This window comes from Micromonospora sp. NPDC005194, assembly GCF_040608335.1.
Lineage (GTDB): Bacteria > Actinomycetota > Actinomycetes > Mycobacteriales > Micromonosporaceae > Micromonospora.
Genome location: NZ_JBEXIA010000001.1, coordinates 56,022 through 171,364, shown reverse-complemented (window position 1 = coordinate 171,364; position 115,343 = coordinate 56,022). Strand labels below are relative to the sequence as shown.

The following is a 115,343-nucleotide window of genomic DNA, read 5'->3' as shown; positions in this document are numbered from 1 at the left end:
CGTCGGGCAGGCGGCCCAGCACGAAGGGGCCAGCCAGGCCGGTGTGCCACGGGCTCTCGGCGGGGATGACCCGGACCTGCACGTGTTCCCACTCGGCCACGCCTGCGAGGTGGGCCAGCTGGCCGGCCATGACGGCGCGGTCGCCGACCGGGCGGCGCAACACCACCTCGTCGATCACCGCCACGAGCTGGGGTGGGGCGTCGCGGCGCAGGACCGCCTGCCGGTCGATCCGGCTCGCCACGATCTGGTCCACTTCAGAGGTTGCGACCAGCCCGCCCGTGTTCAGGACCGCGCGGGCGTACCCCTCGGTCTGGAGCAGGCCCGGCACGAGCAGCGGCTGATAGGAGCGGATCGAGGTCGCGTCCTGTTCCAGCTCGGCCCACGGTCGGAACCAGGGCAGGTCCCGGCGGCGGAACGGCTCCGGCCAGAGATCGGCCGCGTCCCGGCGTAGGACCTCGGCCACCGCGATCCTCGTACGCGGGTGCGGAATGCGCCCCGCGGCGAGCCACCGCGCCGCCGTCTTGGGGTCGACGCGGACCTTCTCGGCCAGCGACTCGACCGTCTCCCCCGCCTCGGCCATCGCCACCCGCAACGCCTCGTTCGCCACCGGATCCTCCCGCCCGCCGGGTGCACACTGCGGCGCACGATAGCGACGCTGCGTGTCGGTGTCCGCCGCCTACCGGCGTGTTGCGGTGAACGTGTTGACGCGCATCCAGAACGCTCCGCAACTGCCCCCAAGGTGCCCCACCCCCGTCCCGGCTGCTCGACCCGTTGCTCCACTCCCGTGATCGACTCGCTTGATCCACTCGACATCCCCGATATCGCGGCATCAACTCCGCCCCGACACCGCGACATCGGCGATACGGAGTGGATCGTGGCCGGCGGGCCGGGCCGGCAGGCCATCGCTCGCGTCCTTTGCTCTGCTTCAACCGGCGCAACACCCCGCGTCCGGATACCGGACGTGCACTGTTGCGTCCGTTGAAGCAGAGCAAAGGAGGCCGACCAGGGGTCAGCGGGCAGCCCGGCGCGCCCGCCGGGCACGACGAGCAGGGCCGACGCCCGTGCGGATTCCGTCGCGGCTAGGGCAATTTTTCGCCGAATCCGTCGTCCTTAGGCTTAGGCACTACCGATAACACTTGCTTTCCCGGGTCGTGCTGTGCGATAACCGTGGGCAGAGCGGCCGGCTTCACCCCTTTGACCGGCCCGACGACCGATGGGGCTGACATGGCCAACGCCACCGACCACCTCTGGATGCACTTCACCCGGATGGCGAGCTACTCCGCCGGCGAGGTGCCGACCATCGTGCGCGGCGAGGGCGCGTACATCTGGGACGCGCAGGGCCGCCGCTACCTCGACGGGCTCGCCGGGCTGTTCGTCGTCAACGCCGGTCACGGCCGCACCGAGCTGGCCGAGGCCGCCGCCAAGCAGGCCGGTGAGCTGGCGTACTTCCCGCTGTGGTCGTACGCGCACCCGAAGGCGGTCGAGCTGGCCGAGAAGATCGCCTCGCTCACCCCGGGCGACCTCAACCGGGTCTTCTTCACCACCGGCGGCTCGGAGGCCGTCGAGGCCGCGTGGAAGCTGGCCCGGGCCTACTTCAAGCGCACCGGTCAGCCCAACAAGCACAAGGTGGTCAGCCGCTACATCGCCTACCACGGCACCTCGATGGGCGCGTTGTCGATCACCGGCCTGCCCGGCATCAAGAGCGACTTCGAGCCGCTGGTGCCCGGTGGGATCAAGGTGCCGAACACCAACTTCTACCGGGCGCCCGAGCACGGCGACGACGCCGAGGCGTTCGGCCGCTGGGCCGCCGACGAGATCGGCCGGGCCATCGAGCGCGAGGGGCCGGACACCGTCGCCGCGGTCTTCCTGGAGCCCGTGCAGAACTCCGGCGGCTGCTTCCCACCCCCGCCCGGCTACTTCGAGCGGGTCCGGGAGATCTGCGACGCGTACGACGTGCTGCTCGTGTCCGACGAGGTGATCTGTTCCTGGGGTCGGCTCGGCGAGTACTTCGGCGCCGTGCGCTACGGCTACCAGCCGGACATCATCACCACCGCCAAGGGCATCACCTCGGGGTACGCCCCGCTCGGCGCGATGATCGCCAGCGACCGGCTGATGGAGCCGTTCCTCACCGAGACGGGCATGTTCGCCCACGGGGTGACGTTCGGCGGACACCCCGTCTCCTGCGCGGTGGCCCTGGCCAACCTGGAGGTCTTCGCCCGCGAGGATCTCGTCGGGCACGTACGGGCCAACGAGGACGCGTTCCGCGCCACCCTGGAGAAGCTGCACGACCTGCCGATCGTCGGCGACGTGCGGGGCGACGGCTACTTCTACGGCATCGAGCTGGTCAAGGACAAGACGACCCGGGAGACGTTCGACGAGGCCGAGTCGGAGCGGCTGCTGCGCGGCTTCCTGTCGACCGCGCTGTTCCAGGCCGGTCTCTACTGCCGGGCCGACGACCGGGGCGACCCCGTCATCCAGCTCGCCCCGCCGCTGATCGCCGAGCAGCAGCACTTCGACGAGATCGAGCAGATCCTCCGCACGGTGCTGACCGAGGCGTGGTCGCGGCTCTGACCATGGGCTACGAGAATCTGTCGTACTGGCTGTCCAGCCTGGACGAGCCGCTCACGCCGCGGCCGGCGCTGCCCGGCGACACGGACGCCGACGTGGTGATCGTGGGCGCCGGCTACACCGGGCTGTGGACGGCGTACCACCTGGCCCAGGCCGATCCGACGCTGCGGGTCGTCGTCCTGGAGCGGGAGATCGCGGGGTACGGGGCGTCGGGGCGCAACGGCGGCTGGTGCTCGGCGCTCTTTCCCACGTCACTGACCGGGCTGGCCCGCCGGCACGGCCGCGACGCGGCTGTCGCCATGCAGCGGGCACTGCACGACACCGTCCGTGCGGTGGGCAGGGTGGTCGCGGCCGAGGGCATCGACTGCGACTGGGCCGACGGCGGCACCGTCACGCTCGCCCGCACCGGCCCGCAGCTCGCCCGGGCCCGGGCCGCCGTGGACGAGGCTCGCGCGTTCGGCTTCGGCGCGGACCACCTGGCGCTCCTCGACGCCGACGAGGCCGCGGCCCGGTGCGGCGCCGAGGGGGTACGCGGTGGGACGTACACCCCGCACTGCGCGGTCGTGCACCCGGCGAAGCTGGTGCGTGGTCTGGCGCGGGCGGTGGAGCGACTCGGGGTGCGGATCCACGAGCAGACCACGGTGACCGCGATCCGGTCCGGCGCGGCGGTCACCGCGTCGGGGACGGTGCGGGCGTCGGTGGTGGTGCGGGCCACCGAGGGGTACACGCCAATGCTGCCCGGCCTGCGACGCACGGTGGCGCCGGTGTACTCACTGATGGTGGCCACCGAACCGCTGCCGGCGCAGACCTGGGAGCGGATCGGCCTGGCGGATCGGGAGACGTTCTCCGACCACCGACACGTGATCATCTACGGCCAGCGGACGGCTGACGGTCGGCTGGCCTTCGGCGGGCGCGGTGCTCCGTACCATTTCGGGTCCCGGGTCTCTCCCGGCCAGGACCGGGAGCCACGGGTCTTCGCGGCGCTGCGGCGGACGCTGGGTGAACTGTTCCCGGTGCTCGGGCCGGACGTTCCGGTGACCCACACCTGGGGTGGCCCGCTCGGGGTGGCCCGGGACTGGGCCGCCTCGGTCGGGTTCGACCGGGCCAGTGGGTTGGCCTGGGCGGGCGGCTACGTCGGGGACGGGGTGGGTTCCAGCAACCTCGCCGGCCGCACCCTGGCCGACCTGATCCGCGGCGAGCGCAGCGAGCTGACCAGCCTGCCCTGGGTCAACCACCGCTCGCCGAAGTGGGAGCCGGAACCCCTGCGCTGGCTGGCGATGAACACGGCGCTGCGCGTCATGACCAGCGCCGACGCAAAGGAGATCCGAACCAACCGCCCCTCCCACCGCGCCAAAACCCTCTCCCGCCTCCTGGGGCACTGACCGCGCTGGGCGGGCCGGGTGGGGGGTTAGTGGTTTGGGGGGATTACTCGGAGGTGGCCTCGGCGGCCCGTCTGGTGGGGGCCTTCCGGGTGGGCCTGGTCGTGCTCCGGGGGGCGGGGGGCCGGGCGGGCGGCCTCGCGAACCGCCTCGGCCAGCGCCACCAGGTCGTCCGTGGTGGGCGGGGGCGGCTCGAACTCACCCTCGTGCCGCACCACGTCCCAGCCGCGCGGCGCGGTGAGGCTGCGGGCGTGCTGCTCACACAGGTCGTACGTGTGCGGCTCGGCGAACGCCGCCAACGGGCCCACCACGGCGGTCGACTCGTTGTAGACATAGGTCAATGTGGCGACCGCTTGCCGGGGACAGCCGTTACGGGAGCAGCGCCGTGGTGACCTCACGGCGGCAGGGTATCTCCATTACCGGGTCCGGCGCATCGCTTCGCGTTGCGACACGCCCGTCGCGGTGATCACAATTCCCGGTTCGGGTCGCGCCGCGCCAGAGGAGTGCCGCTGCCGCTGGCCGGCCCGGCACGGGGACTACCCTTTGCGTCATGACGAGCCCGGAACACCGCCGCCCCGGCCCCGGCCGGCGTGCGCACCGCGACCGGCACGGGCGTGGCCTGCGCGGGCGTCTGGTGCCGGCGACCGTGCCGTTGGCGCGGACCAAGGCCGAGGTCTTCGACGATCTGGTGCTGGACACCGTCGAGACGTTGGAGCGGCGGTTCGCCAAGGAGCTGGCCGGTGTCGAGTTCGCCGTCGAGGACGTCCCACCGGACCTGAACGTCTACGACTCCGACGTGCTGGAGGACGGCGAGGTGCCGCTGGCCCGGCTGCTGCCCGGCCGCCCCGGCCGCCAGGAGGTGCCGCCGCGCATCGTGTTGTACCGGCGACCGCTGGAGTTCCGCGCCATGGACCGCGAGGATCTCGCCGACCTCGTCCACGACGTGATCATCGAACAGGTGGCGAACCTGCTCGGGGTCGACCCGGACGAGCTGGCCTGAGCCGTACGCGCCCGTACGACGGCTGAGCCGGGCGGCCCCCACCGCCCCGACCCTGCACCGCTCAGGCGGCCCGCCGCTTCAACTTGCGCCGCTCCCGCTCGGAGAGCCCACCCCAGATGCCGAACCGCTCGTCGTGGCCGAGAGCGTATTCGAGGCATTCGGTCTTGACCTCGCAGCGCGAGCAGATTCGCTTCGCCTCGCGGGTCGAGCCGCCCTTCTCGGGAAAGAACGCCTCGGGGTCGGTCTGCGAGCACAGGGCCCGCTCCTGCCACTCCGGCGCGTTTCCGAGCAGGTCGGCCACCTCAAGCTGGCCGTCCATCAAATGCCTCCTTGTCGCGCACCGGCGTCATCGCCGCTGCAACCCCCCACGCGAAAGGCGTGTTTGTTCGTCCGGTCCCTTTTGTTGCGTTCCGTGCGAACAACCCCATTCAAATTACACGCGTGTAATGCGTGCGCCGTCAAGCCAAACTTGATAATGGAGTCGCCCTCCCGACACCCCTGGTCGGCCACCAGGACCGTCCCAGCCTCGCAACCTGCCCTATCGATTCAGACCCCGGCCGAGTAACGCCCTCTCCGGCGAGTTGCCCGACTTTTCTGCCGTGGCGCTCCCCCCGACGGGCCACCGCCGGGAGAGCACCAGCCCCCTCTCGCAAAGCTGATCTTGGTGGGGGACAGGTTAACGCGGCGCGGCGCAGACCGCCCGTCGAGCCGTGGACAGCACTCGCACCCCGCCCACATTGTGGACGGGGTGCGAGTGAAAAGTGGCGCTTCGAGGTCAGCCGGCGGCCCCAAAACCGCTGCTGGGCCACACGAACTCGGCTATCCCTCCACCATGGACAGATACGATGCCGGCGGACGTGTCCTCGTCCCACCAGACGGTATACACACCGGCGGGCAGATCGGGATAGACCGCACTGTGGAACGACCCGTCCCGCACCCGACGCTCCCGTACCGCCGAGTGGACCCGCCGATCATCGCCGCGGCTGATCTCGATCTCCCGGCCGTGCAACTCCCGACCGGTGTAGACGATCAGGGCACCGGTGTCACCACCCAGTTCGAGGACGACACTCCCCGTCTCCGACGGCCCGTACGTGTGCTCGTGCATCCGCTGCTCCCCCGCCGAAGGTCAGGACGACGCCGGCGGGTTGTTGAACCCGTCGTACGGCGTACCGAGGTAGGGGAAGTTCGCGAGGAACGGGGCCGTCACGTCGGCGGCGCTCAACCCGGGGGTGACCGCGGCGGCCGCCGCGTCCGGGCGGAACGTCTTGTCGACCAGCGGGACGGTCACCCCGGCGATCGCCCGCAGCGCGATGCTGACCACGTCGTCGCCGACCCGCCGCCCGTTGGGGAAGCCGGCCAGGTCACCGCCGAGCACCCCGAACCGGTCCGGCCGGCGGGTCGGCGGGATCGCCGTGTTCAGCCGCAGCATGTCGGCCTGCACGTCACCGGTCGCGTTGGTGAAGCCCTCGATCAGCCCAGCCGGTACGCCGGTGAGCAGGATCGCCACCAGGTCGGCCCGGGCCTTCTTCGACTTGTTGAGCTTGTCCAGGTTGGGAAAGACGTCCGGGTAGAGGGCCGGCAGCAGCGCGGCCAGCTCGGGCCGCTCGACGAACTGCGCGAACCGCTTGTCCTCCGACGGTGGCAGCGAGTTCCACAGGTCCTTCTTGGACATCGGCACGATGACCTCGTTGAACAGCGGATTGCCCAGCCGGGAGACCTGGGTGAACGGGCCGGTGGAGGTGTCCTGCGCGACCCGGTCGCCGAGCACCCGGACCTGCCGGCGCGACGCCGACGTCCACACACCGAGCACCGACGCCGGGTCGCCCGCGCCGTACCGGCTGGCGCGGCGGCGCACCTGCTTCAGCGGCACCTGCACGGCGAGGCTGTGCACGTTCATCCGGTCGGTGGCGTTGACCGGCTCCCCCTCGGCCTTGAAGATCTTCTTCCCGGCGACGTGCAGCTGCTGGAACGGCCGCAGCGTGCCGAGGTCGAAGATCGCCCCCAGGTCGACGAAGAAGCCGTCCGCGCGCTGGCCGGCGAAGACCCGCTCCCCCGTCGACAGCGTGTAGGTGGCCTGCCGGACGAGGTCGGCGTACTTCGGGGTGGACAGCGGGCCGACGTTGCACGGCGGGCAGGGCAGCTTGTGCGCGAGCCGGTGCTCCCGGCCGTCGGTCACCCGGGTCAGGCTGTAGAACTGCCGGCGGTTCCAGTTCTTGCTGTCCAGCGAGTCGATCGGCCCGGTGTTGTAGAGGAAGCTGTTCGGGTTGGTGATCTCGGTGGTGAACTCGAACCGGTAGGTGACGTCGGGCTGACCGTCACCGTCGTTGTCGATGTGGATCTCGTAGCGCACGTCGTCGCCGAACTCGAAGAAGTTCGGCCCCCCGGACGGGAGCTGCAAGGGCACGTAGTTGGCGATCAACGTGACCGTGTCGGGCTTGTCGGGGCTGACGAACGCGTAAAGGTCGGAGCTGTCGGCGACCGGATCCTTGGCAATCTCCGGAGCCTCGCGGTGGGAAGACATGGCGGACCAACCTCACTGGGCGGGGACTGATGGCGGGCGGAGCGTGCGGGTCAGCGCCGGGCTGCGCGCCGCAGTCGGTCCGCCAGGCCGCGGTCGCGTACCTCGATCCGGGATTCACCGACGAAGACGTCCATCGTTCCGGACGCGGCGTCGCGCAGGTGCACGACGATCGGTTCGTCGTCCCGACCTGCCGCGCCCGGCGCGTTCTGCGCGGCCGACAGACCCGGCACGGTGAGTGCGGCGGCGCCGAGGGTGGCGCTGGCCGCGGCGGTCAACGTCTGCCGGCGGGTCAGTCGCGGCCAGGGCCGCTTCCGCTGATCACTGGTCATGGGCAACCTTTCCGGCGGCGGCGCGTACGCGCCCGCGGTGACGGACGGGTCCGGTGCCGTCGAGGTGACGCCGCCGGGCCCCTGAGGGAACACCGGCGGCGGTCCTCGCCGCGACCGCCGCCGGCACCGCTTGGTACGGCCGACGGCGGGAAAAGGTTCGACTTCAGCGCGGAGCGTGACCGTACGCAGTCGATCGCTTGCGCGCCGGACGACCGGCGGCCTTCGCGATGGCCCGCAACTGCTCCTCGGTACGCGCCGACCCGTTGCCGGAGCCGGCCATCCGGGAGATGGTCTCCTCCATCAGCGTGCCGCCCAGGTCGTTGCAGCCACCCTGGAGCATCGCCACGGTGCCCTCGTCGCCGAGCTTCACCCAGGAACACTGGATGTTGTCGATCCGGCCGTGCAGCAGCAGCCGCGACATGGCGTGCACCACCCGGTTCTCCCGCCAGGTCGGCCCCGGGCGGGCGATGCCGGCCAGGTAGATCGGCGCGTTGGTGTGCACGAACGGCAGCGCCACGAACTCGGTGAACCCGCCGGTGCGGTCCTGCACGCCGGCCAGCACCCGGAAGTGCGCCAGCCACTGCCCGGGGTGGTCGACGTGGCCGTACATCATGGTGGAGCTGGACCGGATGCCCAGCTCGTGGGCCGTGCTGACCACCTCGACCCAGGCGGCGGCCGGCAGTTTGCCTTTGGTGAGCACCCAGCGCACGTCGTCGTCGAGGATCTCGGCGGCGGTGCCCGGGATGGTGTCCAGCCCCGCCTCGCGCAGCTGGGTCAGCCATTCGCGCACCGGCACACCGGCCTTCGCGGCGGCGGTGACGATCTCCATCGGGGAGAACGCGTGCACGTGCATCTCCGGCACGCGGGCCTTGATCGCGCGCACGATGTCGGCGTACCCGGTGACCGGCATCTTCGGGTCGATGCCGCCCTGGAGGCACACCTCGCTGGCACCGGCCGCCCACGCCTGCTCGGCCCGGTCGGCGACCTGGTCGACGGAGAGCCGGTACGCGTCGGCGTCCCGCTCACGCTGGGCGAACGCGCAGAACCGGCAGCCCACGTAGCAGACGTTGCTGAAGTTGATGTTGCGGTTGACCACGTAGGTGACGTCGTCGCCGACCGCGTCGCGGCGTACGTCGTCGGCGAGCCGGCACAGCTCGTCCAGCGCCGGCCCGTCCGCGCCGAACAGCGCCAGCGCCGCGTCGGTGTGCCGGGGATCGAGCAGGGCCGCCGGGTCGTCGGCCGCCAGCCGCAGCCCGGCCGCCAGGTCACGGTCCGCACCACTGCCGGCCAGCGCCGGGGGTACGCCCGCTCGCTGCGCCGCCGCCTCGGGGGTGACCTTGCCGGCGACCTCGGACCAGTCGCCGTAGACGCTGTCGAAGTCGCCGCGCCGGTCGTCGGTGCGGCCGGTGGTGTCGATGGTGGCGTGCAGGTCGGTGCGCCCGCCGAACGTCTCCTCCGGCTCCTGCCAGGGGCGCCCCTGCGGGAGGGCCGACTCGACCGCCATGCCGGTCGCCGGGTCGGCGAGGGCGTTCACGTGGGGCAGCAGCCGCGGGTCGAGCCACGGGTCACCGGCGCGCACGTACTCCGGGTAGATGGTCAACCGCTCCCGCAGCGTGAACCCGGCCAGCTCGGTGTGCCGGGCCAACTCCTCGATCTGCGGCCACGGGCGTTCCGGGTTGACGTGGTCCGGGGTGAGCGGGGAGACGCCGCCCCAGTCGTCGATGCCGGCGCGCAGCAGCAGGGCGTACTCGCCGGCGATGAGGTTCGGCGGGGCCTGGATGCGGGCCTTCGGGCCGAGCAGCAGTCGGGCCACCGCCACCGTGGCGGCCAGGTCGTGCAGTTCCGCGTCGGGCATGCCGCGCATCGCCGTGTCCGGCTTGGCGCGGAAGTTCTGCACGATCACCTCCTGGAGGTGGCCGTACTCCCGGTGCGCGCGGCGGATCGCGAACAGCGCGTCCACCCGCTCGGCCGGGGTCTCCCCGATGCCGATGAGGATGCCGGTGGTGAACGGCACCCCGACCCGTCCCGCGTCGTCGAGCACCCGCAGCCGGACCGCGGGCTCCTTGTCCGGCGACCCGTAGTGCGGGCCGCCCGGCTCGGACCACAACCGGGTCGCGGTGGTCTCCAGCATCATGCCCATGCTCGGGGCGACGGGCTTGAGCCGTTGCAGCTCCGACCAGGACAGCACGCCCGGGTTGAGGTGCGGCAGCAGGCCCGTCTCCTCCAGCACGGCCACCGCGCAGGCGCGCAGATAGTCCAGAGTGGAGTCGTAGCCGCGCTCGTCGAGCCAGCTCCGGGCCGCCGGCCAGCGCTCCTCCGGCCGGTCACCGAGGGTGAACAGGGCCTCCTTGCAGCCCTGGGCGGCACCGGCCCGGGCGATGGCCAGCACCTCGTCGCGGTCCAGGAACGGCGCCGGCAGCCGGTGCGGCACCGTGGCGAACGTGCAGTAGTGGCAACGGTCCCGGCAGAGCCGGGTCAGCGGAATGAAGACCTTCTTCGAGTACGTGACCACGCCCGGCCGCCCGGCGTCACGCAGCCCGGCGTCGCGGATCCCACCGGCGGTCCGGAGCAGCTCGTCGAGCGCGTCGCCACGGGCGGCGAGCAGCGCGGTCGCCTCGTCGACGTCCAGCGCGCGCCCGGTCGCGGCCCGGCCCAGGGCCCGCCGCACGCTCGCCTCGCTCGGACCGGAGTGGGTGCGATCAACCATCCACTCAGCCTATGCGCAGCACGAGCCCGAGCCACCAGACCCGGCCCGCAGCGTGGGAAACCGCACCCCATGATCACTTGATGCGTCGGTGGAGGGGCGGGCACCCCCCGCGGGTCCTTTGCTCTGCTTCAACCTACGCAACACCGCGCGTCCGATATTCGGACGCCGGGCGTTGCCTCGGTTGAAGCAGAGCAAAGGAGGACCCGAACATCACCAGCCCGGAGGGCTGGCGGCTCAGCGGGTCTGGTCGGGGTGCTCGCCCGGGTTGATGTGCTGGGTGCGGTCGGCGTCGGGGCCGGCCGGGCGCGGGATGGCCTGGGTGGGGTCGGCCGACGCCGGCTCGGCGGACTGGCGCGGGATCGTCTGGGTCGGGTCGGCCGACGGCGGCTGCCCGAACGGCGGCGCGGGCGGCGCCGACTGCGGGGCCGGGTTGGCCGGGGGCGCGGACTGCGGGAACGGCGGCGCGGACTGCGGAGCGGCCTGGAACGGCGGCGCGGACTGCGGGTGCGGCGGCGCGGACTGCGGGGCCTGGAACGGCGGCGACGGCTGGCCGTACTGGCCGGGGAACTGCGCCGGCGGGTAACCGCCCTGCTGGCCGGCCTGCGGGTAACCGCCCGGCTGGCCGGGAGCGGGCCATCCGCCCTGCGGCTGGCCACCGGGCTGACCCGGAGCCGGCCAACCGCCCTGCTGCTGCGGCCAACCCGGCTGCGGCTGGCCGTAGACGCCCGGCTGCGGCTTCGGCTTGGGCACGTAGTAGAACGCCCGCCAGATCGTGAAGACCACCCAGGCGGCCACCGCGAAGATCACCAGCCAGGCGAACCGGGTGAGGAGGCCGAGCAACGCGTCGAGGATCTCGGCCTCGGCGAGGCGGCCCACCGTCCAGATCAGCATGGTGAGGGTGCCGAGCACCGCGCTGACCGCGTACTCACCCAGCGCCACCTGCGTGATCAGCTTCGCCTTCGGCAGCACCGGCGCGACGTGGGTGGCCAGCAGGACGGCCAGCAGCGGCAGCGCCACCGACTCCACCCCGATGAACGAGAAGAACTGATCGCCCGCTCGGTCGGTGAAACCGCGGTAGTCGTTCGGGGTGAGCAGCCGGAGCAGCCCCACGAAGAGGAACACGGCGTTGGCGCCGAGCAGGGCGAGCGCACCCAGTTCGCGCAGTGGCTTGGTCAGCTGGCGGGCCTGCGTCGCGTCGGCGGACGCGGGCTCGGCGGGGCTGGTCACGAACTCCCCCTCGGGGCATGGACGGACAGGGCGCACGTGAGCCTAGTCTCCCCGGCCACCGGCGGACCGGAGGCGTCGCGTACGCGAGGATGGTCGACATGCGCATCGTGGTTCTGGCCGGCGGCATCGGCGGCGCCCGGTTCCTGCTCGGCGTCCGGGCGTACGCCCGCGAGGTCGGCGCCGAGGTGACCGCCGTGGTCAACGTCGGCGACGACCTGTGGCTGCACGGGTTGAAGATCTGTCCCGACCTGGACAGCGTCATGTACACCCTCGGTGGCGGCGCCGACCCCGAGCGGGGCTGGGGCCGGGTCGGCGAGAGCTGGACGGTCAAGGAGGAGCTGGCCGCGTACGGGGCGGAGCCGACCTGGTTCGGCCTTGGCGACAAGGACATCGCCACCCACCTGGTGCGCAGCACCATGCTCAACGGCGGCTACCCGCTGAGCGCCGTCACCGAGGCGTTGTCGACGCGGTGGCAGCCCGGCGTACGCCTGCTGCCGGCGACCGACGACCGGCTGGAGACCCATGCGGTCGTCGACGGTGACGAGGGCCAGCGGGCGATCCACTTCCAGGAGTGGTGGGTGCGGTACCGGGCCGACATCCCCACCCACCGTTTCGTCTTCGTCGGCGCGGAGACGGCGACGCCGGCACCCGGGGTGCGGGAGGCGATCGGCGCGGCCGACCTGGTGTTGATCGCGCCGAGCAACCCGGTGGTGAGCATCGCGCCGGTGCTGGCCGTACCGGGGATGCGCGAGGCGGTGACCGACGGTCCGGCGCCGGTGGTGGGTGTCTCGCCGATCATCGGCGGCGCCCCGGTCCGGGGAATGGCCGACCGCTGTCTCGCCGTGCTCGGGGTCGAGTGCAGCGCGGCCGGGGTGGGCCGGCTCTACGGCCCTCGGGCGGCGGGTGGGCTGCTGGACGGCTGGCTGGTGGACGAGGAGGACGCCGACACGCTGGTGCCGGAGGTGACGGTCCGCGCGATGCCGCTGCGGATGACCGACGAGGCGGCGACGGCGGCGATGGTCCGCGCCGCGGTGGAGTTGACGTGAGGCTGGAGATCCTGCCGGTGCTGGGCATCGGCCATGTGACCGAGGGTGACGACCTGGCGGCGCTGATCGCCACCGCCGCGCCGTGGCTGCGCGACGGCGACGTGCTGGTGGTGACCAGCAAGATCGTCTCGAAGGCGGAGGGGCGGCTGGTCGACGTCCCGGCGGACGGGCCGGAGCGGCTCGCCGCGCGCGAGGAGGTGCTGGCCGGCGAGACCGCCCGGGTGGTGGCCAGCCGGGGGCCGACCCGGATCGTGCAGACCCACCACGGCTTCGTGATGGCCTCCGCCGGGATCGACGCGTCGAACGTCGACAAGACCCGGCTGGTGCTGTTGCCGGTGGATCCGGACGCGTCGGCCCGGGAGCTGCGCGCCGCGCTCCGGGAACGGTACGACCTGGATGTCGCCGTGATCATCAGCGACACCATGGGCCGGCCCTGGCGCAACGGGCTGACCGACGTGGCGCTCGGGGTGGCCGGGATGCCGGCCATCCGCGACCATCGGGGCGAGGTGGACCCGTACGGCAACGAGCTGCAACTGACCCAGATGGCGGTGGTGGACGAGCTGGCGGGCGCCGGTGAGTTGATCAAGGGCAAGTGTGACCAGGTCCCCGTGGCCGTGGTGCGCGGCTACCTCGCGGCCACCCGCGCGGACGACTCCGACGGCGCGCGGGCGCTCATCCGTGATGCCGCGCAGGACCTGTTCTCGCTGGGCACCGCTGAGGCTCGGGCGTCCGGGCTGGCCGAGGCCGCGACCCTCGCCGAGGCGATCGGCCCCGAGCCGGCCGAGCCGGCCGCGGTGCGACGGGCGCTCGACGCGGTCGCCGAGGTGGTCACCCCCGGCACGGTCTTCACCCTGGTCGACGAGGCGGAGGTACGCGCCGGCCTGGTCGCCGAGGTGCCGGGCTGGCCGGCCGACGCCAGCGCGCTGGTGCTCGGCACCGCGCCGGCGCCGGTCGACCCGATGGACCTGGTCCGATTCGGCGCCGACCTGCACCGGCTGCGCGTCGCCCTGACCGCCGAGGGTGTCCGGTCGACGCTGCTGCCTCCGCCGGCCGGCAGCCCGGCCAGCGCCGCACTCGCCCTGTGACCCCACGGCCGGGCCAGACTCACGCGTCCAGGACGGCCCGGCCCAGCGGGGTCAGCGTGTGCAGCACGGTGTTGCGGTCGCGGTGACTGACGAGCAGGCCGGCGTTGCGCAGCACGGTGGCGTGCTGGCTGGCCGCCGCCGGTGAGATGTTGAGCCGGCGGGCCACCTCGCCCGTGGTGCAGCCGTCGTGGCTGGCCTCCAGCACCGCAGCCCTGGTCCGGCCGAGCAGCGCGGCCAGCGAGTCGCGGCCGGCGCTCGACGCGGCCAACGCGTCGCCGTCGGTCGCGGCGATCCCGCCCAGCCGGTCCACCGGATAGACCAGCACCGGCGGCAGCGCCGGGTCGAGCAGGGCGACCGGGGTGCCCGCGCAGAAGAACGACGGCACCAACAGCAGCCCTCGACCGTCCAGGTGCAGCTCCCGGCTGTGCGGGTAGTCGCGCACCTCGAGCACCCCGCTGTCCCAGCGCATGCGCGGGCGGAGGCTGGCCAACAGCCCTTCGACGCCGCCGTCGAGCAGGGCCCGCGCGCGGAGGGTGCGGTCCGCCGCCACCGCCGACTGGATCCGGCTCCAGTACGGGCCGATCGCGAGCGACCGGTACTGCTCCATGGACTCCGCGAGGTGGCGCAGCATCGCCCCGTCACCGCGGGCCAGCGCGGTGGCGGAGGCCGGCAGTTGGTTCTCGGCGGCCAGCAGGTTCAGATCCCGCTGGAGCAGCTGGGTCGGCGTGCTGCGAACCGCTTCCAGCCCCGCCTCGAAACCCTCGACGCTGGCGTACGGGGTGAGGAAGTCGGGGAAGTAGCCGCGCGGCGGGTTCAGGGCGAAGAGCAGTCGGAGCTGGTCGGAGGCGGCGTCCTGGCGCAGACCGCGAGTCACGGTGCGCCGCCAGGTCGACGTCAACGGATCGCGGTTGCGGCCCTGCAACACGTGCAGGCTGAGGACCAGCTCCCAGACCGGGTCGGCCGCCGGCGCCACCCGGGTCCGGAGAATGTCCTCGCCGGAAAAGTGGATCTTCAGCATGGAGCGCTCCCGTGTCGCCGGCAGAGGGATGCCGGGCGACCGTTCGACTCTACCCGGCCGGCAGTTATCTCCATCTTTAAGCCTGGGCTGAAAAACCTCGACGTCCCCGGGGCCAGTTAGGCATGCTTCCAGTGCCCGAGCACGGCACCGACACGTCATGGACGTAACCGGCGCCGGGGCACCGGGGACCGGGGAGGGACCGGTGATCGGGCGGCACCACGAGGGTCTGCGGCCCTTGCTCCGCAGAGGTGCCGTCCGGTCATCCCATCGCTGCGGAAACGCCTGCCCCGCTCAGCCGACCCAGAGCGCGACCCGATGGTCCTCGTCCGTGACGTAGAACGGCCGTCCGTCCAGCTCGGCCAGCCCCTCGACGTGGTGAAACGGCGCCAGGTCGGCTACCGGCTCCCCGACCAGTCGGCACGAGTCGCCCGTCCGCCCCGCCGGGAACCGGAACCGCACGTGCCGGGACGTGACCGCGCCCCCGCCCGGATGGTCGTCGAGCAGCACCGATCCCTTGCCCAGCGCGTCGATCGAGCCGATCACTGCCGCGTACCCGCCGTCCGGCGTCGGCGCGATCGCCCGGAAGCCGGTCAGCTCGCCCGGCGGGGTCACCCCGGTCACCGCGTACGCCCCCAGCGCCCGGGGCCACACCGGCTCCGCGGCGAACATGCCCGGCACCCCGGACACCTCCACCAGGATCGGCTAGCGTACGGAGGGCACGCTCGTACAGTGACGGGGTGCCTGACACCGCGCTCACCGGACCCGCCGTCGACCCCACCGATCCCGCGTCGTACGCGACGCTGCACGCCGACGCCGTCGCGCTGCTGCAGGGCTGGCAGCCGACCAGCCCGGCGGCGGCCGACGCGCGGGACCGGACCCTCGCGCTGCTCGCCGCCGGCCCGGTCGCGATGAGCCGGCAGCACCGCCCCGGCCATGTCACCGCGAGCGCGCTGGTGCTGGACCCGACCGGCGCACGGGTGCTGCTCTGCCTGCACGCCAAGTTCGGCCGCTGGGTGCAGCTCGGCGGGCACTGCGAACCGGTCGACCAGACCCTGGTCGGGGCAGCGCTGCGCGAGGCCACCGAGGAGTCCGGCATCGACGGGCTGCGCATCGATCCGGTGCCGATCGACATCGACGTGCACGAGGTGCTCTGCCAGGGCGGGTCGCGCCACTACGACGTCCGGTTCGCCGTGGTCGCCCCGCCCGGCGCCGTCGAGCAGGTCAGCGACGAGGCCGAGGAGCTGGGATGGTTCCCGCCCGATCGGCTGCCCGAGCCGCTGGCCGGCGGGACGGCGCAACTCGTCGAGCCGGCCCTCGCGGCCCTCAGACGTAGCCCTCTTCGCCCCGCTCCTTCAGCTCGTCGACGAGGAGCTTGACGTCCTGGGCCCGTTCACGCGGGCAGACCAGCACCGCGTCCGGAGTGTCCACCACGATCAGGTCGCGCACACCGAGGACCGCCACCAACCGGCCCGACTGCGGCACCACCACCAGATTGGCGGTGTCCCGCAGGAGCACGCCCGGCTTGGCGTCGGTGCCGAGCACCACGTTGCCCGCGTCGTCGGCGGGCAGCACGTCACCCAGGGTGTGGAAGTCACCGACGTCGTTCCAGCCAAAATCGCCCGGCACCGTGGCGACCCGACCCGCGGTGGCCGCGCCCTCCATCACCGCGTAGTCGACGGAGATCTTCGGCAGCGTCGGCCAGACCGTGCCGAGCACGTCGTCCTGCTCAGGGGTGCCCCAGGCGGTGGCGATCGCGGTGACCCCCGCGTGCAGCGCCGGCTGCTGGCGGGCCAACTCGGCGAGGAACACGTCCACCCGCCAGACGAACATGCTCGCGTTCCACAGGTGCCGGCCCGAGCGGACGTACGCCTCGGCGACCTCGGCGGCCGGCTTCTCCTTGAACTCGGCCACCTGGCGCCACGGCGTGCCCTCGGTCTCGTCGCCGGTCTCCAGGTAGCCGTAGCCGGTCTCCGGCCGGGTCGGGGTGATCCCGACCGTCATCAGCATGCCCTGCTCGGCCCCCCGGACCGCCTCCCGCACCGTGCGCACCCAGCTGTCCGGGTCGCGGATCAGGTGGTCGGCCGCGAAGCTCCCCATGACCGCGTCCGGGTCACGCTGCGCGATCACCGCCGCGGCCAGCGCGATCGCCGCGCAGGAATCCCGGGGGGACGGCTCGACCAGGATGTTCTCCTCCGGCAGCCCGGTCAGCTGCCGGGCGACCGCCGCGACGTGCGCGGCGCCGGTGACCACGAGGGTCCGATCCGGTGTGGTCAGCGGCGCGAGCCGCTCCACGGTCGCCTGGAGCAGCGAGGCGCTGGTACCGGTCAGCGGGTGGAGGAACTTGGGGTGGCCGGCGCGGGACAACGGCCACAACCTTGTGCCGCTGCCACCTGCCGGGATGACCGCATAAAGCATCCGCACATCATGCCCGACGCATCCGCCCGCAGTGGCACGGGTCACCACGAGAGGCCCGAAGGGTTACGACCGGGCGCGACTCCAGGCGGCGATGTGCACCTCGGCGCTGGACTCCCAGGTGAACTCCTTGGCCCGGTCGAAGCCCGCCTTCGCCAGCGACAACCGGCGCTGCTCGTCGTCGAGCAGGGCGGCCAGGTCGGTGGCGATCTGGCCCGGGTCCTCCGAGGTGTACGCCACGGCGTCGCCGCCCACCTCCGGCAGCGAGAGCCGGGGGGTGGTCAGCACCGGGGCGGCGCACGCCATCGCCTCCAGGATCGGCAGGCCGAACCCCTCGCCGTACGACGGGTATGCCGCGACCAGCGCGCCACCGAGGAAGCCGGGCAGGTCGGCGTAGCGCAGGTAGCCGGGGCGCAGCAGCCGCAGGTGGGACGGGACCTCGGCCACCGCCCGGTCGATGTCGTCGTCGTGCCCCTGCCCACCGGCGATCACCAGGGCCGGCGGGTCGACCCGGTCGGCCACCGCGCGGGCCCAGCCGCGGATCAGGTTGGGCACGTTCTTGCGCGGCTCCTTGGCGCCGAGGAAGGCCACGTACGTGCTGTTGCCCAGCCCCAGCCGGGCGCGCACGCGGGCCTTCTCCTCCTCGCTGGGCGCGTGGAAGGCGTCGTGGTCGACACCGTGGTAGGCCACGTCGATACGGGTCGGGTCGGCGTCGAGCAGCCGGATCAGCTCGTCGCGGGTGGCCTTGCTGGGCACGATCACCCGGTTGGCGCGGCGCATCGAGGTCTTGATGGCGCTGCGGAAGAACGTGCGGCGGGACTTGTCGTAGTGCTCCGGCTCGGTGAAGAACGTCGCGTCGTGCACGGTGACCGTGACGGGGCACCCGGCCCGCAGCGGGCAGGTGTAGAAGGGCGAGTGCAGCACGTGCGCGCCGACCTGCTGGGCGAGCAGCGGCAGGCCGGTCTGCTCCCAGGCGAGCCGGGCCGGGCGGTGCGCCACGGCGGCCGGAGCGGGGATGATCTCCGCGCCGGGCAGCATCCGGGTGTAACGCTCCAGGTCGGTGCGGAGGCTCACCACGGCCAACTCCACCCCCGACCCGCACACCTTGCCGAGGGCACCGAGCAGACCGTCGACGTATCGACCGACGCCACCACGGTCGGCGGGGACACTCGTGGCGTCGATGAGCACGCGGGGCGGGCGACCGGCGGTCACGGGGCGACTCCTTGAGGGTGGGTCTGTGGGGAACAACACTCCGGGGTAAAGCCTACGCCGGAGTACGGGGCCGACGCTGACTGCGACCCGACGGTACGCCGACTTGTCATCGTCATCGAGTACGGGCGGCGGAGGCGTATCGTTCGCGCCGATGGCCGACAACATTGCCCGGGTGTTCGCCGACGCGATCGCGACCGACCCGACCCGACCGCTGCTGACCTGGTACGACGACTCCACCGGCGACCGCACCGAACTCTCCGGCGCGACCCTGGCGAACTGGGTGTCGAAGACCGCCAACCTCCTCGTCGACGAGGTCGGCCTCGCGCCGGGCACAGCGGCCGGCGTGCTGCTCCCCCCGCACTGGCAGACCGCCGCCGTCCTGCTGGGCTGCTGGGCTGCCAAGGTGACCGTCGCCGACACCCCGGGCGCGGTGGACGTTCTCTTCGCCGCCGCCGACCGGCTCGACGAAGCACAGTCCTGGCCCGCCGACGAGCGGTACGTCCTGGGCCTCGCCCCGCTCGCCGTCCCGCTGCGGCAGGTGCCGCCCGGCTTCGCCGACTACGTGGTCGAGATACGCGGGCACGGCGACCACTTCACCCCGCAGTCCGGTCCCGGCCCCGCCGACGCGCACCTGCTGGCCCGCGCCGAGGCCCGCGCCGACGAGCTGGGCATCGAGCGTGGGGCACGTGTCCTGGTCGACGCCAGCCGCTACCCGGATCCGGTCGACTGGCTCCTGGCCCCGCTGACCCGGGCCGCCACAGTCGTCCTGTGCGCCAACCTGGCCCCGGCCAACCTCCCCACCCGCCTGACCACGGAGAAGGTCACGCACGCTCTCCCGTGACCCACCCGCCGGCGCCCCGGTGGCGCGGCAGCGCGGCACCACGGGGATCCCCGTGGTGGGCGCCCGGCACGGCCAAGGGCCGGTGGGTACGCGCCCGTCCTTTGCTCTGCTTCAACCGGCGCAACAGAAAGCGGCCCGGACTGTTGCGTCCGCGTAAGCAGAGCAAAGGACGCGTATGCCGGGGCACACCCCAGTCACCACCATGCGCTCCGACGGGGCGGAGACGAGTCGCCACGCGGCCAACTGTCAGGCGGGCGTCCTGTTCGCAGGGCGGCGTTGGGCCAGGGCGGCGAACGCGGTAAGCGACTCCGGGTTCACCAGTGCGCCCTTGGCCGCGGCCTGGTCGACCGGGGTGCCGGTGAGGATCTTCTTGACCGGCACCTCCAGCTTCTTCGCCGAGAGGGTGCGGGGCACGGCGCGTACCTGGTGGATCTCGTCGGGCACGTGCCGGGGTGAGAGGGCGGTCCGCAGCTCGCGGCAGATCTTCTTTCGCAGCGCGTCGTCCAGCGTCAGCCCGTCGGCCAGCACCACGAAGAGCAGCAGCTCACCGGCGCCGCCCTCGTCGTCCTCCAGGTGCACCACCACCGAGTCGACGACCTCGTCGAGGCCCTCGACCACCGAGTAGAACTCGGCGGTGCCGAGCCGCACCCCGCCACGGTTGAGGGTGGCGTCGGAGCGCCCGGTGATCACGCAGCCGCCCCGGGAGTTGATGGTGATCCAGTCACCGTGCCGCCAGACGCCCGGGTAGACGGAGAAGTACGCCTCGGCGTAACGGGTGCCGTCCGGGTCGTTCCAGAAGCCCACCGGCATGCTCGGCATCGGCTCGGTGATCACCAGCTCGCCCAGCTCGCCGATCACCGGGGTGCCGTCGGCCGAGCGGGCCTCCACCTTGGCGCCCAGCGCGCGGCAGGCGATCTCACCGGCGTACACCGGCAGCAGCGGCACCCCGCCGACGAAGCCCGTGCACACGTCGGTGCCGCCCGACAGCGACTGGAGCTGCACCTGGTCGCCGACGGTCTCGTACACCCATTTGAAGCCCTCGGCGGGCAGCGGCGCACCGGTGGAACCGACACCGCGCAGCGCGGACAGGTCGGCGACCTCGCGGGGCACCAGGCCGGCCTTGCGGCAGGCCAGCAGGAACGGCGCCGAGGTGCCGAAGTACGTGGTGTTGGTCTCGGCCGCCAGCCGCCACAGCGCGCCGAGGTCGGGCTCGGCCGGCTGGCCGGGCTCCGCCCGGACCCCCGGGTTGCCGTCGAACAGCACGATGGCCGCGCCCACCGCCGGCCCGGAGACCAGGAAGTTCCACATCATCCAGCCGGTGGTGGTGAACCAGAAGAAGCGGTCGGCCGGGCCGAGGTCGTGGTGCAGGGCGAGCATCTTCAGGTGTTCCAGCAGGATGCCGCCGTGGCCGTGCACGATCGGCTTCGGCAGGCCGGTGGTGCCCGAGGAGTAGAGCACGTACAGCGGGTGGTCGAACGGCACCGGCGTGAACGTCGACGGCTCGTCGGTGGGCGCGGCCAGCTCCGCCCAGCTCAGCGCGCCCTCGGGCGCGGAGCCCGTCGGGTCGAGGTAGCCGATGCTCACGGTGTGGCGCAGCGACGGCAGGGCCGCCCGGATCGCGGCGACCTCGGCGCGGCGGTCCACCGGCTTGTCGCCGTAGCGGTAGCCGTCCACGGCGACCAGCACGGTCGGCTCGATCTGCTGCCACCGGTCGGTGACGCTGCGCGTGCCGAACTCCGGCGCGCAGGACGAGAAGATGGCCCCCAGGCTGGCGGTGGCCAGCAGCAGGACGTACGTCTCGGGAATGTTGGGGGCGTACGCCGCCACCCGGTCCCCGGCGGTGACGCCGAGGCGGCGCAGACCGGCAGACACCCGGCGGACCTGCTCGCGCAGCTCCCCGGCGGTGAGGGTGACCGGCCCCCGGGTCTGGCCGTGCGCGATGACCACGGGGTCGTCGTCGGCGCGGCCCGGCATCCGCAGCACGTTCTCGGCGTAGTTGAGGGTGGCGCCCGGGAACCAGCGGGCCCCGGGCATCCCCCGCTCGGCCAGGGTGGCGGTCGGCGGGGTGTGCGCGATCACCTCGAAGTGGTCCCAGATCGAGCGCCAGAACGCGTCCAGGTCGGTGACCGACCACCGCCACAGCGCGTCGTAGTCGGCGAAGTCCAGCCCGCGGTGCTCCCGCAGCCAGCGCAGGTAGTCGCCGATCCGGGACCGCTCCAGCACGTCCGCCGGCGGCGTCCACAGCACGTCACCCACTGCTCCACCCTCCCCTGGCCCCGCACGACACTGTGAATGGGCCGTGGCGCCATCTTGCCCTACCTCGAAGCGCCATTCTGCGCACCGGGTACGCCGATCGACGCGTGCCCGGCCCACACTCCAGCCCACCCACCCATGTGGTTCAGCCCGCCCGGTGCGCCTGGATGGCCCGGCGGCGGGCCAGGCGGTGTGCACGCCGGATCTCGGCCTCCCGGTACCGGCGCTCGTCCTCCGGCGTCTCCGGCAGCACCGGACGGACCATGCGCGGCGCACCGCCGACGTCCACCCCGACGAAGACCAGGTACGCCGTGGCCACCCGCACCGGCGCGTCCTCGGCCGAGTCCCACCGCTCGGCGACCACCCGCACGCCCACCTCCATCGACGTCTGCCCGGTCCAGTTCACCTGGGCGTGCGCGTGCACCAGGTCACCGACCCGCACGGCCTCGGAGAAGACGATCTCGTCGATCGCCGCGGTGACCGCCGTTCCGCCGCTGTGCCGGGCGGCGGCGGCGCCCGCCACGTCGTCGACGAACTTCATCAGGACCCCGCCGTGGACGGTTCCGTAGAGGTTCACGTCCACCGCAGTCATGATCTTGCTGAGGGTGACGCGCGAGTACGACGTCGGCTTGCCGGTCGGAGCGGCGGAGAGGTGCTCGGTCATGCCGGAAACGGTACGGTGCGCGGATGCGACATCTCTGGAGCTTCCTCGCCGGGTTGGTGGTGGCACCCATCACGTGGGCGCTTGTCACACTCGGGCAGGACGGGTCGAGCCGGACGGTCGACCGCTGGGTGGAGATCGGCACCTTCAACACCGCCAACCTGATCGAGCCGGCCGTGTACCTCGGTGTCGGCGGTGTCCTGCTCGGGCTGCTCGGCACACTGCGCTTCTCACCGGCGGGCCCGCTGGTGGCCGGGCTGCTGCTGGTCACCCCGTACGTCGGGATGTTCGTGGCGCCGTTCGAGGTGCGCGACGCGATCCCGCAGGGGTGGAAGGTGTTCGGTGACCCGCTGCCGCTGGCGCTGCCGGTGCAGAACGGCACGCTCTTCCTGATCGGCCTGCTGCTGCTCATGGCGACGTTCAGCGGTCAACGCTGGCGGCAGTGGCCGCAGGCCGCCACCGCGCCGGCCCTGACGCCGGCGCCGGCCGACGGCCCGCGCGGCGACGACTTCACCCTCACCGACTGGCCGTCGCCCGAGCCCGCGGAGCGCGACACCGCCCCGCTGACCCTGGGTTACCCGGCCGATCCGACGCCGACCGAGCCGCTGCCCCGCCGGGTGGGCGGCGAATCGCCGTGGTCCGCCCCGCCGCGCGGCCAGTCGCGCCCCGAGGACACCACCGAGATCCGTTGATCGTCGGGCGGGCCGGCAGGCCCGGCCCGCCCGACCAGACCCGCTGCGCGAGGGGCGCGAGTCGCGCTAGTGCACGGCGACGGCCAGGTCCGGGTCGACCGCGCCGAGGGTGGCGCGGGGCACGACCAGGACCATGACCGCCAGCGCCGCCGCCATGCCGCCCGCGATGACGACCGCCATCGGTACGCTCCCCGTGCCGAACAGGCCGGCCAGGGGCGCCGACAACGCGCCGACGCCGAACTGCACGGCCCCGAGCAGCGCCGCGGCTGTGCCGGCGGCCTCGCTGTGCCGGCTCATGGCCAGCGCCGGAGCGTTCGGCAGGGCCAGGCCCGCCGCGGCCAGCACGAGCCACAGCGACGCGAGCAGGGTGCCAAGGCCACCGACGCCGGTGGCGGCGAACACGACCAGCAGCAGCCCGGCGGCCGTTCCGGCGATCAGCGCGCTGATGAGGATCTGCTGCGGGGTGTAGCGCCGCAGCAGCCGGATGTTGAACTGGGTGGCGCCGATCAGGCCGACGGCACCGGCCCCGAAGGCCAGGCCGAACTGCTGCTCGTCGAGGCCGTACTCCCGCTGGAGCACGAAGGACGACCCGGAGACGTACGCGAACAGCGACGCCATGGCCAGCCCGGCGACCAGCACCAGACCGACGAAGGCCCGGTCGTTGAGCAGCCCCCGGTAGTCGCGCAGGGTCGCCGCCACTCCGCCGTGCCGGCGGCGTGCCACCGCGAGGGTCTCCGGAAGCTGCAACGCCGCGATGACGATCAGCAACGCGCCCAGCACGGCCAGCGCCGCGAAGACGCCCCGCCACTCGGTCCAGCGCAGCAGCCCGCTGCCCAGCGTCGGCGCGAGGATCGGCGCCAGCCCCATGACCAGCATCAACCGGGAGAAGATCCGCGCGAACGAGGCGCCGCTGAACAGGTCGCGGACGACGGCCGTGGCGACCACGGTGGCGGCCGCCACGCCGAGGCCCTGCAGGACGCGCAGCACGCCGAGCACGGCGATGTTGGGCGCGAAGACGCACAGCACGGAGGCCACGATGTGCACGGCGAGCCCGGCGAGCAGCGGCAGACGCCGCCCGACCACGTCGGAGAGCGGCCCGATCAGCAACTGGCCCAGCGCGAGGCCGAGCAGCGTGCCGGTCAGCGTCAACTGCACGGCCGTCTCGGTGGTCTGCAGGCCGGCCGTGATGGCGGGCAGCGCCGGCAGGTACATGTCGATGGTCAGGGGGCCGATCGCGATCAACGCGCCGAGCACCAGCACGAGCCGCGCCCGCTGGCGGTTGGTCATCAGGTCGCCGGGCAGCACATCCTGCTCGGGGGCGGTCTTCTCCACCAGCTGCTTCATCATCTCGATCTCTCTGCGGAGGGTCGTGCGTCGTGGGGCGAGCGGTGGGGGATCGTGTTCGGTGATTCTCACTTGGCGACAACGTCGCAGACCCCTGTGACATCGCCACTGTGTGGGGGCTCACGCAGACGACGACAGCCCCACCGCCGGCGGGCGGTGGGGCTGTCGGGGTCGATCAGGCGGCGGTCAGACGACGCCGGCCAGCAACTGCCGGGCCATGACGATGCGCTGCACCTGGTTGGTGCCCTCGTAGATCTGGGTGATCTTGGCGTCGCGCATCATCCGCTCGACCGGGTAGTCGCGGGTGTAGCCGTAGCCGCCGAGCAGCTGCACCGCGTCGGTGGTGATCTCCATGGCGGCGTCGGAGGCGAAGCACTTGGCCGCCGCGCCGAAGTAGGTCAGGTCGGCGTCGCCCCGCTCGGACTTGCCGGCGGCGGCGTACGTGAGCTGCCGCGCCGCCTCCAGCTTCATGCCCATGTCGGCGAGCATGAACTGGATGCCCTGGAACTCGGCGACCGCCTTGCCGAACTGGCGGCGCTCGGCCACGTACCCCTTGGCGTAGTCGAGCGCGCCCTGCGCGATCCCGACGGCCTGCGCGGCGATGGTGACCCGGGTGTGGTCCAGGGTCTTCATGGCGGTGGCGAAGCCGGTGCCCTCCGCGCCGATCATCCGTTCGGCGGGGATTCGCACGTTGTCCAGGTAGACCTCGCGGGTCGGCGAGCCCTTGATGCCGAGCTTCTTCTCCGGAGCGCCGAAGCTCACCCCGGCGTCGGACTTCTCGACCACGAAGGCCGAGATGCCCCGGGAGCGGGCGGCGGGGTCGGTGACGGCGAAGACGGTGTAGAACTCGGAGACGCCGGCGTTGGTGATCCACCGCTTCACGCCGTTGAGCACCCAGTGATCCCCGTCACGCACCGCCCGGGTCGTCATCGACGCCGCGTCGCTGCCCGCCTCCGGCTCGGAGAGGCAGTACGAGAACATGGCGTCGCCCGCCGCGACCGGGGTCAGGTAGCGGCGCTTGAGCTCCTCGGAACCGGACAGCAGCAGCGGCATCGTGCCGAGCTTGTTCACCGCCGGGATCAGCGACGAGGACGCGCAGGCGCGCGCCACCTCCTCGATCACGATGGCGGTGGCCAGCGCGTCCGCGCCCGCGCCGCCGTACTCCTCGGGGATGTGCGGCGCGTGGAAATCGGCTGCCCGCAGCGCGTCGTAGGACGCCTTCGGGAACTCCCCGGTCTCGTCGGCCTCGGCGGCGTGCGGAGCCACCTTGGCGGCACAGACCTCACGGACCGCCTGCCGGATCGCCTCATGCTCCTCGGGCAACCGGTAGACGTCGAACGACTCCCCTGCGGCCATGTCGGCCCCTCCCCTTCACCGCTATCATGCGCAGTCTGTGGCCTCCCCTGACCGCCGACCGCGCAGACTGAAGGATAGCGACTGCAGTTCAGGTGATGTTACCGGCGCGTAGGTATGGGCATGACGGAGCACCCGCGCCGCTGGGCGATGATGGAAGGCAGACAGTTGAGCCACCCCTCCGGTGCCCGGCCAGGCGCCGCAGCAGAATGCGACGCGACGACGCGCCGCCAGTGCGAGCGGAGAAGACAGGCGTGACGATCCCCTACCCCACCATCCAGCCGACCCCCGCCATCGCCGCGGTGACGCCGCCTTCGGGCGCGCCTCGGCCGCGGGTGACATTCCTGGGGACCGGCTACCTCGGTGCGACGTACGCCATCTGCTACGCGGAACTCGGGTACGAGGTGCTCGGGTTCGACGTCGACGCGGACAAGATCGCGATGTTGAACGCCGGCGAGGTGCCGATCCACGAGCCCGGCCTGGACGAGCTGCTCAAGCGCAACCTGGCCGCCGGTCGGCTGCGGTTCTCGACCGACATCGCCGAGACCGCCGAGTTCGGCGACGTGCACTTCATCTGCGTCGGCACCCCGCAGCGGGCCGACGGGATGGGCGCCGACCTGTCGTACGTCGAGGCGTCGGTGACCAGCCTCGCGCAGCACCTGACCCGCAAGGCGCTGATCGTCGGCAAGTCCACCGTGCCGGTGGGCACCGCCGACTGGGTCGAGCAGCTGGTCGGTAAGCACACCCCCGGCGACCTGGGCGTCGAGGTGGCGTGGAGCCCCGAGTTCCTCCAGGAGGGCTTCGCCGTCGACGACGTGCTGCGCCCCAACCGGATCGTGGTCGGCGTGAAGAGCGAGTGGGCCAACGGCATGCTCTACGCCGCGCACAAGGGCGTCTTCGACCTGGCCGCCACCGAGGACCGCGAGGTGCCCCTGGTGGTCACCGACTTCGCGACGGCCGAGCTGGTCAAGGTCGCGGCGAACGCGTTCCTGGCCACGAAGATCTCCTTCATCAACGCCATGGCCGAGGTCTGCGAGGCCAGCGGCGGCGACGTCACCCAGCTGGCCCGCGCGATCGGGTACGACCCCCGGATCGGCAACCGGTTCCTCCAGGCCGGCCTCGGCTTCGGTGGCGCCTGCCTGCCGAAGGACATCCGCGCCTTCCAGGCCCGCGCGCAGGAGCTGGGGGCCGGTGAGGCGCTGCGCTTCCTGCACGAGGTCGACCTGATCAATCTGCGCCGCCGGACCCGCGTGCTCCAGCTCGCGGCGGACCTGCTCGGCCGCCGCTCCGGGCCGGCCGGCCCGGACTTCTCCGGCACCCGGATCGCCGTGCTGGGCGCGACCTTCAAGCCCAACACCGACGACGTCCGCGACGCCCCGGCGCTCGCCGTCGCCGCGCTCCTGCAGAAGGCCGGCGCCGACGTGCACGTGTACGACCCGCAGGGCACCGAGAACGCCCGCCGCGCGGTGCCCGAGCTGACCTACGAGGCCGGCATCAACGAGGCGGTCGCCGGCGCCGACCTGGTCTGCGTCCTCACCGAGTGGGCGGACTTCCGCAACGCCGACCCGGTCGCCCTGGGCGAGCTGGTCGGCGGTCGCAAGGTCGTCGACGGGCGCAACTGTCTCGACTCGGCACTGTGGACCCAGGCCGGCTGGGAGTACCGGGGCATGGGCCGCCCCTGACGGTTCGCCACTCACCGGCCGGTCGCGAAGCACTCTGCGCGGCCGGCCGGTGATGTTGTTTGCCCCGGACCCGCCGACAAGTGTCGAAATCCGCGCCAGCTTTGGGCATGCTGCGACAGTGGGAGTCCACAGTGCGGGTGGAGGGGTGTCGTGGCGACCTTTCAATGCTCCTCGTGCGGTCGGGAGATCAAGCCGGCCGTGCGCTGCCCGCACTGCGGGGCCGACCAGCCCCAGTGGGTCGAACATCTGGCGGACATCGAGCGCTCGATCGCGGAGATGAAGGCACGCGACGCCGCCATCGCCAGCGAACAGCGGCAGATCGCCGCCAAGATGCAGGCCGCGCTCTTTCAACGGGACATCCTCGCCCACGCCGGTGAGGAGCGGATCAAGCAGGCCACCCGGCCCCGCCGGGTGCTGCGCCGCCGCCCCGGTCGCCGCCCGCCGACGGCCACCACCGGCGCGCCGCCGCCCCGGGTTCCGCGCCAGGGCACGCCGCACGTTCCGGACGATCCGCCGCCGCCCCCGCCCCGGGCGTCCTGGCTGGACGCCGACGACCCCGAGCACCCGCCGGAGGCGTCCTCGCGGGAGGTGCAGAACATCCCGCTCGGGCTGGGCGCGCTGCTGCTCGCCGTGGCCGCGGTGGTCTTCGCCGCGGTGGCGACGAGTTCGATGGACGCGCTGGCCCGCCTCGGCGTCCTGCTGGTCGCCACGGTGTTGATGCTGCTCGCACCGCCGGCGCTGGCCCGGCGCGGGCTCACCTCCACCGCGGAGACGATCTCCGCGGTGGGTCTGCTGCTCGTGCCGCTGGCCGGGTACGCGCTGTGGGCGGTGGACCGGATCGGCGACGGCGTCACCTCCGGCGCCGTCTTCGCCGGGCTGATCTTCGCGGCCACCGCCGCCGTGTCCGTCGGGTACGCCGCCTGGACCGGGCTGCGCGCGCCCCGCTTCGCGACAGTGGTCGCCGCGCAGCCGGTGCTGCCGCTGCTCGCGTACGACCGGATCACCGGGCCGGGCGGCTGGGCGCTGGTGCTGACCCTGGTGGCCCTCCTCGACCTCTGGCTGGCCCGCTCCCCGATCGTGGTGGAGCGCCCCGTCCGGCAGGACCTGCCGGACGCGGCCACCGGATCGGCGGCGCCCCGGCAACGTGCCGCCGAGGCGCGACCGGAGGCCGACCCGGAGGAGGCCGGCGAGCTGATCGACGCGGGCGCGGGCACCGTCGACGCCCGGCCCGCCCGCGCGGTTCCCGGGCTGCGCGAGCTGACCTGGTCGCTGCACGCGGTGGCCGTCGCGGTCGCCCTGGCGTACGCGGTCACCGCCCTGCTGCGGGCAGAGGCCGTACCGACGGCGACCGGTGCCGGACTGGTGCTCCTGCTGGCCGCCGCCGTCGGGCTGGCCGGCGCGCTGGTGCTGCGCCGCCCACCGCTGCCGGACGTGGCGGCCGGCATCCTCACCCTGGCCGTGATCGGCGCGTTCGGCCGGATCGTCTCCGTGGCCCTGCCCGGCCAGGCGTTGCTGCTGATCGCGGCGGTGATCACGGTGACCGGGCTGGCGGTACGCGCGGTCCCCGAGACCGCCCGACGCGGCCCGCAGATCGCCTCGGCGGTCGCCCTCACCGTCAGCGGACTGGTGGTCGCCGGAGGAGCACTGCGCGCCGGGGTCGCCCCGGTCCGGGCGGCACTGCCCGCGTGGAGCGCCGACCTGGACAGGTACCCGGCCGAGCTGGCCGCCGCCGTCGGCCCGACCACGTGGCAACTCGCCGCCGCCGCGTTCCTGCTCACCATCGCCGCGGTGCTGGCCCTGCCGCCGGAGATCCGCCGCGAGTTCGCGGTCGCCGGGGCCGCGCTGACTGCGCTCGCCGTACCGGCGTCGTTCGGGCTCGGCTGGGCCTCGGCGCCCTGGCCGATGGTGGTCACCGCGATCGGCATCGGGGTCATCGGCCTCTCCGCGCGTACCACCCGGGCCGCCCTGGCCCACGCGGCCGGCGCCGCCGTGGTGGGCCTGTTCGGCGCGGGCGCCGGCCTGTCCGGTCCGGCGCTCACCGCCGCGGTCCTGCTCACCCTCTTCGCGGCCGGCGCGCTGGTCGCGCTGGCGCCCCGGGTCCGGATCGCGTCGGCCGCCGCCGACACGGTCACGGACTGGGCCGCCGGAGGGGCGGCCTTCGCGCTGCCCGGAGCGGTGGCCGCGTTCGTGGCCGCGACCATGCCCGTCGACGAGACCCCCACCCCGGCCAGCCTCCGCGAGGCGACCGTCCCGGTGCTGGCGGCGAGCTTCCTGGCCGTCTGTGTGACCCTCGGGTACGCCGCCATGGTGCAGGTGTCCCAGCGGCGCATCCCGGCGCCCCTGTCTGTCGGCACCGGGCTGGGCGCGCTCGTCGTCACCGCCGCCGCCTTCGGCGCACCCGGTGCGACGGTCGCCGACGCCTGGGTCGGTGCGCTGCTGCTGGTCGCCGCGGTGCTGCTCTTCCTGGCCCCTTCGATCGACGCCGGCCGCCGCTCGGACCTCACCCTGGACGGGTCGGACCTGGCCGCCGCGGCGGTGACCACCGCCCTGATCGCCACAATGGTGCGGATCGCCGCGGTCCTCGCTCCGGGTGGGCAACTGGCGGTGGCCGCCGGCCTGGTCCTGGTGGTGGCCGTGGGCGCCCGTGCCATGCCCGAGGAGTGGCGACGCGGCCCGATCCTCGGCATCGCCGTCGGCGGCCTGCTCATCGGCGTGCTCGCCGGCTGGACGGCGCTGCGCGGTGGGGTCGGTGTGCTGGCCACCCCCGGGCCGATCTGGGACGGCGACCTGAGCGGCTGGCCGGCCGCGCCGACCGGCGGCGCGACCTGGCAGGCGCCGATCGCGCTGGTGCTGTTGGCCGTCGCCGCCGGCCTCCTGCTCCCGCCGCCCTGGCGGTGGGACGCGTCCGGCGTGGCCGTGGTGCTCGCCACGATCGGCGCACCGGCCGCGTTCGACCTGCCCTGGTGGTCGCCGGTGCTCGTCGGGGCCATGGTCGCCACCGTCTACGGGATGGCGGCGGTGGCCAGCGAGGAGGCTCGGGCCGGGCTGTCCCGGGCCACCGTGGCCGGGGTGGTCGCGCTGCACGGGGCCGGTGCCGGCCTGGTTCGCCCGTGGACCACCGCGCTGGCGCTGGGCAGCATCGCGCTGATCGGCATCGTGGTGGCCGCGCTGGCGCGCGTCCTGGCCGGGCCGCAGGTGACCGACCTGGAGACCGAGGGCATGCCGCCGCACCTGGCGCAGATCGGTGGCGCGGCGGCCGGCGCCGCGCTGCTCGCGCTGCCCGGCGCGGTGGCGGCGCTGGCCGTCGAGTTCCAGCACTCGGCACAGGTGGTGCTGACCGCCGCGCTGGCGGCGTCCAGCCTCGGTCTGGCCGGCGTCGCCGCGGTACGCCGGCACGTTCCGCAGTACCTGCCCTGGGTCAGCGTGGCCGTGGTCGGCGGTGCCAGCATCAGCGCGCTCGCCGCCATCCCCACCGGGCTCCCGGCCGGGGTCTACGCGGCCGCCGCCGCGTTGCTCGGTGTCCTCGCCGAGCTGATCCGCGCGGCGACCGTGCCGCCCACCGGTTCCGCCCAGCCGGTCCGCCGCTGGGCGGTGCTCCTCGACGGTGCGCTGCGGCGACTGCCGGACGACCCGGACCGGCGGCGGTGGCGGGTCAGCCCCTCCGCCGGGGCGCTCGCGGCCGCCGCGTTGCCGACCGCCCTGGCGGTCGCGTCGATCGCGCCCGCCCTGGTCGTCGCCCTCGTCGAGCCACACCGCACGTTGAGCCGGATCTGGCAGGGTCCGCCGCCGGAGCTGCTCACGCCGCCGGCGGACGTGGTCAACCCGACCCACGTGCTGACCGCGCTGCTGCTCACCGCGACGGCGGCCCTGGCCGCTACCGGGTTCAGCGGCGGACGGCGGTCCCGTGCCGTACCGGTGGTGCTACCCGGCGCTGCCGTCACGCTGCTGATCGCGCCCATCGCGCTGGGCAGTGGGTGGCCGGCGAGCACGCTCGCCGCGCTCTCCGTCTTCACCATCTCCATGCTCGGCCTCGCCCTGACCCCGCCACCGCCCCTCGTCGAGCCGGCCCGTTCGCTGCGGCTGGCCCGGGTGCTGGTCTTCGCCATCGGCCTCGCCGCCGGTGGGGCCGGCCTGGCCGGCAGCCTGGCCGACCGGCAACTGACCCTGTTCACCCTCGGGGGCGCGGTCGGCGTGGGCGTGGTGGCGGCCCTGTTCGGCACCACCCAGCGGGCGCGCATCCTCGGCTGGCTCTTCGCCTCGCTGATGGCCCAGCTCTTCGTGCTCACCGCCGGCCTGATCGTCGGGCTGGCAGCGGTCTGGTCCGCGTTCGGGGTGCTCGCCGTCGGAGCGGTCCTGCAGGTGTTCGCCGCGACCCTGCCCCGACTGCGCCGCCCGGAGGCGCAGCGCGAGGCCGCCACCGTGCAGTGGAGCGGGTACGCGGCGGCCCTGATCGCGCTGGCGCTCGCCTTCGACTCCCCCCGGCACATCGCCGCCCTGCTGGCCGCCTGGGGAGCGGTCCTCGGCGTGGCGGCGACCCGTCCCGGACGACGGCCGGTGGAACGCCGAATCCTCTTCTGGGCTGTGGTGTTCTGCGAGATCACCGCCTGGTGGATCCTGATGCGCGTCGCCGACGTGGCGCTGCCCGAGGCGTACACGCTGCCGTTCGCCGCGCTGGCCCTGCTGGTCGGCGTGCTCGAACTACGGCACCGACCGGATCTGAGCAGCTGGGTGGCGTACGGGCCGGCGTTGGTCGCCGCGTTCCTGCCGACGCTGGCGATCGTGCTGGCCACCGATTCCAGCACGTTGCGGCAGATGCTGCTGCTGCTCGGTGCGGTGGCGGTGCTGATCTTCGGCTCGTCCAGCCGGCAGCAGGCCCCGGTGATCGTCGGCGCGTCGGTCACCGCGATCGCCGCGATCCACGCGCTGTTCAGCCTCGGTCCGTGGCTGGCGCTGATCCCCGTGGGGCTCCTGCTGCTCGTCCTCGGGGCCAGCAACGAACGCCGCCGCCGCGCCCAGGAACGCCTCCAGACCGCGCTACGCGGCATGAGATGAAACGGAGGGTCACGGCGGCGTGGGTGGGTGGGGACGGTGAGTGGGCCGGGTTCGTGCGCCGGTCACCGTCACCCGGCCGGGTTGGCCGCAGGGGTTACGGGAGGGTGGCTTGGAGGGCTGCGTCCTTGGTCTTGATGAGCTGCTCCAGGTCCCGCTGGTACGTCGCCATCCGGGCGCGCAGGGTCTCGTCGGAGGCGCCGAGGATCCGGACGGCCAGCAGGCCGGCGTTGCGGGCGTTGCCGATCGACACGGTGGCCACCGGAATCCCCGCCGGCATCTGCACGATGGACAGCAGCGAGTCCATCCCGTCGAGGTGCTTCAACGGCACCGGCACGCCGATCACCGGCAGCGGCGTCACCGAGGCGACCATGCCCGGCAGGGCGGCGGCGCCACCGGCACCGGCGATGATCACCTTGAGCCCCCGGTCGGCGGCGTCGCGACCATAGTCGATCATCGCGACCGGCGTCCGGTGTGCCGAGATGACCCGCACCTCGTAGGACACCTCGAAGTCGTCCAGCACCTCGGCGGCGGCCCGCATCGTGGGCCAGTCCGAGTCGCTACCCATGATCAGTCCGACCGTGGTCACCGGGGTCCTCCTTGGTTCGCGGCCGCCCCGGTCACTCATGCCCCATGCGCAGCCAGCGTGCGGCCCGCGCCGCCCGCGCCCGTACGTCGTCCAGGTCGTCGCCGAGCACCGTGACGTGCCCGATCTTGCGGCCGGGGCGTACCTGCTTGCCGTAGAGGTGCACCTTGGCGCCCGGCTCGGCGGCGAAGAGGTGGTGCAGCCGCTCGTCGATCGACATTCCGCCCGGCTCGCCGCCGAGGACGTTCGCCATCACGACCACCGGCGCGGTCAGCGCGGTGTCACCCATCGGGTAGTCCAGCACCGCCCGCAGGTGCTGCTCGAACTGCGAGGTCCTGGCGCCCTCAATGGTCCAGTGCCCCGAGTTGTGCGGGCGCATGGCCAGCTCGTTGACCACGATCGCCGGCCGGCCCGCGTCGTCGCGCACCTCGAACAGCTCCACGGCCAGCAGGCCGACCACGCCGAGCGCGGTGGCCAGGTCGATGGCGAGCTGCTGAGCGGCGACGGCCAACTCCTCGTCCAGGCCGGGCGCCGGGGCCAGCACCTCGACGTTGATGCCGTCGCGCTGGACCGTCTCGACAACCGGGTACGCGGCCACCTGCCCGAACGGCGAGCGGGCCACCTGCACGGCGAGTTCGCGACGCAGCGGCACCCGCTCCTCGACGATCAGCCGGGTGCCTCCGGCGAGCAGCGTGGTCGCCAGCTCGGTGGCCTGGGTGGCGTCGTCCACCATCCAGACACCCCGACCGTCGTAGCCGCCCCGGGCCGCCTTGAGCACCACCGGCCAGCCGACCTGCTCACCGAAGCCGACCAGGTCGGCGGGCTCGCTGACCGGCCGCCACACCGGGTTGGGAGCGCCCAGCTCGGTGAGGCGTTCCCGCATCACCCGCTTGTCCTGGGCGTGCAGCAACGCGTCCGCCGGCGGGTACAGGGTCACCCCTTCGGCCGCCAGGGTGCGGATGTGCTCGTTGGGCACGTGCTCGTGGTCGAAGGTGACCACGTCACAGCCCTTGGCGAAGGTGCGCAGGGCGGCCAGATCGGTGTGGTCGCCGTACTGGACGTCGGCGGCGACCAGCGCCGCGCCGTCGTCGGGGGCGCTCGCGAGCACACGCAGTGACTGGCCGAGGGCGATCGCGGCCTGGTGGGTCATCCGGGCCAACTGGCCGCCACCCACCATGCCGACAACAGGCAGACCGGTACGGGAATCCATAGCGCGGCCAGCCTATCCGGGCGGCCGCCGTGCCGATCCGCAGGGCCGGTGACCCACCTCGACAACGCCGCGCCGACCGCCCGGTGCGCGGCGCCGGCAACTACCGGGCGCTACAACTCAACCCAGCTCGGCGACCAGGTCCTCGACCGAGGTGACCGGTCGCTGGCAGACGAAACCCCGGCAGACGTACGCGGCGGACCGTCCGTCGACCAGCGGCCGGTCGGCGAGCAGCGGCACCCCGGGCTGGTCCGGGCGACCGGCGACCACCACCGCTCCGGGCGGGGCGTGCCGCCGAGCCGCGGCCACCAGCGGATCGCCGGCCGGGTCGTCGGTCGCCACAGCGATCTCGTACGGCCCGGAGAGCAGCGCCTCGCCGACCATGGCCGCGTACCCGGCGAACCGGGCGTGCCGCCCGACGATCGGCGCCACGGTGGCGAGCGCGGTCTCGGCGGCCTCCCGATAGTGCGTCTCCCCGGTCAGCGCGGCGTACGACACGAGGCCGGCGATCAGCGCCGACCGACCCGACGGGGTGGCGTTGTCGGTCGGATCAGCCGGCCGGGCGATCAGCCGCTCCGCGTCGTCGGCCGTGTCGTAGTACGCGCCCCCGGGCGCGGCGAAGTGCTCCAGCGCGGTGTCCAGCAGTTGACCGGCCAGGCTGAGCCAGCGACCCTCGCCGGTGAGCTGGTGCAGCGCGCAGAACGCCTCGGCCACGCAGCCGTAGTCCTCCAGCACCCCGGCCGGCTCGCCGACCCTGCCGTCGCGCGAGACCCGGCGCAGCCGGCCGTTGACCAGGTGCACGGTGGCCAGGTGCTCGGCGGCGTCGCGCATCGCGCCGTCGGCGACGATGGTGACGCCCTCCATCAGGTTGGCGTCCTCGTCCTGCGGTGACGCGTACAGCGCGGCGACCTGGAGGAACTCGGCGATCGCGGTGATCGCCAGCCCGTTCCAGGCGGCCACCACCTTGTCGTCGCGGGCCGGCTGGGGCCGGGTGTCGCGGGCCGCGAGCAACTGCCCGACCACCCGCTGCCAGCGGGCCCGGATCTCGGGCGCGACGTCGTCGACGTCCCGGGCGAGCCGGAGCACGCTCATGCCGTGCTCGAACGTGCCAGCCTCGGTCACCGTGAACAGGTCGGCGGCCCACCGGCCGTCCTCGTCGCCGAGCGCCTCGACGAGCTGCGCCGGCGTCCAGGCGTAGGTGAGCCCCTCGACGCCCTCGGTGTCGGCGTCCAGCGCGGACGCGAACCCCTCCCCCGGCCGGTGCAGCTCGTCGGCGAGGAACCGGGCCGTGTCCCGGGCGACCCGACGGGCCAGCGGGTCGCCGGTCAGCCGCCAGAGCTGCGCGTAGACGCGCAGCAGCAGCGCGTTGTCGTAGAGCATCTTCTCGAAGTGCGGCACCGTCCAGTGCGCGTCCACCGAGTAGCGGGCGAAGCCGCCGGCCAGCTGGTCGTAGATGCCGCCCCGGGCCATCGCCTCGGCGGTGTGCCGGACGATCTCCAGGCTGCGCGGGTCGCCGGTGCGCTGGTGGTGGCGCAGCAGGAAGAGCAGGTTCATGTGCGGCGGGAACTTCGGGGCGCCCCCGAAACCGCCGTTCGTCGCGTCGTACTCACTCGCGAGGTTGGCGGCCGCGGCGTCGAGCAGCGGGCCGTCCAGCGGGGCGGTGGGGCCGCCCACGGCCTGTGCGCCGCCGATCGCCTCGACCACGGCGGCGCCCTGGCGCAGCACCTCGTCCCGCTGGTCCTTCCAGGCGGTGGTGACCGACTGGAGCAGGCGGGTGAAGTTGGCGCGCGGGAAGTAGGTGCCGCAGAAGAACGGGGTGCCGTCCGGGGTGGCGAAGACAGTCATCGGCCAGCCGCCCTGCCCGGTCATCGCCTGGGTGGCGGTCATGTAGACGGCGTCGACGTCGGGGCGCTCCTCACGGTCCACCTTGATCGACACGAAGTTGTCGTTCAGCAGGGCGCCGACCTGCGCGTTCTCGAACGACTCGTGCGCCATGACGTGGCACCAGTGGCAGGCCGCGTAGCCGACCGAGATGAGCACCGGGACGTCCCGTCGCTTCGCCTCGGCGAATGCCTCGTCGCACCAGGGCCACCAGTCGACCGGGTTGTCGGCGTGCTGGAGCAGGTACGGGCTGGTGGCGTCGGCGAGTCGGTTCACCCGACGACCATAACCAGCCATGCCAGAAGAGTGTGAAAAAGCTACCCACGAAGCGCGAGCCGGTCCGGCCTTTCACCTCGCATCATCATTCCGGCCAGCGTATTCCGTGTCTGCGCTGCCAACCGACTCAGCGTGGCGTGTGCCTCGACCTGCGCATCCAACAGCGCGAGAGCACGAGCGATCTCTTGCTGATCCTCAAGGGGCGGAAGCACTACCGGCAGGCCAGCGAGCACTGCCGCGCTCATCGACGGCACAGCCGTACCCCGGGCTCGCCGCCGTACCCACTCCTGCGCCTCGGGCAGCGCGAGGTAGTAGGCGAGATACCGCGACACCACTCGATGAGGACGTACCCTCATCAGGCTGGTGGAGAAAAGCCACCCGTTGCATGCCGACGGAATCCATGCGAGTCGGCCAACCGTGCCGGTTCGGGTGACAACGATGTCGTCCAGAACGACGGTGTAGGGCGCGAGAGCGGCCGCCACATCGGCACGGACGCGGCTGACAGCACCCGGCTGGACCCGCCCGTCATGTAGGTCCTTTGGAGCGATCATGCCTACGCCGTCCGCGCTGCGGTCGTCCGTCTTCACAGCCGCTCCCGAGGGCCCGGACCGAATATCGGCGACATCTCCCAGACTGGACTCCGCCCAGCCTCGGGGTACGACATCCAGCAGGCTCATCCTTCGCTGAACCCCCTCAACATCTTGCGGACGTCGGCATCTGCCTCTTGCGCAGCATCGGTCAATCGAACCAACTCTTTCGCCAGCGTCCAGAAGTCCGCCTCGGAGTCGCGGTCCGGTGCGATCGGGCCAGGCTCCACGTAGCTCGGCGGAAACAACGAGTAGTTCTGTTTGGCAATGGCAGCCGCCGTGGCTGTCGCGCTGAAGCCGGCCCGCGGGACAAACGTGCCGTCCGTCCGGAGGGCCAACCGCCAGCGTCGATACTCCTGGGACACTTCCTCGATGTCCTGCGGCGCCAACTGCCGGCGGGTCCGCGTGGACATGACGCCCAGCTTCTGGGCGTCGATGAAGAGCATCTCACCGCTCTGTCCGGATGGACGTTGCACCAGCCACAGGGTCACCCCGATCGATGTCCCCCGGAAGAGCTGCGTGGGCAGGGCCACCACTGCGGTAAGCGCTCCATCCTCGACAAGAGCTCGCCGGATTTCCCGATCCCGGTGACTGAGGGTGAAGGCGGCACCATTGGGCATTATGACTCCGCCCCGCCCATTCTCGTCGAGCGATTCGACGACGATTTGCAGCCAGTTAAACTCCCGCCTGCGGGAGGGTCCATACCGCCGATGCATCACGTCGGCTTCCGCCAGCGAGCCGAAAGGCGGATTCGATACCACGACGTCGAACCGGTCACTGACAGGCATCGCGGGTGAAGCCGGCTCCGACCTCGACACGAGGGCACTCGCCCCATGCATGGAAAGGTTCATCTCCGCCAGTTCCACGAAAGCTGGTTCGGGGTGCGAACCCCTCACGACAACGGGTACGGCACCGCCCTCTCCAGCCACACGGTTGACCTCGACGAGAAGTTCTCCCGTGCGGCAGAACGGATCGAAACAACGCGAGCCAGCAGTGATCGGACCAACCATCTCCGCAATCAGCCGAGCGGCCGATCGAGGGGTGACAAACTCGTACGACAGGTCGTCGCCGAGCTGGTCGAGCGCGTGCTCGAAGACGGCGAGGAGATCAGACGGCTCCGCGGCCACGCTGTCAAGGAGGTCGATCACGCGACCCAAGGGGCGCAGAGTCGCCGGTGGCGCGTCGACCAACCGCTCGGCAATCCTAGCCGACTCGAACAAGCCAGCGTCTGCGAATACGCCGGCGAACTGATTATTTCGTTGGGCCGGCTGGTTGAGTAGAAGATGGTGCCAGACCACCGGTCGGAAGCGGCGCAGGAATACGAGCGCCAGGACGACGTGCCAAAAAACACCATCGCGGGTCGCCGATCGGTGAAGGTCCGCCGTAAGACCGACGACCTCCCTGACCAGTCGGCAATCCCCTTCGGATGCGGACTCTTCCCTCTGCGCTCCGGGCTGCGCACTTGGTTCCACACGGCAGCCGTATGTACTACCCGGCAGTTCGTCATCCCGGAGCGACTTCATAGGTATTGGACGCCGAGAGAGCCAGGCGACCACCTCGTCTCGTTGGAAAAGTTGTCCGCGAGGCGTTTCGACCGGTCTCGGGAAGTTGGAGTACCGACGCTCCCAGTTGGTGACGGCCGGGCGTTCCACGCCCGCGAGGCGTGCGATGTCAGATCGGGAAACGAGATCTGCGCCGAGGGTGTCCATGCGAGCCTCAGAAGCCCGGCCGCGCTATTCGCGAACGTAAATCTACGCGTCGCATAAGGACCGTCTCGACTCGATCCAGCCCTCGGATCTCCTTTGCCAGCGTGGGATCCATCCTGCCCAACAGGAGATAGAGCTTGCGGTGGTCGGCGGCCAGGTCCCGGTGGTGGATGGGCTCGTAGTGCATGATCCTGTTCCGCAGCAGCCGCATGGTTTCGAACGCCTCGTGCAGTTCAGCCCTTCGGCCAGAGTAATGCGGGAACGCCAGGTGCAGCGTCGGGACCCAGAGCAACCGGTCGTAGGAGGAGCCGCGGTGATTGCTGAGCAGAGAAACCCAGAATCCAAAGCTCAGTTCGGCGACGACATCATCGGCCGTGGGTGGCGTCAGGCCCCTGCGACGGCACTTGAGCGTCGCTTCGGTCACCAGTCGGATGCCGTGATCGGTCAGGGGAACCGACGCCGACGCCCACCAGTCCGATCGACCGAATCGGCGGCAGAGTTGGTCGTGTAGAGCATTCCTGAGCGCAACTTCGAGACAGTGCAGCGGTCCGTAGAAGGCAGCAGATACCTCGATGTTCCACCAGTAGAGCCCCACCGCTTCATCCGGATCCTGCCCGCTCTCCGTCAGGTACGGGTTCAGTCGCGGGACGGAGAACGCTCGGCGAATCCAGTCCGGCAGGTCGTCGGCGCTCATGCTCAGTCACTCCGTCCGAACGGGTTACCTGCGTGGGTTGGCGTGGTACCGTGAAGGACGTAAGCCCCGGGTCCGCCTCTGCTCTGCATGCCGCCCGGGGCACGGCTTTGTCCGGGCAGGAGTGCCTGGCCCTAGCGATGCAGGGCGGTGCGGCCAGCGCTCCCCAGGTGCAGTAGGAACTTACCGCCCCGGTGTCCGGTTCTGCAAGCGCACTCCGCTACGCAATTCCTGTTAACCCCCGGCTTTCCTCGTCAGGAGGCGCCGTCGGCGCGTAGCCGGAAGACGTTCGACTCGGCCGAGTCGCGCAGCGACCCGAGCACCGCGCCGATCTTGTCCGCCGGCATCGGCTTGAAGAAGTGGTAGCCCTGCGCCGACGTGCAGCCCAGCTCGGCCAGGGCCAGCCGCTGCTCGGCCGTCTCCACACCCTCGGCGACCACCCGCAGCCCCAGCTCGTGGGCGAGCCCGACGGTGGTCCGGACGATCGCCGCGGCCTCCGGCGAGTCGGTCATCCGGATCACGAACGAGCGGTCCACCTTCAACTCGTCCACGGCGATCCGGGTGAGGAAGGTCAACGAGGAGAAGCCGGTGCCGAAGTCGTCCACCGCGAGCTGCACACCCATCGACCGGAGCGTGGCGAGCACCTCGTCGATGATCTCCAGCTCGCTCATCACCACCGTCTCGGTGATCTCCAGGACCAGCCGGTGCGGCGGCACCTGATGTCGGCGCAGCGCGTCGGCGATCTCCGCCGGCAGGCGCGGGTCGAGCAGACTGCGCGCGGAGAGGTTGACCGAGATCGGGACGTCCAGCCCCTCGCGGGCCCAGCCGGCGGCCACGCCGAGCGCCTTGTCGAGCACGTAGCGGGTGAAGGTGCCGAGCTGCTCGCTGTTTTCCACCGGGCGGATGAAGTCGGCCGGGTTCAGCCAGCCACGGCGGGGGTGCTGCCAGCGGATCAGCGCCTCCACCCCGGTGGGCGCGCCGGTGGCCAGGTCGACCGCCGGCTGCAACGCCAGCACCAACTGGTCGTCGACCTTCAGCGCCTCGCGCAGCTCGGCCAGCAGGGCCAACTGGTCGGTGCTGGCCGCGTCCCGGGTGCTGTCGTACGCGGCGACGCTGCCGCCGCCCTCCTTGGCCTGGTACATCGCGATGTCCGCGCGGCGCAGCAGCTCGGTCAGGTCGGCGGTGCCGGCGTCGGCGACCACCACCCCGACGGAGACCTCGATGGACATCCGCACCCCGGCCACCTCGGTCGGTGCGGCCAGCCGCTCGGCGATCTCGCGAGCCTGCCGCAGCGCGTGCGCCATCGGCGCGGCCCGGTCGCCGAGCACGGGGACCGAGGTGAGCAGCAGCGCGAACTCGTCGCCGCCGAGCCGGCCGAGCAGGTCACCGGGGCGGGCCAGCGCGCTGAGCCGGTTGGCGGTCAGCCGCAGCAACTGGTCGCCGGCCGCGTGCCCGAGGGTGTCGTTGACTTCCTTGAACTGGTTGATGTCCAGCAGCAGCAGCGCAACCGGGTGGTCGTGGGCGAGCTGCCGCAGCGACTGGTCGCCCTTGCCGAGCATCGCCGTACGGTTCGCCAGCCCGGTGAGCGGGTCGTGCACCGCCTCGTACGACGATCGGGCGGTGACCAGCCGCAGCTCGCGATGGGTCGCGGCGTCGTGCAGGGCGGCGGCGAGCGCGTCGCCGAAGGCCGCCACCGCGTCCCGTTCCCGGGTCGCGGGTGGAGCGGAGCGCGGGAACCGGACCCGTAGCTGGCCGACCGGCGCGGCGCCCACCGACAGGGGACGGACCAACTCGTACTCGTCGGGCTCCGACCGGTCCGGAGGGCTCACCTCCCGGTCGAGCAGCCGACCGCCGGCGTCTCCCCGGTAGCGACGCCACCTGCCGTCGGCCCGGGCCACGTCGACGTCGACCAACTCGGCGTTGAACAGCGCCAGCGCGCCGGTCACCGCCGCGCTGGCCACGCCCCGCTCGTCGAGCTGGTTGAGGGCCGCGGTGGCCTCGGCGAAGGCACGCCACGTCCGGCGTTCCTGGTCCGCGCGCAGCCGGTAGCGGTAGGTCTGTTGCAGCAGCCAGAGCAATGGCGGGAGCAGCAGCAACCAGCGCGGATCCAGTTCCAGCAGCGCGACCACGACCAGGCCGACCGCCACGTTGCCCACGAACATCAGCAGCTTGCCGCGCAGCGCGGCGAGCAGCGGCGGCCCGATGGGCAGCCCGTGCCGCAGACCCAGCGTCACGCCACCGAGCCACGCGGTCACCAGGAGGTAGGTCACCGAACCGGCGATCACGGCCAGCGCCAGCATCGGCGTCGGCGAGGCGAGCAGCGGATGCCCCAGGGCGGTGGTCACGGTCACGGCCAGCGCCGACGCGGCAGTCAGCGACGCGGCGATCCGGACGATCTCCAGCGGCGGGCGACGGTCGCTGTGCAGCGACAGCGCCGTCCAGGCCAGCCCGGTGCCGAGCAGGGTGGCCGACGGCAGCCAGCCGGCCGGCGCGAGGTAGAGGCAGACGATCAGGGCGGCCTCGCCCCAGGTGATGCTGACCATGCCGGCGGAGGTGCGGAAGCGAAGCCGGGCGAGTTGGGCCACGGCGAGGACGGCGACGGCGATGCCGAAGCGGGCCGGAGCACCAAGAGGATCATCGGACGGCAGCCCGGCCGGAAGGGTCAGACCGACCACGGCGGCGGCCAGAGCCGTCACCGTCACCGCAGCCGTCAGCACGAGCAGCCGGGCTGGCATGCCGTGCACCCCGAGACGGTCGAACGGGTCGCCGCCCGTGCCGGAGGTCATCGACCTCCCCCGTCAGCCGACCGACCGACGGTACGGCGGGCGGCCGGTGCTGTGACGGTCATCGGCGCCCCCTTCCGCGCACGGCTCGGGGACTTTTGGTCCCCCCGGCGGAAGGCTAAGCCAAACCGGGTGGTCGCAACAGGGGTCCACCACCCGGTTCGGCGTGAATCATGCGCGGACTACCCGTTCCGCTGCTGCTGGTGCCCATTGGGAGCGCGCGTGGATGAATCATGCGCGCTGGTCCCGTCTGTCGGATCGACGACTGAAGCGTCGGCCCTGGTCGCATCGGTCGGCCGCCCCTGCTGGGGAAACCGGTCGGGCAGACGCCGCAGCCGGGCGTTCATGTTACGGATCAGCAGGATGGTCGCGGCGGACAGCAGCAGGATGAGGAAGAGGCCCATCGGTCCGGCCAGACCACCCGTGCGGGTGTCACCGAAGTTGTTCTCCGCGAGCACCTGGGCAGCGGTCAGCATGGCGTTCCTCCGTTGTGCGACTGCCTACCAGGGTAGCCCCGGCCGGAATCAACCCGCGTGCGCCGTCTCCCGCACTCCGGCGAAGAGGTCGGACTCGGGCAGCGGGCTGTCCACCACGGTGCGCGCCAGCTCGAAATCCTCCGTCGGCCAGGCACGCTGCTGCAGCTCCATGGGCACGTGGAACCAGAAGCCGTCCGGGTCGACCTGGGTGGCGTGGGCGCGCAGCGCGTCGTCCCGGACGGGGAAGTATTCGGCGCAGTCCACCCGGGTGGTGATGCGGGGGCCCTTGTCCGGACGCTCGTCCCAGCGCTTGAGCCAATCCTCGTACGGCGACTCGGCGCCGGTGGCGAGCATGGCCTCGTGCAGGGCCATGATCCTGGCCTTGGAGAAACCGATGTCGTAGTAGAGCTTCAGCGGCTGCCAGGGGGCACCCAGCTCCGGGTAGCGCTCCGGGTCGCCGGCGGCCTCGAACGCGGCCACGCTCACCTTGTGGCACATGATGTGGTCGGGGTGCGGGTAGCCACCCTCCTCGTCGTACGTGGTCACCACGTGCGGACGGAACTCACGCATCAGGCGCACCAGCGGGCCGGCCGCCACCTCGACGTCCTGGAGCGCGAAGCAGCCCTCGGGCAGCGGCGGCAGCGGGTCACCCTCGGGCAGGCCGGAGTCGACGAACCCGAGCCAGGCCTGGTCGACGCCGAGGATCGCCCGCGCGGCGTCCATCTCGGCGCGCCGGATCTCCGCGATGTTGGCCCAGACGTCAGGCCGGTCGAGCTTGGGGTTGAGCACGCTGCCGCGCTCACCACCGGTGCACGTCACCACCAGCACGTCCACCCCCTGGGCGACGTACTTCGCCATCGTCGCCGCACCCTTGCTCGACTCGTCGTCCGGGTGCGCGTGGACGGCCATGAGACGCAGCTGCTCTGCCAACTTCGGCGCTCCTCGTCTGTGCCGGCCGGTGGACCCGACCGGGCTCGACCGGCTGACCTGCCGGGACCCTCCTCGCCCCGCTGCCGGTCGGCACCGCGGGGCCCGACCTGCCATTCCTGCCGTTTGGCCGGGCTGGGAGGATGGACTTCTGCCATTCTTGCCGATGCCGCCGACAACAACGCCAGGAGATACCCGCCGGTGACCGAGACGCACGCCACAATTTCACCGGGCGCGCCGGTTTTCCCCGCCGGCCGCTACGGTCGCCGCCGGGCGCCCGGCGGGGGCCGCCGCCGTACGCTGCTGGCCGCGCTGGTCCTCCTGGTGCTGGTGACGGTGCTGAGCCTGATCTCGCTGCGGCTCTACCGGCAGTACGGCGACCCGGTCTACGACGCTCAGGTGATCACGTACACCGACATCACGGACAGCCAGGTGGTCGTCGACTTCCGGGTGACCGTGCCGTCGGGCGGCTCGGCGGTCTGTGTGCTGCGCGCCCGGGACCGCGCCGGCGTCGAGGTGGCCCGCGAAGAGGTCACGGTGAGCGCCGCACCCGGCGACCGGCACGTCACCACCCGGCACCGTCTGAGCACCTCCGCCAGACCGTTCATCGGCGAGGTGCTGCGCTGCCGGCCTCCTGCCTGAGCTGCGCAGACGTCACTCCGCAACGCCTGCGGTCAACCCGTCGCGGCGCGTCGACCGCGAGTGCCGGAGGCGGACACCGGCGGTGATCGCCGCCACGCTGTGTCGTACCGCACTGGTAACTTGGTAGTTCACCTGTCAGCCAGCCACGCACAACTGAGGAGAACGCCTGTGTCCACTGGCAACGAGGCGCCCGCCACCTGGCTGTCCCAGGACGCGTACGACCGCCTCCAGGCCGAGCTCGACGAGCACATCGCCAACCGGCCGGCGATCGCAGCCGAGATCAACGCTCGGCGCGAGGAGGGTGACCTGCGCGAGAACGGCGGCTACCACGCCGCCCGCGAGGAGCAGGGCAAGGCCGAGGGTCGCATCCGCTACCTGCAGGAACTGCTGCGCACCGCCAAGGTCGGCGAGGCCCCGACGGCCGACGCGGTGTCGCCCGGCATGGTCGTGACGATCTACTTCGACGACGACGCCGACGACACCGAGACCTTCCTGCTCGGCTCACGGGAGATCGCCGCCACCACCGACCTCACCGTCTACAGCCCCGAGTCGGCGCTCGGTAAGGCGATCCTGGGTGGCCGCTCCGGGCAGACCTGCACCTACACGGCCCCGAGTGGCGCCGACATCAAGGTGACCGTGGTCAGTTTCGAGCCGTTCTCCGGCTGAGCGTCACGCGGCTCTGCGCCGCGGTCGCCGAGCGGCTTTTCAGGGCACAGGGCACCTGAGCGCCGTCTGACGTGTGCCGCCGCCGAGGCGTGACACCCACCCGTGTCACGCCTCGGCGGCGAAGACCACCTGGTAACCACTGGCCCGCAAGGCGCTGATCAGCGTGTCGGAGTGCTCCACACCACGGGTCTCCACCGACAGCGCCACCTCCACCTCCCCGAGGCCCAGGTGCGGATTGGCCCGCTGGTGTTCCACGTCCACCACGTTGGCCCGGTGCTCGGCGATCTGGCTGAGCAGCGACGCGAGTTGCCCCGGCCGGTCCGAGCAGCGCACGGTCACCCGCAGGTAGCGACCCGCGGCGGCCAGCCCGTGCTCGATCACCCGCATCATCAGCAGGGGGTCGATGTTGCCGCCGGAGAGCACCGCGACCACGGGCGTCTCCACCTCCACCACGCCGGCCAGGAGCGCGGCCACGCCGACCGCCCCGGCCGGCTCGACGACCTGCTTGCCCCGCTCCAACAGCATCAGCAGGGCCCGGGAGATGTCCTCCTCGGTCACCGTGACGATCTCGTCGACGAGCTTGCGGACATGGTTGAACGTGATCTCCCCCGGTCGCCCGACCGCGATGCCGTCCGCGATGGTGGCGAAGGCGGGCAGCCGGACCGGTTCCCCGGCCAGCAGGGAGGGCGGGAAGGCCGCCGCGCCGGCCGCCTGCACGCCGATGATGCGGACGTCGGGCCGCAGTGCCTTGGCGGCCACCGCCATGCCCGAGATCAGGCCGCCGCCGCCCACCCCGGTGATGATCGTCCGCACGTCCGGGCACTGTTCGAGGATCTCCAACGCCACCGTGCCCTGCCCGGCGATCACGTCCCGGTGGTCGAACGGGTGGATGAGCACCGCGCCGGTGCGCTCGGCGTACGTCTGCGCCGCCACCAGCGACTCGTCGACCGTGTTGCCGGCCAGCTCGACCTGCGCGCCGTACCCCTTGGTGGCGGCGACCTTCGGCAGCGGCGCGTTGACCGGCATGAAGACCGTCGCGTGCGTGCCGACCAGCCCGGCGGCGAGAGCCACTCCCTGGGCGTGGTTACCGGCGCTCGCCGCGACCACGCCGCGTTCGCGCTCGGCCGCCGACAGCCGGGAGATCCGCACGTACGCGCCGCGCACCTTGTACGAGCCGGCGCGCTGCACGTTCTCGCACTTGAGCCAGGTCGGTCCGCCCAGTGCCGCGCTCAGTGGCCGGCAGGGCTCCAGCGGGGTGGTCCGGACGACGTCGGCGAGCAGTTTCCGCGCAGCCCGTACGTCGTCGAGGCCGACCAGTTCCGTCATGCCCCCGATCGTGCCATCCGGCCCCGGCGTCCCCTGCGGCGACACCGGGTTGATCCACTCGACATCCCCGATGTCGCGGTATCAACCGCGCCCGGACACCGCCACATCAGCGATCCCGAGTGGATCACGGTGTCGGCGCGGCCTCCGGTGCGGCAGGGCCCGCGGGGGCCGCCGGGGCCGCGGCAGGACCCGCCGGGGCCGCGGCAGGAGCCTCTGGCGGGGCAGGGGCCGCCGGGGTCGCCATCGTCGGAGCCGGACCGGCCGAGGGCGGAGCGGACGCGGGCCACACCGGCGCCGCCGGCCACACCGGCGCCCCCGGCCAGACCGGGGCGGTCGGCCACACCGGGGCGGCGCGGGCGATCCGGGCCTCCTGCGCGGCGGAGATCCGGTGGATCAGCAGGATCAGCGTCACCGCGGCGATTGCGCAGCCCAGCGCGGGCAGCGTGTTGCGGAGCAGGGAGTCCCGGTAGTAGTCGACGTACGCCTGGTAGCCGGCGTCGGTGAACGGGGTCTCCGGCAGCCGGTTGTACGCCTGCTCGTCCACGCGGCTGCGCACCCGGTCGCCGACGCTGAACACCAGCCAGGCGCACCACCAGACGACCACGAGGGTCGGCGTGAACCGCCGCCAGAGGCTGTCCCGCGCCACGCCCGCCACCACCCGGGCCGGCACCACGAAGTTCGCGAAGGGCACCAGCCAGCCGGCGATCGCCCAGCCGGCCCCCAGCGTCGGCAGGGCGCCGGGGAAGGCGTCGGTGTTCTTCCGCGCCCGCCACGTCCAGATGATCACCAGTACGGCGGCGGTGAGGTGCGCCACCACCATGGGCAGCGACAGCAGCCCTCCGACGATCGCCGCGCCGAGCAGCAGGTCCACGTCGTCGTTAACCCTGGCCTGCCGGGCCATCGCCATCCCGATCAGCGGGGACAGCGCCACCACCAGGTAGAGCAGGGCGGTCGCGCCGACGGCGATGTTCGCCGCCAGGCCGATCCCGCGTACCCGGTAGGTCGGCAGACCCGGCATGACGGCGGGCTGGCCCAGCGGCGTGTAGCAGCGCTGGCAGTCGTTGTGCTCGGGGGACGTGGGGTCCCCGCAGGTCTGGCAGCGCATTGGTGTCCCCCGGGTCCGCGCGACGTTGCGCGCACACGGTAGACGATCATGCGGCGGCCGGCGACCCCGTTCCGACGAGGGGATAACCGGGGGCGTGACGCGACCACGGGGCGGCCATCTCGAACTGACCGGCCACGCCGAGCAGCAGCAGTTCCGAGCCGGGCGGGCCGACGATCTGCACGGCGACCGGCAGGCCGTCGGGCCGGCGGCCCACCGGCACCACGATCGCCGGCAGGCCGGCGATGTTCCACGGTGCGGCGTACGGGGCGTACCGGATGTTGGCCGACATGTTCGCCCGCCAGGACCGCTCGGACCAGCGCCCGGCCTCCGGCGGCGCGCTGGCCAGCGCGGGGGTGAGCAGCAGGTCGACCGAGTGGTCGGTGAAGAAGTCGACCGACCGCTGCCGCCAGGCGGCCCGGTCGGCCTCCCGGACGTAACCGCGACGCTGCGCCCACTCGCCCAGCGCGACGTGCCGCCGGGTGCGGCGCTGCAGGCCGCGTCGGTCCAGCCCGGCGGCCCGGACGTCGGTGGCGGCCGCGGCGAACCAGGTGGCGATGCCCTGCAGGCCCAGGGCCGTGGGGTAGACCGGATCGGCGGGTACGGTGTCGTGTCCGGCGGCGGCGAGCAGCCGGCCGGCGGTGGCCACCGCGTCCCGGTTGGGCGCGTCCGGGGAGACGCCGCGCACCGGGGAGCGCAGTGAGACACCCACCCGCAGCCGCTGCGGCGGGACCAGCTTCTCCGCTCGCCGGCCGGCGAGCACCGAGAAGCCGACCGCGGCGTCCGCGACAGTGCTGGTCAACATGCCGTGCTCGGTGAGACCGAACCAGTCGTCCGCGCCAAGCTGGCAGGGCACCACGCCCCGGCCGGGCTTGAGACCGACCAGGCCACAGCAGGCCGCCGGGATCCGGATCGAGCCGAGCCCGTCGTTGCCGTGCGCGATCGGCACCAGACCGGCGGCGACCGCGGCGGCGGCGCCGCCCGAAGAGCCACCGGGGGTACGCGTGTTGTCCCACGGGTTGCGGGTCACCGCGCTGTCGTCGTCGGTGAGTGCCCACAGCCCCAGCTCCGGCATCCGGGTGACTCCGAGAATCACCGCGCCCGCGCCGCGCAGCCGACGCACCACCTCGTGGTCGGCCTCCGCGACGTCGGTCCGCACGGCTGCCGACCCGTTCCAGGTGGGCAGGCCGGCGACCGGGGTGTTCTCCTTGACCGCCACCGGCACCCCGGCCAGGGGGAGGTTGGCCAGGTCCTCCTGCTCGTCGACCTTCTCGGCCTCGGTGATCGCCTCGCCGCCGCGAACGGCGCGGAAAGCCGCCAGCTCGCGGTCGGCCGAGGCGATGTACTCCAGGTGGTCGGCGACGACCTGGGTGGCCGAGACGTCACCCCTGCGTACGCCCCGGGCGATCTGCTTGGCGGTCGCCCCGACCCAGGTCGACATGATGTCCTGCACGGCCATCCTCCCCAGCGGTCAGCCCAGCGCCTGCTCCAGATCGGCGAGCAGGTCGTCGACCGTCTCGATGCCGACAGACAGTCGCACGAGATCGCCGGGAACTTCAAGCGGCGAGCCGGCAGCACTTGCGTGTGTCATCCGGCCCGGGTGCTCGATCAGGGATTCCACGCCGCCGAGCGACTCGGCGAGCACGAAGAGCTTCGTGCGGTTGCAGATCTCCACGGCGTGGTCCTCACCGCCGGAGGCGCGGAACGAGATCATGCCGCCGAACCGACGCATCTGCTTCGCGGCCACCTCGTGACCAGGGTGCGAGGGCAGCCCGGGGTAGATCACCTCGGCCACCTGGGCGTGCCCGTCCAGGTACGCGGCGAGCCGCTCGGCGTTGTCGCAGTGCCGGTCCATGCGTACCCCGAGGGTCTTGATGCCGCGCAGGGTGAGCCAGGCGTCGAACGGGCCGTTGATCGCGCCCATCGCGTTCTGGTGGTAGCGCAACTCCTCGCCGAGCCCGGCGTCGGCGACGACGAGCGCGCCACCGACGACGTCGGAGTGCCCACCGACGTACTTGGTGGTGGAGTGCACCACCACGTCCGCGCCGAAGGCGATCGGCTGCTGGAGGTACGGCGAGGCGAAGGTGTTGTCGACAACCAGCAGCGCGCCCGCGTCGTGCGCCACGGCGGCCAGGGCGGCGATGTCGGCGATGCCGAGCAGCGGGTTCGTCGGCGTCTCCACCCAGACGATCTTCGTCCGACCGTGCTGCACGGCGGCCCGGACCGCGGCCGCGTCGGAGACCTTGGCGGGGGTGAACTCCAGGCCCCAGCGCTGGGCCACCCGGGCGAAGAGCCGGTAGGTGCCGCCGTACGCGTCGTCCGGGATGATCACGTGGTCGCCCGGCTGGCAGACGGCCCGCAGCAGGGTGTCCTCCGCGGCCAGGCCGCTGGCGAAGGCGAGGCCCACCGGCCCGCCCTCCAGCGCGGCCAGGCACTCCTGGAGGGCGTCGCGGGTCGGGTTGCCGGAGCGGCTGTACTCGTAGCCGAGCCGGGGCGCGCCGACGGCGTCCTGGGCGTACGTGCTGGTCTGGTAGATCGGCGGGATCACCGCGCCGGTGCGGGCCTCAGGGTCCTGACCGGCGTGAATGGCGAGCGTCTCGAAGCCGTGACTCATTCTGGTGAGGCTAGTGCCCCCGTCCGGCGGGCTGGAACGGAACCCGCGCTCCGGGTGGGGACGGGCCTGTCCGGCCCGGCCCCCACGTGCCGGCCAGGGGGCGGCGGGCCGGTCAGCCGGCGACATAGCCTGGGGCGATGAGCGGGTGCGTGTTCTGCGGGATCGTGTCGGGTGACGTGCCGGCGTTCCGGGTCGCCGACGAGCCGGACGGGGTGGCGTTCCTGGACACCCGGCCCGTGTTCAAGGGGCACGTGCTGGTGGTGCCCCGGGCGCACCTGGTGACCCTGGCCGAGCTTCCGGCCGACCTGCTGCCCGGCTACTTCGCGCTGGTCCAGCGGCTGGCGGTGGCGGTGGAGGCCGCTCTGGGGGCGGGTGGGACGTTCGTGGCGCTGAACAACAAGGTGTCCCAATCCGTCCCGCACCTGCACACCCACGTGGTGCCGCGAACCAAGGGCGACGGGCTGCGGGGTTTCTTCTGGCCGCGCACCCGGTACGCCGACGACACCGACGCACAGACCTACGCCGACCGGATCGCCGCCGGCCTGGGTGGCGGGGCCTGAGTCACAGTGGCACGGGTAAGGAAGAAAGACCCACCGGTGTTACACGCTGGGAGAGGTACGAGAGGAGTCCCACCGTGTTCCTGCGCCGTATGAACGCCGAGATGATTTCGCCCGAGCAGGCCCTGCCGGGCCGGCCGATCGCCATGCCGGTCGCCGACCGCCACGAGGTGCTGGGCACCCCGCTGAAGGGCCCGTTCCCGGAGGGTCTCCAGGTCGCCGTCTTCGGCATGGGCTGTTTCTGGGGTGCCGAGCGGCTGTTCTGGACGCTGCCCGGCGTCTACACCACCTCCGCCGGCTACGCGGGCGGCATCACCAAGAACCCGACGTACGAGGAGACGTGCTCCGGCCGGACCGGGCACGCCGAGGTCGTCCAGGTGGTGTACGACCCCAGCAAGATCACGTATGAGGACCTGCTGAAGGTCTTCTGGGAGAACCACGACCCGACCCAGGGCATGCGCCAGGGCAACGACGTGGGCACCCAGTACCGGTCGGCGATCTACACGACCAATGACGAGCAGCGGGCCATCGCGGAGTCGTCCCGGGACGCCTTCCAGCCGATCGTGAGCCGGGCCGGCAAGGGTGAGATCACCACCGAGATCGCCCCGCTCGGCAGCTACTACTTCGCCGAGGACTACCACCAGCAGTACCTCGCCCCGACCAAGAACCCGAACGGGTACTGCAACCACGGCCCGAACGGGCTGAGCTGCCCGGTCGGCGTGGCGCGTACCGCTGGCTGACCCACCTGCTTGAGCGCGATGCCCGGCCGCCGACGAGGTGGCCGGGCATTCCCGTCTGGCCCTGTGATCGAAATCCGTTGCCGCGCCCGGCGAGAACTCGATAACGTGGCCGTACACGTGAAAGGAGGTGGTCCAGACTTGTATAGCAATCGGACTCGTGAGGTGGCTGTCAGCTAGCCGCTGTCCTCGACAGTGATCCGTCCGCCGCAAGGCGGGCAACCAGTACGACCGTCGAGACCGTGTGGCAGCGGTGCGGCGAATCCACGACAGCCACCCGACCCCCGGGGTGCCGGCCAAGTCCAGCCGGCCCGCGCGACAGCGCGGAGCGCCCCGGGGGTCGCTCCATATCTGTGGGAGATCAGCGTGTCGATGCGCGAGCTGGTGATTCTCGGGACGGCCAGCCAGGCCCCCACCCGGCAGCGCAACCACAACGGGTACGTGCTGCGCTGGGACGACGAGGTGATCCTCTTCGACCCGGGCGAGGGCAGCCAGCGGCAGCTCCTGCACACCACGGTCACCGCGACCGACCTGACCCGGATCTGCGTCACGCACTTCCACGGCGACCACTGCCTCGGCCTGCCCGGCACCATCCAGCGACTCTCGCTGGACCGGGTGTCGCATCCGGTCGCCGTGCATTTCCCGGCGGGCGGCGCCGAGTACTTCGCCCGACTGCGGCACGCCACCTCCTTCTACGAGACCGCCGAGCTGGCGGTCACCCCGATCGAGACCGACGGTCAACGGATCGCCCTGAGCTGCGGCACGCTGGAGGCCCGCCGGCTGCGGCACCCGATCGAGACGTACGGCTATCGGCTGGTCGAGCCGGACGGCTGCCGGATGCTGCCGGAGAAGCTGGCCGCGTACGGCATCGCCGGTCCGGCCGTCGGCGAGCTGATCCGCGACGGGCACCTGGACCTCGACGGTCGTCGCGTCACCCGCGACGAGGTGAGCGTGCCCCGGCCGGGGCAGCGGTTCGCCTTCGTGATGGACACCGGCCTGTGCGACGGGGTGTACGCCCTGGCCGAGCACGCCGACCTGCTGGTCATCGAGTCGACCTTCCTGGAGTCTGAGGCCGCGCTCGCCGCCGAGGTCGGCCACCTGACCGCGGCGCAGGCCGCGCGGGTGGCGACCGAATCGGGGGTACGCACGCTGGTGCTCACGCACTTCTCGCAGCGTTACCCCGACCCGCGCCGGTTCTTCGACGAGGCCCGCGGGCCATTCGACGGCGACCTGGTCATCGCCGAGGATCTGACCACCGTGCAGGTCCCGCCCCGCCGGGTAGCCTCGGCCGGATGACCGTCACGCTCCGCCCCGCCACCGACGACGACCTGATGGGGATCGGCGCCCTGCACCAACGCTCCCGGGTGGCCGCTTACTCGTCGTTCCTGCCGGCGGAAGCGCTGGCCGAGCCGACCGGGGAGGCGATGGGACGGTACTGGACCGAACGGTGGGCCTGGGAGCGCGACAACCACCGGCTGACCGTGGCGGAACGCGCCGGCGTGCTGGTCGGCTTCAGCTACGTGGGCCCGGACGACGAGGACGACCCGGCGACCGGACTGCTCAACGCGATCCACCTGGACCCGGCCGAGCAGGGGCGGGGCACCGGCCGCGCGTTGATGGTGGACGCTTTGGACGCCATGCGGGCGCGGGGCTGGCAGCGGGCGGTGCTCTGGGTGCTCCGCGACAACGCCCACGCCCGCGCCTTCTACGAGCGCGGCGGCTGGACCCCGACGGGAGCGGAACGCGAGGAACACATGGGCACCGCCCCCGCGCCCCAGCTCCGCTACACCCGCCCCCTCTGACGCCCTGCTGCCCGACGATCGTGCGTTTCGTGGGGCGCTCGCCCACGTGCGGTTCGTGCGGCGTCCACCCCGCCCCGCCCTGCCTCACGGCCTTTGCTCTGCTTCAACATACGCAACACCGAGTGTCCGGTAATCGGACACTCGGTGTTGCGTGGAGTGAAGCAGAGCAAAGGACCGGCAGAGGTGCCCGTGCCGCCCCGGAGGCGAGCATGCGGACAGGCGGGGCGAGAACTAGTGGGCGCCGAGGTGAGCCAGGAGGTCCTGGCGGGTCAGGACGCCCTTGGGCTTGCCGTCGACCAGGACCAGCGCGGCGTCGGACTTCTCCAGCAGGCCGACGGCCTCGCTCACCGGCTGGCCGCCACCGATCATCGGCAACGGGTCACCCATGTGCCGCTCGATGGTGTCGTGCAGGTGGGCCTGACCGGTGAACAGCGCGTCGAGCAGATCCCGCTCGGCGATCGAGCCGGCGACCTCACCGGTCACCACCGGCGGCTCGGCCTTGAGCACCGGCAGCTGCGAGACGCCGTACTCGCGCATGTAGTCGATCGCGTCCCGGACCGTCTCGGTCGGGTGCACGTGCACCAGCTCGGGCAGGCCGCCCGGCTTGCTGGCCAGCGCGTCGGCCACCGTCGGCTCGTGGCCGGAGTTGTCCAGGAAGCCGTACCGGGCCATCCACGAGTCGTTGAAGATCTTGGAGAGGTAGCCGCGACCGCCGTCGGGCAGCAGCACCACCACGACGTCGTCCGGGCCGGCCTTGCGGGCCACCTCCAACGCGGCGACCACGGCCATCCCGCAGGAGCCCCCGACCAGCAGGCCCTCCTCGCGGGCCAGCCGCCGGGTCATCTCGAAGGACGCCTTGTCGGAGACCTCGACGATCTCGTCGGCCACACCCCGGTCGTACGTCTCCGGCCAGAAGTCCTCGCCGACGCCCTCCACCAGGTACGGCCGGCCGGTGCCGCCGGAGTAGACCGAGCCCTCCGGGTCGGCCCCGATGACCCGCACCCGCCCCTCGGACGCCTCCTTCAGATACTGCCCGATGCCGGAGATCGTCCCGCCGGTGCCGACGCCCGCCACGAAGTGCGTGAGCCGGCCCTCGGTCTGCTTCCACAGCTCCGGGCCGGTCGTCTCGTAGTGCGAGCGCGGGTTCGCCGGGTTGCTGTACTGGTCGGGCTTCCACGCGCCGGGAATCTCGCGGGTCAGCCGGTCGGAGACGTTGTAATACGAGCGCGGGTCCTCCGGCGCGACGGCGGTCGGGCAGACCACCACCTCGGCGCCGTACGCCCGCAGCACGTCCTGCTTGTCCTGACTGACCTTGTCGGGGCAGACGAAGACGCACTTGTAGCCCTTGAGCTGGGCCACCAGGGCGAGCCCGACGCCGGTGTTGCCGCTGGTCGGCTCGACGATCGTGCCGCCGGGCCGCAGCAGGCCCGCCGCCTCGGCGTCCTCGACCATGCGCAGCGCGATCCGGTCCTTCACCGAGCCGCCCGGGTTGACGTACTCGACCTTGGCGAGCACGGTGGCCTGGATGCCCTCGGTGACGTTGCGCAGGCGGACCAGCGGGGTGTTGCCGATCATGTCGACGACGTTGTCGTAGTACTGCACGGTGTGCCCTTCGTTGCGGCGCCGGCGACGGCGGCCGGGCAGACGTATCCTCGCCGACCAGCGTACGTGCCGTCAGGGCACCAGCCCCCCGGGGATGACCGAGCTGCGTCGGGCCTCCCATTCGAGGAAACGGTCGGTCTCGGCGAGCACGCTGCCGGCCAGCCAGGTGATCATCACCGCGTCGTCGGCCAGCCCGAAGATCGCCAGTGGGATCTCCGGCAGCAGGTCGATGGGCGAGACGATGTACGCCGTGGCCGCCGTCATCAGGGCCAGCCGGAGGCCACCGTCGTACTCCCCCCGGGTCGTGGCCCGGATCATCCGGGGCAGCGCCGCCAGTCGGCTGCCCAGCGAGGGCCCGCCGCGCGCCCCCGCCGCCAGTGCCCGCGCCAGGGCCGTGAACGCCGCGCTGCGCTTCAGTGTCTTCCCCATCGTCGCGCTCCTCTCCGCCGGATCAGCGTGGCGGGTCGGCGCAAGTCGGCCGGCCTCCACCGGACAGGTACCCCGTCTCGTCGGTTTCCAGGCACTCCCGAGCCGGGACGACGACAGCGGCGTGTCGGGCCGGCGCGATAATGTCGGCATATGGGGGTCGCTGGTTCTGTCGTACCCGTTGGTCCGCGCTGGCGGCAGGCCTGGCGGATCGCCCGGCTGGCGGCTATCGGGACGGGCGCCACCGCGGCGGCCGCGATGGCGACCGGCGGGGTGCTGCTCGGCCAGGCCCGCCAGGCCCGGCGCACCATCCCGATGGCCGAGGCCCCGCCGCCGCGCTGCGACGGGATGTACGGCGCGAAGTTCCCCGGCCCCCCGCTCACCATGGTCGTGCTCGGTGACTCGTCGGCGGCCGGCTACGGGGTGCACCGCCGCCGGGAGACACCGGGGGCGCTGCTCGCCACCGGCCTGTCCCGGCGGCTGCACAGGCCGGTCCTGGTGCGCCGTTTCGCGGTGGTCGGCGCCATCTCCGCGGCGCTCCGGCACCAGGTGGAGGCGGCGTTGGAGTGCGCGCCGGACATCGCGGTGATCCTGATCGGCGGCAACGACATCACCAACCGCACGCCGCGCGGCCTGGCGGTGCGCTACCTGGTCGAGGCGGTCCACGCGCTGCGCGACACCGGTTGCGAGGTGGTCGTCGGCACCTGCCCCGACCTCGGCGCGATCCGGCCGATCCAGCCACCGCTGCGCTGGCTGGCGCACCGGTGGAGTCGCCAGCTCGCCGCCGCCCAGACGGTGGCGGTGGTCGAGGCGGGCGGCTCGACGGTGTCCCTCGGCGACCTGCTCGGCCCACGGTTCGCCGCCGAACCGCACCGAATGTTCGCCTGGGACCGGTTCCACCCCTCCGCCGAGGGGTACGCGATGGCCGCCGCCGCTCTGCTGCCGACGATGCTCTCGGCGCTCGGCTCCGGGCCGGAGCGACGGGCCACACCGGCGCGGGGCGAGGGCGTACGGTCGCTGCCAAAGGCCGCGCAGGAGGCGGCCCGGCACGCCGGCACCGAGGTCAGCGGCACCCAGGTCCGGGGCCGCGACCGAGGACCGGCCGGCCGGTGGGCGCAGCTGCGTCGCCGGGCGTTCTTCGGTGTCAACACGGTGCCGCAGTCCGGCTCCGCGACGGACACCTCGACAGTGGAGGGACTGGCATGAACGAGCGCAGCGAGCGGGGCGTGACCGCCGGTCTTCCCGGCCGCCTGGGTCGGGCGGCGGCGCTGTCGCTGCTCGCCGGCACGGTGGGCGGCGCCGCCGTCCTGGCCGGTGAGGCGTTCGTCGCCCGGCACCGGCGCTACGCCGAGCCGGAGCTTGGGCTGGCGTTGCGGGCGACGATCGGCCGGGCCGACGCCGCGCCGCTGCGGCTGGTGCTGCTCGGTGACTCGTCGGCGTTGGGCGTGGGCGTCGACCGCCTCGAGGACACCATCGGCGGACAGTTGGCCAACCTGCTCGCCGAGGGCCCGACCGGCCGCCGGGTGCACCTGTCCAGCGTCGGCGTCTCCGGGTCCCGCTCGACGGACCTGGCCACCCAGGTCGCCCGGGCCCTGCTCGGCGAGCGGCCCGACGTGGCGCTGATCCTGATCGGCGCGAACGACGCCACCGGGCTGCGCCGGCCCGCCGACGCGTCCGCCTATCTCGGGGCGGCGGTGCACCGGCTGCGGGAGGCGCGCGTCGAGGTGGTGGTGGGCACCTGCCCCGACCTCGGCGCCGTACGCGCCATCGCGCCGCCGCTGCGTCAGCTGGTCGGCTGGTCCGGGCGGCGGATGGCCCGCGCGCAGACCACTGCGGTGTTGGAGGCGGGTGGCGCGGTGGTCGACCTGGCCACCGAGACCGGGCCGGTCTTCCGGGCCGACGCGGGGACGCTCTGCCACGACGGCTTCCACCCGTCCGCCGACGGCTACCGGGTGTGGGCGCACGCCCTGCTGCCGGCCGTCACGGCCGCGGCGGCGGTCGCCTCCCGGCGCTAGAGCACGCCCGACCGGGGTGACATTTCCCGCCGCGCCTGCTTCTTCCGTGCCATGTTACCGGCGGGTTAACGTTGGCTCATGCCGATTGAGTCGTCCCGCGACGCCGTCATCGTCGCTACCGCCCGCTCCCCCATCGGCCGGGCGCACAAGGGGTCCCTGCGCGATGTCCGCTCCGACGACCTCGCCGCGACCATCGTCCAGGCCGCGCTGGACAAGATCCCCGAACTCGACCCGACCACCATCGACGACATCTACCTCGGGTGCGGCCTGCCCGGCGGTGAGCAGGGCTTCAACATGGCCCGCGTGGTGGCCACCCTGCTGGGGCTGGACACCGTTCCCGGCGCCACGCTGACCCGCTACTGCGCCTCCTCGTTGCAGACCACCCGGATGGCGCTGCACGCGATCCGCGCCGGCGAGGGCGACGTGTTCGTCTCCGCCGGTGTCGAGATGGTCTCCCGCTACGCCCGCGGCAGCTCCGACGGGCTGCCCCCCGAGGCGCAGGCCCTCGTCGGCGGCGGCTGGGAGAACCCGCGCTTCGCGACGGCCGCTGAGCGCTCGAAGCGCCGCGCGCAGGGCGGCGCCGAGGTCTGGACCGACCCGCGCGAGGCCGGTGAGCTGCCGGACATCTACCTGACCATGGGGCAGACCGCGGAGAACCTCGCCCAGGTGTACGACGTGACCCGCGCCGACATGGACGAGTTCGGTGTGCGCAGTCAGAACTTCGCCGAGAAGGCCATCGCCGACGGCTTCTGGGCCCGGGAGATCACCCCGGTCACCACGCCGGACGGCACCGTGGTGAGCACCGACGACGGCCCCCGCGCAGGCGTCACCCTGGATGCGGTGGCCGGCCTGAAGCCGGTGTTCCGTCCGGACGGGCGGATCACCGCGGGCAACTGCTGCCCGCTCAACGACGGCGCCGCCGCCGTCGTCGTGATGAGCGCCCAGCGGGCCGAGGAGCTGGGCCTGACCCCGCTGGCCCGGATCGTCTCCACCGGCGTGACCGCGCTGTCGCCGGAGATCATGGGTCTCGGACCGGTCGAGGCGTCCCGGCAGGCGCTGCGCCGGGCCGGCATGACCATCGACGACGTCGACCTGGTCGAGATCAACGAGGCGTTCGCCGCCCAGGTGATCCCCTCCTACCGGCAGTTGGGCATCCCGGAGGAGAAGCTGAACGTCATGGGCGGCGCGATCGCGGTCGGCCACCCGTTCGGCATGACCGGCGCCCGGATCACCGGCACCCTGCTCAACGCGCTGGAGTGGCACGACAAGACCATCGGTCTGGAGACCATGTGCGTCGGCGGCGGCCAGGGCATGGCCATGGTGCTCGAACGCCTGAGCTGACCCGACGTCAGAGAGCGCCGCGGGTCGCCGTCACCTCGGCGGCGGCCCGCGCCAGCGCCTCGGCGTCGGCCCCGGCGGCCAGCAGGTCGGCCGTCACCACCCGCAACTGGTCGGGTAGGGCCAGGTCGTTGTCCAGCCGGGGCACGGTCCGGCGGGGCTGTCCCTCGGCGTCGGCGGCCAGATTGGCGATCTCCTGCACCAACCGGTGCATCAGGTCGGCGCGGGGCACGTTGCCGGTGGTCGCGGCCGCCGCCCAGCGCGGCTGCTCCCAGTGCCCGACCTGGCGGACCAGCAACTGCACGGCCCGCTCCAACTCCGCTGCGCTCATCGCCGCCGAGTCTACGGCCGGCGCCGACCCCGACATTCCGGGCCGCTCAGCGGCGCAGGTAGCTGAGCAGCCGTAGCAGCTGCCAGTAGAGGAAGACCAGGCCGGTGAGCAGGCCGAACGCGCTCAGCCACGCGTACCGGCGGGGTCGGCCGTCGCGCACCGAACGCTCGACGAGGTCGAAGTCGAGGATGAAGCTGAACGCACCGGCGATGATCGCCACGACCGAGAAGGCGTACGGCAACCAGCCGACCTCCCCGCTGACGCTGTAGACCGCCAGCCCCGGCCGTCCGGAGATCAGGTACGACACCAGGTTGACCACGCTGAGCACGGCGATACCGAGCAGCGTGCCGATCACCAGGCGGGCCAGCCGGGGCGTCGCGCGGATCACCCGGGCCCGGTACAGCGCCGCCATGCCGAGGAAGACGCCGAAGGTGCCGGCCACCGCCTGCACCACGATCCCGGGGTAGACCTGCTGGAAGGTCCGGCTGGCGACCCCCAGCAGCAGCCCCTGGAGCACCGCGTAGCCGACGATCGGCACCGGGTTGGTGATCCCCCGCAGCGAGATGACCAGGACCAGCACGATCGAGGCCAGGGCGCTGCCGGCCAGGGCCGCCCCCAACCACACCGCGTCGGGCACCACCGCCCAGGACACCGCGGCGGCCGCGCCGGTGAGCAGGAGCAATCCGACGGTACGCACCACCACGTCGTCGACGGTCATCGGCTCGACGTCGCGGGAGCTGACCACCCGGGACTCCAACCGGCCGGTCTCGTCCAGCCGGTTGAGCACCGGGTTGTTGCTGCGCACCGTCGCCTCCTTCGCCCGCGTACCCCTCGCAGTCACTCTGCCCCGGACGGCCCGGCGGCGGCGGCGAAACGGCGCGGACGACGGCGCCCGCCCCCGCGAGAGCGGGAGCGGGCGCCGGTCAGCGGGACGGACGAGATCAGTCGTCGCCCTGGAAGTAGCTCAGCAGGCGCAGGATCTCGATGTAGAGCCAGACCAGGCTGACCAGGATGCCGAACGCGGCCACCCAGGAGTAGCGCTGGGGCAGGCCCATCCGGACGCCGTCCTCGATCTCCTTGAAGCTGAGCACGAAGCTCAGCGAAGCGACCACGATGCAGACGAGGCTGAAGCCGATGGCGAGCGGGCTGCCGTCACGCAGACCCGTGTTGATGCCGAACAGCGCCAGCACCAGGTTGATCAGCATGACCGCGGCAAGGCCGATGATCACCGAAGTCATGACCTTGACGAAGACCGGGGTGGCCCGGATGATCTTCGCCTTGTAGATCATCGTCATCACGAAGAAGATGCCGAAGCTGGCCACGGCGGCCTGGAGCACGATGCCGTCGTAGGCGGACTCGAACGCCTTGCTGACCATGCCGACGAAGACACCTTCGACGACCGCGTACGCGATGACGAGCGCCGGGTTGGCCATCCGGGAGAACGAAATGATCAGGCCGAGCACCAGGCCGACGACCGCCGCGCCGATCCAGGCGGTGCCGACCAGCGCGTCGGGCACGAGCACCCAGGCGGCAGCGGCGGTGATGCCGAGGATGCCGAACAGCGCGACCGTCTTGACGACCACGTCGTCGACGGTCATCGGTGCCACGGCGGGCGGTGCGGCCGGGTAGCCGGCCTGGGACGGGTACTGCTGCGGAATGCCGGGCTGTCCGTACGGCCCGGCCGGTGCGTACCCGGCGGAGCGCTCCCGCTCGGCCGCCTGGCCGAGCCGGGCGAGCACCGGGTTCGAGGTCTTCACTGTCTGGCCTCCCTCAGGGGGTCGTTTGCACGTGAACGTGCACCCCAAGAGTAAACTGCCCGGCCCACTCCTGGTGATCACGATGGGAACGCGGACGCCGTGGCGGCTGGGTGCCCGGGGCGGGGGTCGAACCCGCACGCCTTTCGGCAGCCGCTTTTAAGGCGGCCGTGTCTGCCGTTCCACCACCCGGGCGGGTGGCACCCGCGCGCCGACACGCACGGTGCAGTGTCACCGTAGCCGGTCCGCGGCGACCCGGCGTACCCCGCCGGGCTGGCCACATTAGGGTCGATGCCGTGAGCAGCGCAGCCCCAACGGCCCCCGACGCCGCCCCTGACCAGGTCTTCCGTCTCGACGATCAGGTCAACCGCCGACCCCGGGCCGTCCGGCTGCTGGCCGCCGTCCGCCGCCACCGGGCGGATCTGCTGATCGCGGTGGTCTGGGTGGCGCTCGCCGGCTGGCTGACCCACGGCCTGTGGCCCGACCCGGGTGGGCGGACGTTGGCGCTCAACCCCGAGGACCAGACGCTCTACGAATGGTTCCTGGCGGTCGACGCGAGGGCGCTGCTCGGCGACTTCCACCTGCTCACCGACCGGCTCAACGCCCCGGACGGCGTCAACCTGATGGCCAACACCACTGTCATCGCGCTCGGCGTCGTCTGCGCGCCGATCACCCTCCTGCTCGGCGCGCCCACCACCTTCGCGCTGCTCGCCGCCGCCAACCTGGCCGGCACCGCCCTCGCCTGGTACCTGCTGTTCCACCGGACGCTGCGCGCCAACCGCCTCGCCGCCGCGCTCGGCGGCGGGCTGTGCGGGTTCGGTCCGGGCATGATCTCGCAGTCCAACAGCCACCTGCACATGACGGCGCAGTGGCTGGTGCCGGTGATCGTCTGGCTGGTGCTCCGGCTGCTCCGCGCGTCCGACCCCGGCCCCACGACACCCGACGCGACGGGCCGCGCCCGATCGGTCGGCCCGGACCGACGACGGATGATCAGCTCCGCTGCCGGGCTGGCCGCAGCCGTCACCGCGCAGGTCTTCATCGGCGAGGAGGTCCTCTTCCTCTGCGCCGTCACACTGCTGGTGATGGCGATCAGCTACACCGTCGCGGACCGGGACCTCGCCCGGCGCGCACTGCCCGGATTCGCCGGCGGGCTGGCGATCGCCGCCGGCCTGGCGCTGCTGGTGCTCGGCTACCCACTGTGGTTCCAGTTCGCCGGGCCGCAGGGCGTCGCCGACGGGATGTTCAGCCCGGCCTACTTCTCGGCCGACCTCAGCAGCTGGTGGGCGGTCTCCCCGTTGTCGGTCGCCGGCAGCGACGAGGCGTCCCGGCTGACCACCGGCCCCGCCGAATACAACACCTTCCTCGGCTGGCCGCTGCTGCTGGTCACCGCCGCCTGCGCGGTCTGGGCCGGCCGGCGCCGGCTGGTGCTCGCCTGCGTGGTGGCGGCGCTGGTGATGGGCGCGCTCTCCCTCGGCCCGGAGGTGGTGCTCGGCGGCACCCGCACCGCGCTGCCCGGCCCGTACGCCCTGCTGGCCGGGTTGCCGGTGATGGACGGCGCGCTGCCGATGCGGTTCGGCCTGGCGCTGCTCCCGATCGTGGCGACGGTGCTCGTCGTGGCCGTCGACCGGGCACTGCGCGGCACCGGCCGGGCGCGGCGGCTGGTGCCGCTCGCCGTCATCGCAGCCCTGCTGCCGATCTTCCCGACCCCACTGCCGACCGCCGAGCGGCCCGCCGTGCCGGAGTTCATCACCGGCGGGCACTGGCGGCAGTGCGTCCGCCCGGGCGGTGTGCTGGTCCCGGTGCCACTGCCCACCCCCAAGGAACCGTGGCCGATGCGCTGGGCAGCCGCCGCCGACGCCGGGTTCGGCCTGCCCGAGGGGTTCTTCATCGGCCCGTACGGGCGCGGTGGCACCGCCGCCATGGGCACCTTCAAGCAGCCCACCTCGGCTTTGCTGGCCGACGTCGCCCGCCGCGGCGACCAGCCGGCCATCGGCGACGAGCAGCGCCGGCAGGCCGCCCGGGACGTCGACTTCTGGGGCGCGTCCTGCGTGGCGCTGGCCGACGACGCGCCGCACGCCGACAGCCTGCGGGCGACCCTGGAGCAGTTGTACGGCCCGGCCACCCGCATCGCCGACGCCTGGATCTGGCGGGTCTGACGCCGAGTATCGCGAAAGGGCCCCTCCTGAGCAGGAGGGGCCCTTTCGTCCAGTTTGCTCAGACGCGCGGCGCGCCCACCGGCTGGGATGCCTCGACGAACTCCTCGCGCGGGTCGTGCAGCTGGCCCAGGGCGACGACCTCACGCTTGAGGAAGAACGCCAGCGACCAGTCCACCACCACCCGGACCTTACGGTTGAACGAGGGGATCCGGCTCATGTGGTACGTCCGGTGCATGAACCAGGCCGGCCAGCCGGTCATCTTGATGCCGTACACCTGGGCGACGCCCTTGTGCAGGCCGAGGCTGGCGACGCTGCCGGCGTGCTTGTGCTTGTAGTTGACCGGCTCGCGGCCGCGGATCACCGCGACGATGTTGTCGGCCATCCGCGCCGCCTGACGCACCGCGTGCTGCGCGCTCGGCGAGCAGAAGTTGCCCGGCTCCTTGGTCAGGTCCGGCACGGCGGCGCAGTCACCCGCGCTCCACGCGCCCTCGATGACCCGGTCACCGTCGACCACCTGGAGGGTGGGAATGCAGGTGACCCGCCGGCGCTCGTCACGCGGGAAGTCCGTCGCGTCAAGCATCGGCGACGGCTTCACGCCGGCCGTCCAGACGATCGTGTCGGACCGGAAGCTGTCCCCGTCGGAGAGCTTGACCACCCCGTCGACGCAGGACTCCAGGCGGGTGTCCAGCCGGATGTCCATGTTGCGCTTCATGAGCTGCTGCACCGTGTAGGCGCCCATGTCCCGGTCGACCTCGGGCAGCACCCGCTGGGTGGCCTCGACGAGCACCCAGCGCATGTCCTCCGGCTTCAGCTCCGGGTAGTAGCGCAGGGCGTCCCGGGCCATGTCCTCCATCTCGGCGAGCGCCTCGATGCCCGCGTAACCGCCACCGACGAACGTGAAGGTCAGCGCCGAGCGGCGCACCTCCGCATCCGGGGTCACGGCCGCGACGTCCAGCCGGTCCAACACGTGGTTGCGGAGGTAGATCGCCTCACCGATGGTCTTGAACCCGATGCCCTGTTCGTGCAGGCCCGGAATCGGCAGCGTCCGGGACACCGAACCCGGCGCGACGATCACGTGGTCGTACGCGATCTCCCGGGCCGGACCGACGATCGGCTGCACGGTGGCCACCTTGCGGTCGTGCTCGACCCGCGTGACCGTTCCCGCCACCACCTTGCACCGGCGCAGCTCCCGGCGCAGCGGCACCACGGAGTGCCGGGGGGAGATGTTCCCCGCCGCGGCCTCGGGCAGGAACGGCTGGTAGGTCATGTGGGGCTGGGGGTCCACGACGATGACCTCAGCCTCACGGGAGCTGAGCTTCTTTGACAGGCGCAGGGCCGCGTAGAGACCGACGTGCCCGGCACCCACCACAAGGATCCGCTTCGGATTCACGTCATCTATCTTTCCCCGCCGGGCTCAGGTAATCCCGCTCGCGCCCCCCATCTGTGACGGAACACAACCCCTGTGACCTGCATAACTCTGCCGCCTCAGGGGTTCACCTACGCCGCAGCAGCCAACCCAGCAACGCGACGAGACCCACCGCCACCACCAGCCCCAGCACGGTGACCCACTGATGACCGGCCTCCCCGCCCAGGCCCGCCGCCTGCAACAGCAGCACCCCCAGCACGGCCGTACCCAACAGCACCGCCGCCACCCGCAGCAACCACCGGGTGACCAGCTCCGGATCCACCATCGCGTCGTACGGCAGCAGCGCCGCCAGCGCGCACAGGGAGTGCCCCAGGTACAACAGCGCAGCGACGGCGAGCAGCCGCCACAACGCCACCGGTCGGCCGTATCCGTCGGTGGCGAGCAGCCAGCCGCCGGCCATGACCAGCGCCACGAACGTCGGCCACAGCCGCCGCGGACCCACCGCGGGCAGCAGCGCCGCCACCGCCAGGAGCAGCAGCGGCCGGCCGGTCAACACCTCGGCGGGAAACGCCAGCGCCAGCCCGGCCAGCGCGGTGACGAAGATCGCGGCCCGGACCATCAGCGGAACGGCGCTGATCCGTGCAACAGCATCCTGAGCAGCCCGAACCCGCCCGGTGATCGCGTCGATCATCTGCCCACACCCTCGATCCTCACCGGGAACCGACCCTTGGGGCCGTCGCCAGCCGCGCCACGTCCCGCAGCACCTGGTCCAGGCTGCCCGCGCCGGCCCAGCGCACGACGGGCACGCCGTGCTCCCGGAGCTGCCCGATCATGGTTTCCCGGTCCAGCCGCCACAGGCGGTACGCCACCTCGGCCCAACCCCGATCCTTCGGCGGCGTCAGGTTGGCCGGCAGCGTGTCGACCGCCACCACGAACCGGCCGGAGCGGGCCAGCCGCGCCAGCATCTGCGCCGACCGCTCGTCCAGCAGCGGGGTGAGGACCACCACCAACGCGTCCGAGGAGAGCTGCTGCGGGCCGAAGACCTGGTCGTACGGCTCGTGCTGGGAGGCTTCGGCGCGCACGTCGAGCAGCCACTCCAGGACGGTCAGGTACTGCCGGCGGCCGGCGGCCGCGCGCAACCGGCGGGCCCCCGGCCCGTACTCCACAAGCGACACCCGGTCGCCCCGGTGCAGGTAGTGCTCGGCGATCGCCGCGGTGGCCCGCACTGTGGTGTCCAGCACCGAGGCGGAGCCGTCCACGCCGCCGGAGCGCCCCGCCTCGGCGAGCACGTCGAGCAGCACCACCACCTCGGCGTCCCGGTCGGAGAGGGTGGCCGCCACGTGCAACTGCCGGGCGCGCAGCGACACCCGCCAGTCGACGCGGCGGAGCCGGTCGCCGGGGGCGAAGATCCGTACGCCGGCCAGCTCGCCGCCCTCACCGGGCCGGCGGGAGTGGTGCGCGCCGACCAGGCCGGCGGCGCGGGGCATCGCCTCCACCGCCTCGAACGGTTCGGTGCGCGGATAGACCCGCACCCCGACCGGCTCGGTGAACACCGCTCGGGAGACCAGCAGGCCACCCGCCGTGGCGACCCGCGCGCCGGCCGGACCGACCGGGTGCCGGCCCCAGCGCAGAGCCCGGCCGGCCAACTCGAGGTCCACCGCCGCGGCGGCGGGCACTGAGGTCACGAACGGCCGATCGGCGACGGAGCGGCCGGTGCGGGCGGACGCGCCAGCAGCGGGCGGGGCGTCGGCGGGCGGGGCGTCGTCGGCCGGGCCGGTGCCGGCGAAACCGGCACGGGTGATCCGCAACCACGGCGAGACCCGGGACCGCACCACCACGAGGTCGTAGTCGACCGCGTCCGGGTTGCCGACACTGACGGCGGCCGACACCTCGCCACCCTCGACGAGCGGTCCGTCGTCCCCGGCGGTGATCCAGACCTGCGGCAGCGTCGTGGGCCGGCGGCGCAGCGCGTACGCGGTGCCCAGCGCGAACGGGGCCGCCAGCACGACGAGATCGACCCGCCCCAGCAGGACCCCCGCCACCAGCAACAGGCCGGCGAGCAGCACCGCGCGGCCGAGCGCCGGGGTGGGCGCCCAGCCGGCGGCCGACTCCGGCTCGGTGGATCGCGGCGCGGGCGCGGTCGGGCCGGTCATCAGCGCCGGAGCCCGCCGGCGGCGTAGCTGGGCAGCGCACCGCTGGCCGGGGCGGGCGTGGCCTCCAACACCTCACCCACCACGAAGGCCGGGTCGACGCGGCGCAGCCACATCTCCGGGCGTAGGGTGATCCGGTGGGCCAGGGCGGGCGCCGCCACTTCCTTGACGTCCTCCGGCACCACGTAGTCCCGGCCGCCGAACACCGCGCGCACCCGGGCCAGCAGCAGCAGCGCCAACGAGCCACGCGGCGAGGCGCCGACCAGCACCGACGGATGTTCCCGGGTGGCCGCGGTCAGCGACACGATGTACCGGCCGATGGAGTCCTCCACCACCACGTCCTCCAGGGCGGCCTGCATCGCCCGCAGGGTGGCGGCGTCGACGACCGGTTTGATGTCCGCCTCCTCGCGGCGGCGGCCCATCCGACGGCGCAGCACCTCCCACTCCTCCTCGTGCTCCGGATAGCCGAAGGAGACCCGCAGCAGGAACCGGTCCAGCTGCGCCTCGGGCAGCGGGTAGGTCCCCTCGTACTCGATCGGGTTTGCGGTGGCCAGCACGTGGAACGGCTCGTCCAGCTTGTACGTCACGCCCTCCACCGAGACCTGCTTCTCCTGCATCGCCTCCAGCAGCGCGGACTGGGTCTTCGGCGGCGTCCGGTTGATCTCGTCGGCGAGGAGCAGGTTGGTGAAGACCGGCCCGGCGCGGAAGGTGAAGTCGCCGTTGCGCTGGTCGTAGAGGAAGGAGCCGGTGACGTCGGCGGGGAGCAGGTCCGGGGTGAACTGGAGCCGGCGGAAGTCCAACCCGAGCGCCTGGGCGAAGGAGCGCGCGGTGAGCGTCTTACCCAGGCCGGGCAGATCCTCCAGGAGCACGTGCCCACCGGCCAGGATCCCGGCGAGGACCAGCTCCAACGCGTCCCGCTTGCCGACCACGACGGTGCCGACCGCGTCCAGGACGGCCCGGGCCAGGCGACCGACCTCGGCGGCGGGCATGCTCCGGTCCACGTCGTTCATGAAATCTTCTCCAGTTCGGCGACGATCACCGCGAGATCGCGCGGCGACGGGGGGCGGCGGGGCGGGGATTCCAGGAACGTCCACAACCGATCGCCCAGCAGGGCACGGGCACGGGTCGGATCCGACTCGCGGGTCACGGCGTGCTTCAGGCGCAGCCGCTCGTCGGCCAGTTCCGCGAGCCGGGGCAGGATGACCCCGGTGAAGCGTTCGGGTCGCGTCGTGGACCAGTCCAGCGGGAGTTCCCAGCCGTTGATGGCGGCGCGCAGCGCGTCCCGGGCACCCCAGTTCCAGGTGCCGTCGTCGTCGTACTGGTGAAGCGGAGGACGGGACCTCGCCGCCGGTGGCGGCGCGAGCGCGGCAGCGACCCGGCGCACCGCGGACACCGCGAACACACCGGCCACCAGGATCACCAGCGACACCTGCAGACCGACCGCCCGCAGACCGACGACCAGCACGGCGACCAGGGCGGCGTTGCCGGCCAGAGCCCGGAAGACGCGCCCGGCGCGGCCACCCCGCTCACGCTCGGCCTGCCTCGGCCGCTCCTCCTCGAAGGTGAGCAGGTCGTCGATGCTGGCACTGCCGCTCACCGTCGCACCGTCCCCAGCCCGTTCACGACGGCACCTCGGAAGCGCCAGTCGTCACGATGGTGAGTTCACCGCGTAGCCGCCGCAGCGCGGCGCGGGCCTGGTCGCGGGTGCCCTCGTCGACCTCACGCGTGGCGTACCGGGCCTCGCGGTAGACGTGCGCGAACTCGGCCAGCACGTCGGCGCTGACGATCGCCGGGACCCCGGTCGACGGGTCACCCCGCAGCAGCCGGGTGACCAGGTCGGTCGGGGTGTCGCCGGGATGCCGGGGCACACCGGCCGCGGCGGCGGCCTCCTCGAGGCGTACCCAGCAGGCGATCACCGCGACGCGGGGATCGGTGGCCTGGTCGTCCAGCTCCACCAGGCCGGCGTCCAGGGCGGCGGCCACCTCGCGGGCGGTGCCCTCGGCCGTACGCCGAGCCCGCTGCGCCGGCAGCGCCCGCGAGGTGCGGCGCAGCGCGCCACGGAGCAGGAGCCAGCTGAGATAACCCAGCACCGCGAGGATGGCCAGCCCGAGCAGAACCATCGCCACGGTGGCGATCCACTGCGGGATGTGCGCCTGGGTGGCCTCGCCGGCGTCCCTCGGCTCGACCGGGATCGACGGCGGCGGCGACGGCGTATCCGTCGGGTACTCGGGCACCCAGGGGACGTTCTCCGCGGCCGGCGGGATCTGACTGGCGCCGATCGACGAGTGCGCCGAGGCCAGTGCGGCGGCCGCGAGCAGCGCCGCCACCGCACCCACCGGCCACCACCGGCGCAGCAGACCGAGCACCGGGCGGACCACACCCGACCCGGCGACCGGGGACGGCGTGGGCGGGCGCGTTCCGTTCGTCATCGCCACCACCCCACGCGTTCTCAGTCCACTTCGGCCAGCTGCTTGGCCCGGCCGAAGACATCGTCCAACATCCCCGGTGTCAGCCGCCCGGTGAAGGTGTTCTGCTGGCTGACGTGGTAGCAACCGAGCAACTCCGGCACGGCCGCGCCGGACCAGTGTGCCCCATGGCCGAACGCCGGTCGCGGGCTGGGCGGGCGCTGCCCGTACACCTGGCGCAGCACCGGCCACCACGCGGCCCAGGCGAACGCGCCCAGCGCGACCACGACGCGCAGGGTGGGCCGGATCAGCGTGACCTCGCGGTGCAGCCAGGGCGCGCAGGTGTCCCGCTCGTCCGGGGTTGGTTTGTTGTCCGGCGGGGCGCAGCGGACGGCCGAGAAGATGCGGGTGTCGCGCAGCGCCAGCCCGTCGTCGGCGGCGACGCTTGTCGGCTGGTTCGCCAGCCCGGCCCGGTGCAGGGCCGCGAAGAGCACGTCGCCCGAACGATCGCCGGTGAAGATCCGGCCGGTGCGGTTGCCACCGTGCGCGGCGGGCGCGAGCCCGAGGATGGCGATCCGCGCGTCGGCGGGGCCGAAGCCCGGCACCGGTCGACCCCAGTACTCCTGGTCGCGGAAGGCGGCCCGCCGGGTGCGGGCCACCTCCTCCCGCCACCGGACCAGCCGTGGACAGGCGAAACAGTCACTGACCGCCGCGTCGAGGTCGGCCAGGTCCGTTGCCCGCGCGGCGCGGGCGACGACCTGGTCGGGTGTACGCGGCTCAGCCAAGCTTGGCCCGGAAGAGTTCGAGGGTGCGGGCCCAGGCGCTGGCGGCGGAACGCTGGTCGAACGCCTCCGGCCGGTCGTCGTTGAAGAACGAGTGCGAGGTGCCCGGGTAGTCGTAGAGCTGGCAGGTGCCGCCGGCCTCCTCGATGGCCCGGCGTGCGGTCTGCACACCCTCGGCGGCCGAGGTGCCGTCCTCTTCGGAGCAGTGGATGACGGCCGTCTTGCCTGCGTAGTCGACCCAGTCGGGGCGCATCGACTCCCAGGGCAGCACGGGATAGAAGCCGGCGGTGGCGACGATCCGCTCGGAGAGGGTCGCCGACCAGAGGGCGAGGCTGCCACCGGCGCAGAAGCCGACGGCGCCGACCTTGCCGGTTACCTCCGGCCGCCCCGCGAGGTAGTCGGCGGCGCTGGCGATGTCCTTCGCCGCCTCGTCCATCCGCATCGCCAGCAGCAGACGCTGCGCTTCGTCCGGCTCGCTGGTGGTCTCACCGTGGTAGAAGTCCGGGGCGAGGGCGACGAAGCCGGCCTCGGCGAACCGGTCCGCGACCGACCGGATGTGCGGGACGAGACCCCACCGCTCCTGAATGACGATGACGGCGGGGCTGGCCGTGCCGCTGGCGGGTATCGCGAGATACCCCTCGCTCGTACCCCCGTTGCTGCGGTAGCTCACCATGTCGCCCATCGGCCGTCCTCCTAGCGGTCAGTCATCGTTGGCTGGTCGCCCAGTGGTCCTACGTGCCGGTAGCCTGCCATGCCGCGCCTCCGCCGGGAAGACGCCGGAACAGTGGCATTCACCTCCTGTTCGCCGGACGGTGACCGGGGTACGCCGACGGCGGCGGGGAACGCTCCCCCGCCGCCGTCATCGGTCTCTCAGCTCGGTCTGACCTTTTCGGTCAGGCCTTCTTGGTCAGGCAGAGCACGTAGCCCTTCTTGCCCGACTCGATGCTGGAGAAGACGTACCCGTCCTGGCCTTCCTTGAAGAACTCGTTGCAGGTGGTGTCGGCCTTGGCCTGGGCCTCGGTCTGCCCGTCGATCCGACCGACCACGTTGTACGCGGCGTCGGTGGAGGTGCACTCGACGACCTTGGCGCCGTCGACCTTCTGCTGCTTGTCGCCCTTGATCTCGGGCAGTTCCGCGATGCAGTCGCCGGCCTTGGCGTCGGCCGTCTCGTCCTTGTTCAGGAAGTTGCCGATCGCCGCGCCGAGACCGAACTTCAGGCCGGCGACGACGAGAAACACGACGATCGCGCCGATGATGCCCAGCGCCTTCTTCCCACCGGACTTCTTCGCCTCCGGCTCGGCCGGGGGCGGCGTCTCGACACCCGGCTGGGCGGGCGTCTCGACGGCCGGCTGCTGCGGCGCGGCGTCGGACGCGGGGGGCGGTGCGACCTGCTCTGACACGGGGGTTCCTTCCGAGGGGTGGATGAGCAGACGACACCGTAACGATCATTGATTTCCGGCGTCGTCCCGCTCGCCTCGTCCGTTCAGCTATTTCCCAGCATCGTGTGCATGATCTGGTTCACATCGCCCGTCAGCTCGTCGCGGTCGGGGTCGGGTCGCCACTCGGCGTGGCACTCGGCGTCACGCTCGGGCTCGCCGTGGTCGGAGTGGGTGTCGGGACCGCCGGGGTTTGGCTCGGTGTCGACGTGTCGGTCGGCTGCGGCTCGATTGTCGGCGGGACGGGCGCTCCGGGGGCGCGCGGGCCGAAGGGCGCCTGGCTCGGACAGTACGGGTACGGGCGCAGCAGCGGGTTGCCGTACTCGTCGACGCGGCCTTCGCAGCCCGGGTAGCCCAGGCGGATCGGATTGCCGTTCTGATCGAACAGCCGGGCGTTCTCCACCAGCCGGCCTTCACTGTCGTAGACGAAGACGTCCCGGACGTTGTCGTACGGGCCGTTGATCGACGTCGGGTCGATGCCGTAGTCGCCGTAGCGCATCCGGTCCTCGGCCTGCACCAGGGCGGAGAGCGCGAAGACCACCAGCACCGCACTGCCGACCTGCACCGCCGAGCGCGGCCAGCGGGTCAGCTGGGCCGAACGGCGACCGAGCCAGATCGAGGCGAGTACGAAACCGATCAGCATGATCAGGCCGGCCAGCAGCTCACCACCGAACCGGGGCAGCACGCCGAAGCTGCCACCCGTGGTGATCACGGTGAGCAGCATCGCCGCCAGATAGCCGCGTACCACCCACCAACCCGGGCGCAGCAGACGGAGGAAGTCGCTGGCTGTCGCGTACCCCAGGGGTGGGCCGAGCCGGGTGTCGATCGCGCGCAGCCGGCCGCGGAGCCGGACCACGGCGGTGGCGACCCGCTGGTCGAGGTTGCGCCCACCGCCCGCGCCGACGCCGGCAGCGGCGCGCAGCTCGGCGGCGTACGTCTCCGGCTCACCCAGCCGCTCGACGAGGGTGCCCTCGGCCTCGGCGGCGACCTCGGTGAGATGGTCGGCGAGATCCTCGGTCAGCTCGGTGAGCCGGTCGGGCGGCAGGTCGGCCAGAGCGGCCCGGACCCGCGCCACGTAGTCGGTGATCTCCTGCTCCGTGACGGTCATGCCGCCAGCCCCCGATCGTCGAGCAGAGTGTCCATTGTGGTGGCAAACGAGCGCCAGAGCTTGCCGGAGCGGGTCAACTGGTCACGCCCGGCGGCGTTGAGTGAGTAGTACTTACGGTGCGGGCCGGTTTCGCTCGGCACGACGTACGTGGTGAGCAGGCCGGCGGCGAAGAGACGGCGCAGCGTGCCGTAGACCGAGGCGTCGCCGATCTCCTCCAGGCCGGCCTCGCGGAGCCGGCGCAGGATGTCGTAACCGTAGCCGTCCTCCTCCCGAAGGACGGCCAGGACGGCCAGATCGAGCACGCCCTTCAACAACTGTGTGGTGTCCACGCATTGCACACTAGTGTGCAATGCGAAGTACCGTCAACGATCCGCCCCTCGCCGCGCCGAGCGGGTGATCGACTCCAGATCGGCGATGTGGGGGCTTCCGGCCAGCGGGATACCGCGACATCGCCGATATTGAGTCGATCATCGAGAACGCGGGGGGTCGTCCCGGTCTGCGGGATCAGCGGCACGACGCCCAGGGCTGGTCGGGTCAGACTCGGCCCCCCTGGCGGTCCAGCCCACGAATCTGGCGAACAGGTCGGCCGGGGATGGCGCCGGATTCGGATTGAGCTTGATCAGATCCGCAGTGGCCTCGAACAACAGGCCAGCCATGTAGACGCTCAGGCCGACCCGGTCACGTCGGTACTCCATGGTCAACAACAGCCGCGCCGGCTGACATGGCCAAGCGGCAGCGCACACCCGGCACAGCCACAGAGGTCGCATCGGCAGATGTGGGCGCATCGCCCGACGCTGGCGGTCGTGAACTGGGGAAACGTTGGACGCTGCCATTACTTAAGGGTGATCGCATCGTAGCCCCTAGTCAAGGCCCTAGTAGGGTGTTGCCCAACTAGGGCCTTGACTAGTATGGGCATGTCTAGCCTCCGAGGAATGGGCCGGAATCTCATGGGTGCATACGAGATTCGGATGCGGCTGGGCGTCAGCAGGCAGCGCGTGGAGCAGCTCATGAAGCGTCCCGACTGGCCGGAGCCGTATGAAGCGTTGGCCACGGGGCGAATCTGGCGCACCGAGGACATCGAGGCTTGGATCCGCGTGCACCGCCCTAATCTGGACGACGAAGACTGAAGAACGGCCCTACTCAGGCCGCTTACTGCCTGAAGGCGACGCCAAGCGCTTAGATCAACACGAGATCGCCGATATCGGGGTGTCCAAGTGTCCCGGATACCGCGATATCGGCGATGCGGAGTCGATCAAGGACGCGGGTGGCCTACTGGAGGCTCCAGGCGATGCCGTCGAGGATGTCGTGCTCCGAGGCGACCACCGAGGGCATTCCGGCCCGCTCCATGATCACGCGGAGCACGAGCGCGCCCGCCGCGATCACGTCGGCCCGGCCCGGGTGCATCACCGGAATCTCCAGCCGCTGCGCGCTGGTCCGCGAAAGCAGGTCCGCGGTCACCTGGGCCACCGCCTCGTACGACACCCGGGCGTGGTGGATGCGCTCCGGGTCGTACTCCCGCAGGCCCTGAGCGATGGCGACCACTGTGGTGACCGAACCGGCGAGGCCGACCAGGGTGGCCGCCTCGCGGCCGGGCACCGCCGCGAGCGCCCGGTCCACGACGGCGGCGATGTCGGCCTGCGCGGCGGCGATCTGCTCGGCCGTCGGCGGGTCGCCCGCCAGGTGCCGCTCGGTCATCCGGACGCAGCCGATGTCCACGGAGATCGCCGACCGCACGCCGGCCGCCCGGTCACCGACCACGAACTCGGTGGAGCCACCGCCGATGTCGACGACCAGGAACGGCTCCAACGCGTCGGCGGGCAGGCCGCGCACCGCACCGGTGAACGACAGCCGGGCCTCCTCGTCGCCGCTGACCACCTCGGGCTCGATCCCGAGGGTGGCCCGCACCATTTCGGTGAAATCGGCCGCATTCAAAGCGTCGCGGGAGGCCGAGGTGGCGCACATCCGCACCCGCTGGGCGCCCAACTTCTCGATGTCGGCGGCGTACGACGCCAGCGCCACCCGCGTCCGCTCGATCGCCTCCGGCGCCAGCCGCCCCGTCCGGTCCACACCCTGCCCGAGCCGGACGATTTCCATCCGCCGGGTCACGTCGGTCAGCGGGGCCTGCGGCCCGGCCGACTCGTCGGGCAGGTCGGCGACCAGCAGTCGGATCGAGTTGGTCCCGCAGTCGATGGCCGCAACACGCGTCGTCACTCCGCAACCCTACGACAGCCAGCCTTCGGCGGAATCTACAGGCGCAGCAGCATCCGGGTGTTGCCCAGCGTGTTCGGCTTGACCCGCTCCAGGTCCAGGAACTCCGCGACACCCTCGTCGTACGAGCGCAGCAGCTGCTCGTAGACCGGCTGCGGCACCGGAGCGCCGTCGATCTCGCGGAACCCGAACGAGCCGAAGAACCGGGTCTCGAAGGTGAGCACGAAGATCCGCGCGACGCCCAACTCCCGGGCCGCGTCGATCAGCTCACCCACCAGCCGGTGCCCGATCCGCTGGCCACGGCAGGACGGGTCGACGGCCACCGTGCGGATCTCGGCCAGGTCCTCCCACATCACGTGCAACGCTCCGCAGCCCACCACGACGCCGTCGTCGGGCCGGACCGCCACCCGGAACTCCTGCACGTCCTCGTAGAGGGTGACGGTGGCCTTGCTCAGCAGCCGCCGGTCGTCGGTGTACGTGTCGACCAACCGGCGGATGCCCCGTACGTCCCCGGTGCGGGCCCGCCGCACCAGGATCTGCCCCTCGGCCTGCGCTGTCATTCGGTCGAGGGCACGTCGACGCACGGGCCGCTCGCCCACCAGGGCTCGACCAGCGCCAACGTCTCGTCACCGAACGGGTTCACGCCGGGGCCGGCGCCCAGGGCGTGGCCGAGGTGCACGTGCAGGCACTTCACCCGGCCCGGCATCCCACCGGCGGAGATGCCCGCGATCTCCGGCACCTCGCCGATCGCCTCCCGGCGGGCCAGGTAGTCCTCGTGCGCGGCCCGGTAGTGGGCGGCCAGCTCCGGATCCGTCGTCAGCCGGTCGGCCATCTCCCGCATCAGCCCGGCCGACTCCAGCCGGCTGCACGCCGCGGTGGCCCGGGGACAGGTCAGGTAGTACAGCGTCGGGAACGGGGTGCCGTCGGCGAGGCGGGGCGTCGTCTCCACCACGTCGGGCAGGCCGCACGGGCAGCGGTGGGCCACCGCCCGGGTGCCTCGGGGCGTCCGGCCGAGCTGCGCCGCCACCGCGGCCAGGTCGGCCTCGGTGGCCGGCTCCCGCTGCGGCAGGGGTACGGAATCCGCCGCCGACTCCGGCGGTGGTGCGACAGTCACGGTGCTCGTCTCTCCTGGTGTGCTGGTCGGTGGTTCACTTGCCCGGCTGCTGGCTGTCCGCCGCCCGCACACTCGACCAGAGCGTGTCGTACCAGGTCGTCGGACCGGCCGGGGCGCCCGAGCCGGGCGACTTCCCGGCGTCGCGGGCGGCGCCCTCCGGGTCGTTCAGCACCACCATCATCTTCTCGCCCGGCCGGCCCATGAAGAACCGCTCCCGAACCTGCGTCGTGATGTACTCGTCGTCCTTCCACTTCGCGGCCTCGGCGGCGAGCTTGGCGATCTCGGCCTCCTGCGCCGCCTGGGCGGCCTCCATCCGCTCGATGTCGGCCTGCTGGTCCAGGTAGACGCGCACGGGATAGGTGTACGCGAGGGCGAGCGCGATCAGCACCGCGCACAGCACGGTGGCCCGGCCGGTGAAGCGACGGGGATGGGGTGCGGCGAGCCGCTTCACGGCGCCGCCCGAGGCGGTACGCCGAGCGGCGGCCGGACGGTTCGCCGAGCGCACGCCCTCGGCGCCCCGGACCGCGCCCGGCGCCCGACCGGCGGCGCCGCGCGGTTCGGCGCGTACGCCGGCGTCCCGGAGCGACCCACGGGTGGCCCGGCCAGCACCCGGCCGGCCGGACTGACCCGGTCGACGGGCGGGACGTTGACCACCCGGTGTGCGGCGCTGCATCGTCACACCCCTCCCCCGAGGCTCCATGCGTTACAGAGATTGCCGGGAAGCCCCGCGGTGGGGCTTCCCGACCACGTCTCAGGCCGAACGGTAGCGCGGGAACGCGCCGGCGCCCGCGTAGCGCGCCGCGTCGGCCAGCTCCTCCTCGATCCGGAGCAGCTGGTTGTACTTGGCGACCCGGTCCGAGCGGGCCGGCGCGCCGGTCTTGATCTGGCCGCAGCCGGTGGCCACCGCCAGGTCGGCGATGGTGGTGTCCTCGGTCTCGCCGGAGCGGTGGCTCATCATGCACTTGAAGCCGGCCCGGTGGGCCAGGTCCACCGCGTCCAGGGTCTCGGTCAGCGAACCGATCTGGTTGACCTTGACGAGGACGGCGTTGGCCGCCTTCTCCGCGATGCCGCGGGCGATGCGCTGCGGGTTGGTCACGAACAGGTCGTCGCCGACGATCTGCACCCGGTCGCCGATCGACGCGGTCAGCGTCTGCCAGCCCGTCCAGTCGTCCTCCGCCAGCGGGTCCTCGATCGACACGATCGGGTACGCGTCGGCGAGCTTGGTGTAGTAGGTGCTCATCTCCTCGGCGGACTTCGCGGCGCCCTCGAAGGTGTAGGTGCCGTTGTCGAAGAACTCCGTGGCCGCCACGTCGAGGGCGAACACGATGTCGGTGCCGAGCCGGTAACCGGCCTTCTCGACCGCCTCGGCGATCAGGTCCAGGGCTGCCGCGTTGGTGGGCAGGTTCGGCGCGAAGCCACCCTCGTCACCGAGCCCGGTCGACAGGCCCTTCTTCTTCAGCACCGACTTCAGCGCGTGGTAGACCTCCGCGCCCGAGCGCAGCGCCTCGCGGAAGGTGGGCGCACCGATCGGCGCGACCATGAACTCCTGGATGTCGACGTTGGAGTCGGCGTGCGCGCCACCGTTGAGGATGTTCATCATCGGCACCGGCAGCAGGTGCGCGTTCGGGCCGCCCAGGTAGCGGAAGAGGCTCAGCTCGGCGCTGCCGGCAGCGGCCTTCGCCACCGCCAGGGAGACCCCGAGGATGGCGTTCGCGCCCAGCTCCGACTTGCTGTCGGTGCCGTCGATGTCGAGCATCTTCTGGTCGATGAGCCGCTGCTCGCTGGCCTCGTACCCGATGATCTGGTCGACGATCTTGTCCTCGACGTTGGAGACCGCCTTCTCCACGCCCTTGCCCTGGTAACGGTCGGCGTCACCGTCGCGCAGCTCGATCGCCTCGAACGCGCCGGTGGAGGCGCCGGAGGGCACTGCGGCGCGGGCCACCGTGCCGTCGTCCAGGCCGACCTCGACCTCGACCGTCGGGTTGCCCCGCGAGTCGAGAATCTCCCGGGCGACGATTCCCTCGATGGTTGCCACTGAGTCGCTCCTCGTTGTTGTGATCCGGTCCGTGGGTGGGCCGCGACGGTGCGGCTGAGGCAGGTGTTGAACGCAGCGTATCGGGCGGCGGGAGCGGGCACGGCGTCGCCCGCGCACCCGAGTCGCCCCGCACTGACGGACATTCCCGGATTTCCGGGCGTCAACCGGCAACGGGTTTGCGCTGCGCCGACTTGATCCACCAGGCTGGTCGTCATGCCCGCCGCCTCGACCACCCTCCGCATGCTCGCCGTGTCGGTCATCGCGTCGCTCACGGTCACCGGCTGTCAGACATACGAGGACGCCGGCACCGCCATGGGTCGCTCGGATCTCGTCAACGACCTCGCCGCCCGCCTCGACCGGGCGCTGGAGTTGACCTACTCGGCCGACTACCAACTGCCCGGCGGCCAGAGCGCCGCGATCGTGCAGGCGCAGGATCCGGCCCGCTCCGCGTACACCTACCCGGGTGGGCGGCTCACCGTCACGCCGGACGCCGTCACCCGCTGCGCGTCGACCGGCGGTCGGATGGCGTGCACGCTCGTGGCGCCACCCACCCCGGGCACCAAGCCCACCGTGGCGCTCTTCACCGAGGCGAACCGGCAGGGTCTCGTCACCCCGCCGGTGGTGGTCGGGCTGCTGACCGCCGCCGCACTCGACCCGCAGGCGGTGATCAAGCAGAGCGACACCACAGTCGCCGGGCACCACGCCGCGTGCGTCGAGGTGCAGCGCTCGGACGGCGACTTCAGCGCCTGCGTGACCACCGAGGGCGTGCTCGGCAGCTTCCTCGGCGCGGTCGACGGCAAACCGATGGAGCTGGCGTTGAGCAGTTACTCCGAGACGGTGGAGAAGAACGCCTTCGACCCGCCCGCCGGAGCCGGCGTGGTGGACCGTCGGCCGGGCGGCTCCTGACCGGCTCGACCGAGCCGGGTCAGATGCCCAGCAGGGTGCGCAGGTGGCGCGGGGGCGGGCAGTCCTGGGCGAGCATCGCGTCGTGCCAGTCGCGCACCGACACCCCGTCCGGGCGGGCTGCGGCGATCTCGGCCATCTCGCTGTACCCCACGAAGTAGGTGGAGAGCTGCGTCGAGGTGAGCAGCGACCGGCGCCACTTGCCGGCCGCCTCGCCCTCCTCCTGGAAGCCGCGCCCGGTCATGAGCGCCATCGCCTCGGCCTCGGGCAGCTCCTCGGCGTGCACCAACTGGTCGAGCAGCGCGTTGATGGTCATCCGGAGCTGCATCTTGAGCTGCTGCAACCGCACCGGCAGGCCACCGAAGCCGAGCCCGGCCATCAGCTCCTCGGCGTACACCGCCCATCCCTCGACGAACGGGCCGGAGCGGGCCAGCGCCCGCACCCTCGTGCCGCCGACGTGACGCCGGGCGTGGGCGAGCTGCAGGAAATGGCCGGGCATCGCCTCGTGCACGGTGAGGTTGCGGACCATGTGGTCGTTGTACTCGCGGTAGAAGGAGTCCACGCGCAGCGCCGACCAGTCCGCCGGGGTGGGCGCGATGCAGTAGAAGGTCGGCAGGGCGGCGGTCTCCAGCGGGCCGGGCGCGTCGCAGTAGGCCACCGCGACCCCCCGGGCGAACTCCGGCATCTCCTGGATCACGCACCGGTCGTCGACCACTGTCACCAGGTCGTGCAGGCGGACGAAGTCGGTCGCCTCGTCCAGGGTCACGCCGGCCAGCTCGACGATTGTCGAGTCGTCCGGGTGCTCGGCGGCGAGCACGTCCAGCGCCCGGCGTACCGTCGCGTCCTCGGCCGGCCCGCCGACCAGCTCGACGGCCGCCGCACGGATCTCCGCGGTGACCCGGTCCAGGTTGGCCCAGGCGCGGCGCTGGATCTCGGCGGCTCCCAGCTCGGTGTCGAGGGTGTGCCAGAGCCGCGCCTCCCAGCGGCGGCGGCCCAGTCGCGGGTCGCGGCCGGGGCCCGCGTCGGCGGCCAGGCCGACGCGCAGCCAGGCGACGAACTCCTCCAGCGCGGCGATCGCGGCGGTGGCCGCCGGCTCGACCTTGTCGAGGCTGCCCGGCGCCTGGGCGATCAGCGGCGGCAGCTCGTCGCGGATCAGCGCGGCCGTGCCGGTGAACTGCCCGACCGCCGTCTCGGCGTGGATCCGCGGCATGTCCCGCAGCGTCGCGCGGGCGGTGGCGAGGGCATCCGGTACGGCGGCGAGCCGGCCGGCCAACTGCGTCAACCGCACCTCGGCCGGGGCGTACGGACGGGCCAGCAGCGGGTGCAGCAGCGGACCGGGATTGTGGTGCAGCGGATCCCACTCGTGCGACCGGATCTCGGTGAGCTCGAACAGCTCCCGGTCCACGAAGGAGGTGAGCAGCGCGTGATCCACCTGCTCGTCGACGTCCAGCGAGTCGGGGTCCAGTTCGGACAGCGCGTTCGCCGCGTCGGAGAGCATCACCCGATCGGCGGCCAGCGCGTCGGCGGACAGATCCGGCAGCCGGTCGTCGAACCGATGATCGCCCGCCGAGGTGGCAACCCCCGGCCGCGACTCCAGCAGAGCCTCAACAACCCGCTCCGCGAGTACCCCAAACTCCTCCACCGGCCCCACCCTACCCAGCCCCCCGCGCCCACCTCGGTGATCAAGAGGTTTGGGTCAGATCCGAGCCGGATCCTGACGCGAACCTCTTGATCACCGCGGGTCGACGGGTGGGGGTGGGGGTGCGGGCTGGGTTTCGGCGGCTCGGACGGCTTGGGCGTAGGCCAGGGTGGCCCGGCGGAGGGCCGCTTCGGGGTCGATACCCGCCTCGCGGGCCGCGACGACGGTTGCCAGCAGGCTCGCGCCCAGTCTCGCTTCGGCGTCCACCTGCGTGGCGGCCAGCGGAGGTGGGACCTCGATGCCGTTGCGGGTGGCGCGTTCCAGGATCTGCGCGGCCAGGGCCAGGGCGGGTTGGCTCAGCGCCACACCGTCCAGGACGGAATCGCGCGCCTTCTCGACCCGCTTGATCCGCTCCCAGTTGGCGGTGATCTCCTCCAGCGTGCCCGCCTCGGCGCCGGCGAAGACGTGCGGATTGCGCCGGATCATCTTGTCGACCAGGCCACCCGCCACGTCGTCGATGGTCCACCGCTCGCCCTCGGGCAGCTCCTCCGCGAGCCGGGCGTGCAGGACCACCTGCAGCAGCACGTCGCCCAACTCCTCACGTAACGAGTCGGTGTCGTCCGCGACCATCGCGTCGTACGCCTCGTAGCTCTCCTCCAGCAGGTAGCCCGCGAGGCTGCGGTGCGTCTGCGCCCGTTTCCACGGGTCGCCGCCCGGCGAGGCCAGCCGGTCCAGTACGGCCACCGCGTCGAGCAGCCGGGCCCCCGGCGGGTCCCACGAGCCGTACATCAGCTCCATCTCGGCAAGCCCCGGCTCCCGGGCCAGCCGCAGACCCAGCTCCCGGGCCAGGGCCTCGTCGCCGGCCGGGCCGGCCAACCAGACCGCCGTGCCGTGCGCCGCGACCGTGTCGAGCAGCGGCTGCGTCGCCGGGCCGTCCACGATCCTCACCTCGGCGCCCGCCTGACGCACGGCCGTGGTCAACTCGCTCTCCGCGCCGGCCAGGACCGGATGCTGGCGTACGGCGTCCCAGGCGGCCGAGGTCAGCAGGCCGGCCGGCAACCGGGGTGAGGTGACCAGCAGGACGATCCGTGCCGTCATGCTCAGCTGGCCGTGCCCTCGGCGGCCGGGTTGGGGCTCGACGGCACGGCGTCCGGGGTGGAGACGTCGGTGACCGTTCCGGAGCCCGCCTCGCCCAGCGGCACGCTCACCGCGGGAGCGTTGCCCTCGAAGGTCAGCACCGGGAACTCCAGCGGCCGGTACCGGGGGTTGACGGTCACGTCGTGGCTCTCGACCGCCTCGACCAGCGACCTGCGGGTCGCGAGCGCGGCGCGCAACTGGTCGCGCGACTGCTCGCCGTCGAGCTGACGGGCGGCGTCCTCGTCGCTCACGTTTGCCGGGATCTTGGCGGCCTTGCGACCCGCCGCGATCACGTCGGCCAGCTCCTTGTCGGTCGGGGCGACCGCCTCGCCGGACGGCACCCCGGACAGGCAGGTGTAGAGCTCGGCGACCGAGCGCACGTACCGGGTGTCGGGCGAGAGCCCGAACTGCTGGGCGGCCTGCTCGGGCGACACCTGGGCCCGCGGCTGGTAGTTCTTCTCCTTGGACACCCGCCCGCACACCTCGCCCAGCACCAGCACGCTTGTCACCTCGGCCGGGCCGGGCAGCCGGGGCTGTTCAGCGGCGGACGGGTCGTTCGCCGGGGGCGTCGGGTTCTTCGCCCGCAGGTCGTCCAGCATGGCGGTCACCGCATCCTGGGTGATGCGGTGATCCCCGACGTAGGCGGCGACACCGGGCTCGGCACGGCAACCGGAGAGGGCGACGATGCCGACCGCCACGGTGGCGACGGCGACAAGACGGCGAGCACGCATGACCGTCACTCTCTCACGCCATCACCGGGCGCTGTGACGCCCCCCACCTCCACCCGCGCGCTCGGCACGGCGACTCCGACGCACCCGCACCTGGGGGTACGACGGAAGCGCCGTGCTCACCCGGCCGCGGCGACCAGCGGGGCGGGGGCGCCCAGCACGTCGGAGAGCAATTGCGCGCACCACTCGAGCAGCGCCTGGTCACGCAGCGGCTCGCCGCCGATCCGACGGGTGGTCGGTCGGGGCACACTGACCTGGTCGGTGGCCTGCTTGTAGACGGCGTCCGGGTGGTAGCGCTTGAGCCGCATCTGCTTCGAGTCGGGCAGCGGCAGCGGCCCGAACCGGATGTGCTTGCCCTGCATGGTCACGTCGCTCAGGCCGTACCGGCGGGCCAGCAGGCGGAACCGGGCCACCGCCACCAGGTTCTGCACCGGGGCCGGCGGCTCGCCGTACCGGTCGGTCATCTCGGCGACGACCTCGCGCAGACGCTCCTCGTCGCGTGCCTCGGCGAGCTTGCGGTACATCTCCAGGCGCAGCCGCTCCACACTCACGTAGTCGTGCGGCAGGTGGGCGTCGATCGGCAGGTCGATCTTGACGTCGGCCTCCTCCTCCGGCCGCTCACCCTTGAACGCGGAGACGGCCTCGCCGACCATGCGCACGTACAGGTCGAAGCCGACGCCCTCGATGTGCCCCGACTGCTCGCCGCCGAGCAGGTTGCCGGCGCCCCGGATCTCCAGGTCCTTCATGGCCACGTACATGCCGGCGCCCAGCTCGGTGTGCTGCGCGATGGTGGCCAGCCGCTCGTGGGCGTGCTCGGTGAGCGGCTTCTCCGGCGGGTAGAGGAAGTAGGCGTACGCCCGCTCCCGCCCCCGGCCGACCCGGCCGCGGATCTGGTGCAGCTGGGCCAGACCGAGCAGGTCGGCCCGCTCCACGATCAGGGTGTTGGCGTTCGGGATGTCGATGCCCGACTCGACGATCGTGGTGCAGACCAGGACGTCGAACTCCTTCTCCCAGAAGCCGACCATGACCTTCTCCAGGGCTTCCTCGCCCATCTGGCCGTGCGCCACCGCGACCCGCGCCTCGGGGACCAGTTCCCGCAGCCGCCGTGCCGCCCGGTCGATCGACTCGACCCGGTTGTGCAGGTAGAAGACCTGCCCGTCGCGAAGCAGCTCACGGTGGATGGACGCGGCGACCTGCCGGTCGTCCTGCGCGCCGACGAAGGTGAGCACCGGGTGCCGCTCCTCCGGCGGGGTGGCGATGGTGGACATCTCCCGGATGCCGGTGATCGCCATCTCCAGGGTGCGCGGGATCGGGGTGGCCGACATGCTCAGCACGTCGACCGAGGCCCGCAGCGTCTTGAGGTGCTCCTTGTGCTCGACGCCGAACCGCTGCTCCTCGTCGACGATCACCAGACCGAGCTGCTTGAACCGGGTCGCGGTCTGGAGCAGCCGGTGGGTGCCGATGACGATGTCGACGGTGCCGTCGGCGACCATCTCCAGCGTCCGCTCGGTCTCCTTCGGGGTCTGGAACCGCGACAGCTGCCGGATCTGCACCGGGAACTGGCTCATCCGCTCGGCGAAGGTGTTGTAGTGCTGCTGCACCAGCAGCGTCGTCGGCACCAGCACCGCCACCTGCTTGCCGTCCTGCACGGCCTTGAACGCCGCCCGGACCGCGATCTCGGTCTTGCCGTAGCCGACGTCGCCGCAGATCAGCCGGTCCATCGGGACGGTCTGTTCCATGTCCCGCTTGACCTCGTCGATCGCGGCGAGCTGGTCCGGCGTCTCCTGCCACGGGAACGCGTCCTCCAACTCCCGCTGCCACGGGGTGTCCGGGCCGAACGAGTGGCCCTTGGACGCCTTGCGGGCGGCGTACAGCTGGATGAGCTGCGCGGCGATCTCCCGGACCGCCTTGCGAGCCCGCGCCTTGGACTTCTGCCAGTCCGAGCCGCCCATCTTGTGCAGCGTCGGCTGCTCGCCGCCCACGTAGCGGGAGAGCTGGTCGAGCTGGTCGGTCGGGACGAACAGCCGGTCGCCGGGCTGGCCACGCTTGCTGGCCGCGTACTCGATGACCAGGTATTCCCGGCTGGCGCCGTTGACGGTGCGCTGCACCAGCTCGACGTACCGGCCGATGCCGTGCTGCTCGTGCACCACGAAGTCGCCGGCCTTGAGCTCCAGCGGGTCGATGGTGTTGCGCCGACGGCTCGGCATCTTGCGCATGTCGCGCGTCGAGGTGCCCCGACCGCCGGTGACGTCGTTGCCGGTGAGCAGCACGAAACGGGACGCCTCGTCGACGAACCCACTGCCCAGCGCGCCGCAGGAGACGACCAGCTCGCCGGGGGCGGGCGCGGTCGGCACCTCCTCGGTCAGCCGGGCGCCCAGCCCGGCGTCGCGCAGCACCTCCACCGCCCGCTGGGCGGGGCCGTGGCCCTCGAAGACCAGCGCGATCGACCAGCCCTCGCCGGCCCAGCGCTTGAGGTCGTCGACCACCCGCGCGGTCTCGCCGTGGTAGAGCGGCGCCGGCTGCGCGGCGAGGGTCACCGCGATGGCGTCGTCCGGGGTGACCACGGCCTGCTCGGGCGCGTCCTCCCAGGGCTGGCGCGTCTCGGCCGTCTCGGCTTCACCCAGACCGAACGGGGACAGCGTCCACCACGGCTGGCCGAGGTCGGCGGCGGTGGCGCGGACCTCGCCCAGGGTGCGGAAGGCGGCGGCGCCGACGTCCACCGGGGCCTGGCCACCGACCGCGGCGGCGGCCCAGCTGGCCTGCAAGAACTCCTCCGAGGTACGCACCAGGTCGTGCGCCCTCGTGCGGATGCGCTCCGGGTCGCACAGCAGGACGTGGGTGCCGGCCGGCATGGCGTCCAGCAGCAGCTCCAGCGAGTCGGGGCCGACCAGCACCGGGGCCAGCGACTCCATCCCCTCCACCGGGATGCCCTCGGCCAGCTTGTCCAGGATCTCGGCCAGCTCGGGGTGCTGCTCGGCCAGCGCGGCGGCCCGCTCACGGACCGCCGGGGTGAGCAGCAACTCGCGGCAGGGCGGCGCCCAGAGCAGCGGAACCTGCTCGATGGTCCGCTGGTCGGCGACGGCGAAGGTGCGGATCTCCTCCACCTCGTCGCCCCAGAACTCGACCCGGGACGGGTGCTCGTCGGTGGGCGGGAAGACGTCCAGGATGCCGCCGCGCACCGCGAACTCGCCGCGCTTGGTGACCAGGTCGACGCGGGCGTACGCCATGTCGGTCAGCCGGCGGGCGACCTCCTCCAGGTCCGCCTCCTCGCCGGCGGCGAGCTGCACCGGCTCCAGGTCACCGAGGCCCTTGAGCTGCGGTTGCAGCAGTGAACGGACGGGTGCCACGACCACCCGCAGCGGCCCGGTGCCGCCGTGCGCGTCGGTCGACTCGGGGTGCGCGAGGCGGCGCAGCACGGCCAGCCGGCGGCCCACCGTGTCGGAGCGGGGAGAGAGCCGCTCGTGCGGCAGCGTCTCCCAGGAGGGGAAGACCACCACCTGCTCCGACGGCAGCAGCGCACCCAGCGCGGCGGCCAGGTCGTCGGCCTCCCGGGTGGTGGCGGTCACCGCCAGCACGGGTCGCCCGGCCCCGCCACCGGCGCCGTCGGGGTCGGCCGCGACGGCGGCCACCGCGAACGGGCGCAGCGCCGCCGGAGCGGTGATGTCGAGGCCGTCGACCTGGGCGGCACCGGAGCGCGCCAGGTCACGCGCCCGGGTCAGCCCGGGGTCGGCCAGGGCGGCGGAGAACAGACCGGTGAGCAAGGGAATCCTTCCAGGGGAGTCGGCGCACACCACGGCGGCCCCTCGTCCAGCCGGACGGGGGGTGCACGCCGACAAGCCTATCCCCGTCGACCGACAGCCACCCCCTTCCGCCCAGGTCGCGTCGCCCCGCGCCGCGCACCCCCGGCCCGGGTCCGCACCCCGGCCCGGGTCCGCTCCCGCGCAGGCCACCCCTCGTCCCAAGATCCACGCAACTTCCCGGAAGTTGCTTCCGGGGCGTGGGAGGCAGCAACTTCCCTGATGTTGTGCGGATCTTGCCGCAGAGGGCGGCGGGCGAGCGCTGACCGGGCCCCGAGGCGGTCGGAAACGGGAAAGATCTTGACCGCCGCCGGCAGGCGTGGTCGGGTTTCGGGATGGGTGAGCAGTGGCGCGCACAGTTCGACGCGGAGGTGAGCTTCGCCAACGGCGGCGGGCTGCGCACCGAGGGCTTCCGGCTGGACATTCCGGGTCGGGAGATCACCGACGACGATCTGGCGGCGTTGTTCGTCCGGCACCTCGGGCTGCTGATGGTCGCCGAGGTCCGGATCAGCGCGAAGACGATCATCGAGGAGCCGCACAAGGGCGGCCGGGGCGTCGACGCCTCCGGCACCGATCGCCGGCTGGTCGAGCTGAGCCACGTGATCCGCGACGGGATGACCACCCTGCCGGGGTGGCCCGCTCCGCGGCTCACCGACTGGTTGACCTTCGCGGCATCCCGCGAGCGGTACGCGCCGGGCACCGAGTTCCACGTGGCCCGGATCGACATGATCGCCAACACCGGCACGTACGTGGACACTCCCGCCCACCGCTGGTCAGGCGGCGACGACCTGACCGGGGTGTCGCTGGACCGCCTCGCCGACCTGCCCGGGGTGCTGGTCCGCGTACCGGCCGGCACCCGAGCCGTGGACCGGCTGATGCTGGCCCCGTACGAGGTGGCCGGGCGCGCGGTGCTGCTGCACACCGGGTGGGATGCGCACTTCGGCACCGAGCGGTACGGCGGGCCGGAGGCGCCGTACCTGACCGGGGACGCCGCCCAGTCGCTGGTCGACGCCGGCGCGGCCCTGGTCGGCATCGACTCGATCAACATCGACGACATGAGCCCGGCGGCCGGAGGCGTACGCCCCGCGCACAGCACCCTGCTCGCCGCCGGTGTCCCGATCGTGGAGCACCTGACCGGCCTCGGGGCGCTGCCGCCGAGCGGGTTCCGCTTCACCGCGGCCCCACCGATGGTGGCCGGCATGGGCACCTTCCCGGTCCGCGCCTTCGCCGTCGTCAATCCCTGATCCACGCCAACTCTCCGACCCGCGGACCCCAGCCGACGAGCCTGGCGACCGAACCGGCCCAGGTCGGCCGGCACCGGCCGGACAGACCCGCAGAGCCGGGTCGGAGCGATCCGCCGCTCGGGGTGGACCAGGGGTTGGCGAGTGACCAGAATCGGGCCGGGTAGTGACAAGGTCGCCGCGCCAAGGGGGGACGATGCCCGCTGAGGGAGTCGGCAGTGATCCGCGTCGCCGCACAACGCCCGCCCGGTGGCGGGTGCTGGGGCATCCGGACGGAATGCTGATCTACCAGGTGCGCTGCATCGTGGAGAACCACGGCTGGACGGAGACGGTCGCGGAGGACCGGCACAAGATCGTCCTGGGGCGCTCCTCCAGGCGCGCACGAAGCGGCCCGCGACAGGTCCGGCCCAGGCGTCGGACCTCCCCGAACAGGCCCGCGTGCCCCGATCCGGCCACCCCGGACGGGTGGCTTCCGGACCAACGGGGACCATCCTTGCGAGAGGCACCCCGGACGGTCTTGAAGAAAATTGCTCACCTTCGCCGCTCGCCGGGAAATGCCGCAAACAGGTTGAATGTCGCCCTAGGCTGACGTGGTGGACGAGGCGCCGGAGGTCCGGGTACGCGACTGGCTCCCCCGCACCGCAGGCCTGCTGCTCGGCACCCTCGCGCTGGCCGCCGCCTTCATCGCCGCGTACGTCGGCGCCCTGCACCAGCCGCACCCCCGGGACGTGCCGGTCGGGGTGGCGACGAGCGACCAGCCCGCGCGCACGGTCCTGGCCGCCGTCCGTGACCGGACCAACAAGATCAAAGCCATCGAGTACGCCGACCCGGGCGCCGCCGACGACGGCCTGACCGGCCGCGAGGTGTACGCGGTGCTCAGCTCCGCCCCCGACGGCGGCCTCGTCCTCACCACCGCCAGCGCCAGCGCACCGTCCGCCACCGACCTGGTCATCCAGGTGCTCACCAGCGCCGCCCAACAGGCCGGACTGCCGTTGCGGGTGACCGACGAGGTGCCGGTCGCCGGCACCGACCCCCGCGGCCTGGTCCCCTTCTACCTGGCCATCGGGTACGTCCTCGGCGGATACCTGGCCTCGACCGTGCTCGGCATCTCCGCCGGCACCGCCCCGCGCACCCTGCGCCGCGCCGGACTGCGCATCGGGGCGCTCGCCGTCTACAGCGTGGCGCTCGGCATCGTCGGGGCGGTGATCGTCGGCCCGGTGCTGGACGTCTGGCACCACGACCTGCCGGCCGTCGCCGGTGTCGGCATGCTGGCCGCCTTCGCCGCCGCGATGGTCGCCGCCGCGGTCCAGGGCTGGCTGGGCGTGCTCGGCACCGGGCTGGTCATCCTGTTGCTGGTGGTGCTCGGCAACCCGGGCTCCGGTGGCATCTACGCCCCCGAGTTCCTGCCCACCTGGCTGCGCGGAATGCACCGGTGGAACGTGCCCGGCCTGGCCACCGACCTGATCAAATCGGCCGTGTACTTCGACCGACGCTCGATCGGCTGGCCGGTGACCGGTCTGGTGCTCTGGGCGGTGCTCGCGCTGGCCGCCCTGCTCGGCGCGACCCGGGTGCGGGGCCGCCGGGCGACCGACCGCGCAAGGCCCTGAAGTGATCTCCGAGGTGTTCCGTGTCACGGCACGGCATGCGGAGAGCCCCTCCTGCCAGCCGGCCCGACGCGGATACCATCCAGGGAGTCGGACAGCGCTGTCCTTCGTACTCACGTAAGGAGCGCATCGTGACCGACCAGCACGACCACGACGGCCCGGACGCCGCGCTGCGCGCTGACATCCGCCGACTCGGCACCCTCCTCGGCCAGACCCTGGCCCGCCAGGAGGGCCGCCCGCTGCTCGACCTCGTCGAGGAGATCCGCGCCCAGGTCCGCTCCGACGTCCCGGCCGCCGCCCAGCGGCTCGGCGGGCTCGACGTGACCACCGGCACCAAGCTGGCCCGCGCCTTCTCCACCTACTTCCACCTGGCCAACATCACCGAACAGGTGCACCGCGCTCGGGACCTGCGTCGCCGCCGCGCCGTGCAGGGCGGTTGGCTGGACCAGGCGGCGAAGATGATCGCCGAGCGGGGGGTGCCGGCCGAGGAGATCGCCGCCGCGGCCCGCCGGCTGGCGGTCCGGCCAGTCTTCACCGCCCACCCGACCGAGGCGGCCCGCCGCTCGATCCTGTCCAAGCTGCGGGCCATCGCCGACGAGCTGGACACCGAGACCGCCAACGCGATCCTCTACGGCGCCAGCGACGAGGGCCCGGCCAACCGCCGGCTGGCCGAGTTGCTTGACCTGATGTGGCAGACCGACGAGCTGCGGCTCGACCGGCCCGACCCGACCGACGAGGCCCGCAACGCCATCTACTACCTGCGCGACCTGTACGCCGAGGCCGCCCCGCAGGTGCTCGACGACCTGGCCGACACGCTGCGCACCCTCGGCGTGGAGACGTCGCCGACGGCCCGCCCGCTGAGCTTCGGCACCTGGATCGGCGGCGACCGGGACGGCAACCCGTTCGTCACCCCGGCGGTCACCCGCGAGGTGCTGACCATCCAGCACGAGCACGGCATCGCGGCCACCGAGAAGGCGATGGACCACCTGATCAACGAGGTCTCGGTGTCCCGCCGACTGCGTGGGGTGTCGCTTGACCTCTCCGCCAGCCTCGCCGCCGACCTCGACGCGCTGCCCGAGGTGGCCCCCCGGTTCCGTCGGGTCAACGCCGAGGAGCCGTACCGGCTCAAGGCACGCTGCGTGAAGGCGAAGCTGGCCAACACCCGGCAGCGGCTCCGCCAGGGCACCGCCCACGTCCCGGGCCGCGACTACCGCGGCTCCGCCGAGCTGATCGCCGACCTGGACCTGCTGCGCGCCTCGCTGGCCCGCAACTCCGGGCAGCTCACCGCCGTCGGCCGGCTGGCCTCCACCATCCGGACGGTCTCCGCGTTCGGCCTGCACCTCGCGACCATGGACGTTCGGGAGCACGCCGAGGCGCACCACGCGGTGCTCGCCCAGCTGTACGAGGCCGTCGGCGAGGTGTCCGACTACCCGGCGTTGAGCCGGTTGGAGCGCACCAAGCTGCTCGCCGACGAGCTGACCGGCCGCCGGCCGCTGTCCACCCTGGACACCCCGCTGACCGAACCGGCCCGCAAGACGTTCGACGTGTTCAGCACGATCCGCGAGGCGCAGGACCGGTTCGGCACCGAGGTGATCGAGTCGTACATCATCTCGATGACCCTCGGCGTGGACGACGTGCTCGCCGCCGTGGTGCTCGCCCGCGAGGCCGGGCTGGTCGACGTGCACAGCGGCCGGGCCCGGATCGGTTTCGTGCCGCTGCTGGAGACCCCGGGCGAGCTGAACGCCGGCGGCGAGATCCTTGACGAGCTGCTGTCGCTGCCCGCGTACCGGGCGCTCGTCGCGGCCCGGGGCGACGTGCAGGAGGTCATGCTCGGCTACTCCGACTCCAACAAGGAGGCCGGGATCACCACCAGCCAGTGGTCGATCCACCGAGCCCAGCGCGCGCTGCGCGACGTGGCCGCCCGGCACGGCGTACGCCTGCGGCTGTTCCACGGTCGCGGCGGCACGGTCGGCCGCGGCGGCGGCCCGACGCACGAGGCGATCCTGGCGCAGCCGTACGGCACGCTTGACGGCGCGATCAAGGTGACCGAGCAGGGCGAGGTGATCTCCGACAAGTACACCCTGCCCTCGCTGGCGCGGGAGAACCTGGAGCTGACCCTCGCCGCGGTGCTCCAGGCGACGCTCCTGCACACCGCGCCCCGGCAGCCGGCCGAGATGCTGGAACGCTGGGACGCGACAATGGACGTGGTCTCCGAGTCGGCGTTCCGGTCGTACCGGTCGCTCGTCGAGGACCCGGACCTGCCGGCGTACTTCTGGGCGTCCACCCCCACCGAGCTGCTCGGCGCGTTGAACATCGGCTCCCGGCCGGCGAAGCGCCCCAACACCGGCGCCGGGCTGTCCGGGCTGCGGGCCATCCCGTGGGTGTTCGGCTGGACGCAGACCCGGCAGATCGTGCCGGGCTGGTTCGGCGTCGGCTCCGGCCTGGCCGCCGCCCGGGAGGCCGGTCTGGCGGACGTGCTCGCCGAGATGCACCGTAACTGGCACTTCTTCCGCACGTTCCTGTCGAACGTCGAGATGATGCTGACCAAGACCGACCTCAGCATCGCCCGCCGGTACGTCGAGACCCTCGTGCCGAAGAAGCTGCACCCGATCTTCGAGCAGATCGAGCGGGAGTACGAGCTGACCAAGCGCGAGGTGCTGGCGGTGACCGCCTCCCCCGCCCTGCTGGAGAACTCGCCGGTGCTCCAGCGCACCCTGGCCGTCCGGGACACCTACCTGGAGCCGCTGCACCACCTTCAGGTGGCGCTGCTGCGGCAGTACCGGGAATCCGGCGCGGCCGGCCGTGCGGTGGCCACCGCCCCGGGTGGCCGACGCGCCCCGAGCGACGGCACGGCCCTGGAGCGGGCGCTGCTCACCACGGTGAACGGCATCGCCGCCGGCATGCGCAACACCGGCTGATCAGGCAGCACGGCAACGGGCCCCGGTCGCCACGACCGGGGCCCGTTGCGCATGTCAGCCAGCGGGTTCAGAGGTCAGCGGCCCGCCGCTCACCAGTCACCGCTCTCAGTCAGCGCCCTCGGCGCTCACCAGTCGCCGCCGCCGAAGTCGCCGCCGCCGAAGTCGCCGCCGCCGAAGTCGCCACCACCGAAACCTCCGCCACCGAAGTCGCCGGCGGCATAGTCACCGCCGCCGAAGTCGCCCGCCTGGTCGGCGCCACCGAAGTCGCCGCCCTGGTCGCCGTAGTCGCCGCCCTGGTCGCCGGCGTCGCCGCCCTGGCCGTCGGCGTAGTCGGCGCCGTCGCCGAAGCCCTCCTGGTAGCCCTCGTCGTACCCGTATCCCGGGTCGGCGAAGGCCGGCGAGAACAGCGCGTCGGCGATCAACATGCCGCCGAGCACACCGGCCCCCGCGCCCAACGCGGTCTTCCACCACGGCGTCGAATACCAGCCCGCCGGCACCGGCCGACCCTGGTAGCGGCCACCGGGGTAGTAGTAGGGCGTCTGCCGACCGGGCTGCGGGCCGGCCCGGAAGGTCTGCCCCTGCACATCGACCTCGCGCTCCTTGGTGAGCTGCCCGACGCCCCGCGCGGCGGCCAGCGCCGGCACCTCGGGGCCGGGGTCGATCCCCAGCGCGGTCCGCGCCGCCCGGATGTACGCCAGTCCCTCCAGCGCGGTCTCCCGGGCGAGCGCGAACTGGTGCGGCGTACGCGCCTGCTCCAACTGCGAACCCGCCGCGTTGTACCGCTCACCGGCGTCGGCCAACGCCTGACGGACCGCCGGCTCGTCGCCCTGGAGGGTCAACAGCTGACCACCGAGGCGCTCGTACCAGCGGTGCGCCTCGGCGCGGGCGTCGCCCAGCTCCGTACGCCGACGGGCGGTGCCCTGAGCGCGGATGAGCGCCGCGGCACCGAGCGCGCCGACCAGCACGATCGCGAGGCACAGCACAAGTTCCATGTCATCGAACGTACCCCCGGGTGTCACGTCGTACCCGTCTGGCAAGCTCCGGTGATGGACGTCTCGACGCTGCTGGTGGTGATCGTGTGCCTCGGTGCCGGCGGGGCGGTGGGCTGGCTCGCGGCCCGGTCCCGGTCAGCGGCCGACATCGCCAGGCTGGATGCCACCCTGACGGCGACCCGCGAGGGCGAGGGGCGGCTGGAGCAGTCCATGCGGGCGTTGAGCTACGAGGCCACCGCGCAGTCGCAGGAGGCGGTGGCCCGTGCCGTGGCGCCGCTGCACGACAGCCTGCGCCGCTACGAGCAGCGGGTCGCCGAGCTGGAGCACGACCGGGTCGACGCCTACGCCGAGCTGCGCGAGCAGGTCCGCTCGATGAACGCGGTCTCCGGGGAGCTGCGCACCGAGACCAAGCAGCTGGTCGCCGCGCTGCGCGCGCCGCAGGTGCGGGGCCGCTGGGGCGAGCACCAACTGCGCCGGATCGTCGAGGCGGCCGGCATGCTGGAGCACTGCGACTTCTCCGAGCAGGTCACCGCCGCCACCGACGACCAGGTCGTCCGCCCGGATCTGGTGGTCCGCCTGCACGGCGGCCGGTCGGTGGTGGTGGACGCGAAGGCGCCGTTCGACGCGTACCTCACCGCGATGGAGGCCCGCGACGAGCGCGGCCGGGACACCCACCTCGACGCGCACGCCCGACACCTGCGGGGGCACGTCGACGCCCTGGCCGCCAAGTCGTACTGGACGGCGTTCGACAGCTCGCCCGAGTTCGTGGTCCTGTTCGTGCCCGCCGACCCGTTCCTCGACGTCGCGCTCCAACGCGACCCGACGCTGTTGGAGCACGCGTTCGCCCGCAACGTGGTGCTGGCCACGCCGGCCACCCTGGTCGCCCTGCTCCGCACGGTGGCCTACTCGTGGCGGCAGGAGGCGCTGGCCCGCAACGCGGTGGCGGTGCACACCCTCGCCCGGGAGCTGTACGGCCGGCTCTCCACCCTCGGTGACCACGTGGGCAAGCTCGGCTCGTCGCTGGCCGGCGCGGTGACCGCGTACAACAGGGCGGTCGGTTCGCTGGAGGCGCGGGTGCTGGTCAGCGCCCGCAAGCTCGCCGAGCTGGGCGTCTCGGACGACGAGCTGGCGGCCCCCGCCCAGGTCGAGCTGACCCCCCGCCAGCCGCAGGCGCCGGAGCTGCTGGACGACGCCGACCGCTGACCGCTGAGTGGGCGCCGAGGTCGCTAGCGGCGGTTGGCGTTCTCGACGACGAACGGCGTGCCCTGCTGGCAGGTGGTCATCATGCCGGTCTCCACCCGGCCGGTGACGGTGACCCGGGCACCGGCGGCCAGCACGTCCCGCGGGCCGCCCACCAGCAGGTAGCCGTCGAGCAGCAGGCAGTTCGGCTCGACCCCGGCGGTGATCGTGCCGGTGAGTTCGGTGGCGCCGACCGGTGGCGGGACGCTGGGCCCGCCCGGCGACTTGAGCGGCGGGGAGGGCGTGATCGCCGGGGCGGGGCTGCTGGGTGACGCCGGGGTGGGTTGCCCAGCCGTTGCCGACGGCGCTCCGGGGGTGGTGGAGCCGTCCGTCCCCCCGCAGGCGCTCAGCGCCGCGCAGACGACCAGGGCGGGGACGACGAGCCGAAAGGTCCTCATGCCGCCTTCGACGCACCGGGACGACGCGGCGTTCCCACAGTGATCCGCGCGCTGGACCACCGGCGGCACGGCCTGCCCGCCGTGATCCGGCACCCGAACGTGCTCAGCCGCGGGTCGCGGCGGCCTTCATGTCCCGCTTCAGCTCCTGCGGAAGCGAGAAGGTCAGCCGCTCGTTGGCGGTGGTGATCTCCTCGACGTCGGCGAACCCGCGTGCGGCCAGATGCGCCAGCACGTCGTTGACCAGGTCCTCCGGGACGCTCGCGCCGGAGGACACCCCGACCGTGCGGGCGTCGGTCAGCCAGGCGTCGTCGATCTCGTGGGCGAAGTCGACCAGGTGACCGGCGCGGGCGCCGGCGTCCAGGGCGACCTCGACCAACCGGACGGAGTTTGAGGAGTTCGTCGAGCCGACGACGATCACCACGTCGCACTCGGGGGCGATCTCCTTGACGACGTGCTGCCGGTTGGACGTGGCGTAGCAGATGTCGTCGCTGGGCGGGGACTGGAGCAGCGGCAGCCGGGACTTGAGCCGGGCGACCGTCTCCAGCGTCTCGTCCACCGAGAGCGTGGTCTGGGAGAGCCAGACGACCTTCTCCGGGTCACGAACGGTGACCTTGTCGACGCCGTCCGGGCCGTCCACGAGCTGGATGTGCGCGGGAGCCTCACCGGCGGTGCCGATGACCTCCTCGTGCCCCTCGTGGCCGATCAGCAGAATGTCGTAGTCCTCGGCGGCGAAGCGCTTCGCCTCCTGGTGCACCTTGGTGACCAGCGGGCAGGTCGCGTCGATGGCCTTCAGCGAGCGCTCCCGGGCCTGCTCGTAGACCTCGGGCGCCACGCCGTGCGCCGAGAAGATGACTGTGGCGCCCTCGGGCACCTCCTCGTTCTCCTCCACGAAGATCGCGCCCTGGGCCTCCAGCGTCTGCACGACGTGCTTGTTGTGGACGATCTGCTTGCGCACGTAGATCGGGGCGCCGTAGAGCTTCAGCGCCTCCTCGACGGTCTGCACGGCGCGATCAACACCCGCGCAGTAGCCGCGGGGCTTGGCCAGGAGCACGCGCTTGCCGGTCCGGAGATCAGTCACCCCCCCATCGTACGTGCCCGCCGACAACCCACCACGGCCCACAACCCCGGGCTGCATCCCGTTGATCATGAAGTTATTGCCACGACACGCCGCCACCCAGCGCAATAACTTCATGATCAACGGGGTCCAGCGGGGGTGGTCGTAGGGTGGGCGGGTGAGTGGGGTTGGTGGGGACGCTGCGCGGAGCAGCGCGGAGGAGCCTTGGCCGGTTCGGGTCGTCTCGCAGAAGGTCGGGGCGTGGATCGCCAAGCTCGGCTGGGTGTGGGTGGACGGGCAGGTGGCGCAGATCAGCCGCCGTCCCGGGGCCACGACTGTCTTCCTCACCCTGCGTGATCCGTCGGCCGACCTGAGCCTGACCGTCACCACCAACCGCGACGTGCTGGACGCCGGCGCTCCGGAACTGCGCGAGGGTGCCCGCGTGGTGCTGCACGCCAAGCCGGAGTTCTACGCCGCGCGGGGCACGCTGAGCCTGCGGGCCGACGAGATCCGGCAGGTGGGGCTCGGTGAGCTGCTGGCCCGGCTGGAGAAGCTCAAGAAGCTGCTCGCCGCCGAGGGGCTGTTCGACCGGGCGCGCAAGCGCCGGCTGCCGTTCCTGCCCGGCCGGATCGGACTGATCACCGGCCGCGCGTCGGCCGCCGAGCGGGACGTGCTGACCAATGCCCGGCGGCGCTGGCCGGCCGTGGAGTTCCGGACGATCAACGTGGCCGTGCAGGGCCCGTCCGCCGTGCCGCAGATCGTCGACGCGCTCAAGGTGCTGGACGCCGACCCGAGCATCGACGTGATCATCATCGCCCGGGGCGGTGGCGGCATCGAGGACCTGCTCCCCTTCTCCGACGAGGCGCTCTGCCGGGCCGTGTTCGGCTGCCGTACGCCGGTGGTCAGCGCGATCGGCCACGAGACGGACGCGCCGCTCGTCGACTACGTCGCCGACCTGCGGGCCTCCACCCCGACCGATGCGGCCAAGCGGGTGGTCCCCGACCTCACCGAGGAGGTACGCCTCATCGGTCAGGCCCGGCACCGACTCGAGCGGGCGGTCCGCAACCTGGTCGACCGGGAGTCCCACCGCCTCGACGGCCTGCGGTCCCGGCCGGTGCTAGCCCGGCCCCAGGTGATGGTGGAGCACCGCGCGACGGAGCTGGCCGGGCTGCGTCAGCGCGCCGGCCGTTGCCTGGACCACCGGCTCGCCGGCGCCGACGACGATCTGCGGCACACCCTGGCCCGGCTGCGCGCCCTCTCCCCCGCCGCCACCCTGGACCGGGGGTACGCGATCGTGCAACGCGCCGACGGGCACGTCGTACGGGCGGCGGCCGAGGTCGGCAAGGGCGACCCGCTGCGGGTCCGCCTCGCCGACGGTGAGCTGGCCGCGACGGTCGACGGCGACGTGGCGACGCGGTGACCCGGACGGGGGTGTGCTGAGATGGACGCGATGACTGACGACACGAAGGCCGGGCCGGACGAGCGGCTCAGCTACGAGCAGGCCCGCGGCGAACTCGCCTCGGTGGTGGAGCGGCTGGAGGCCGGCGGCACATCCCTGGAGGAGTCGCTGGCGCTCTGGGAGCGCGGCGAGGCACTGGCGGTGATCTGCCAGCGCTGGTTGGACGGCGCTCGGGCGCGGATCGACGCTGCCCGGCAGGACCCCGCGTCCTGACCGCGGACGGGGTGGCCGGAACCGCCGGTGGGGCGGCCGGAGCCACCCCACCGGCGTACGACGATCAGTTGAACAGGCTGTAGAGCTCGGCCGGCGCCTCGACGACCTGGTCCGCCGGCGGCTTCTGCGCGGCGGTGGCGGAACCGTAGTCGGAGTACGTCATCTTGATCTCCTGGGCGGCGGTCTGCCCGGCGGCCGGGAGTTGCAGCACCAGCTCGCTGAGCCGGCCCTGCGGGTCGACCTTCGCGGTGAACGGGACCGTCTTCGCCTGGGTGCCCAGCGCGGCGATCGTGGCGGCGTTCAGCGAGCCCGCCTCGGCGGCCTTGGTGACGTCGATGGTGCCGGCGTACGTGCCGGTGCCGGTGCTGCGGACCTCGGTGATGCCCTGGGTCAGCACCGCGCTGCCGGCGGGGTCGACCTTCTCGAAGTCGAAGCCGAGGTTCTTGTTGCCCTTGATGCGGGCCTGGTCGAGGTGCTGGTACTTGCCGAGGTTGAGCTGCTTGATGGCGGGCAGGCTGTCGGCGGTGGGGCCGGTCAGCTCCAGCTTCACCCAGCTGTCCGGCTTGGCGTGGATCACGTCGAGCTTCATCGCCAGGTCGGAGGAGGGGCCGCCGATGGAGAACTTCATGGCGGCACTCTGACTCGGCTGGTGCACCTGCCCCTCGGCGGTCGAGCCGGCGCCGGAGAGGGTGAACCGGAAGTTGCCGTTGCTGATCTCCTTGGTGGAGTCCAGCAGCGCCTGCTTGGCGTCGCCCGGCACGGGCGTACCGGCGGACGCGCTGGGTACGCCGGACGCGCTCACCGTGGGGGACGCGGTCGATCCAGCGGTGCCGGTCGTACCGCCGGCGCAGGCGGCCAGGGCGGGCGTGAACAGGGCGGCGGCTACCAGGCCGGCACCGAGTCGTCGAACAGTCATACGTGTCTCCCAAGGGGGTCACCCGACGGCCTGGTCGGCGCCGGAAACCGGGCGACGCGGCAGCCCTTCGGCCACGCCGCGCGATCCGGGCCGAGCAGCTCGCCCGGATCACTCCCTCTTTGTTCCCTGTCGACGCGTCCGACAATCGCCCTTGACGTCCGGTTGTTCGCGGTGACCGGTGCGGAAAAGCCGGATCGGGGCGGCCCCTGGGCCGCCCCGATCCGTCGTGCCGACCTACTTGAACAGCTCGTACGTCTCGGCCGAGGCCTCGATGACCTGGTCCGCCGGCGGCTTCTTCGCGCCGGTGCCGGTGCCGTAGCCCGCGTACCCGATCTTGATGTCGTGCGCGGCGGTCTCGCCAGCGGCCGGCACCGAGATGACCAGCTCGGTGAGGCGGCCCTGCGGGTCCAGCTTGGCCGTGAAGGGCAGCGCCTTGGCCTGCGCGCCCAGCGCCTTGACCACGTCCTCGTCGAGGGCGACCGACTCGGTGGAGGCGCTGATGTCGATCTTGCCGGCGTAGGTGCCCTCGCCGGTCTTCTGCACGTCAGTCACGCCCTTGACCAGCGTCTCGCTGTCGACCGGGTCGAGCGTCTCCGGGTCGAGCTGGAGGTCCTTGATGCCCTTGACCTTGGTCTTGTCGAGGTGCTGGTACTTGCCCTTGTTCTTCGCCATCTCGGGCACCATGGCGGCCATGGCACCGCCGATGTCCATCTTCACCCAGCTCTCCGAGTCGATGTAGATGAGGTCCATCTCCATCGACACGTCCTGGGAGGCGTCACCCAGCTTCATGGTCAGCTGCGCGCTGTTGCTGGGCTTGTGCACCAGGCCGCCGCCGGTCAGGTCGGCGCCGGTCAGGGTGAAGGTGAAGTCGCCCTTGGCCGCCTCCTTCGTGGAGGCGAGCAGCGCCTCCTTCGGGTCGGCCGGTACGGCCGGGGCGGACGGGCTGGGCGCAGCTGCCGGCTCGGCAGCGTCGGACTTGCACGCGGCCAGGCCGGGGACGAGCAGGGTTGCGGCGAGGAAGCCGAAGCTCCACCGTCGAATGTTCACTGAGGTCTCACTTCACAGAGATGGACATGGCCCGGCCGCAGCGTGCGGACCGGACCGAGCCGAGGGAGCCTAACGGATACGCCCACCGGCGATGCGTTGGGCGTATCGATGTCGGACTGTCAGCGCAACGCGCCGGCGAGGTCGCGCAGCTCGTTGTCCCGGGCGTCACCGACGACGAGCACCGTGCGGGTCGGTTCCAGCAGCACCAGCGCCTGCTGGTTCCCCCGGGCCGTGTAGCGCTGCCAGGTGCGCCCGGCCAGCTCTGTCGGGCCCTGTGGCTGGCTCTGGTCGGTCAGCTCGGCGGGGAGCAGCTGCTCCGCGGGCACGTTGCTCTGTAGCAGCTGGACACCCCGCCCCTCCGGCGTGAGGTAGCCGATCCGCAGGTTCGCGCCGCCCTCGACGGTCTGGTAGCGGGCGCTGACCGTACGCCAGCCGGAGCCGAGCCCCTGCGGCTCGCTCACCGGGAAAATGTTCGCCGACCGTGCCTGCTCGATCGCCGGGGCCGGATCGACAGTGGTGGCCTGATCGCCGCCGAGGAAACCCCGGTAGAACGCCAGCAGCAGCGCGATCGGGATCAGCAGCACCAACAGCGAGATCGCCATGTCCTTGGGCGACCGCTCGGCCTTGGTCGCCGCCGCTGCCACCCGTGGCGGCGGCGCGGACCGCTCACCGGTCCCGGTGGCGTCGTCGGGCCCACCGGCGGCGTCACCCGGCACCGGCCGGGCCACCGAAGGCTGCACCGACGGGTCCGGCGCCGGCTCACCGGCAGCCGACGCCGGCTCACTGGCGACGAGGGCCGGCTCATCGGCAGCCGGGGCAGGCTCACCGGCGACAAGGGCCGGCTCGCCGGTGGCCGGCGCCGTCGGGCCGGTCGCGGCGGGCTCGGTGCCGGCGGGTTGGTCGACCGGCGGCTGGCCACCGGGCGGCGTGCGGTCGGCGGGTACGCGGTCGGCAGGCTGTGCGGGTTCCACCCTGCCATCTTCGCAGCCGCCCGACCGGCGGTATCCGGCCCATCACCGCCCCGCGCCGACGCCCGGTCGGCCATCGTGTGAGGATCAGCGACAAAGCCGGCAGCGGGACCGCTCCGCCGCCGGCCGTCCCCGCACCGTCGCGAGGAGGAGCAGCCGTCATGACGAACACCAGGACGCGGATCCCACAGGATCTCGACCGTAACCTGGCCCTCGACCTGGTCCGGGTCACCGAGGCCGCGGCGATGGCAGCCGGCCGCTGGGTCGGCCGGGGCGACAAGGAGGGCGGCGACGGAGCCGCCGTCGACGCCATGCGCAAGCTGATCAACTCCATTCAGATGCGTGGCGTCGTGGTGATCGGCGAGGGCGAGAAGGACAACGCCCCGATGCTCTTCAACGGCGAACACGTCGGCGACGGCACCGGCCCCGAGGTGGACGTCGCGGTCGACCCGGTCGACGGCACCACCCTGATGAGCAAGGGCATGCCGAACGCCCTCGCGGTGCTCGCCGTCTCCGAGCGGGGTGCCATGTTCGACCCGAGCGCGGTCTTCTACATGGAGAAGCTCGCCGTCGGTCCCGCGTACGCCGACGTGATCGACATCAACGCCGGGGTGGCCGAGAACGTGCGCCGGATCGCCAAGGTCAAGGGCACCGACGTGTCCGAGGTGACGGTCTGCGTGCTGGACCGCAGCCGCCACGACGACCTGGTCACCCAGATCCGCCGGACCGGGGCGGGCATCCGGTTCATCTCCGACGGCGACATCGCCGGCTCCATCGCGGCGGCCCGGGGCGAGTCGGACGTCGACGTGCTGATGGGCATCGGCGGCACGCCGGAGGGCATCATCTCGGCCTGCGCGTTGAAGTGCATGGGCGGGGCGATGCAGGCCAAGCTCTGGCCGCGCGACGACGAGGAGCGGGAGAAGGCGCTCGCCGCCGGGCACGACCTGGACCGGGTGCTCAGCACCGACGATCTGGTCACCGGGGACAACTGCTTCTTCGTGGCGACCGGGGTCACGTCCGGGGACCTGCTGCGCGGGGTGCGGTACCGGGCCGGCGGCGCGTACACCCAGTCGATCGTGATGCGCTCGAAGAGCGGCACCATCCGGGTGATCGATTCGTACCACCGGCTGGAGAAGCTGGCGCTCTACTCCGCCATCGACTTCGACGGTCGACCGCTGGCCGAGCAGGAGTGACCACCACCGGCACCGCGACACCGCAGACCCTCTCCGCGACCCGTCGGACCGCCGGTGTCGCGCTGGCGTCGGTCTCCGGGGTCGCGGTGGCGGTGCAGTCCCGCATCAACGGCGAGTTGGGCGTACGCCTGGCCGACGGCTTCGCCGCCGCGGTGGTCTCGTTCGGGTTGGGCCTGCTGGTGCTGCTCGTGCTGGTGCCCGCCACCCCCGGCGGGCGACGGGGGCTGGTCACGCTGCGGCGTGCCCTCGCGGCCGGCGCGCTGCGGCCGTGGCAGTGCCTGGGCGGCATGTGCGGCGCTTTCCTGGTGGCCTCGCAGGGGCTCACCATCGGCACGTTGGGCGTGGCGGTCTTCACCGTGGCCGTGGTCGCCGGCCAGTCCGGCAGCAGCCTCGCCGTGGACCGGGCCGGCATCGGCCCGACCGGCCGGCAGCCGATCACCCGGCAACGGCTGGCCGGCGCGGTCCTCACCGTCCTGGCGGTCGGCCTGGCGGTCGGTGACCGGCTGAGCGCGCCGGGCGCGCTGGCGCTGGCCCTGCTGCCGCTGCTGGCGGGGGTGGGCACCGCCTGGCAGCAGGCCGTCAACGGCCGGGTCCGGGCGGCGGCCGACCACACGCTGACCGCCACGCTCGTCAACTTCGCCGTGGGTGCGGCCACCCTGCTCGTCGCGTTCGCCATCGACCTCGCGGTACGAGGCTGGCCGACCGGACACCTGCCGAGCGAGCCGTGGCTCTATCTGGGCGGCCCGATCGGCATCGTGTTCATCGCGATCGCCGCGGCGATCGTGCGGTTCACGGGTGTGCTGCTGCTCGGCCTGGCCACCATCGCCGGTCAGATCGTGGGGGCGGTCCTGCTGGACCTGGTGCTGCCCACCGCCGCCTCCCACCCCGGCGTGAACACCCTGCTCGGGGCCGCGCTGACCATGGTGGCCGTGCTGATCGCCGCGCTGGCACCACCCGGCCGCCGCTGACCGGTTGTCACTCCACGAGGTCTGGCCGGTTGGCGGCGATCCACTTCTCTACGTCACGCCGACGCCACACCTTCCCCATGACCAACTGCGCAACGGGATCAGGGAAGCCCTTCTTGTTAGCGATGATGTTCGCTCGCTGACGGGAGATACCACCGAGCATCGCCCGTATCTCCGCAAGCCCAACGAGGTCCATACCTTGACGGTAGGCAACTGCCTGTGTTATCGCTCGACCAACGTTTCGAGTAGTCGGCTCGGGTCGTTGACTCGCGACAACTGCCGCGAGACTATGGTGAGCATGTCGTCGCGCACCGCAACGCCTGCTCATCGCCTTCCGATCGCCGCTGGGCACGCGCCCGTCCGCCCGATCTGGGTCTGTCGGCGCGGCTGCGGAACCTGGCCGTGCCCGGCCGCCCGGCTGACCCTGCGAGCGGTGTACGACGACGACCCGGTCGGGCTGGCCGTGGAGATGGCGGGTTACCTGTTCGACGCGACCGGGGACCTGGTGCGGCTCAACCCCGACGAGATGCCCGGACCAGAGGCGTTGTTCACTCGGTTCGTCGGGTGGACCAGGCGCACACCGTTCACATAAGTGATCGATTCCAAGGGCCTGACCGTCGAACGCCCGTTGATCGGGGACCTGTTCGCGGCGAGTTGACCTCCGCTGACCACAGGGACCGGATGCTCCCGGGCGGCACCGACCTCGGGCCGCTTCACCCGCCATCGCTGGCGATCTTGGACACTTTCCGTTAGCTGCTAACGGAAAGTGTCCAAGATCTACCCGGTCAACTGCCTCCCGCCCTGACACAACCCGCCCGCCGATACGTCCAGGGCCGCATCAGGCGTCAGCGGAGCGGAACCCGCGGCGGCAGGGGTTGATGGGGCGGATAGGCCGGCGTGCCACGCCGGTTCTTTTCACGAGCCGGGTCGGCCAGCTTGGCGAGCCGGACGGCCAGCACGAGTCCCGGCACGGTGGCCAGCAGGGCCAGCGCGACCGCCACCCGGATCTGTGCCGGGTTGCCGTTCAGCCAGCCGGCCAACGGCAGTCCGGCCAGGATCGCGGTGAGCAGGAGGTCGCCCGCGGTCCACCCGACCCAACGGCCCGGCGCGCTGCCGAGCCACGGGACGAGGAGCAGCACCGCCACCGCCAGCGCGGCCAACGGCACGACGCCGACCAGCACCGCCAACACGGTGCTCATGTCGTCGTGGCGGGACCAGGTGGCCTCCAGCACCATCCCCGCCAGCAGTATCGTCAGCGCACCGGCGATCCCCCACCAGCGACGACCGCCGCCACGGCGGATCGCCAGGTGACCGGCGACCACGGCGACCACGCAGCCGAGCAGCAGCGCGAGCACGATGGCGAGCAGCAGATCCGTCTCGCGTTGCACCGGTCCGCCGTCGTCCAGCGGAGGCAGTTCGTCCGCGCCGATCAGTCCGCTGTGCTCGCCGAGGAAGCCGTCCCGCCGCCACCCGCCGTCCGCCAGACGGCGCAGGAATCCGTCCCGACCGTTGGCGACCAGCACCTCGTGGCCGCCGCCGGCATGCGGATAGACGGTCAACTCCCGTGAGGAGAAGTGCTGGCGGACGTCGCCGGGGCTCGGGTACCGGCGGGCCAGCTCCTCGCGCTGCCCGTCCGACACCTCCCAGGCCACCTGCCAGGTCACGCCGGCGTCGTCGCTCTGCTCCACCCGTAGATGCCCGCTGGCCACCCGGTAGCAGCGCCGGGGCTCGTCCGGTGCGCACGCCTGCCGGCGCGATGGGTCCTGGGCGTCCAGTCGTTCCGTCTCGCCGTCGGTGGCGAGCCGCCAGGTGGTCGCCCCATCGTCGCTGACCGACCACTGGCCGTCGGCCGGTTCGTCCGGCCAGCTCGTGCCGGAGCCGTCGCCGACCGAGATCGCCGGGCGGCCGTCGAGCGTCGTGGTGCCGAGCGCGTAGGGGTAGCGGACCGCGCTGGTGGCGGCCACCGCCAGCACCGCCGGTGGCAGGACCACCAGCAGCCGGACCAGCCGAGCCGTCCGGCGCCGCACCGGTCGCCGCCGGGCCCGCGTCCACGCCCACCACGTCACCCCGAGCGCCGGCAGGGTGAGCAGATCGGTCCCATCGGCCCGGACCAGCGACGGCCCCGCCAGCGCGGTCCACGCCGAGGAGGCCAGCTCAGCGGCGTACCCACTGGATTTCACCATCGCGAACCCGGCGCCTACCGCGACCAGGCCGACCCACGCGGCCGCCCGGGCCGGCAGCCGCGGCATCAGCAGCGTCAACAGCACCGCCACCAGCGGCGGAGCGAGCACCAGGCCCGCGACGTCGCTCAGCTTGCCGGTGAGCAGGCCGGGAAACGCCGCCTTCAACACGTGGTCGTTGACCAGCAGCACGACCAGGGCCAGGAGTGTGGCCGGGTGGCAGAGCCACGCCAGCGTCGTGGGTGCGCCGTCACGCGATGTCTCGGGCCCCGTCATAACCTCAGGATCGACCCGGCGCGTCTCGGTCCGGACACGCGCCGGTGTGTGTCCGATACCGACGGTCAGCCCGCGTCGGAGGAGTGCCCGGGGAACAGGTGCGCGTCCGGGTCGATGGCCACCGCCGCGTTGTTGACCGCCGTCGCGGCCTCCCCGAAGCCGGTGGCGATCAGGCGCACCTTGCCCGGGTACTCGGTGATGTCGCCGGCCGCGAAGACCCTCGGCAGGTTCGTCGCCATCGCGCTGTCCACCACGATGTGCCGGCGGTCGAGCCGGAGGCCCCACTCGGCGAGCGGGCCCAGGTCGGCGGTGAAGCCGAGGGCGGCGACCACCGTGTCCACCGGAAGGGTCTCGGTCGCGCCACCGCGTACGGTCACCTCGGCTCCGGTCACCGTGGCGTCCCCGATCAGGCGGGTGACCTCGGCGTTGACCACCACCCGCACCGGCAGCGACAGCACCCGGGCGACAGTCGAGGCGTGTGCCCGGAACTTCTCCCGCCGGTGCACCAGGGTCACCGAGCGGGCCAGCGGTTGCAGGGCCAGCGCCCAGTCGAAGGCGGAGTCGCCGCCGCCGACGATGAGCACGTCCCGGTCGGTCAGCTCGGCCGGGTCGGTGACGAAGTAGACGATGCCGGCGCCGGGAGCGCCGTCGGCGCAGGGCAGTGGCCGTGGGCTGAAGCTGCCGAGCCCGCCGGTGACCACGACCGCGCCGCAGCCGAGCTGCTCGCCGCCGGCCAGGCCGAGCACCGGCCGGTCATCGGCGTACGACAGCTTCTCGGCCCTCGTGCCGAGCAGGTACTGCGGGCCGAAGGGTGCCGCCTGGGCGACCAGGTTGGCGACCAGGTCGCGGCCCTTCACGGCGGGGAAACCGGCCACGTCGAGGATCAGCTTCTCCGGGTACATGGCGGTGACCTGGCCGCCCGGCTCCGGAAGCGCGTCGATCACCGCCACGGACAACCCTCGGAACCCGGCGTAGTACGCGGCGAAGAGGCCGGCTGGACCGGCCCCGATCACGGCGACATCGACCTCGCGCATGGCGTACCGTCGCTTTCCGCTCACGGATCAACGCTTGCTGATCTCGACGGTAGGCGGGGCGCAGCGGTCCGGCAAGCATGTCCCAGGGGCGCGCCGAGGAGCAGGTCAGGGCAGGCTGAGGGTGGACCCCGAGTAGTCCGGGCCGTCCACGGCCGGCCGACGACGGCGGAACAGGATCGCCGCCACCACGCCACCGAGCAGCCCGAACAGGTGGCCCTGCCAGGAGATCCGCTCGTCGGTGGGGAGGATGCCGACCAGTTGCCAGCCGTAGAGCAGACCGACGAGCAGGAAGACGGCGAAATTCCACCAACTGCGCTCGACGATGCCCCGGGTGAGCAGGATGCCCAGGTACCCGAAGATCACCCCGCTGGCGCCGACCACCACCGAGTTGGGCGAGCCGGTGAACCAGACCCCGAGCCCGCTGACCAGGATGATGATCAGGGTCGACCAGAGGAACCGGCGGGCACCGGCGGCCAGCACGAAGGTGCCCAGCAGGATCAGCGGGATGCTGTTGCTGTAGAGGTGGTCGAAGCCGTGGTGCAGGAACGGCGAGAAGAAGACCCCGTCCAGGCCGTCGATGCGGTGCGGGATGATGCCGGCGGTCGCGTCCAGGCCGAACGCGAGCCCCTGGTCGACGGCTTCGATGAGGAACAGGAACGGGACCACCGCGCACATGGCGACGAAGGCCCGGCCGAGGGCGGCGTAGAACGCCTCGGTGCCGAACCGGTAGGGGTCGCCGTTGGGCGGTGGGAGGGTCACCCCCCAACTGCTATCAGCAAAAGGGGCCGACCGCCACTCGCGTCCCGCCCACGCACCGGGCGTACGCACGGCGGCGGGGCGGGTGGTCGCCCACCCGCCCCGCCGTTCGGCGACGTCAGTAGTTGCCGTTGTTCTGGAAGTTGCTCCAGGCGCCACAGGGCGTCTTGTACTTGCCCTTGATGTAGCCCAGCCCCCACTTGATCTGGGTCGCCGGGTTCGTCCGCCAGTCGTCCGCGATCGCGCCCATCTTGCTGCCCGGCAGGGACTGCGGGATGCCGTACGCGCCGGAGGAGGAGTTGCTGGCCTTGTGGTTCCAGCCGCTCTCCTTGGTCCAGAGCTTCTCCAGGCAGGGGAACTCGGCGATGCCGAAGCCCGCCTCGATCATCAGCGCACAGCCGATCTTGCGGTTGCCGCTGTACTCCTCGCAGGACGCCGGGATCCGCCCCTCGTACGGCTTGGCGACCTCGTTGGCGGCGGCCTCGCGCTCGCGCTTGCGCGACGCCGCGGCGGCCTCGGCGCGGCGGGCCCGCTCGGCGGCCTCCTTGGCGGCCTGAGCCGCCCGCAGCTTGGCCTGGTACTCGGCGGCCCGCTGCCGGGCGAACGCGATCTGGTGGCTGGCCTGGCGCTCGCGCTGGTAGGCGAAGTCGATCCGGTCGACCTCGACGCTCTCCTGCGCGGCCAGTCCCTGTTGCTGGGTTTCCCGGTCTTGGCCCAGATAGAAGCCACCGGCTACGCCCACGGAGAGCAGCGCGACAGCGGCCGTACGGGCGCCCAACCGGCTCCACAGCCGACTCACGAAGTGGTCCCTTCGTTGGGGGCAAGGACACGACGCGGCGCCAGGCCAGGTGGCCCTCAGCCGTGCCGTGAGCGCCCCGACCGGTGAGCCGGTCGCGCCGACGCACCGACCGTCACCGATGCCGCCCAGAGCTGGACGAACGATCACCAACGATGCCTGTGGTGCGTGGGCGCTCGTGGGACACCATCGCGCACAGTGAGACTGATGGGAAACCAACCGGCACGTTTGTGATCTGCGCCACATCTAAATTCCGGACGAAAGCCTATAAAGCTCCCATCACAACGGGATGTCCTCCAGGAGGTCAGTCACCATCGCGGCGATCGGCGAGCGCTCCGACCGGCTGAGCGTGACGTGGGCGAAGAGGGGATGACCCTTCAACGCCTCGATCACCGCCGTCACGCCGTCATGTCGGCCGACCCGCAGATTGTCCCGCTGGGCGACATCGTGGGTGAGCACCACCCGGGAGCCCTGCCCGATCCGGGACAGCACGGTCAGCAGCACGCCGCGCTCCAACGACTGGGCCTCGTCCACGATCACGAAGGCGTCGTGCAGGCTGCGCCCCCGGATGTGGGTCAGCGGCAGCACCTCGAGGATGCCCCGCGAGGTGACCTCCTCCAGCACGTTCTCGTGCACCACCGCGCCGAGCGTGTCGAAGACCGCCTGCGCCCACGGCGACATCTTCTCCGACTCCGACCCGGGCAGATAGCCCAGCTCCTGGCCGCCGACGGCGTACAGCGGGCGGAAGACGATCACCTTCTTGTGCCGGCGACGCTCCATCACCGCCTCCAGCCCGGCGCAGAGCGCCAACGCCGACTTGCCGGTGCCGGCCCGCCCACCCAGCGAGACGATCCCGATCGTCTCGTCGAGCAGCAGGTCGAGGGCGACGCGCTGCTCGGCCGAGCGGCCGTGCAGGCCGAACGCCTCCCGGTCGCCCCGAACCAACCGGACGGACTTGTCCGGCAGGACCCGGCCCAGCGCGGAGCCGCGCGACGAGTGCAGCACCAGACCGGTGTGGCAGGGCAGACCCGCCGCCTCGTCGACGTCGAGCGTGTCGCCGGCGTACAGCGCGGAGATCTGCTCCTCGCCCAACTCCAGCTCGGACATGCCGGTCCAGGTCGGGTCGCTGGCCTGGCCGTGGCGGTACTCGTCGGCGCGCAGACCCACCGAGGCGGCCTTGACCCGCAGCGGCATGTCCTTGCTGACCAGCGTGACGTGCCGGCCCTCGGCGGCGAGGTTGAGCGCCACGGAGAGGATCCGGGCGTCGTTGCTCTCGGTGCGGAACCCGGGAGGCAGCACGCCGTCGTCGGTGTGGTTCAGCTCCACCCGCAGCGTGCCGCCGGCGTCGTTGGCGGGTACCGGCGTGTCCAGCCGGCCGTGCCGGATCCGCAGCTCGTCCAGCATGCGCAGCGACTGCCGGGCGAACCAGCCCAGCTCCGGGTGGTGCCGCTTGCCCTCCAGCTCGGTGATGACCACCAGCGGCAGCACCACCTCGTGCTCGGCGAAGCGGTGGAACGCCGCCGGATCGGACAACAGCACGGACGTGTCCAGAACGAACGCCTGGCCCGCTGGTCGCGGCTCCTTGGGGTCGGCCGGCGCGGTTGCCGCGCTGCGGCGGCTCCGGGGGGCACGGCGGGTCGTGGCAGTCGCGGCCGGGGTCTGGTCGGCACCGGCGGTGGTACGGCGAGTCGTCACAGGCCTGCTCCGACGGATGGGCACCCGGCCACCCGTGTTCCGCCTCGTCCGGTGCCCGGGGACACGGGGTCGGATGCGGAACCCCGTGCGCGAGGTCGCAGATCCGGGCGGACCGGCTGGCTCGGGAGAACCCCGTGCCATGCCTAGACGCTAGCGGCGGCGGACCGTCCCGGCTAGGGGCGATCGTGGATCTCCGGCAACGGCGACCCGCGGAGCCGGCGGCACGGCGCGGCGAGCCGGCCGGGATGCATGCCCCCTGCGCGCATCCCGGCCGGCGGGGCCACCGTCACCGGTCTGACGTGGCCCCGACGGTGCGTGTCCGCCGCGGACGACGCACCGCGTTCCTCGGCGCCGGTCGGCGGGACCGCTCGCGGCGGCCCGCCGGCCGGCTCAGCCGGTCCGTCGAACGAGCGTGCCGGTCGGGTGCCGCCCGGTGATGGGGGCGGCCGGCGCGGTGAACGACGAGCCGGTGTACGTGGTGCCGGGGCGGGCCACCGTGCCGGCGGAGCGGACGGCCCCCGCCGAGGAGACCGACAGGGCCGAGGCGATCGCCGCCTGGGCGTCGCGTCGACGCCGGTTCCAGGCGCCCCGGTCACCGTCGAAGTAGCCCTGCCGGTAGCCGAAGCGGTAGCCGATGCGGTAGCTGAGCTGCCCGTGCAGCCGGCCGGCCGCGTAGCTGGTGGCACCGAGCACCAGGACGAGGAAGACCACGAGGAACGGGCTCATCGGGCGGCCCCGACCCGGCCCGGACGCCGCATCATCGTTCCTCCGGCTCGACCGCGGTGGGGTCGATGGTGGGATCCGCGACCAGCAGCCGGTCCAGGTCGTCCGTGCTGACCTCCTCGACCAGTTCGACGCTGATCCGGCAGCCGTCCACCACGACCTCGGCGACGGAGGAGCGGCGAATCTCCCCGCCGGCGTCGTAGACCCGGACGCTCAACTCGGGGCAGCCGAGGTGGGTACGCCAGGCGTTCCACTCGGTGCGGTCGCCCACGCTCAGCGACAGGTATCGGCAGCCTCGGGCGAGATAGAGGCGCCACGGGGCACTCAGCCCCGCGGCCACTCCCTCGGCGATCAGCCCGAAGGCCTGGGCTCGGGTGGCGAGCTCGGTCACCACACCCCCTCGGCGCCGGGGGCGTGACGCATGCGAGCACCAGTCGTCTCATGCACGTGACACACCGTAGATTGTCCCATGAGCGTGACAGTATCAGCTTTTCGTCCGCTTACATTCGCCACTACGGGCATCTATTCTGCCCGGGTGACACCCCTCCAGAGCGGCGCTGGATCGTTTACCGCGAATCCGAGAGAACCGTCACGTCTGCGTGACAGCAGCGTGCCTGGGCGTACGCCCGAGCCAGGCTGGCCGTACCGTCACGGGGTGACCGAGACGGCCAATGCGCGAAAGATCGCCTTCGCCACCTTCGTCCGGCGCGCCCTCGACGAGGCGCGGGCGACGCGGGCCTGGAGCGGCACCGAGGTGTCCCGACGTACCGGCGTCTCCCGGCAGACCATCAACCGGTGGGTCCGTGGGGACTGGGCGAGCGACCCCGAGGCCGAACGTGTCGTCGCCTTCTGCGAGGGCCTGGGCCTGAATCCGGCCGTCGCCTTCGCCGCGCTCGGCTGGGACCGCACCGCGACCGGCCCCCGCGCCGGTCAGCCGGCCCCACCGATGGACCCGGACGTGGAGGCCCTGCTGCGCCGCCTCGTCGACCCGAACGTGTCGGACGCGGAGAAGTTCCACATCCGCGAAACCATTAGATACCTCGCATACCGCCCAACGTTGCCGGTCGATGTCCGAAATAGGGGCAATCAGGCAGGCTAGTTCCTCAGATGGCGAAAGAACGCCTGGTCAGGTTCATTCGTTTCGCTCCGGGGTCGGAACGGGCACGCTAGCGTCCGTACTCGTACTGCTTGGGCTCGTCATCGGCGGGGGGACGGGACAAGGCCGAACCCAGCCCTGCGGGACATAAGGAGGGGTCTGTCCATGACCCTGAAGTGGTGGGCAGTCGTGGTCGCCACGGTGTCGATGACACTGTGGGCGACCGGCAACGTGGTGACCCTCGCGGTCAACGGTGGGCAGCTGCCGCTGCTCGTCAACCTTCTCGCGCTCATCAGCGCCGGCACGGCGGTCATCCTGGCCGTCGTCGCGGAGCTGCACGAACGGCTCAACGACCGGATCAGCGCACTCACCGAGTTCCTGGTGGCACGGCTCACCGAGATCGAGACCCGCACCGGGGACCGCAACACCGGCTTCGTGGAGGGCTACCTGCTCAGCCACGGGCAGGATGCGGCGGTGGTGCCGTTCGGACGCCGCGGACGAGGAGCCGCCGAACGCTGATCGCGCGCCGCCGAGCGGTGGTGCTCGGCCAGGAATGAGCCCTCAACGCCGGGGTACGCTGACGCGCGTGCCGCCGTTGAATCTGGGCAACCACCAGCCGAGGACCCCGTTGAACGCCGATCAGGCATGGCAGGTCACTGCCGGCCGGGCGGCGGGGACCGTGCTCTTCTTCGACTTCGACGGCACACTCGCGCCCGTCGACGACGACCCGACGGCGGTCCGCCCCGCGCCCAACGCCCTCGCCGCGATCGAGGCGCTGGCCCCGGTGGTGCAGCGGATCGCGATCGTCTCCGCGCGGCCCGTGGAGTTCCTTCGGGACCGCCTCGGCGAGCTGAGCGGCGTCGACCTCTACGGTCTCTACGGGCTGGAGCACAGCCACTCCGGTGGCGAGACCGTCACCGAGCCCACCGCCCTGCCGTGGGTGCCGACCATGGCCGAGCTGGCCGACCTCGCCCGGGCGGAGCTGCCACCCGGCACGCTCGTCGAGTTCAAGCGGCTCTCGGTCGCGCTGCACTGGCGTACCGCGCCGCAGCTCGGCCCGACCGTGCAGCAGTGGGGGCAGGCGCAGGCCGACCGGCTGGGGCTGCGGGTGCAGGCCGGGCGGATGGTGCTGGAGCTCAAGCCACCCGTCGACCGGGACAAGGGCATGGTGATCGGCGAGGTGGTCCAGGGTGCCACCGGCGCCTGGTACTTCGGCGACGACGTCTCGGACATCAAGGCGTTCGCGGCGCTACGCGCCCGCGCCGAGGCGGACCCGGACTTCTTCGGCGTCTGCGTGGCCGTCGCCAACCCGGAGACGGGTCAGGAGGTGGCCAACGCCGCCGACCTGACCATCGAGTCCCCGGCCGCACTGGGCGACTTCCTCACCCGGGCCCTGACCCGGCTGCCCTGACCGGGCTCTCCTGCGCCCGCAGCAGGGTCAGGCGCCGTACCGGCGCTGGCGGGTGGCGTACGAGCGCAGCGCGCGCAGGAAGTCGATGTGCCGGAAATCCGGCCAGTTGAGCTCGCAGAAGTAGAACTCCGAGTGCGCGGACTGCCAGAGCATGAAACCGGACAGCCGCTGCTCCCCGCTGGTGCGAATGACCAGGTCGGGGTCGGGCTGGCCGCGGGTGTAGAGGTGCTCGGCGATGTGCTCGACGTCCAGCACCTCGGCCAGTTCCTCGATCGTGCCGCCCGAGGCGGCGTGCTCCAGCAGCAGCGAACGGACCGCGTCGGTGATCTCCCGCCGGCCGCCGTAGCCGACGGCGATGTTGACCTCCGCGCCGCCGCTGCGGTCCCGGGTGCGCTCCTCGGCGCCCTTGAGCGCCGCCGCCGTCTGGGCGGGCAGCAGGTCCAGCGCGCCGACGATGCGCAGCCGCCAGGGGTTGCCCTCCTCGGCCAGCTCCACCACCAGGTCCTCGATGATCTGCAGCAGCGGGTCCAGCTCGCTGGCCGGGCGGCGCAGATTGTCGGTGGCCAGCAGGTAGAGGGTCACGTGCCCGATGCCGGCCTGGTCACACCAGCCCAGGACATGCTTGATCTTCGCCGCGCCGACCCGGTGCCCGTCGTTGGGGTCGACGAAGCCCATCTCCCTCGCCCACCGGCGGTTGCCGTCGCACATCACCCCGACGTGTCGGGGCACCGGCTTGCCCGCGAGCTTCGCCGTGAGCCGGCGCTCGTACACGGAGTAGATAAGGTTCCGCAGCGTCATCACCTAGCAGCGTAGCGACCCGCCAGCGGGATCACCCCTTCGGAGGCCGATCCCCGCCGGACAGTTCGATGCCGATCATGCCCAGCGTACGGGCGGTGAGCCGCCCGTCGCCGAGTCCCAGCTCGACCACATCGTCGAACACGCGGTCGTCCCGGCGGGCCGCCCGGACCGCCGCGTCGACCACCCGCCGCCGTCGTGCCAGCCATGCGGCGACCGAGCTGTGCCGCAGGTGGGTGCCGAGGCGACGACGCAGGCCCACGGCGTAGCGACGCGCCGCCGCCTCGGGCGCCCGGGCCGCCGCGGCGCCGGCCAGCGCACCGGAGAGCAGCGCGTAGAAGATGCCCTCCCCGGTGAACGGGTTGATCAGCGACAGGGCGTCGCCGGCCAGCAGGGTGCGGTCCCGGCCCGGTGCCGGCCGGTGCGTGGACAGCGGCAGATGATGGGCGCGCAGCGCGGTCACCGTCGACAGGTCGGTGCCGGGCAGCAGCGCGGCCAGCCGGTCCAGCAGGTACGCCCGGCTCAGAGGCTCGCCGCGCAGCACCTCCCCGTACCCGACGTTCGCCCGCCCGTCGCCGATCGGGAACGACCAGGCGTACGCCGGCCAGCGTGCCTTCGAGGTGACGATGAGCTGCTCGGGTGGGCCGGGCAACGCCGGGGCGTAACCCCGGATGGCCAGTGCCAGGTGCCGGTCGGGGTTCACCGGGTGGCCGAGGGCCCGGCGCACCACCGACCCGGCGCCGTCCGCTCCCACCACCACCCGGCCGGACAGCTCCCCGTCGAGCACCACCCGGTCGGAGCGCGGCTGGACCCGGCGGACGCTGTGCCGGCGCAGTTGCGCGCCGGCTGCCACCGCAGCCGCCACCAGCCGCGCGTCGAAGACCTCCCGAGGCACGGTGTACGCCGGCCGGGGCAGCGCCCGAGCGACCGCCTGGCCGCCCGGGGAGACCATCCGCAGCGCGGGCAGCGCGGCGTAGCCGGCCACCGCCTCGGTCACGCCCAGCTCGGCGAGCACGTCCACCGAGTGCGCGGCGATCCCGTCGCCACAGGCCTTGTCCCGGGGAAAGTCGGCCCGGTCCAGCAGCAAGACACTGGCGCCCGCCCGGCGCGCCGTCAGCGCCGCGGCCGCCCCGGCCGGCCCCGCCCCCACCACCACCACGTCGAACTCGTCGCTCACCGCGCGCCTCCCTCCGACCGGGGCGGCGCGGCTCGTACCCGTCCCGCCCGGCGATCACCTGGGCCGTCGACACCGGCCACGGTGACCGACATCACCCGCCATCCTGCCCCCTGCCCGCCCGCCCGCACCGCTGCCGCACGGCCGGGCCGCACCGAAGCCGAACGACCTCGCCGAGCCGAACACCCCAAGCCCCGAAGGCAGCCACGAACCGGCGGTCGCGGTCGCGCGGCCACGACCCGGCGGCCCCAGACCGACAGGCCCCAGACCAGCGGCCCCCAGACCGGCGGCCCGAGACCGACGGCCCCAGACCGGCGGCGACGGTCGCGCGGCCACTAACTGGCAGCCCCGCAGCGACGGCCACAAAACGGTGGCGACGAAGCGGACGCCTGGAGCGGCGAGTCCGGAGTGCCACCCCCTCGCCGCCTGCTGCGTTGCCTGTCGAGCTGCCCCGTTGGTGGGGCAGAGTGGCTCCGATGGCTGCCGTCAGGCATTGATCGACTCGGGATCGCCGATATCGGGGGTCCACGTCGCCCGATCACCCCGACTTCGGCGATCCCGAGTCGATCACGGCCGGAGCCACGCCCGCCGCCCACCCAGGCGCCAGATCCCCGCCACTGCCGGATCGGCATGCACGGGGTACGGATATAGCCGGCCCATATCCGGGGCAGCTCGACAGCACCCGCCAAACCCCCGCCAGCCGCAAAGCCAGCCCACACCCGGGGCAACCCGACAGCACCCGCCGACCCCCGCCAACCACAAAGCCAGCCCACACCCCGAGGCAACCCGACAGCACCCGCCGACCCCCGCCAACCACAAAGCCAGCCCACACCCCGAGGCAACCCGACACCACCCGCCAAACCACGCCAACCACAGAGCCGGTCCATATCCGGGGCAGCTCGACAGTGCCTGCCAACCCCCTCTCAGGTCGCGCACCGCTCGAACCCGGGGCTTAGTCTGCCGGGCTCTCAGACCGGGGCGGCGGCGTCTGGGGCGCGGGCCGCCCGGCGCAGGCCGTACAGGGCCAGCGCGGCGGCGGCGAGCAGCGGGGCGCCGTCGCGGATCAGGCCGTCCACGCCCAGCAGCCACCAGCACAGTGGCAGGTCCACGGCCAGGACGGCCAGCGTGACGACGACGAGCAGGCCGCGTGCCCAGTCCTTGCCGCGCATCAGGAACGCGGTGCAGAACAGCACCGCGTAGCTGGCCGCGATGCCGGCGCCGAACCAGAACAGCACGGCCGGTACGGCGGACAGACGGTCGTCCAGGATCGCGCCTCCGGCCACCAGCGCCGGCACCAGCATCAGCGGGCTGTAGGTGAACGCCGCGACTCGGCTGGTCAGCAGCCAACCGCTGGCCTGCGGCCGACGCGGCGGGGTCTCCCGCCAGGAGATGCCGGCCTTGTCGATGACGAGCCGCGGCCGGTGCCGGACGAGATGCCCAGCGAGCGCCGACGAGCGGTAGAGCATCCACACCACCGCCACACAGAGCGCGGTGAGCACGCCGAAGCCGAGCAGCCCGGGCAGCGGCGGCACCCCCTGCCGGGGCACGATCAGCCGGCCGACGGCGAAGATCGTGGTGACCCCGAGGATCAGCCCGAAGGGACGGGCCACCGTGCGGCCCCGGCGGACGTGCCCGATCAGCAGCAGGAAGCCGAACGAGCGCAGCATCGCCCAACCGGTGCGCACGGCCAGGCCGAAGCCCTGCTCCGGGGCGTACCACCAGTTGAGCAGCTCGACCACGACGGTGGCCGCCGCCGTCGTCGCGAGCAGGAAGGTGAGCACCCGGACGGCGGACGGCCGCCGGACCTCGGTCTCGGCGGCCGTCC

104 protein-coding genes, 1 tRNA gene and 2 pseudogenes (2 of these 107 cut by a window edge) are annotated in these 115,343 nt (G+C 72.5%); 34 read left to right on the top strand and 73 right to left on the bottom strand.

Annotated features, from left to right (window positions below):
- A protein-coding gene (locus ABZU53_RS00800) for a Scr1 family TA system antitoxin-like transcriptional regulator (RefSeq protein ID WP_355063225.1) crosses the window boundary here: on the bottom strand, positions 1-580 show its 5' portion. The gene continues 164 nt to the left of window position 1, outside the view; the window shows 580 of its 744 coding nt (coding positions 1-580); it begins with the start codon at positions 578-580; its stop codon lies beyond the left edge, outside the window.
- Between the two features lie 644 nt (positions 581-1,224).
- On the opposite strand from ABZU53_RS00800, the gene ABZU53_RS00795 reads away from it, so the two are divergent.
- The gene (locus ABZU53_RS00795) at positions 1,225-2,571 is read left to right on the top strand and encodes an aspartate aminotransferase family protein (protein ID WP_355063029.1); all 1,347 of its coding nucleotides are present in this window, start codon (positions 1,225-1,227) and stop codon (positions 2,569-2,571) included.
- A gap of 2 nt (positions 2,572-2,573) precedes the next feature.
- The gene (locus ABZU53_RS00790) at positions 2,574-3,950 is read left to right on the top strand and encodes an FAD-binding oxidoreductase (RefSeq protein ID WP_355063223.1); all 1,377 of its coding nucleotides are present in this window, start codon (positions 2,574-2,576) and stop codon (positions 3,948-3,950) included.
- 26 nt (positions 3,951-3,976) lie between these two features.
- On the opposite strand, the gene ABZU53_RS00785 is transcribed toward ABZU53_RS00790, so the two are convergent.
- Positions 3,977-4,345, bottom strand: a complete 369-nt coding sequence (locus ABZU53_RS00785) for a DUF3499 domain-containing protein (RefSeq protein WP_354854249.1) — start codon at positions 4,343-4,345, stop codon at positions 3,977-3,979.
- A gap of 152 nt (positions 4,346-4,497) precedes the next feature.
- On the opposite strand from ABZU53_RS00785, the gene ABZU53_RS00780 reads away from it, so the two are divergent.
- Entirely contained in the window at positions 4,498-4,947 is a 450-nt protein-coding gene (locus tag ABZU53_RS00780) for a metallopeptidase family protein (protein ID WP_007455785.1), read from the top strand.
- A 61-nt stretch (positions 4,948-5,008) separates the two neighbouring features.
- On the opposite strand, the gene ABZU53_RS00775 is transcribed toward ABZU53_RS00780, so the two are convergent.
- From ABZU53_RS00775 to ABZU53_RS00750, 6 genes are all read right to left on the bottom strand, one after another.
- A complete protein-coding gene (locus ABZU53_RS00775; RefSeq protein WP_007455784.1) occupies positions 5,009-5,266 on the bottom strand; it encodes a WhiB family transcriptional regulator in 258 nt (85 codons plus the stop codon).
- Between the two features lie 456 nt (positions 5,267-5,722).
- Positions 5,723-6,052 carry a phospholipase gene (locus ABZU53_RS00770; protein ID WP_355063027.1) on the bottom strand — a complete coding sequence of 110 codons (330 nt, stop codon included), beginning with the start codon at positions 6,050-6,052 and terminating at the stop codon, positions 5,723-5,725.
- A 21-nt stretch (positions 6,053-6,073) separates the two neighbouring features.
- Entirely contained in the window at positions 6,074-7,468 is a 1,395-nt protein-coding gene (locus tag ABZU53_RS00765) for a DUF4331 domain-containing protein (protein WP_355063025.1), read from the bottom strand.
- Between the two features lie 50 nt (positions 7,469-7,518).
- Entirely contained in the window at positions 7,519-7,797 is a 279-nt protein-coding gene (locus tag ABZU53_RS00760) for a hypothetical protein (RefSeq protein ID WP_354854243.1), read from the bottom strand.
- Between the two features lie 163 nt (positions 7,798-7,960).
- A complete protein-coding gene (locus ABZU53_RS00755; RefSeq protein WP_355063023.1) occupies positions 7,961-10,504 on the bottom strand; it encodes a bifunctional FO biosynthesis protein CofGH in 2,544 nt (847 codons plus the stop codon).
- 234 nt (positions 10,505-10,738) lie between these two features.
- Positions 10,739-11,731, bottom strand: a complete 993-nt coding sequence (locus ABZU53_RS00750; RefSeq protein WP_355063021.1) for a hypothetical protein — start codon at positions 11,729-11,731, stop codon at positions 10,739-10,741.
- 98 nt (positions 11,732-11,829) lie between these two features.
- Here ABZU53_RS00750 and cofD point away from each other — a divergent pair, with 98 nt between their 5' ends.
- Both cofD and ABZU53_RS00740 read left to right on the top strand, forming a co-directional pair.
- Entirely contained in the window at positions 11,830-12,777 is a 948-nt protein-coding gene (gene cofD / locus ABZU53_RS00745) for a 2-phospho-L-lactate transferase (protein ID WP_354854238.1), read from the top strand.
- Positions 12,774-13,862, top strand: a complete 1,089-nt coding sequence (locus tag ABZU53_RS00740; protein ID WP_355063019.1) for a coenzyme F420-0:L-glutamate ligase — start codon at positions 12,774-12,776, stop codon at positions 13,860-13,862. The genes cofD and ABZU53_RS00740 overlap by 4 nt, the downstream gene beginning before the upstream one ends.
- Positions 13,863-13,881: 19 nt before the next feature.
- Here ABZU53_RS00740 and ABZU53_RS00735 read toward each other — a convergent pair whose 3' ends face one another.
- Both ABZU53_RS00735 and ABZU53_RS00730 read right to left on the bottom strand, forming a co-directional pair.
- Positions 13,882-14,880 (bottom strand): winged helix-turn-helix domain-containing protein, encoded by a 999-nt coding sequence (locus ABZU53_RS00735; protein ID WP_355063017.1) that lies wholly within the window; start codon positions 14,878-14,880, stop codon positions 13,882-13,884.
- A gap of 291 nt (positions 14,881-15,171) precedes the next feature.
- Positions 15,172-15,582 (bottom strand): annotated as a pseudogene (locus tag ABZU53_RS00730) (hypothetical protein); the annotation flags it as partial.
- 98 nt (positions 15,583-15,680) lie between these two features.
- Here ABZU53_RS00730 and ABZU53_RS00725 point away from each other — a divergent pair.
- Positions 15,681-16,256 (top strand): NUDIX hydrolase, encoded by a 576-nt coding sequence (locus ABZU53_RS00725; protein WP_355063221.1) that lies wholly within the window; start codon positions 15,681-15,683, stop codon positions 16,254-16,256.
- Here ABZU53_RS00725 and ABZU53_RS00720 read toward each other — a convergent pair.
- Together ABZU53_RS00720 and ABZU53_RS00715 are read right to left on the bottom strand one after the other, a co-directional pair.
- On the bottom strand, positions 16,204-17,295 hold the full coding sequence (locus ABZU53_RS00720; protein ID WP_354854232.1) for a sugar phosphate nucleotidyltransferase: 1,092 nt from the start codon (positions 17,293-17,295) through the stop codon (positions 16,204-16,206). The genes ABZU53_RS00725 and ABZU53_RS00720 overlap by 53 nt on opposite strands.
- A gap of 63 nt (positions 17,296-17,358) precedes the next feature.
- The gene (locus ABZU53_RS00715) at positions 17,359-18,504 is read right to left on the bottom strand and encodes a glycosyltransferase family 1 protein (protein WP_354854230.1); all 1,146 of its coding nucleotides are present in this window, start codon (positions 18,502-18,504) and stop codon (positions 17,359-17,361) included.
- A gap of 151 nt (positions 18,505-18,655) precedes the next feature.
- Here ABZU53_RS00715 and ABZU53_RS00710 point away from each other — a divergent pair, with 151 nt between their 5' ends.
- Positions 18,656-19,345, top strand: coding sequence for a TIGR03089 family protein (locus tag ABZU53_RS00710; RefSeq protein WP_355063015.1), 690 nt, complete (start codon positions 18,656-18,658; stop codon positions 19,343-19,345).
- Between the two features lie 246 nt (positions 19,346-19,591).
- Here ABZU53_RS00710 and ABZU53_RS00705 read toward each other — a convergent pair whose 3' ends face one another.
- Both ABZU53_RS00705 and ABZU53_RS00700 read right to left on the bottom strand, forming a co-directional pair.
- A complete protein-coding gene (locus ABZU53_RS00705; protein WP_355063013.1) occupies positions 19,592-21,601 on the bottom strand; it encodes an acetoacetate--CoA ligase in 2,010 nt (669 codons plus the stop codon).
- A 142-nt stretch (positions 21,602-21,743) separates the two neighbouring features.
- Positions 21,744-22,262 carry a hotdog domain-containing protein gene (locus ABZU53_RS00700; protein ID WP_328423667.1) on the bottom strand — a complete coding sequence of 173 codons (519 nt, stop codon included), beginning with the start codon at positions 22,260-22,262 and terminating at the stop codon, positions 21,744-21,746.
- Positions 22,263-22,285: 23 nt separating this feature from the next.
- On the opposite strand from ABZU53_RS00700, the gene ABZU53_RS00695 reads away from it, so the two are divergent.
- Positions 22,286-22,951, top strand: coding sequence for a hypothetical protein (locus ABZU53_RS00695; protein ID WP_355063011.1), 666 nt, complete (start codon positions 22,286-22,288; stop codon positions 22,949-22,951).
- 66 nt (positions 22,952-23,017) lie between these two features.
- Here the strand turns inward: ABZU53_RS00695 and ABZU53_RS00690 are convergent, their stop codons facing one another.
- Positions 23,018-24,298, bottom strand: coding sequence for a Bcr/CflA family efflux MFS transporter (locus tag ABZU53_RS00690; protein ID WP_355063009.1), 1,281 nt, complete (start codon positions 24,296-24,298; stop codon positions 23,018-23,020).
- Positions 24,299-24,481: 183 nt separating this feature from the next.
- Positions 24,482-25,651, bottom strand: a complete 1,170-nt coding sequence (locus tag ABZU53_RS00685) for an acyl-CoA dehydrogenase family protein (protein ID WP_355063007.1) — start codon at positions 25,649-25,651, stop codon at positions 24,482-24,484.
- Between the two features lie 251 nt (positions 25,652-25,902).
- On the opposite strand from ABZU53_RS00685, the gene ABZU53_RS00680 reads away from it, so the two are divergent.
- Together ABZU53_RS00680 and ABZU53_RS00675 are read left to right on the top strand one after the other, a co-directional pair.
- Positions 25,903-27,330: a UDP-glucose/GDP-mannose dehydrogenase family protein gene (locus ABZU53_RS00680; protein WP_354854219.1), complete on the top strand. Its 1,428-nt coding sequence runs from the start codon at positions 25,903-25,905 to the stop codon at positions 27,328-27,330.
- Positions 27,331-27,480: 150 nt separating this feature from the next.
- Positions 27,481-32,382: a permease gene (locus ABZU53_RS00675; protein ID WP_355063005.1), complete on the top strand. Its 4,902-nt coding sequence runs from the start codon at positions 27,481-27,483 to the stop codon at positions 32,380-32,382.
- Between the two features lie 94 nt (positions 32,383-32,476).
- Here the strand turns inward: ABZU53_RS00675 and purE are convergent, their stop codons facing one another.
- The 9 genes from purE to mca form a co-directional block, all read right to left on the bottom strand.
- Positions 32,477-32,968 carry a 5-(carboxyamino)imidazole ribonucleotide mutase gene (purE, locus tag ABZU53_RS00670; protein ID WP_355063003.1) on the bottom strand — a complete coding sequence of 164 codons (492 nt, stop codon included), beginning with the start codon at positions 32,966-32,968 and terminating at the stop codon, positions 32,477-32,479.
- Between the two features lie 31 nt (positions 32,969-32,999).
- Positions 33,000-34,175, bottom strand: a complete 1,176-nt coding sequence (locus ABZU53_RS00665) for a 5-(carboxyamino)imidazole ribonucleotide synthase (RefSeq protein WP_354854214.1) — start codon at positions 34,173-34,175, stop codon at positions 33,000-33,002.
- 117 nt (positions 34,176-34,292) lie between these two features.
- Positions 34,293-36,329 (bottom strand): thioredoxin domain-containing protein, encoded by a 2,037-nt coding sequence (locus ABZU53_RS00660; protein ID WP_355063001.1) that lies wholly within the window; start codon positions 36,327-36,329, stop codon positions 34,293-34,295.
- A 41-nt stretch (positions 36,330-36,370) separates the two neighbouring features.
- Complete coding sequence (locus ABZU53_RS00655) at positions 36,371-37,006, bottom strand: restriction endonuclease subunit S (protein WP_354854210.1); 636 nt, start codon at positions 37,004-37,006, stop codon at positions 36,371-36,373.
- A complete protein-coding gene (locus tag ABZU53_RS00650; protein WP_355062999.1) occupies positions 37,003-38,064 on the bottom strand; it encodes an N-6 DNA methylase in 1,062 nt (353 codons plus the stop codon). Before ABZU53_RS00650 ends, ABZU53_RS00655 begins: the two co-directional genes overlap by 4 nt.
- 568 nt (positions 38,065-38,632) lie before the next feature.
- Positions 38,633-39,316 carry a hypothetical protein gene (locus tag ABZU53_RS00645; protein ID WP_355062997.1) on the bottom strand — a complete coding sequence of 228 codons (684 nt, stop codon included), beginning with the start codon at positions 39,314-39,316 and terminating at the stop codon, positions 38,633-38,635.
- Positions 39,317-39,567: 251 nt separating this feature from the next.
- Positions 39,568-42,048, bottom strand: a complete 2,481-nt coding sequence (locus ABZU53_RS00640; protein WP_355063219.1) for a bifunctional diguanylate cyclase/phosphodiesterase — start codon at positions 42,046-42,048, stop codon at positions 39,568-39,570.
- Between the two features lie 230 nt (positions 42,049-42,278).
- Positions 42,279-42,572 carry a hypothetical protein gene (locus ABZU53_RS00635; protein ID WP_354854204.1) on the bottom strand — a complete coding sequence of 98 codons (294 nt, stop codon included), beginning with the start codon at positions 42,570-42,572 and terminating at the stop codon, positions 42,279-42,281.
- Between the two features lie 48 nt (positions 42,573-42,620).
- A complete protein-coding gene (mca, locus tag ABZU53_RS00630) occupies positions 42,621-43,502 on the bottom strand; it encodes a mycothiol conjugate amidase Mca (protein WP_354854202.1) in 882 nt (293 codons plus the stop codon).
- A gap of 198 nt (positions 43,503-43,700) precedes the next feature.
- Here mca and ABZU53_RS00625 point away from each other — a divergent pair, with 198 nt between their 5' ends.
- Positions 43,701-44,141, top strand: a complete 441-nt coding sequence (locus ABZU53_RS00625) for a DUF4307 domain-containing protein (protein WP_355062995.1) — start codon at positions 43,701-43,703, stop codon at positions 44,139-44,141.
- 168 nt (positions 44,142-44,309) lie between these two features.
- Positions 44,310-44,807: a transcription elongation factor GreA gene (gene greA, locus ABZU53_RS00620; RefSeq protein WP_354854199.1), complete on the top strand. Its 498-nt coding sequence runs from the start codon at positions 44,310-44,312 to the stop codon at positions 44,805-44,807.
- Between the two features lie 105 nt (positions 44,808-44,912).
- Here the strand turns inward: greA and ilvA are convergent, their stop codons facing one another.
- The 4 genes from ilvA to ABZU53_RS00600 all read right to left on the bottom strand — a co-directional run bounded on the left by ilvA (position 44,913) and on the right by ABZU53_RS00600 (position 49,849).
- A complete protein-coding gene (gene ilvA / locus ABZU53_RS00615) occupies positions 44,913-46,133 on the bottom strand; it encodes a threonine ammonia-lyase (RefSeq protein WP_355062994.1) in 1,221 nt (406 codons plus the stop codon).
- A gap of 124 nt (positions 46,134-46,257) precedes the next feature.
- Positions 46,258-47,238 carry a DUF4328 domain-containing protein gene (locus ABZU53_RS00610; RefSeq protein WP_355062992.1) on the bottom strand — a complete coding sequence of 327 codons (981 nt, stop codon included), beginning with the start codon at positions 47,236-47,238 and terminating at the stop codon, positions 46,258-46,260.
- A 46-nt stretch (positions 47,239-47,284) separates the two neighbouring features.
- On the bottom strand, positions 47,285-48,694 hold the full coding sequence (locus ABZU53_RS00605; RefSeq protein WP_355062990.1) for an amidase: 1,410 nt from the start codon (positions 48,692-48,694) through the stop codon (positions 47,285-47,287).
- A 12-nt stretch (positions 48,695-48,706) separates the two neighbouring features.
- On the bottom strand, positions 48,707-49,849 hold the full coding sequence (locus tag ABZU53_RS00600; protein WP_355062988.1) for a cystathionine gamma-synthase: 1,143 nt from the start codon (positions 49,847-49,849) through the stop codon (positions 48,707-48,709).
- 137 nt (positions 49,850-49,986) lie between these two features.
- Here ABZU53_RS00600 and ABZU53_RS00595 point away from each other — a divergent pair, with 137 nt between their 5' ends.
- From ABZU53_RS00595 to ABZU53_RS00580, 4 genes are all read left to right on the top strand, one after another.
- Positions 49,987-50,409 (top strand): HIT family protein, encoded by a 423-nt coding sequence (locus ABZU53_RS00595; RefSeq protein WP_355062986.1) that lies wholly within the window; start codon positions 49,987-49,989, stop codon positions 50,407-50,409.
- A 74-nt stretch (positions 50,410-50,483) separates the two neighbouring features.
- Complete coding sequence (gene msrA, locus ABZU53_RS00590) at positions 50,484-51,146, top strand: peptide-methionine (S)-S-oxide reductase MsrA (RefSeq protein WP_354854188.1); 663 nt, start codon at positions 50,484-50,486, stop codon at positions 51,144-51,146.
- Between the two features lie 363 nt (positions 51,147-51,509).
- Positions 51,510-52,439, top strand: coding sequence for a ribonuclease Z (locus ABZU53_RS00585; protein WP_355062984.1), 930 nt, complete (start codon positions 51,510-51,512; stop codon positions 52,437-52,439).
- Positions 52,436-52,945 (top strand): GNAT family N-acetyltransferase, encoded by a 510-nt coding sequence (locus tag ABZU53_RS00580; protein WP_355062982.1) that lies wholly within the window; start codon positions 52,436-52,438, stop codon positions 52,943-52,945. The genes ABZU53_RS00585 and ABZU53_RS00580 overlap by 4 nt, the downstream gene beginning before the upstream one ends.
- A 231-nt stretch (positions 52,946-53,176) precedes the next feature.
- Here the strand turns inward: ABZU53_RS00580 and ABZU53_RS00575 are convergent, their stop codons facing one another.
- Together ABZU53_RS00575 and ABZU53_RS00570 are read right to left on the bottom strand one after the other, a co-directional pair.
- The gene (locus ABZU53_RS00575) at positions 53,177-54,547 is read right to left on the bottom strand and encodes a cystathionine beta-synthase (RefSeq protein ID WP_355062980.1); all 1,371 of its coding nucleotides are present in this window, start codon (positions 54,545-54,547) and stop codon (positions 53,177-53,179) included.
- Positions 54,548-54,619: 72 nt separating this feature from the next.
- Positions 54,620-54,976: a YkvA family protein gene (locus tag ABZU53_RS00570; RefSeq protein ID WP_354854181.1), complete on the bottom strand. Its 357-nt coding sequence runs from the start codon at positions 54,974-54,976 to the stop codon at positions 54,620-54,622.
- Between the two features lie 150 nt (positions 54,977-55,126).
- Here ABZU53_RS00570 and ABZU53_RS00565 point away from each other — a divergent pair.
- From ABZU53_RS00565 to ABZU53_RS00555, 3 genes and pseudogenes are all read left to right on the top strand, one after another.
- Positions 55,127-56,199: pseudogene (locus ABZU53_RS00565) on the top strand (SGNH/GDSL hydrolase family protein); the annotation flags it as partial.
- A complete protein-coding gene (locus tag ABZU53_RS00560; protein ID WP_355063217.1) occupies positions 56,176-56,988 on the top strand; it encodes an SGNH/GDSL hydrolase family protein in 813 nt (270 codons plus the stop codon). The pseudogene ABZU53_RS00565 and the gene ABZU53_RS00560, both read left to right, overlap by 24 nt.
- Positions 56,989-57,066: 78 nt before the next feature.
- Entirely contained in the window at positions 57,067-58,329 is a 1,263-nt protein-coding gene (locus ABZU53_RS00555) for an acetyl-CoA C-acetyltransferase (RefSeq protein WP_355062979.1), read from the top strand.
- Positions 58,330-58,336: 7 nt separating this feature from the next.
- Here ABZU53_RS00555 and ABZU53_RS00550 read toward each other — a convergent pair whose 3' ends face one another.
- The 4 genes from ABZU53_RS00550 to ABZU53_RS00535 all read right to left on the bottom strand — a co-directional run bounded on the left by ABZU53_RS00550 (position 58,337) and on the right by ABZU53_RS00535 (position 60,606).
- Complete coding sequence (locus ABZU53_RS00550) at positions 58,337-58,657, bottom strand: hypothetical protein (protein WP_354854177.1); 321 nt, start codon at positions 58,655-58,657, stop codon at positions 58,337-58,339.
- Between the two features lie 46 nt (positions 58,658-58,703).
- The gene (locus tag ABZU53_RS00545; protein ID WP_354854175.1) at positions 58,704-59,462 is read right to left on the bottom strand and encodes a Bax inhibitor-1/YccA family protein; all 759 of its coding nucleotides are present in this window, start codon (positions 59,460-59,462) and stop codon (positions 58,704-58,706) included.
- Positions 59,463-59,598: 136 nt separating this feature from the next.
- Positions 59,599-60,414 (bottom strand): Bax inhibitor-1/YccA family protein, encoded by an 816-nt coding sequence (locus tag ABZU53_RS00540; RefSeq protein ID WP_354854173.1) that lies wholly within the window; start codon positions 60,412-60,414, stop codon positions 59,599-59,601.
- Positions 60,415-60,525: 111 nt separating this feature from the next.
- A tRNA-Leu gene (locus ABZU53_RS00535) sits at positions 60,526-60,606 on the bottom strand.
- 101 nt (positions 60,607-60,707) lie between these two features.
- Between ABZU53_RS00535 and ABZU53_RS00530 the strand changes: the two genes are divergently transcribed.
- Complete coding sequence (locus tag ABZU53_RS00530; RefSeq protein ID WP_355062977.1) at positions 60,708-62,567, top strand: hypothetical protein; 1,860 nt, start codon at positions 60,708-60,710, stop codon at positions 62,565-62,567.
- A gap of 58 nt (positions 62,568-62,625) precedes the next feature.
- Here ABZU53_RS00530 and ABZU53_RS00525 read toward each other — a convergent pair whose 3' ends face one another.
- The 12 genes from ABZU53_RS00525 to ABZU53_RS00470 form a co-directional block, all read right to left on the bottom strand.
- Complete coding sequence (locus ABZU53_RS00525) at positions 62,626-63,957, bottom strand: NAD(P)/FAD-dependent oxidoreductase (RefSeq protein WP_354854169.1); 1,332 nt, start codon at positions 63,955-63,957, stop codon at positions 62,626-62,628.
- A 103-nt stretch (positions 63,958-64,060) separates the two neighbouring features.
- Positions 64,061-64,624 carry a hypothetical protein gene (locus tag ABZU53_RS00520; RefSeq protein WP_355062975.1) on the bottom strand — a complete coding sequence of 188 codons (564 nt, stop codon included), beginning with the start codon at positions 64,622-64,624 and terminating at the stop codon, positions 64,061-64,063.
- Positions 64,625-64,643: 19 nt separating this feature from the next.
- The gene (locus ABZU53_RS00515) at positions 64,644-66,086 is read right to left on the bottom strand and encodes a DUF58 domain-containing protein (RefSeq protein WP_355062973.1); all 1,443 of its coding nucleotides are present in this window, start codon (positions 66,084-66,086) and stop codon (positions 64,644-64,646) included.
- Positions 66,086-67,093, bottom strand: a complete 1,008-nt coding sequence (locus ABZU53_RS00510; protein WP_354854163.1) for a MoxR family ATPase — start codon at positions 67,091-67,093, stop codon at positions 66,086-66,088. The genes ABZU53_RS00515 and ABZU53_RS00510 overlap by 1 nt, the downstream gene beginning before the upstream one ends.
- Entirely contained in the window at positions 67,090-67,680 is a 591-nt protein-coding gene (locus ABZU53_RS00505) for a hypothetical protein (protein ID WP_355062971.1), read from the bottom strand. The genes ABZU53_RS00510 and ABZU53_RS00505 overlap by 4 nt, the downstream gene beginning before the upstream one ends.
- Before the next feature lie 22 nt (positions 67,681-67,702).
- Positions 67,703-68,440 carry a DUF4129 domain-containing protein gene (locus tag ABZU53_RS00500; protein WP_354854306.1) on the bottom strand — a complete coding sequence of 246 codons (738 nt, stop codon included), beginning with the start codon at positions 68,438-68,440 and terminating at the stop codon, positions 67,703-67,705.
- Positions 68,441-68,532: 92 nt separating this feature from the next.
- Positions 68,533-69,273: a uracil-DNA glycosylase gene (locus tag ABZU53_RS00495; RefSeq protein ID WP_355062969.1), complete on the bottom strand. Its 741-nt coding sequence runs from the start codon at positions 69,271-69,273 to the stop codon at positions 68,533-68,535.
- Positions 69,266-69,952: a dienelactone hydrolase family protein gene (locus ABZU53_RS00490; protein ID WP_354854158.1), complete on the bottom strand. Its 687-nt coding sequence runs from the start codon at positions 69,950-69,952 to the stop codon at positions 69,266-69,268. The genes ABZU53_RS00495 and ABZU53_RS00490 overlap by 8 nt, the downstream gene beginning before the upstream one ends.
- 211 nt (positions 69,953-70,163) lie before the next feature.
- Positions 70,164-70,670 carry a hypothetical protein gene (locus tag ABZU53_RS00485; protein WP_355062967.1) on the bottom strand — a complete coding sequence of 169 codons (507 nt, stop codon included), beginning with the start codon at positions 70,668-70,670 and terminating at the stop codon, positions 70,164-70,166.
- 130 nt (positions 70,671-70,800) lie between these two features.
- A complete protein-coding gene (locus ABZU53_RS00480) occupies positions 70,801-71,814 on the bottom strand; it encodes a hypothetical protein (RefSeq protein ID WP_355062965.1) in 1,014 nt (337 codons plus the stop codon).
- Positions 71,811-72,143 (bottom strand): PadR family transcriptional regulator, encoded by a 333-nt coding sequence (locus ABZU53_RS00475; protein ID WP_007455685.1) that lies wholly within the window; start codon positions 72,141-72,143, stop codon positions 71,811-71,813. The genes ABZU53_RS00480 and ABZU53_RS00475 overlap by 4 nt, the downstream gene beginning before the upstream one ends.
- A gap of 138 nt (positions 72,144-72,281) precedes the next feature.
- A complete protein-coding gene (locus ABZU53_RS00470) occupies positions 72,282-72,647 on the bottom strand; it encodes a hypothetical protein (protein WP_355062963.1) in 366 nt (121 codons plus the stop codon).
- A 99-nt stretch (positions 72,648-72,746) separates the two neighbouring features.
- On the opposite strand from ABZU53_RS00470, the gene ABZU53_RS00465 reads away from it, so the two are divergent.
- Complete coding sequence (locus tag ABZU53_RS00465) at positions 72,747-72,941, top strand: DNA-binding protein (protein ID WP_354854151.1); 195 nt, start codon at positions 72,747-72,749, stop codon at positions 72,939-72,941.
- A 142-nt stretch (positions 72,942-73,083) separates the two neighbouring features.
- Here ABZU53_RS00465 and ABZU53_RS00460 read toward each other — a convergent pair whose 3' ends face one another.
- From ABZU53_RS00460 to eno, 5 genes are all read right to left on the bottom strand, one after another.
- Complete coding sequence (locus ABZU53_RS00460; protein ID WP_355062961.1) at positions 73,084-74,025, bottom strand: Ppx/GppA phosphatase family protein; 942 nt, start codon at positions 74,023-74,025, stop codon at positions 73,084-73,086.
- A gap of 35 nt (positions 74,026-74,060) precedes the next feature.
- Positions 74,061-74,582 carry an amino-acid N-acetyltransferase gene (locus tag ABZU53_RS00455; protein WP_234584104.1) on the bottom strand — a complete coding sequence of 174 codons (522 nt, stop codon included), beginning with the start codon at positions 74,580-74,582 and terminating at the stop codon, positions 74,061-74,063.
- Positions 74,579-75,136 carry a DUF501 domain-containing protein gene (locus tag ABZU53_RS00450; RefSeq protein ID WP_354854148.1) on the bottom strand — a complete coding sequence of 186 codons (558 nt, stop codon included), beginning with the start codon at positions 75,134-75,136 and terminating at the stop codon, positions 74,579-74,581. Before ABZU53_RS00450 ends, ABZU53_RS00455 begins: the two co-directional genes overlap by 4 nt.
- Before the next feature lie 34 nt (positions 75,137-75,170).
- Positions 75,171-75,809, bottom strand: coding sequence for a septum formation initiator family protein (locus tag ABZU53_RS00445; RefSeq protein ID WP_354854147.1), 639 nt, complete (start codon positions 75,807-75,809; stop codon positions 75,171-75,173).
- A gap of 78 nt (positions 75,810-75,887) precedes the next feature.
- Complete coding sequence (gene eno / locus ABZU53_RS00440) at positions 75,888-77,171, bottom strand: phosphopyruvate hydratase (RefSeq protein ID WP_354854145.1); 1,284 nt, start codon at positions 77,169-77,171, stop codon at positions 75,888-75,890.
- 213 nt (positions 77,172-77,384) lie between these two features.
- Here eno and ABZU53_RS00435 point away from each other — a divergent pair, with 213 nt between their 5' ends.
- Positions 77,385-78,077 (top strand): hypothetical protein, encoded by a 693-nt coding sequence (locus ABZU53_RS00435; protein ID WP_355062959.1) that lies wholly within the window; start codon positions 77,385-77,387, stop codon positions 78,075-78,077.
- A 19-nt stretch (positions 78,078-78,096) separates the two neighbouring features.
- Here ABZU53_RS00435 and ABZU53_RS00430 read toward each other — a convergent pair whose 3' ends face one another.
- From ABZU53_RS00430 to mfd, 4 genes are all read right to left on the bottom strand, one after another.
- Entirely contained in the window at positions 78,097-79,716 is a 1,620-nt protein-coding gene (locus tag ABZU53_RS00430; RefSeq protein WP_355062957.1) for a DUF885 domain-containing protein, read from the bottom strand.
- 90 nt (positions 79,717-79,806) lie between these two features.
- Positions 79,807-80,811, bottom strand: a complete 1,005-nt coding sequence (locus tag ABZU53_RS00425) for a nucleoside triphosphate pyrophosphohydrolase (protein WP_355062955.1) — start codon at positions 80,809-80,811, stop codon at positions 79,807-79,809.
- A 2-nt stretch (positions 80,812-80,813) separates the two neighbouring features.
- Positions 80,814-81,581, bottom strand: a complete 768-nt coding sequence (locus ABZU53_RS00420) for a hypothetical protein (protein ID WP_355062953.1) — start codon at positions 81,579-81,581, stop codon at positions 80,814-80,816.
- A gap of 116 nt (positions 81,582-81,697) precedes the next feature.
- The gene (mfd, locus tag ABZU53_RS00415) at positions 81,698-85,339 is read right to left on the bottom strand and encodes a transcription-repair coupling factor (RefSeq protein WP_355062951.1); all 3,642 of its coding nucleotides are present in this window, start codon (positions 85,337-85,339) and stop codon (positions 81,698-81,700) included.
- 371 nt (positions 85,340-85,710) lie between these two features.
- On the opposite strand from mfd, the gene ABZU53_RS00410 reads away from it, so the two are divergent.
- The 3 genes from ABZU53_RS00410 to ppc all read left to right on the top strand — a co-directional run bounded on the left by ABZU53_RS00410 (position 85,711) and on the right by ppc (position 91,138).
- A complete protein-coding gene (locus ABZU53_RS00410) occupies positions 85,711-86,619 on the top strand; it encodes a cyclase family protein (protein WP_355062949.1) in 909 nt (302 codons plus the stop codon).
- A gap of 590 nt (positions 86,620-87,209) precedes the next feature.
- Positions 87,210-88,223, top strand: coding sequence for a hypothetical protein (locus ABZU53_RS00405; protein WP_355062948.1), 1,014 nt, complete (start codon positions 87,210-87,212; stop codon positions 88,221-88,223).
- 128 nt (positions 88,224-88,351) lie between these two features.
- Positions 88,352-91,138: a phosphoenolpyruvate carboxylase gene (gene ppc / locus ABZU53_RS00400; RefSeq protein ID WP_354854130.1), complete on the top strand. Its 2,787-nt coding sequence runs from the start codon at positions 88,352-88,354 to the stop codon at positions 91,136-91,138.
- A gap of 125 nt (positions 91,139-91,263) precedes the next feature.
- Here the strand turns inward: ppc and ABZU53_RS00395 are convergent, their stop codons facing one another.
- A complete protein-coding gene (locus ABZU53_RS00395) occupies positions 91,264-92,130 on the bottom strand; it encodes a hypothetical protein (protein ID WP_355062946.1) in 867 nt (288 codons plus the stop codon).
- A gap of 54 nt (positions 92,131-92,184) precedes the next feature.
- On the opposite strand from ABZU53_RS00395, the gene ABZU53_RS00390 reads away from it, so the two are divergent.
- A complete protein-coding gene (locus ABZU53_RS00390) occupies positions 92,185-93,333 on the top strand; it encodes a DNA recombination protein RmuC (protein WP_355062944.1) in 1,149 nt (382 codons plus the stop codon).
- A 23-nt stretch (positions 93,334-93,356) separates the two neighbouring features.
- Here the strand turns inward: ABZU53_RS00390 and ABZU53_RS00385 are convergent, their stop codons facing one another.
- Complete coding sequence (locus tag ABZU53_RS00385) at positions 93,357-93,767, bottom strand: hypothetical protein (protein ID WP_355062942.1); 411 nt, start codon at positions 93,765-93,767, stop codon at positions 93,357-93,359.
- A 103-nt stretch (positions 93,768-93,870) separates the two neighbouring features.
- Positions 93,871-94,914 (bottom strand): 4-hydroxy-3-methylbut-2-enyl diphosphate reductase, encoded by a 1,044-nt coding sequence (locus ABZU53_RS00380; protein ID WP_354854124.1) that lies wholly within the window; start codon positions 94,912-94,914, stop codon positions 93,871-93,873.
- Positions 94,915-94,999: 85 nt separating this feature from the next.
- On the opposite strand from ABZU53_RS00380, the gene xseA reads away from it, so the two are divergent.
- Positions 95,000-96,241 carry an exodeoxyribonuclease VII large subunit gene (gene xseA / locus ABZU53_RS00375; protein WP_355062940.1) on the top strand — a complete coding sequence of 414 codons (1,242 nt, stop codon included), beginning with the start codon at positions 95,000-95,002 and terminating at the stop codon, positions 96,239-96,241.
- Between the two features lie 30 nt (positions 96,242-96,271).
- The gene (locus ABZU53_RS00370; protein ID WP_354854120.1) at positions 96,272-96,493 is read left to right on the top strand and encodes an exodeoxyribonuclease VII small subunit; all 222 of its coding nucleotides are present in this window, start codon (positions 96,272-96,274) and stop codon (positions 96,491-96,493) included.
- Between the two features lie 64 nt (positions 96,494-96,557).
- On the opposite strand, the gene ABZU53_RS00365 is transcribed toward ABZU53_RS00370, so the two are convergent.
- The 3 genes from ABZU53_RS00365 to ABZU53_RS00355 form a co-directional block, all read right to left on the bottom strand.
- The gene (locus ABZU53_RS00365) at positions 96,558-97,409 is read right to left on the bottom strand and encodes a hypothetical protein (protein ID WP_354854118.1); all 852 of its coding nucleotides are present in this window, start codon (positions 97,407-97,409) and stop codon (positions 96,558-96,560) included.
- 234 nt (positions 97,410-97,643) lie between these two features.
- A complete protein-coding gene (locus ABZU53_RS00360) occupies positions 97,644-98,456 on the bottom strand; it encodes a hypothetical protein (protein ID WP_354854116.1) in 813 nt (270 codons plus the stop codon).
- Positions 98,457-98,575: 119 nt separating this feature from the next.
- Complete coding sequence (locus ABZU53_RS00355) at positions 98,576-99,427, bottom strand: DUF4245 family protein (protein ID WP_355062938.1); 852 nt, start codon at positions 99,425-99,427, stop codon at positions 98,576-98,578.
- A gap of 158 nt (positions 99,428-99,585) precedes the next feature.
- Between ABZU53_RS00355 and glpX the strand changes: the two genes are divergently transcribed.
- Entirely contained in the window at positions 99,586-100,617 is a 1,032-nt protein-coding gene (gene glpX / locus ABZU53_RS00350; protein WP_354854110.1) for a class II fructose-bisphosphatase, read from the top strand.
- On the top strand, positions 100,614-101,585 hold the full coding sequence (locus ABZU53_RS00345) for a DMT family transporter (RefSeq protein ID WP_355062937.1): 972 nt from the start codon (positions 100,614-100,616) through the stop codon (positions 101,583-101,585). Before glpX ends, ABZU53_RS00345 begins: the two co-directional genes overlap by 4 nt.
- A gap of 7 nt (positions 101,586-101,592) precedes the next feature.
- Here the strand turns inward: ABZU53_RS00345 and ABZU53_RS00340 are convergent, their stop codons facing one another.
- Complete coding sequence (locus ABZU53_RS00340; protein WP_355062935.1) at positions 101,593-101,778, bottom strand: hypothetical protein; 186 nt, start codon at positions 101,776-101,778, stop codon at positions 101,593-101,595.
- Between the two features lie 237 nt (positions 101,779-102,015).
- On the opposite strand from ABZU53_RS00340, the gene ABZU53_RS00335 reads away from it, so the two are divergent.
- Positions 102,016-102,174, top strand: coding sequence for a hypothetical protein (locus tag ABZU53_RS00335; protein WP_355062933.1), 159 nt, complete (start codon positions 102,016-102,018; stop codon positions 102,172-102,174).
- Between the two features lie 253 nt (positions 102,175-102,427).
- On the opposite strand, the gene ABZU53_RS00330 is transcribed toward ABZU53_RS00335, so the two are convergent.
- From ABZU53_RS00330 to ABZU53_RS00300, 7 genes are all read right to left on the bottom strand, one after another.
- Positions 102,428-104,038, bottom strand: a complete 1,611-nt coding sequence (locus ABZU53_RS00330; RefSeq protein ID WP_355062931.1) for a hypothetical protein — start codon at positions 104,036-104,038, stop codon at positions 102,428-102,430.
- Between the two features lie 65 nt (positions 104,039-104,103).
- A complete protein-coding gene (locus ABZU53_RS00325) occupies positions 104,104-105,072 on the bottom strand; it encodes an NAD(P)/FAD-dependent oxidoreductase (protein ID WP_355063215.1) in 969 nt (322 codons plus the stop codon).
- Positions 105,073-105,177: 105 nt separating this feature from the next.
- Entirely contained in the window at positions 105,178-105,831 is a 654-nt protein-coding gene (locus ABZU53_RS00320) for a rhomboid family intramembrane serine protease (protein WP_354854101.1), read from the bottom strand.
- Positions 105,832-105,946: 115 nt separating this feature from the next.
- Positions 105,947-106,627 carry a lytic transglycosylase domain-containing protein gene (locus ABZU53_RS00315; protein WP_354854098.1) on the bottom strand — a complete coding sequence of 227 codons (681 nt, stop codon included), beginning with the start codon at positions 106,625-106,627 and terminating at the stop codon, positions 105,947-105,949.
- A 276-nt stretch (positions 106,628-106,903) separates the two neighbouring features.
- A complete protein-coding gene (locus ABZU53_RS00310; protein WP_355062929.1) occupies positions 106,904-108,319 on the bottom strand; it encodes a PhoH family protein in 1,416 nt (471 codons plus the stop codon).
- Positions 108,320-108,709: 390 nt separating this feature from the next.
- Positions 108,710-109,045 (bottom strand): hypothetical protein, encoded by a 336-nt coding sequence (locus ABZU53_RS00305; protein ID WP_007455629.1) that lies wholly within the window; start codon positions 109,043-109,045, stop codon positions 108,710-108,712.
- A gap of 31 nt (positions 109,046-109,076) precedes the next feature.
- On the bottom strand, positions 109,077-109,433 hold the full coding sequence (locus tag ABZU53_RS00300; protein ID WP_354854093.1) for a hypothetical protein: 357 nt from the start codon (positions 109,431-109,433) through the stop codon (positions 109,077-109,079).
- A gap of 264 nt (positions 109,434-109,697) precedes the next feature.
- Here ABZU53_RS00300 and ABZU53_RS00295 point away from each other — a divergent pair, with 264 nt between their 5' ends.
- The 3 genes from ABZU53_RS00295 to otsB all read left to right on the top strand — a co-directional run bounded on the left by ABZU53_RS00295 (position 109,698) and on the right by otsB (position 111,549).
- Positions 109,698-110,141 (top strand): XRE family transcriptional regulator, encoded by a 444-nt coding sequence (locus ABZU53_RS00295; protein WP_355062927.1) that lies wholly within the window; start codon positions 109,698-109,700, stop codon positions 110,139-110,141.
- 162 nt (positions 110,142-110,303) lie between these two features.
- A complete protein-coding gene (locus tag ABZU53_RS00290) occupies positions 110,304-110,657 on the top strand; it encodes a hypothetical protein (RefSeq protein WP_354854091.1) in 354 nt (117 codons plus the stop codon).
- Between the two features lie 67 nt (positions 110,658-110,724).
- Positions 110,725-111,549 (top strand): trehalose-phosphatase, encoded by an 825-nt coding sequence (gene otsB / locus ABZU53_RS00285; RefSeq protein ID WP_354854088.1) that lies wholly within the window; start codon positions 110,725-110,727, stop codon positions 111,547-111,549.
- Between the two features lie 27 nt (positions 111,550-111,576).
- Here otsB and ABZU53_RS00280 read toward each other — a convergent pair whose 3' ends face one another.
- The 3 genes from ABZU53_RS00280 to ABZU53_RS00270 form a co-directional block, all read right to left on the bottom strand.
- On the bottom strand, positions 111,577-112,347 hold the full coding sequence (locus ABZU53_RS00280) for an isoprenyl transferase (RefSeq protein ID WP_234589120.1): 771 nt from the start codon (positions 112,345-112,347) through the stop codon (positions 111,577-111,579).
- 31 nt (positions 112,348-112,378) lie between these two features.
- Positions 112,379-113,521: a geranylgeranyl reductase family protein gene (locus ABZU53_RS00275; RefSeq protein WP_354854085.1), complete on the bottom strand. Its 1,143-nt coding sequence runs from the start codon at positions 113,519-113,521 to the stop codon at positions 112,379-112,381.
- 965 nt (positions 113,522-114,486) lie between these two features.
- Positions 114,487-115,343, bottom strand: partial view of a hypothetical protein gene (locus tag ABZU53_RS00270; protein WP_354854082.1) — the 3' portion only. 4 nt of this gene lie beyond the right edge of the window; 857 of the gene's 861 nt are visible here — the last part of the coding sequence; its start codon lies off the right edge, out of view; the stop codon is at positions 114,487-114,489.

Coding starts and splice junctions, on each gene's coding strand:
- ABZU53_RS00795 (WP_355063029.1), top strand. CDS start 1,225: ATGGCCAACGCCACCGACCACCTCTGGATGCACTTCACCCGGATGGCG.
- ABZU53_RS00790 (WP_355063223.1), top strand. CDS start 2,574: ATGGGCTACGAGAATCTGTCGTACTGGCTGTCCAGCCTGGACGAGCCG.
- ABZU53_RS00780 (WP_007455785.1), top strand. CDS start 4,498: ATGACGAGCCCGGAACACCGCCGCCCCGGCCCCGGCCGGCGTGCGCAC.
- ABZU53_RS00775 (WP_007455784.1), bottom strand. CDS start 5,266: ATGGACGGCCAGCTTGAGGTGGCCGACCTGCTCGGAAACGCGCCGGAG.
- ABZU53_RS00770 (WP_355063027.1), bottom strand. CDS start 6,052: ATGCACGAGCACACGTACGGGCCGTCGGAGACGGGGAGTGTCGTCCTC.
- ABZU53_RS00765 (WP_355063025.1), bottom strand. CDS start 7,468: ATGTCTTCCCACCGCGAGGCTCCGGAGATTGCCAAGGATCCGGTCGCC.
- ABZU53_RS00760 (WP_354854243.1), bottom strand. CDS start 7,797: ATGACCAGTGATCAGCGGAAGCGGCCCTGGCCGCGACTGACCCGCCGG.
- ABZU53_RS00755 (WP_355063023.1), bottom strand. CDS start 10,504: ATGGTTGATCGCACCCACTCCGGTCCGAGCGAGGCGAGCGTGCGGCGG.
- cofD (WP_354854238.1), top strand. CDS start 11,830: ATGCGCATCGTGGTTCTGGCCGGCGGCATCGGCGGCGCCCGGTTCCTG.
- ABZU53_RS00735 (WP_355063017.1), bottom strand. CDS start 14,880: ATGCTGAAGATCCACTTTTCCGGCGAGGACATTCTCCGGACCCGGGTG.
- ABZU53_RS00720 (WP_354854232.1), bottom strand. CDS start 17,295: ATGCTTTATGCGGTCATCCCGGCAGGTGGCAGCGGCACAAGGTTGTGG.
- ABZU53_RS00710 (WP_355063015.1), top strand. CDS start 18,656: ATGGCCGACAACATTGCCCGGGTGTTCGCCGACGCGATCGCGACCGAC.
- ABZU53_RS00700 (WP_328423667.1), bottom strand. CDS start 22,262: ATGACCGAGCACCTCTCCGCCGCTCCGACCGGCAAGCCGACGTCGTAC.
- ABZU53_RS00695 (WP_355063011.1), top strand. CDS start 22,286: ATGCGACATCTCTGGAGCTTCCTCGCCGGGTTGGTGGTGGCACCCATC.
- ABZU53_RS00690 (WP_355063009.1), bottom strand. CDS start 24,298: ATGATGAAGCAGCTGGTGGAGAAGACCGCCCCCGAGCAGGATGTGCTG.
- ABZU53_RS00685 (WP_355063007.1), bottom strand. CDS start 25,651: ATGGCCGCAGGGGAGTCGTTCGACGTCTACCGGTTGCCCGAGGAGCAT.
- ABZU53_RS00665 (WP_354854214.1), bottom strand. CDS start 34,175: ATGGATTCCCGTACCGGTCTGCCTGTTGTCGGCATGGTGGGTGGCGGC.
- ABZU53_RS00655 (WP_354854210.1), bottom strand. CDS start 37,006: ATGAGCCTGCTGGATGTCGTACCCCGAGGCTGGGCGGAGTCCAGTCTG.
- ABZU53_RS00645 (WP_355062997.1), bottom strand. CDS start 39,316: ATGAGCGCCGACGACCTGCCGGACTGGATTCGCCGAGCGTTCTCCGTC.
- ABZU53_RS00640 (WP_355063219.1), bottom strand. CDS start 42,048: ATGCCAGCCCGGCTGCTCGTGCTGACGGCTGCGGTGACGGTGACGGCT.
- ABZU53_RS00635 (WP_354854204.1), bottom strand. CDS start 42,572: ATGCTGACCGCTGCCCAGGTGCTCGCGGAGAACAACTTCGGTGACACC.
- ilvA (WP_355062994.1), bottom strand. CDS start 46,133: ATGACGGAACTGGTCGGCCTCGACGACGTACGGGCTGCGCGGAAACTG.
- ABZU53_RS00610 (WP_355062992.1), bottom strand. CDS start 47,238: ATGCGCTGCCAGACCTGCGGGGACCCCACGTCCCCCGAGCACAACGAC.
- ABZU53_RS00605 (WP_355062990.1), bottom strand. CDS start 48,694: ATGGCCGTGCAGGACATCATGTCGACCTGGGTCGGGGCGACCGCCAAG.
- ABZU53_RS00600 (WP_355062988.1), bottom strand. CDS start 49,849: ATGAGTCACGGCTTCGAGACGCTCGCCATTCACGCCGGTCAGGACCCT.
- ABZU53_RS00595 (WP_355062986.1), top strand. CDS start 49,987: ATGAGCGGGTGCGTGTTCTGCGGGATCGTGTCGGGTGACGTGCCGGCG.
- ABZU53_RS00580 (WP_355062982.1), top strand. CDS start 52,436: ATGACCGTCACGCTCCGCCCCGCCACCGACGACGACCTGATGGGGATC.
- ABZU53_RS00570 (WP_354854181.1), bottom strand. CDS start 54,976: ATGGGGAAGACACTGAAGCGCAGCGCGGCGTTCACGGCCCTGGCGCGG.
- ABZU53_RS00560 (WP_355063217.1), top strand. CDS start 56,176: ATGAACGAGCGCAGCGAGCGGGGCGTGACCGCCGGTCTTCCCGGCCGC.
- ABZU53_RS00555 (WP_355062979.1), top strand. CDS start 57,067: ATGCCGATTGAGTCGTCCCGCGACGCCGTCATCGTCGCTACCGCCCGC.
- ABZU53_RS00550 (WP_354854177.1), bottom strand. CDS start 58,657: ATGAGCGCAGCGGAGTTGGAGCGGGCCGTGCAGTTGCTGGTCCGCCAG.
- ABZU53_RS00520 (WP_355062975.1), bottom strand. CDS start 64,624: ATGATCGACGCGATCACCGGGCGGGTTCGGGCTGCTCAGGATGCTGTT.
- ABZU53_RS00515 (WP_355062973.1), bottom strand. CDS start 66,086: ATGACCGGCCCGACCGCGCCCGCGCCGCGATCCACCGAGCCGGAGTCG.
- ABZU53_RS00510 (WP_354854163.1), bottom strand. CDS start 67,093: ATGAACGACGTGGACCGGAGCATGCCCGCCGCCGAGGTCGGTCGCCTG.
- ABZU53_RS00490 (WP_354854158.1), bottom strand. CDS start 69,952: ATGGGCGACATGGTGAGCTACCGCAGCAACGGGGGTACGAGCGAGGGG.
- ABZU53_RS00480 (WP_355062965.1), bottom strand. CDS start 71,814: ATGACCGTCACGGAGCAGGAGATCACCGACTACGTGGCGCGGGTCCGG.
- ABZU53_RS00470 (WP_355062963.1), bottom strand. CDS start 72,647: ATGGCAGCGTCCAACGTTTCCCCAGTTCACGACCGCCAGCGTCGGGCG.
- ABZU53_RS00465 (WP_354854151.1), top strand. CDS start 72,747: ATGGGCCGGAATCTCATGGGTGCATACGAGATTCGGATGCGGCTGGGC.
- ABZU53_RS00455 (WP_234584104.1), bottom strand. CDS start 74,582: ATGACAGCGCAGGCCGAGGGGCAGATCCTGGTGCGGCGGGCCCGCACC.
- ABZU53_RS00445 (WP_354854147.1), bottom strand. CDS start 75,809: ATGCAGCGCCGCACACCGGGTGGTCAACGTCCCGCCCGTCGACCGGGT.
- ABZU53_RS00435 (WP_355062959.1), top strand. CDS start 77,385: ATGCCCGCCGCCTCGACCACCCTCCGCATGCTCGCCGTGTCGGTCATC.
- ABZU53_RS00425 (WP_355062955.1), bottom strand. CDS start 80,811: ATGACGGCACGGATCGTCCTGCTGGTCACCTCACCCCGGTTGCCGGCC.
- ABZU53_RS00420 (WP_355062953.1), bottom strand. CDS start 81,581: ATGCGTGCTCGCCGTCTTGTCGCCGTCGCCACCGTGGCGGTCGGCATC.
- ABZU53_RS00410 (WP_355062949.1), top strand. CDS start 85,711: ATGGGTGAGCAGTGGCGCGCACAGTTCGACGCGGAGGTGAGCTTCGCC.
- ABZU53_RS00395 (WP_355062946.1), bottom strand. CDS start 92,130: ATGGAACTTGTGCTGTGCCTCGCGATCGTGCTGGTCGGCGCGCTCGGT.
- ABZU53_RS00390 (WP_355062944.1), top strand. CDS start 92,185: ATGGACGTCTCGACGCTGCTGGTGGTGATCGTGTGCCTCGGTGCCGGC.
- ABZU53_RS00385 (WP_355062942.1), bottom strand. CDS start 93,767: ATGAGGACCTTTCGGCTCGTCGTCCCCGCCCTGGTCGTCTGCGCGGCG.
- ABZU53_RS00380 (WP_354854124.1), bottom strand. CDS start 94,914: ATGATCAACGGGATGCAGCCCGGGGTTGTGGGCCGTGGTGGGTTGTCG.
- ABZU53_RS00370 (WP_354854120.1), top strand. CDS start 96,272: ATGACTGACGACACGAAGGCCGGGCCGGACGAGCGGCTCAGCTACGAG.
- ABZU53_RS00365 (WP_354854118.1), bottom strand. CDS start 97,409: ATGACTGTTCGACGACTCGGTGCCGGCCTGGTAGCCGCCGCCCTGTTC.
- glpX (WP_354854110.1), top strand. CDS start 99,586: ATGACGAACACCAGGACGCGGATCCCACAGGATCTCGACCGTAACCTG.
- ABZU53_RS00340 (WP_355062935.1), bottom strand. CDS start 101,778: ATGGACCTCGTTGGGCTTGCGGAGATACGGGCGATGCTCGGTGGTATC.
- ABZU53_RS00330 (WP_355062931.1), bottom strand. CDS start 104,038: ATGACGGGGCCCGAGACATCGCGTGACGGCGCACCCACGACGCTGGCG.
- ABZU53_RS00325 (WP_355063215.1), bottom strand. CDS start 105,072: ATGCGCGAGGTCGATGTCGCCGTGATCGGGGCCGGTCCAGCCGGCCTC.
- ABZU53_RS00305 (WP_007455629.1), bottom strand. CDS start 109,045: ATGAGCCCGTTCCTCGTGGTCTTCCTCGTCCTGGTGCTCGGTGCCACC.
- ABZU53_RS00290 (WP_354854091.1), top strand. CDS start 110,304: ATGACCCTGAAGTGGTGGGCAGTCGTGGTCGCCACGGTGTCGATGACA.
- ABZU53_RS00280 (WP_234589120.1), bottom strand. CDS start 112,347: ATGACGCTGCGGAACCTTATCTACTCCGTGTACGAGCGCCGGCTCACG.